Below are 109,938 nucleotides of genomic sequence, written 5' to 3'. Positions count from 1 at the left end.
GAATACGAGCAGGCGTACTGGGCGAGCCTGGAGGAAGCCCCGCAGGCCGCTTGATCACACAATCGCGGACTCTACGAAACTCGGGGCAGCTCACGGCGCCCGTCGGCTCGGGCCTGGGCCGCGAACGGCCGGTACCGGCCGTTCGCGGGGTGCCGGTTGCGCCGTATCTCGCGGCTGATGGTGGAGGGGCTGCGGCCCAGCTCGGCGGCGATCGCCCGGATTGTGGCCTTCTCCCGGAGCCGGTCGGCGATGTGAATGCGCTCGTCCTCCCGCAGGTAGCGGGACGCGCCACAGGGCGGCAGCACCGGCCTGACCGGTGCTGCCGCCCTGTTCTGACCGGAGGCGTTCCGGCCGTTGCGCCATCGCTTGCCCGTGCGGAGGTTGATGCCGACCGCACGGGCGGCTTCCACATAGCCGGCACCCTGCTTCACGAGCCGGAAGTATTCCTCCCGCTCACGCGTCAGCTTGCGACGGCCCTGCCCCGTCCGCTCCTCGCGGATCTCGAAGGTCATTGCACTCCCCAGCTGGGGTGTTGCAACGATCCCTAGAACTCAAGGACCGGTGACGGGGCCCTCGTGCGTGTGGACGTGGCCCGGGTCGAGCGGCGGGGTGGTGCCGCAGGTCCACGCGCAGTCCGGCTCGGCCACCAGGTGGTCCTCGGGGGCGAGGACGTTGCCCCGGACGGTGGCGAAGGCGATCAGCCCGCCGCCGGCCAGCAGGCCCGCGCAGATCAGCATCGCGGTGTGGAAGGCGGAGTCGACCGCGGACGGCACGCGGTAGGCGTCGCCGCTCAGTCCGGCCAGGGCCGGGAGGGCGGCCACCGCGAGCAGGCCGGCCGCGCGGGCGGCGGCGTTGTTCACCCCGCTCGCGATGCCCGCGTGCCGGACCTCGACGGCCGCCAGCACGGTGGCCGTCAGCGGCGCGACCAGCAGCGTCATGCCGCAGCCCATCACCGTGACGGCGGGCAGCACGTCCGCCCAGTAGGAGGAGCCCGGGCCGATGCGCAGCATCAGCAGCACCCCGGCGGCGCACAGCAGCGGGCCGACGGTGAGCGGGATCCGCGGGCCGATCCGCTTGCCGAGGCGCCCGGCGCGCGCCGACAGCCCCAGCATCAGCACCGTGATCGGCACCAGCGCGAAGCCCGAGACCAGCGGCGAGAACCCGGCGACGATCTGCAGTTGCACCACCAGCAGGAAGAAGACGCCGCTGAACGCCGCGTACACGCAGAGGGTGACCAGGTTCACGGCGGTGAACAGCCGGGAGGAGAACAGGCCGAGCGGCAGCATCGGATCGGGCGCGCGGCGCTCGACGGCCACGAAGGCGACGCCGAGCACCACACCGATCAACCCGCTGACCCAGACCACGGCGGACACGCCCTCCCCGGCGGCGGTCAGCGCGTAGGTGATCGCGCCGAGGGCGAACGCGGCGAGCACCGCGCCGAGCACGTCGAAGCGGCCGGTGGCGCTCTCGTCCCGGCTCTCCGGCACGTACCGCGTGGTGACCGTGATCACGGCGGCCGCGAGCGGCAGGTTCAGCAGGAAGATCCAGCGCCAGCCCGGGCCGTCCACCAGCCAGCCGCCGAGGAAGGGGCCGACCGCGGCCGACACGCCGCCGAGGCCCGACCACAGCCCGACCGCGGCCGAGCGGTCGTCAGGGTCGAAGACGGCTTGGAGCATGGCGAGCGAGCCGGGGGTGAGCAGCGCCCCGCCGATGCCCTGGACGGCGCGGGCGGCGATCAGCACCTGGATGTTCGGCGCGGCGGCGCAGGCCGCGGAGGCGGCGGCGAACCAGACCACGCCGATGAGGAAGACCCGGCGCCTTCCGTACCGGTCGCCGAGCGCGCCGCCGAGCAGGATCAGGCCTGCCAGGGTGAGCAGATAGCCGTTCAGCGTCCACTGAAGGGACGCCAGGGAGGCGCCGAGATCGGCGCCGATGCGGGGCAGGGCGACGTTCACCACGGTGCCGTCCAGCATCGCCATGCTGGAGCCGAGCACCGTCGCCAGTAGTACCCAGCGACCCTGCGCGGTGCCCAGGCGCAGGGTGCCGGCCTCGGAAGTGGCCACGGCCCGATCCTGCTCCCCGTGAGGCCCGCGTGACAAGGGTCACCGGCGGGTGTGTCGGTGGTGTGCGGTGCGTGAGCGGACGACCGCGCAGTGCCGTCGATGTCGGCGCAGGGTCGTGGATCAGTGGCGCGGGGTGAATGGATCGCATGCGCACCGTGCAGCGGATCATTCGGAGAGTCACTGCGCCCCGGGGGATGGTTGCCGATTCAAGAGATCGACATTGCTTCACCCGAACGGATGGGTTTTAGTTCAGCGACCGCCCGGCCAGTCCGGACGGATCCACCGGGTGGAACGCCGAGTCCTGCCGCTTCCCGGTGGTTCGAACTGAACTCTGTACGGCAGGAGCGGGGGACCCACAGGTAAGTCGCCGGACCGGAAGTTCGCGCCTCAGGGCGCGGCGTCCAGGGCCGGCTTGGGGTGAAGCCGCGCATGCGGCCGGGCAACTCCAGCCCGAACCCGACAGCTCACCTCGCAGGCGTCGGAGAGGAAACTTCCATGCCTGCTCAGGCTCGTCGTATCGCCCTGCCCCGCGCCGCCCGCATCGGCATCGCCACCGCCGTCACCGGTGTCTCCTTCGCCCTCCCGCTCGTCACCGCGATGAGCGCCCAGGCCCACACCGCCCCGGTCGCCCCGGCCCCGCAGGCCGCCGCCTCCACCACCGCCGCCGACGCCGCGCCGGCCCAGGCCGCGCCGGCCCCGGCCGCTCCGGCCGCCGCGCACGAGAGCTACCGCGTCGTCAGCGGCGACACCCTGTCCAAGATCGCCGACGCCAAGCACGTCGAGGGCGGCTGGCACGCGCTGTACGAGCAGAACCGCTCGGTCGTCGGCGCCAACCCGAACCTGATCTTCCCGGGCCAGCAGTTCGCGATCGCCGGCCACGCCGCCGCGCCGTCCGCGGACGTCGCCCCGGCCAAGCCCGCCAAGCCGGCCGCTCCGGTCACCCAGGCCGCTTCGGCCGCCAAGCCGCAGGCCCAGGTCCAGGTCAAGACCGAGGCCGCCAAGCCGGCCACCCAGGTGCAGACCCAGGTTCAGACCGCCGCTCCGGCCCAGGCCGTGACCGCCGCTCCGGTCGCCGCCGCCTCCGGCTTCGTCGCGCCGCTGGCCCACCCGGTGCTCGGCGAGGCCTACGGCGTGGCCGGCTCGATGTGGGCCTCCGGCCACCACACCGGCCAGGACTTCGTGGCCTCCACCGGCACCCCGCTGCGCGCCGTCGCCAACGGTGTCGTGGTCAAGGCCGGCAACGGCGGCGCCTACGGCAACGAGGTCGAGATCAAGCTCGCCGACGGCCACTACGCCCAGTACGCGCACCTGTCCGTGATCGGTGTGAAGATCGGTCAGACCGTCACCGTCGGCCAGCAGCTCGGCCTCTCCGGCGCCACCGGCAACGTGACCGGCCCGCACCTGCACTTCGAGATCCGCACCGGCCCGGAGTACGGCTCGGACATCGACCCGGTCGCCTACCTGCGCGCGCACGGCGTCGCGCTCTGACCCTGTCGGGGTTTCAGGAACCACCGCTGCTGCGGAGCGAATCGATCCTCCGGGATGGTCATGTCGGGTGACCGCTCGACCGGGTGATCGCCGTGCAGTGGACATGGGCGCGGGACACGCCCAGGCCGGCCCGGCTCGCGGGATTCAATTCCTCGCGAGCCGGGCCGGCCGCTGCCGTTTTCGGGGTCGGCGGTTCGTTTTCGGGGCGGGGTCGGGGTGGGATCGGGGTGGCGTTCGCGGTGCGCCGGTGGTGGCCCGGGCGGTACGTGAGGAGGACGCGGCCGGGCGGTGAGCCGGCGACTCAGCTGCGGTGGGCCGGTTGACCGTACCGGGCGGCGGCCAGCAGGTCGTGCATCCTGTGGCCCAAGTCCTCGGTGTCGCGGGCCGGTTCGGGGAAGACCAGGCGGACGTCGCGGTGGCCGTCGGGGTGGTCCAGGCGCAGCACCAGGCCGTGGCGGTCCAGGGCGAGCGGGCGGACGTCCGGGTTCCGGGCGAGCAGCACCGGGTCGAGCAGGCGGGTGAGGACCTCGAGTGCGTCGGCGTGGTCGTCGGCGAAGTGGGTGAGCATCGCGGCCTCGTGGCGGGCCATCGGGTCGGGGGCGGCGAGGGCGAGGTCGGCGGCGGTGACCGCGCCGGTGCCGTACGGGGTGGCGAGGACGGCGTGGGCGACGTCCACCCGCAGGTGGACGCTGAGGCTGTCGTCGGCGAGGTGGGCCAGGTGCAGCCGGCCGGCCAGGGTGAGGCGGGCGCGGACGCGGTCGCGGACGGCGACGGGGGCGACGTCGGTGACATCGAGGACGACGGCGAGGCCCTCGGCGGCGTGGGCCGCCGCGACAGTGAGCGGGGTGTCCAGCGGGGCGCGCAGCCGCAGGCGGGAGCCGTGGGCGGAGACCGGGCCGTCCAGGTCGTGCTGCTCGCCCAGGGCGCGGACGGCGAGCGAGGAGGTCGTGCTGAGCAGGCTGTGGATCCGTTCGGCGGTGGTGGGCTCGGGCACCTCGGTGTCGCCGGTTGGCAGGCTCATGGACGGACCTCCAGATAGTTAGGTGAGCCTAACCTAATATTGCTGGCGAAGCGTGGCAAGCAGGCCTCGGGGAATGCCGAGGGCCCGGACGTGCGGTCCGGGCCCTCGGGTCGGCTGGATCGTCAGGCGACGACGGCCTGGGCGTCGATCTCGACCAGCATCGGCTCCTGCGGCAGCTCGACGAAGACGGTGGTGCGGCAGGGCTTCACGCCGCCGGGCTTGACGTTCTCCTCGATGAACTCGGCGTAGACCTCGTTCATCAACGGGAAGTCCGCGCGCTTGGTGAGGTAGACGCGGAACATCACCACGTCCTCGATGGTGGCGCCACCGGCCTCGACGATGGCCTTGACGTTCTCCAGGGTGCGCCGCGTCTGCGCCTTCACGTCGCCGCGGTGGAGGTACTCGCCGGTCGCCGGATCCTGCGGGCCCTGGCCGGAGACCTGCAGGATCGGGCCCTTGCGGATGCCCTGGGAGAACATCCAGGCGGGGGCGGGGGCCCCGTCGGTGCGGATCTCGATCTTGTCGGAGGACATGGGGGTTCCTTGCTCCTTGGAGTTCTCGGCGGCTGCTTCGGACTGTCGTGATGATCCGTCAACTGTGGTCGAGTAGGCCGCCGCAGTCGGCCGACACCGCGCGGGCGGTGGCGAGCAGCTGCGGGAGGAGGTCCAGGACCTGCTCGTACGGGAGGACGACGTCCGGGACGGAGATGGAGGCGGCGGCGACGACCCGCCCGCTGGCGTCCCGGACGGGTGCGGCCACGCAGTTGATGAAGGCCTCGTGCTCGGCGTGGTCCTGCGCCCACCCCTGGGCGGCGACCTTCTCCAGCTCGGCGAGCAGCGCCCCGGGCGTGATGAGGGTGCGTTCGGTGTGCGGGGCGAAGTCGATCCCGGCCACCACCCGGCGCCGCTCGGGCAGCGGCAGGTCGGCCAGCAGCACCTTGGAGACCGCGGCGCTGTGCAGGGCGGCGCGCAGACCGATCCGGGAGTACATCCGCACCGGATGGCGGGAGTCGAACTTGTCGATGTAGACCACCTCGCCGCCCTCGTACGCGGCCAGGTGCACGGTCTGGCCGGTGGCGGCGTTCAGCTCGGCCAGGTGCGGGGCGGCGATCCGGCGAATGCCGCGCTGCTCCAGAGCCAGACCGGACAGGGCGAAGAGGCCGGCGCCCAGGTGGTAGCGGTAGGCCGCGTCGCGGTAGACGAATCGTTCATCTTCGAGGCTCTGGAGCAGCCGGAGCACGGTCGTCTTGTGGACGCCGAGCACCTCGGCGAGCTGGTCGAGGGAGCGTTCGCCCTCGCCGAGCTGGGCCAGGATGCGCAGGGCGCGGGTGACGGTCTGGCTCATCGTGCTCCGCTTCGAGGGCTGGGGTGGCTACTCATCGGGCCCAGGCCCGGCCGGCGGGCGGCGTTCGGTCGGTGGGCGGTGCTCCGTTTGTGGGGTGCGGGCGGTCGGAGGGGTGCGGGCGGTCGGCCTTGTGGGCGCCGTCGGTGGGCAGGGTCGGGCCGGTGATGCCGGCCGCGGTGACCCGGGTGGCGGCCCAGTCGGCGGCGGAGGCGTCGAGCAGTGCCGTCACGACGGCGGCGGGCGGCAGCTCGGCCTGGTCGCCGTGGGCGGTCAGCGCGCAGGCGGCGCTCAGGTGGCCGAGCCGCAGCCGGCGGCGCTGGTCCAGGCCCCGGACGGTGCCGGCCAGGTAGCCGGCCGCGAAGGCGTCGCCCGCGCCGGTGGCCTCGACCACCTCGACGGCGAGGGCCGGCTCGGTGACCGCCGTGCCGTCCCGCTCCAGGGCAATGACGTGCCGGTCGGCGTCCTTGACCACGAGGGTGGCGGGGGAGGGGAAGCGGCGGCGCAGGGCGGTGGGGTCGCCGGTGCCGAAGGCGGCCTGCGCCTCGTCGGCGCCGAGCAGCAGCAGGTCGGCGGCGTCCAGCAGCGGCGGCAGTACGGCCGGGTCCCGGTCGTGCCAGAGTGAGGGGCGCCAGTTGAGGTCGAAGCTGACCAGCCGGTCCGGGCGGCGGTCGGCGAGCAGGGCGCGCAGCAGGGCGAGGCAGTCGTCGGAGAGCGCGGCGGTGATGCCGGACAGGTGCAGCAGACGGGCGCCGGCCAGCAGTGCGGCGGCGGCCGGGTCGGCGAGCAGTGCGGGGGAGAGCGCGGCGGCCGCGGAACCGCGCCGGTGGTAGTGCAGTCGGCTGCGGCCGGGGCCGAGGTCGTGATCGTGGCCGGTGGTGCCGCCGACCTCCTTGAGGTAGACGCCGGTCGGGCGGTGTGGGTCGACCGCGACCGCCGAGACGTCCACGCCGCGGGCGGCGACCTCGGCGACGAGCCGCCGACCGAAGCCGTCGTCGCCGACCCGGCTGACCCAGGCGGTCGGCACGCCGAGCGCGGTCAGTGCGCCGGCCACGTTGGACTCGGCGCCGCCGACGGCGAGCCGGAAGTTCTCCACCGACTCCAGTGGGCCCGGGCGGTCCGGGAGCAGGACCGCCATCGACTCGCCCACGCACACGGCCGTCGGGGGAGGACCCGGGCGGGTCGGGCCCGGGGTGTCCTGTCGCGGCATGTGCTGGGCTCCTCGTCTGCGGCCGTTCCGTCGGGTGCGGGCCGGGACTCCTGAACGTGGGTCGGGTTCGTTGAGCGTGGGTCAGTTCCGTTCGGGGTGGGTCTGGGTGGGTCGGTCCCGGTCGGCCTGGGACGGTTCCGTTGACCGTGATCCGGCGCCGATGCTAGAACCGTGCTGCCAGCATGTGCAACCCTCGTTGCGCATGTTGCAACATGGCAAATGGAGGAAGACCGTGGAGCAGACCTTCGCAAGCAGCGGCACCGGGCCGGGCATCGCCGGCGGCGCGGTGGCGGCCCTGGCCGACGAGCAGCTGGACTGGCGGTTCAAGGCCGCCCCGCCGGAGTCGTGGGGCCACACCGTGCGGGAGTGGCTGGCCACCGGCCCGACCCTCTCCTCGCTCGGCACCCCGCTGCTCACCCTCGACGCTGCCGCGCTCGAGCACAACGTCCGCACCATGGCCGACTGGTGCGCCAAGGCGGGCGTCGCGCTCGCCCCGCACGGCAAGACCACCATGGCACCCGCCCTCTGGGAGGCGCAGCTCGCCGCCGGAGCCCACGGCATCACCCTCGCCAACCTGCCCCAGGTGCGAGTCGCCCGGGCCTTCGGGGTGCAGCGGATCCTGCTCGCCAACACCCTGCTCGACCCGGCAGGACTGGTCTGGCTCGCCGACGAACTGGCCTCCGACCCGGGCTTCGCCTTCCTCTCCTGGGTCGACTCCACCGAGAGCGTGCGGCTGATGGACGAGGCACTGCGCGCCGCCGGGGCCGAACGGCCGGTCGAGGTACTGATCGAACTCGGCGGCCCCCACGGGCGGACCGGCGCCCGCGGCGTGGACGCCGCCGTCGAGGTCGCCGCCGCCGTGCTGCGCGCCCCCACCCTGCGCCTCGCGGGCGTCGGCGGGTACGAGGGCGCGCTCGCGCACGACGCCACGACCGACGGGCTGGCCACCGTCCGCGGCTACCTCCGGGCACTGGCCCAGCTCCACGGCCGGCTCGCCGGCGCCTACCCCGACGACGCGCCGCCGGTGGTCACGGCCGGGGGCAGCGCCTACTTCGACCTGGTGGTCGAGGAGTTGGCCGACCTGCCGGACGCCCTGGTGGTGCTGCGCTCGGGTGCGTACATCGCCCACGACGACGGCTTCTACCGGGGCATCTCGCCGCTCGCCCGGCACGGCGGTGAGGCACCCTTCCGCGGTGCGCTGCACGGCTGGGCCCGGGTGATCTCCCGCCCCGAGCCGCAACTCGCCCTGCTGGACGCCGGAAAGCGCGACCTGCCCTTCGACGACGGCCTGCCCGAGCCGCAACGGGTCCGCGCCGGAGCCGAGTTGACCGGGACGGCGGCCCGGATCACCGCGCTCAACGACCAGCACGCCTTCCTGCGTGACGCGGGCGACCTCGCGCCGATCGGCGCGGTGCTGCGCCTGGGCGTGTCGCACCCGTGCACCGCCTTCGACAAGTGGACGGCGATCCCGGTGCTGGACTCCGCGGACGCGGCCGAGCCGAAGGTCACCGGGTTGGTCAGGACCTTCTTCTGATGGCCGGGGCGAAACCGGAGGGGGTGTCGGCGGGCAGGGCGAGATCGGACGGGGTGCCGGCGGTCGGGTCGAGTGCGGCCGAGGCGAGGGTGGGCGGGACGGGAGCAGGCCGATCCGGGGCACGGGCAGGCCGATCCGGGCCGGGTGCGACGGTCTTCCGGGGCGCCACCATCGTGGACGGCACCGGCGCGGACCGCTACCGGGCGGACGTACGGATCGCCGACGGCCTGATCACCGAGATCGGCGACCGCCTCGACGCGCCCGAGGTGGTGGACGCCGACGGCCTGGTCCTGACCCCCGGCTTCATCGACATGCACGCCCACTCCGACCTCGCCCTGCTGCTCGAACCCGAGCACCCGGCCAAGGTCACCCAGGGCGTCACCTGCGAGGTCCTCGGCCAGGACGGCCTGTCCTACGCCCCGGTGGACGACACCACGCTGCCCGCGCTGCGCCGCCAACTCGCGGGCTGGAACGGCGATCCGGCCGACCTCGACTGGGACTGGCGCGACGTCGCCGGCTACCTGGACCGGATCGACCGCACCGGCGTCGCCGTCAACGCCTGCTACCTCGTCCCGCACGGCACGCTGCGCACCCTCGTCATGGGCTGGGCCGACCGCCCGCCCACCCCGGCCGAACTCGACCGGATGCGGCAGGTGTTGGCGAGGAGCCTGCTGGACGGCGCGGTCGGCATGTCCAGCGGCCTCAGCTACACCCCCGGGATGTACGCGGACACCGCCGAACTGGTCGAGCTGTGCACCATCGTCGCGGCCTACGGCGGATTCCACGCTCCGCACCAACGCTCGTACGGTGAGGGGGCATTGGAGGGCTACGCGGAGATGGTGGAGATCTCCCGGCGGAGCGGCTGCGGGCTGCACCTGACCCACGCCACGATGAACTTCGGCGTCAACCGGGGCCGGGCCGGCGAGCTGCTGGAGCTGGTCGACGAGGCACTCGCCGACGGCGTCGACCTCACCCTGGACAGCTACCCCTACCTGCCGGGCTCCACCACCCTGGCCGCCCTGCTGCCGAGTTGGGCCACGGAGGGGGGACAGGCGCCGACGCTGGCCAGGCTCAGCGACCCGGCGCAGTGCGCCCGGATCCGGTACGAGATGGAGGAGAAGGGCAGCGACGGCTGCCACGGCGTGGTCACCGACTGGGCGACGGTCCAGATCTCCGGCGTTCGGTCGGCGGAGCTGGCGCCGGCCGTCGGCAGGACCGTCGCCGAACTCGCCGACGGGGAGCGGCGGACCGGCACGGAGGTCTTCCTCGACCTGCTGCGCCGGGACGAACTGGCCACCACGATCCTCCAGCACGTCGGGCACGAGGAGAACGTCCGGGCGATCATGCGCCACCGCGCGCACACCGCCGGCAGCGACGGACTGCTGGTCGGCGCCCGGCCGCACCCGCGGGCCTGGGGCACCTTCCCGCGCTATCTCGGCTACTACAGCCGGGAGTTGGGCCTGCTGACACTGGAAGAGACGGTCGCCCGGATGACCGGCCGGCCCGCCGCCCGGCTGGGCCTGCACCGGCGCGGCCGGATCGCCCCCGGCCACCACGCCGACCTGGTACTCCTCGACCCCGAACGGGTCCGGGACGCCGCCACCTTCGAGCACCCCCGGCGGCCCGCCGAGGGCATCGAGTGCGTGTACGTCAACGGCACCGCCGTCGTCCGGCAGGGTCGCACCACCGGCGCCCGGCCCGGGCGCGCCCTGCGCCGCACCGACCGAGGAACCCGAGCCGCATGAACTCTCTCTCAGCCCTGCGGGACGACCGGGTGATCGCGGTGGTCCGCGCGCCGCGCATCCCGGACGCCTCCGCGCTGTGCGAAGCGCTCGCCGCCGGCGGCATCGAATGGACCGAATTCACGTACACCACACCGGATGTGACGAAGCATCTGCGTCGCGCCGCACAGGCCGGCCACCGGGTCGGTGTCGGCACCGTGCTGACCGCGGAGCAGGCCGAGCGCGGGGTCGCGGTCGGGGCGTCCTTCCTGGTCACGCCCGGCTGCCGGCCCGAGGTCGCGGAGGCGGCGAAGGCCGCCGGGGTGCCGGTGGTGCTCGGGGCGCTCACCCCGACCGAGGTGGCCCGCGCGGTGGACCTGGGGGCGGCCGCCGTCAAGATCTTCCCGGCCAGGGCGTTCGGTCCCGGCTACTTCAAGGACCTGCGCGGCCCGTACCCGGACGTCCCGCTGGTGGCCTCCGGCGGGGTGAACGCGGGCAACGCCGCCGAGTTCCTGGGGCAGGGCGCGCTCGCGGTCTGCGCGGGGACGGACGTGGTGCCGCCGGAGGCGGTCGTGGCGGGGGACTGGGCGGAGATCACCCGGCGGGCCCGGGCGTTCACGCAGGCGTGCGGGGCGCCGTAGGAGCGAGGGAAGGCGGCGGCGGGGAGAGGCGGGCTGTCGGGACGGCCGCGATTGGACGAGAATCGGTGGCACCCGGTTCGGCCCCGGCCGAGTCCGGCCCGGCTCAGCCCCGCCCGGTGCACCCCGGGCCCCGGACCCGGTAGGAGGACCTCCGCCCATGACCTCGACCCGCCCCGGCCCCGACTGGCTCGCCGACGCCGTCCTCTACCAGATCTACCCGCAGACCTTCGCCGACTCCGACGGCGACGGCATCGGCGACTTCGCCGGCATTGCGGCGCACCTCGACCACCTCGCCTGGCTCGGCGTCGACACCGTCTGGCTCAACCCCTGCTTCGCCTCGCCGTTCCGCGACGCCGGGTACGACATCACCGACTACCTCGCCCCCGCCCCGCGCTACGGCAGCACCGAGGACCTGGTCGCGCTGGTCGAGGCCGCCCGCGGCCGGGGCATCCGGGTCCTGCTGGACCTGGTCGCCGGGCACACCTCCGACCGCCACCCCTGGTTCCTGGCCGCCGCCGAGGACCCGTCCGACCAGCGGTACATCTGGTCCGACCGCCAGGTGGACGGCTTCGTCCCCTCACCCGGCAGCCGCCCGGGCTGGTACCGGCCGAACTTCTTCGACTGTCAGCCCGCCCTCAACTTCGGCTACGCGCGCAGCAGTTCGGACGAGCCCTGGCGCCAGCCGGTGGACGCCGAGGGCCCGCGCGCCAACCGGGCGGCGCTGCGCGACATCATGGCGCACTGGCTCGGCCTCGGTGTGGCCGGCTTCCGGGTCGACATGGCGTACTCGCTGGTCAAGGACGACCCGGGCAAGGCCGAGACCGCCAAGCTCTGGACCGAGCTGCGCGACTGGCTGGACCGCGCCCACCCCCAGGCCGCGCTGCTCGCCGAGTGGGGCGACCCCTCCGCCGCCGTCGCGGCCGGCTTCCACGCGGACTTCTTCCTGCACTTCGGCGGGGAGGACCACGGCCTCCCGCTGCGCTCCCTGTGGAACAACAACGGCGGGACGGTCGAGGAGTTCTGGCAGCAGGAGGCCTGCTACTTCGAGGCCGAGGGCCGCGGCACCCCGCAGCCCTTCCTGGACGCCTGGCGCTCCGCCGCCGAACTCACCGAGGGCAGCGGGCACATCGTGCTGCCGACCGCCAACCACGACTTCTCCCGGCTGGCCGCCGGTCCGCGCACCGCCGAGCAGCTCGCGCCCGCCTTCGCCTTCCTGCTCACCTGGCCCACCCTCCCGGCCGTCTACTACGGCGACGAGATCGGCATGCGCTACCTCCCCGGCCTGCCCGACACCGAGGGCAGCGTGCTGGGGCCGCGCTTCAACCGGGCCGGCTCGCGCACGCCGATGCAGTGGACGCCCGGCCCGACGGCCGGGTTCTCCAGCGCTCTGCCCGAGCGGCTGTACCTGCCGGTGGACCCGGACCCGCACCGCCCGGACGTGCTCTCCCAGCGCGCCGATCCGACGTCGCTGCTGCACACCGTCCGGCGGCTGATCGCCCTGCGTCGGGCGCACCCGGGGCTGGGTCCCGCCGGCGGGGTGGAGGTCCGGCAGGCCGGGTACCCGCTGGTGTACACCAGGGGCGGGCGGTACCTGGTGGTGGTCAATCCGCGGCGGGAGCCGGGGGTGGTGCCGCTGTCGCACCTGTTGTCGGGGCCGGCTGAGGGTGTCCGGTCGTTGGAGGCGCAGGGCGTGCGGGTGGCGGACGGGGAGCTGCGGGCGGACGGGTTCTCGTACGGGGTTTTCGAGCTGGGCTGATCGTGGGCGAAGGGGGCCGGTTGTCGGGGCCGGCTTCCGCTCGATGTCAGATAGTTGTAAGCTACATCCATAGATGGTTGCATTTACCACCTGCATTGGTTGTATTTGCCACCCTCTTGACTGTACGGGACGCCACCGGAGGACGGTACGAACACCATGAGCACACCCCAGAACCCCGCCGCGGCGCCCACCCTGGGGCACTCGCTCAAGCACCTCGCCGTCCACCTGATCACCCCGCTGCTGATGTGCCTCGGCATGGCGCTCGCCTACCAGGGCGCCTTCCACCAGCCCGAGCCGCACCACCTCAAGGTCGCCGTCGTCGGCACCACGCCGCAGGTGCACGGCCTGGCACAGACGATCCGCGAGAAGGCCGGTGACGCGCTCGACGTCCGTACCGTCGACGACCGGTCCGCCGCCGAGCGGCAACTGCGCGACCGCGACCTGGTCGGCGCCTTCGTCCCGGACGCCAGGAGCCCCGAGCTGATCGTGGCCAAGGGCAACTCGGACACCTCGGTGGTGGCCGCCACGGCGGTCTTCACCAACGTCACCGACCAGCAGGGCGTCCCCCTGCACGTCACCGACCTGACCACCCCCGCCAAGGGCGACCCGACCGGCCAGGGCCTGTTCTTCCTGCTGGTCGCCCTGAGCATCGGCTCGTACGCGAGCGTGGCGGCGATCGGCGCCGCCGGTGCCGCGCTGAGCGTGAAGGTCCGGGCGCTGGTCGGCGTGGCGGTCTCGCTGGTGGTCAGCGTGATCGGGATCGTCACCGCCGGGCCGCTGTTCCACGTCGTCGACCACGACCACGCCGCGATCTGGGCGCTGGGCTGGCTCTACTCGGCGGGCATCGTGCTGATCGGCATCGGCCTGCACAGCTTCCTGAAGAAGTGGACCACGCTGACGATGATGGTCCTGTTCGTGATGCTCAACTTCACCTCCTCGGGCGGTATCTACCGGCCCGAGCTGCAGAACGGCTTCTTCGGTGCCCTGCACGGCTTCTGGACCGGCGCCGGCTTCCTCGAGGGCGCGCGCAGCATCATGTACTTCGACGGCGGCGCGGGCCTCGGCGGGCACGTCGTGACCCTGCTGGTCTGGCTGCTGCTGGGCGGGGCGGCCCTGGTGGCCGCGGCGATGTACGAGAGCCGTGCGCGCCGTCCGGTGGAGACGCCGGCGGAGGCCGAGGAGGAGATGGAGGAAGCGGTCGCGGTCTGACCGCACCCCTCGGGAAGACTTCACCGGGCGCCAGGGCATCGGCACCGGGTGAGGATTCGCGGCCCGCGCCCGGCCCTGGACAAGCCGGACGCGGGCCGCTTCACGATGCGGCCTGGTCGTGGCTCATGCGTGGTCCGTGCCGTGCGGGTCATCTGTGCCGTGCGCGTTGTCCGTGCCGTGCGCGCCGCGCGTGCCGTCGGGCGTGGCGGACCGGGTGGTGGTGCGGGTGTGACGGCTCCCGTGGGGCGGTACCGATGCGGCGGTGACGATGACCTTCATTGGTGCAGGTCTCGGTCGCTCCGCTCCCTCCGCGTGGGCGGCTCGGTGAAGCAACAGTCCCCGCAGAGTCCGGCGTTCGGCCCGACCCGGTAGTAGAGGCAGCAGCTGTTCCGCCGGAACGCGGTGCCACGAGGCCCGGCGAGTAGCGGGCTGGTGACCAGTGTGCCGGACCCGGCCAGCGGCGGGCGGTGCAGCAGCTCCGCGACCAACGCCCGTGCCGCGCCCGGCGCGTGGGCGTCCAGGACCCGCAGCGTGCCGGCCAGTGCGGAGGCGACGTTGCCGAGCAGCAGGCGCGCCGAGAGCGGGGCGGCGGCCCGGACGGCTGTCGCCAGGGGCGCCAACTGACCTACCAGGACGGCGGAGTGGAGCTGGTCGGTGAGCGGTCCCGCGTCCGGCCGGGCGGGCTCCGGCGGCGTCCAGAGATCGAGCGGGCCCTGGTCCGGGATCCGTACCCAGGCGCGCTCCAGCGTCGGGACCGTCCCCAGCAGGACGGCCGAGCCGAGGCCCACCGACCAGAAGCGGGCGGCCAGTCCCAGGTGCAGGATCGAGGCGGCGACCCGGGGTTCGGCCGTGCCGAGCCGCTGCGCCACCACCCGGAGGCGCGCGGCCAGCGGCGCGTCCGGCCCGGTGCCGTAGAGCTCGGGCAGCGGGCGGAAGCCCTCCGGCGGAGCACCGGCGGGGGAGGTGTCCAGCGCGAAGTACGGCCCGACGGCGGCGAGTCGGTGGTACTCGGGCAGTGGCGACTCGGGCGTGGGGTTCTCGGGTGCGGGGTTTGACGGGTCGGGCGCGGGGTTCAACGGCCGTCCCCTGTGCGGTCGTTGGACCCCGCGCCGGCTTCGGATGGCCCGGGTGTGGTCGGGCGGTCGGGCGAAAGCGGTGGCATCGGTGGCCTCCAGGGTCCGGGTGCTCGGGGCGCAGCGGCCGGGCGGCGGCGCACCGCCCCGTGCGGACCCCGGAGGACCGAGAACGCCCTGGTCGGGCGGGTGTCAGCCGCGCACGGTGAAGTCGCCACCGGTCGTGCGGATGAACGGTACCGTGCCCTGGCAGTCCGCCACCGGCAGGCCCAGCGCGCCCCAGACCCAGCCGAGCCGGTCACCGTGCCGGCCGTTGTCCTCCACCGACAGCGAGACCTTCTGGCCGACCACCTCCAGGCCCGGGAACCACGGTGCCTCGCCCTTGGTGATCACGCCGGTGGCGATCGCCTCCCGGCCGCCGACACCCAGGCAGGTGATGTCGCCCTCGAAGTCGGCGACCAGCCGGCCGTCGTTGTGCACGTGGCGGACGTGGAAGTGGCCGCTGGTGCCGCCCGGGTCGGTGCTGGTGGCGGCGCGGGCGTCGACCGAGATCCGGACCGGGTCGCCGGCGAAGCCACCGAACGCGGAGGTGAGGACGGTGTCACCGGTCCCGCGCACGCTCACCGCCCCGGGGCCGCCCGCGGCTGCGGTCGGCTGCCCGGCGGCGGTCGACACTGCGGAGACCGATGCTTCGGAGCCCGGTACTGCGGAGATCGGCACCGCAGATGCCGGTACGGCGGCGACGACCGTCGCGGCCAGCAGGAGGAGCGAGGCTGCGGCGGTGGCGAGACGACGGTTCATGACGGTTCGTCCTTCTTCGGGGTGGTTGCTTCGACGACAACGAGTCTGCCGCCGCCGGTTCGGGCAAACCTCCCGCTGCGGAGGGGAGTCGGCGGCCACCGGCTCCCTCCCGGGGAGGAGCCCCGCCTCCCCCGGGAGAGCTGCCCGTAGGCTCGGCCGGGTGCGCACCGAATCCCCGACCCGCCCCGCCCGGCCGCGTTCCGTCCGGGTCCGGCGGCCGCTCGCCGTCCTCGCCGCGCTGGTCCTGTCGGCGCCCGTCGCGCTCGCCCACCCGGGCGACCACGGCGCGGCCCTGCTGCTCGCCCTGACGGCCGCGCTCGCGGCGGTGGTGGCGCTCCTGCCGTGGCCTGCCGGACGGATCACGCTCGGCGCGGCCGCCGGGGCGGTGGCCGGCGCCTCGCTGCTGCTCGACGTGCTCTACCCGGGGCCGTACCGGCTGCCCGCGTTCTGGCTGCCCTTCGAGTGGCTCGCCCTGCTCGGGGTGCTGTTCCGGACCGTGCGTCGGCTGCCCGACCGGTGGGCCGGGCCGGTCGGCGGGCTGGTCGGGTCGGCGGCCGTCCTGCTGCCGTTGCGGTTCGCCCTCCGCATGCCCCAGGGCGGCGCGGCTGGCCCGGTGATCAGCGTGCTGCTCTCCCTGCTGCCGGTGCTCGGTGTCGCGGGGGCGGCCCTCTACCTGCGTGTCCTGGACGCCCGCCGGGAGCGGGCCGTCGTGTGGGCCCGGCGCGAGCAGCGGCTCGAAGTGGCCCGGGGGCTGCACGACTTCGTCGCCCACGAGATCACCGGCATTGTGCTGGAAGCCCAGGCCGGTCAACTCCCGGGCCAGGAAGCGGAGGAGACCGCCGTGCTGCTGCGCCGCCTGGAGGAGGCCGGGCTGCGGGCGCTGGATTCGATGGACGAGATGGTCGGGGCCCTGCGCGATGGCCCGGACGGGCAGGGCGAGCGGTCCGCCGGGGCGGCCGCGACCACGCGCCGCCTGGGCCTGGCCGATCTCCCGGAGCTGGTCGCCCGCTTCGGTACGACGGGCGGGCCGGGTGCCACCGTCGACGTGGCGCCCGACGCCGTCGACGTGCTCCCCGCCGAGACCCAGGCGACCGCCTACGCCGTCGTGCTGGAGGCCCTCACCAACATCCGCCGCCACGCCCCGCAGGCCACCGAGGTCGCCGTACGGGTGGCCCCCGGTCGGGACGGCGCCGTCGAGGTGACGGTCACCGACAACGCGGGCCCCGCCCGCAAGCCGCTGCTGCGCCGCCGCCCGGGCTCCGGCGGCACCGGACTGGCCGGCCTCACCGCCCGCACCGCCGCCCACGGTGGCGCGTTGACCGCGGGCCCGGTCGAGCCCGCGGGTTGGCGGGTCAGCTGCACGCTGCCGGGGCGGTAGCGCGCGACGCACGGCACCGGCCGAGGGGGCTCGGCCGGCGTTCGCCGCTTCCGTGCGTGCCGTGCGTGTGGCGCGTGCCGTGCGTGTGGCGAGTGTGGCGCGTGCCACGCGTGCGGAGCGGGTCGGGCATTCCGGGCGGTCAGCGGCCCCGGCCGCCGCCGCGGGCGCCGCGCGGGCGGGTCAGGGTGAAGCGGTCGACGGGGACCAGGTCGCCGTACGGGCCGCTGACGGAGTAGTAGGTGACGTCGATGGTGGTCCGCCCACCGCGCTCACCCGGGTTGACGTCGAAGGACGCGAAGCCGTACGGGTTGTCGGCGTCGCGGAAGGCCGACCAGGGGGCGTCCTCGATCACGTACACCGGCGGGCGCTTGCCGGTGGCCGGGTCGGCGGCGCCGATGCCGGTGATGACGCGGGCCTTCGGGGGGTTGAAGAACAGCTGGTTGGACGGGGCCGAGGTGCCGCCGCCGCCGATCACCATGTGGACGGTGCCCTTGGTGGTGTCGATGGTCTGGGTGCCGGTGGCGACCGGGATCGGGGTGCGGGTGTCGGTCGGTTGCTGGCCGCGGATCGGGTGGGAGCGCTCGTAGTGGTGCTCGTGGCCGCAGACCACCAGGTCCACGCCGTACCTGTCGAACAGCGGCAGCCAGGCCTCGCGTACGCCGAGGTCGGCGCCGTTGAACTTGTCGGCGGTGGAGATCACCACCTGGTGCATGCAGACCACGATCCAGTCGATCTCCGGGTCCGCGTTCGCCGCGGCCAACTCCCGCTCCAGCCAGCGCTGCTGGGCGCCGCCGGAGTAGCCGTGGACGTAGGAGTTGCCGCCGTCCTGCAGGGCCACGTCGTCGTTGTTGAGGCTGATGACGCGTACCGAGCCGGCGGTGAACGAGTACCAGAGGCCGTGCAGTTCGTCGTCCGAGCCGGAGTCCGGCAGGTCGAAGTAGGCCTGGTAGGCGCCGTAGCCGATCGGGCCGTTGCCCTTCTCGTTCTCGTGGTTGCCGGCCGCGGGCATCCAGGGGCGGTGGCGGGCGGAGCGGGTGTTGTTCTCGAACCAGTCGGACCAGGTGCGGACCCGGTCGGTGGAGATGTTCGCGTAGCAGAGGTCGCCGTTGAGCAGGTGGAACAGCGGGGCGATCCGCTCGACCCCGGCGGTGGTGTCGCCGGCGGCGGGGCTGCCGAGGTTGTCGTTGACGTAGCCGTTGGCGGTCTTCTTTCCGAGGGTGGGGGTGCCCTGGTCACCGAAGCTGGTGAAGGTGAAGGCGGACCGGCCGCGCGGGGCGGTGCGGACGGTGCCGAGCTCGGGGGTGGTGCCGTCGTGGACGGCCGCGTAGACGTAGTCCGTGTCGGGGTGCAGGCCGGTCAGCCGGGCGTGGTGCACCTGGACCTCGGTGCCGGAGGCGGCGTCCCGGTAGGTGCGGGTCGCGGCCTGCGTGGTCCGGCCGAAGCCGCCGTTCGAAGTCCCGTACATCACCCGCGGGTTGGCGACGGACCTGGTGGTGTGCCACGACACCACCACCTCGCGCGAGGCGTCCGAGCCGAACTGGAGGTGCAGACCGGCCACCCGCGGGGCGCCGGAGCGCCCGGGCCGCTGCCACAGCAGCGGCGAGGCCGCGGGGGCGGCGGGGGCAGCGGCGGCGGGAGTGGCCGCGAGGCCGGAGAGGGACACGGCGCCGCCGAGGCCGAGGCCGGAGGCGCCGGCCAGGAGGCCGCGCCGGCTGACGGGGAGACGTCCACTGGAAGCGTTCATGGCGGTCAGCTCACCGTACGGAGGTGAACCGCGCCGGGGTCGCCGCGTGAATTTTCCGGCGAGCCGTACAGGGCCAGCCGGGGGAGCTTCCCGGCGGCCTGCGTGTGACGGATCGCGTGGCAGACTGCTGGGCGTGACGAGTGCGAACGGCGAGTGCCCGCGGGTGATCCGCACCCTGATCGCGGACGACCAGGAGGCCGTGCGGCGCGGCGTGCGGCGGATCCTGGAGGCCCAGCCGGACATCGAGGTGGTGGGGGAGGCCGCGGACGGGCTGGCCGCGCTGCGGCTGGCGGCCGAACTGCGGCCGGACGTCGCACTGGTGGACATCCGGATGCCGCGGATGGACGGGCTGGAGCTGACCCGGCGGTTGGCCGGGCCGGGGGTGGCCGAGCCGGTGCGGGTGGTGGTGCTGACCACCTTCGACTTGGACGAGTACGTGTACCCGGCGCTGCAGTACGGGGCTTCGGGGTTCCTGCTGAAGCGTTCCGGCCCGGCGCTGCTGGCCGAGGCGGTGCGGGCGGCGGCGGACGGGGAGAGTCTGATCAGCCCGTCGGTAACGGTCCGGCTGCTGCGGCACGTGACGGCGCCGCGCCGGCCGGAGCGCCGGGGGCCCGCGGCCGCGGCGCCGTTGACCGAGCGGGAGGTGGAGATCGCCGGGCAGGTCGCGGCGGGCCGGACGAACGCGGACATCGCCGCGGAGCTGTTCATCTCGCCGGGCACGGTGAAGACCCACGTCGCCAGCATCCAGCGCAAGCTCGGGGTGGCGAACCGGGTCGGGATCGCCGTGCACGCCTGGGAGATGGGCTACGCCGTACCGAACTAGGCATACCGAACCGGCGGTACTGATCCAGCGGTACTGATCCAGCGGTGCCGAACGGGCCGTGCCGAACGGGCCGTGCCGTACGGGCGGTACGAACCAGTGGCCCGGATGGACATGCTCGGCCGTGCACATGGACGGCGCGTCCACGGAGCCGAGGGGATGCTCCGTGGACGCGGGGAACCTGCGAGGTGGGGGCGGCCTCCGGACTTGACGTCCTCCGGCCAGTAGTTCGATCGTCGACCGAGGTAGAAAACCAGCGGCAGACCCTGATCCGTCTCGATCTGTCGCCACTGCCTCCTGCGGTCGAACTTCCTTCAGCTACCTCGCAGGTCCATTTCCCATCATGCGCCTCGTACGCCGGGTGCACCAGGGGTGAACAGCATGAATTCGGGCAATTTTCGCAAATCGATCAATGCGGAGAATCGATCACCGGGGGCCGGTTCAGGGCCGCGGCCACCCGTCCACGAAGCTCATCGTCCGGTGGTACGGCCCCTCGGGCCCGGTACTGCGGTAGTCCTCCGTGCTGCTGCCGGTGCGGACGGTGCGGTCGCCGTCGTGGCGTTGGGCGGTCGGGCGCAGGGTGTGGTCGACGGTGGAGCACTCGGTGACGTGGCCGCCGGTCGCCGTGCCGGCCTCGCGGTGGTAGCCGAGGTCCATGGCGGTGGTCTGGTCGGTGTTGCCGGCCGCGTCGTGGCTCACCTTGTAGGTGACGTCCAGCGGTTCGCCCTCGTGGACGGTGGTGGTGCGGTGCGGTCCGCCGCCCCAGGTCGAGGTGGTGCGGGTGAGGTCGGCGCCGTTGTGCAGCGTCACGTCGTTGCCGCTGTCGCGCAGTTGCTGGCCGGAGCGGAAGGAGAGGTCGTCGCGGACCTCGGTGGTGATCCGGCCGTGCGAGGTCTGCACCCAGCCCCGGGCGAGGTCGTGCCGGGCGGCGGTGACGGTCCAGTCGCCGCTGCCGCCGCCGTGGTCGGCGAGCGCGGTGCTCACGGCGGCCTCGGGGGCGACCCGGTGGTCGGTGAGCTGCCCGGTGGTGCGGGCGGCGCCGTGGTCGACCTCGGCGAAGAGGTTGACCTGGCCGGTCCAGGTGTCGTTGCTCTGCGCCTCGGCCGCGTTGACCGTGACGCCGACGGTGTGCGGGCGGCCGTCGAGCAGCAGGCCGACGTACGGGGTGAGGTCGAGCTTGTAGGCGGGCAGGTCGAAGGCGAAGATACCGGGGACGGGCCGCCAGAGCAGCGGGTCCCAGCCGCCGGTGTAGATCACCGGGTACGGCCAGACCGCGCCGGCCACCCGGCCGTCCACGGTGAGGCGCAGCTCGCGGAACGGGCCCTTGCCGCAGAGGCCGAGGCCCGGGTTGGCGGCGACGAAGGCGTCCGGCGCGGAGGCGTAGGCGAACTCCTCGCAGGCGCCGCCGCCCCGGGTGTAGACCTCGGCGGTGAGGCGTTCGAGGTTCTGCGGGAAGGTGAGTTCGCGCCCGGCGGCGGGGGCGGCCTGGGTGAGCGCGAACGGTCCGGTGGTGAGCAGCCGGTCGGCGCCGCGGGCGGCCGGCCAGCGGTCGTTCGCGGTGTAGAAGGTCAGGGTCGCGCTGATCGTGAAGACGCCGGTGTAGGTGGCGTCGGTGACGTTGGCGAGGTCGAAGGAGAAGTCCTGCGGGCCGGACGCGAACAGTGGGGCGTAGCGGGTGACGTCGTGCTCGACGTTCCACTCGATGCCGTCCTTGGACGGCTCCGGGGTGGAGGAGAGCAGCACCTGGACGCCGCCGACCCGGACGCTGAACATCCGGTCGAACTGCCGCCCGGCGACCTGCCCGTGGAGGTCCAGCACCACCGCCGACCACGGGCCCGCGCAGTCGGCGGGCGGGGTGAGGGTGGCGGTGAACGGGGTGTCGGGCGGGTTGCCGTACCCGTTGCGGAACTCGCGCTGGTGCATCGCCTCGACGGTGCAGGAGCGGGTGTCGGGCCGGGTGAGGGGCTTGGTGGCGGTGACCGGGTCGTGGTAGTCGGTGCCGAAGTCGGCGCGGGCGGGGCCGGCGGCGGTGAGGGTGCCGGCGAGGGTGAGCGCGGCGGCACCGAGTAAACCGGCGGCGCGGCGGAGCAGCGGGCGCAGGGCCAAGGCGGATCCCCGGGGTCGGGCGGCCCGTGGCGCTGCCGCGGGCCGGAGGGATGATCCGGCATCCTTCCGGCGGTGGCATGCCAGCGTCAAGGGTGGTGGTCGGGGGGTGGTGGTCAGGGGTACGGGGTGGGGGCCGTGGTCGGCGGTGCCGGGTCGGGGCGCGGCTACTGCTCCTCGAGCGCCGCCGCCTCCTGCCGGATGAGGTCCCGCAGGGTGGCCAGCCGGGGTCGCCGGTCGTCCAGCCGCCACTGCATCTCCAGCGGCAGGGTGGCCCGCCCCTCCAGCCGTACGGTGGCCACGTCCTCGGTGAGGTGGCCGGTCATCGAGCCGGGCACCAGAGAGAAGGCGCGGTTGCGGGCGAGCAGGTAGAGCCGGGACCCGACGATCCGGGGCGGGCTGACCAGCACCGGCGGGTCCACGCCGTGGTCCCCGCAGAGGCCGAGCACGTGGTCGTAGTAGCGGGGGTGCTGTTCGCGCGGCCACAACAGCAGGGGCAGGTCGCGCAGTTCGGCCAGGCCCAGGCCGGTCCGGCCGGCCAGCGGGTGGTCCCGGCCGAGCGCGACCAGCACCGGCTCGTCGGCGATCCGCTCCAGTCGGTAGCCGGCCACCTCGTCCAGGAAGCGGCCGAGCCCGATGTCGGCGAGTTCGGCGGCCAGGATGGCGGAGACCTGGCCGGTGTCCACGGCGAGTTCGGCGGTGTCGAGCGCGGGCAGTTCCTGCTCGGCCCGGCTGACGACGGCGGGCAGCAGCCGGTTCACCACGCTCGGCGAGGCGACGATCCGGGCGGTGCCCAGCCGGGACTCCTCGTGCAGCCGGACCCGGGTCAGCATCGCCTCGGCCTGGCCGAGCAGCCGCGCGCTCTCGGTGGCCATCACCGCGCCGGCCTCGGTGAGCGCGACGGAGCGGCGGCTGCGGTCGAACAGCTCGACGCCGACCGTCCGCTCCAGCCGGGCGACCTCCTGGCTGACCGTCGGCTGCGAGATGTGCAGCCGTTCGGCGGCCCTTCCGAAGTGCAGCGTCTCGGCGACGGTCAGGAAGACCTCCAGCTGACGCAAGGTGAAACCCATGGTCGTCAGGGTAGGCGAAGGGGTGGACGAACTAATAGCTGACGGCCTATCGGAAGCCCCAGGACTCATTCTGGATTCCGATGCGAGCCGTCCATACGCTGGCCATCACGTTGCCCCACCGCAGTGGCATCTCAACAGAGAGTTCGCATCATGACCGGACTTCCGCCCAGCACCCCCGCCACCCCCGCGACCCCCGCCATCCGCGTTGCCGAGGAGGTCGCGCAGGCCCTCGCCGACGGCCGGCCCGTGGTCGCCCTGGAATCGACCATCTTCACCCACGGCCTGCCGCGCCCCCGCAACCTGGCCGTCGCGCTGGAGGCGGAGAAGCAGCTGCGGGAGGCGGGCGTCGTCCCCGCCACCATCGGCGTGCACGCCGGGGTGCCGACGGTCGGTCTGAGCACCGAACAGATCACCGAGCTCTCCGCCACCGACGGGCTCGACAAGGTCAGCCTGCGCGACCTCCCGGTGGTCGCCGCGCTCGGCCGGCACGGCGGCACCACCGTCGCCGCCACCGCCTTCCTGGCCCACCGTGCGGGCATCCGGGTCTTCTCCACCGGCGGCCTCGGCGGCGTCCACTTCGGTGCCTCCGAGAGCTTCGACGAGTCGGCCGACATGACCACCCTGGCCGCCACCCCGGTCACCGTGATCAGCGCCGGGGTGAAGTCCATCCTCGACATCCGGGCCACCCTGGAGCGCTTCGAGACCTTCAACATCCCGGTCATCGGCTACCGCACCCGAAAGTACCCCGGCTTCTACATCACCGACTCCGGACACGAGATCAACTTCAGCGTCGAATCGCCCGAGCAGGCCGCGAAGGTCATCGACGCCCGCGACCGGCTCGCCCTGCCGCAGGCCGTCCTGATCGCCAACCCGGTCGACCCGGCCAAGCAACTGCCGCCCGAGGAACTGGACGGCATCCTGGCCCGCGCCTGGGCCGAGGCGGAGCGCCAGGGCATCACCGGCAACGCCTCCACCCCCTTCCTGCTCGACCACATCCAGCGCGACACCGACGGCCGCAGCCTGGAGGTCAACGTCGAGGTCTACCGGAGTAACGTCCGGCTCGGCGGCGAGATCGCCACTGCCCTGGCTGCGTCAGGCGCTTCGGCCGCTTCGGCCGCTTCGGCCGCTTCGGCCGCTTCGGCCGCCGAGACCGGGGCCTGAGCCGTGCTGGGGGTGCTCGGCGACCTCGTCGAGGACATCGTGGTCTGGGTCGACGGCCCGCTGCGGCACGGCACCGACTCCGGGGCCCGGGTCTTCCGGCGGCGCGGCGGCAGCGCGGCCAACGTCGCCCGCTTCGCCGCCGGGCAGTACCCGGCCCGCTTCCTCGGCTGCGTCGGTGCGGACCCGGTCGGGGACGGCGTGGTCGCCGAACTGAACGGCCACGGCGTCGACGTCCGGGTCTCCCGGCACGGCCGGACCGGGAGCATCGTGGTGCTGATCGACCCGGACGGCGAGCGGACCATGCTGCCCGACCGGGGCGCCGCCACGCTGCTGGAACGCGTCCCGGACGACTGGCTGGCCGGCCTGACCCACCTGCACGTGCCGGCCTACTCCTTCGACGGCGAGCCGGTCGGCAGCACCGCGGTGGACGCCCTCGCCCGGGTCCGGCAGACGGGCGGCACCACCTCGGTCGACGCCTCCTCGACCGGCATGCTGGAGCAGTTCGGGCGGGAGCGATTCCTCGACCTGCTGGCGGAGTTGGCACCCACCTTCGTGTTCGCCAACCGCTCCGAGTCCGCCTTCCTCGGCCTGCTGGTCGACGGCCTGCCCGGGCCGGAGCGCGCCCGACTGGCGGCCACCACGGTGGTCACCAAGTCGGGCGCCGAGGCCACCACCGTCGACGTGCCCGGCGAGGGGCTGTTCACGGTGCCGGTACCCCCGGTGGCGGAGGTGCGCGACCTCACCGGGGCCGGGGACGCCTTCGCGGCGGGGTTCCTGGTCGGATTCCTGGACACCGGGGACCTGCGGCTGGCGGCCGGGCTCGGGCACCGCAGCGCTGCCCGGGTGCTGGCCTCGCCGGGGGCCTCCTGCGGCGAGGGGTGACTGGCGGGGACGTGCTGACGTTCTGACGTTGCTGACGCCCTGATGTCAATGACGCCCTGATGTTGCTGACGCCCTGCCGTGCTGACCGGCGGCCCCGGCCTCGGCGCGCCGGGGCCGCCCGGTCGGGTGACGGCGGGGTCAGCGCAGGGCGTCCTTGTGGAGGAAGCGCTTCAGCCGTTGCCACGTCCAGGTGTTGACGACGTCCTCGGCGGTGAGCCAGCCGCGCTGCGCCGTGCCGACGCCGTAACGCGGGTAGGCGAGGTGCGGGGTGGCGTGGGCGTCGCTGTCGATGCTGAACCGGACGCCGTGCCGCCTGGCCCGCAGGATGTCCTCGTCGCGCAGGTCGAGCCGCTGCGGGGAGCTGTTGATCTCGATCGCGGTGCCGGTGCGAGCGGCGGCCTCGAACACTGCGTCCAGGTCGACGTCGATCGGGCCGCGACTGCCGATCCGTCGGGTGCTGAGGTGGCCGATGACGTGCACGTACGGGTTCTCGCAGGCGCGGACCAGGCGGCGGGTCTGGGCGGCGCGGTCGAGGGCGAAGTGCGAGTGCACGGAGGCCACGCAGACGTCGAAGCCGGCCAGGAACTCGGGTGGCCAGTCCACGCCGCCGTCCGGGTCGATGTTCAGTTCGGTGCCGTGGAGCAGCCGCATCTTCTTGTGCCGGTCGGCGAGTCGGCGCAACTGCTCGCGCTGGGCGAGGATCTTCTCGTCGGTCATCCGCTGCATGACCAGGTTCGGCGCGTGGTCGGTGACGGCGAAGTAGGAGTAGCCGCGCGCGGCGGCGGTGTCGATCATCTCCTCCAGGGTGGCCAGCCCGTCGGTCAGGTCGGTGTGCGTGTGCAGGTCGCCACGCAGGTCGGACTCCTGGACCAGGTCCGGGAGTTCACCGTTCAGGGCGGCCTCGATCTCGCCCCGGTCCTCGCGCAGCTGGGGCGCGATCCACGGCAGGCCGAGCGCGGCGTACACCTCCTCCTCGGTCTCCGAGACCACCTTGGCGCCGCCGTCCACCTCGAACAGCCCGTACTCGGAGAGCTTCAGCCCGGCCCGCACGGCCATCGTGCGCAGCTTGATGTTGTGCGCCTTCGAGCCGGTGAAGTAGACCAGCGCCGCGCCCCAGTCCTCCTCCGGGACGACCCGCAGGTCCACCTGGACGCCCTGGGTGGTGCGCACCGAGGTCTTGGTCGTCCCGCTCCCGATCACCTCGGCCACGTACGGGAGTTCGGTGAGCGCGGCCATCAGCGGGGCGGAGTCCTCGGCGGTCGCCAGCACGTCGATGTCGCCCACCGTCTCGCGCATCCGGCGCAGCGAGCCCGCGTACGCGCAGCGCGTGCAGCCGGGGACGGCGGAGAGCGCGGCGACCAACTGCTCGGCCAGCTCGGTGGCGGTGTCCAACAGGGACCGGCCGCCGGACTGCCGCATCAGCTCGATGCCGTGCAGGATCTTCTCGCCGCTGCGCTCGCCGAAGCCGGCCAGGTCGGACAGCTTGTCGGCGCGGACCGCCTCGGCGAGTTCGTCCACCGAGGCGATGCCGAGGTCGCGGAACAGGGCCAGGGCGCGCTTCGGGCCGACGCTGGGGACGGCCATCATCTCCCGCACGCCGGCCGGGATCTTGGCGCGCAGCGTCTCCAGGGCGGGGATCCTGCCGGAGGCGAGGTACTCGGCGATCTTCTCGGCGGTGGACTTGCCGACGCCGGGGATCTGCTGCAGACCCTTGACGTCCAGGCCCGCGAGGTCCTCGGGGTGGCCGCCCACCGCGCGGGCGGCCTTCTCGTAGGCGCGGGCCCGGAAGGCGTCCCCGCCGGTGATGTTGATCAGGTCGGCGTACTCCTGGAGCAGCTCCCTGACCTGGTCGTTGAGCCGGGGCATGGGGCAAGTCTAGGTTCGGCGGGGCGGGTTCGCCGGATCGGCTTGGGGGGGTGCGTCCGGGGCGCGTTCGGGGGATCGGGGTTGGTCCGGGGTCTGTTCGGGGTTCGTCCGGGTGCGCGTCAGTCGTACGCGACGGTCATCAGCAGGACCACGGTCAGTCCGCCGCCGGGGGTGGACTCGACCGCGAGCCGGCCGCCCGCCGCGAGCACCAGGCTGTGCAGGGCGGGCCCCACCGGGCCGGCGGGCCGTACGCCCGCGAGCAGCCACTCGCGTGCCTCGGGCAGCTCGTAGGCGCCCCGGTCCGAGATCCGGATCTCCACCCGGTCACGTCCCCGCGCGCCGTTCCTCAGGTCGTCTCGTATGCCGCGCACGTCGAGTGCATCGTGTACGTCCCGTACGTCGCATGCGTCGCCCCGGCGGCCGCCGCCCGACACCTCGGCGCGGACGAGCACCCGGCCGCCCAGCGGGCTGCGCCGGATCGCGTGGTCGACCAGCCCGGCGAGGGCCGCCTCCAGCCGCCGGGCGTCCCCGGCCACCACCGGCAGCCCGGGCGCCACCCGGACCGTGACGGCCGCCGAGCGGCCGCCGCCGCGCATCACCCGGCGGAGCACATCGGCCACCTGGACGTGCCGGGCCATCGGTTCGCAGCCGGCCTGGCGGCCGGTCCACCGCAGCCGCTCCAGCTCCGCGTGGGTGAGCGTCCGGGGCGCGGCCATGGTGCCGGACTGGAACGGCCCGAGGCCCTCCTCGGCCTTGACGGCGACCGTGCCGCCGCCCGCGCGTCCGGTGTCGCTCCTGCGTCCGGTGCCGCCCGTGCCGCCGAACGCCGCGAGCGCCCGGGCCCCCGACGCGACGTAGCCCCAGAGCCTCCCGCGTGTCATCGTCCTGCCCCTCGTGCCTCACCGGCGGCCGTCATCGGTTCCGCGGCCGACCGGGACGGGCCGCTTTCCGGGCCCTCCTGCCAGCCTGCGCCTCACCCGCCCGGGTGACAATCCCGCCCCGGGACGCGAACCCGGCCCGCGCCCCCGCCGAGCGGCCGGCCGTGCACCCGCCGACCGGCGGGGCTCGGGTGGGGCAGCCCGGCGGGGCAGCCCGGCGCGGCCCCGGTGAGGCAGCCCGGCGCGGCCCGGTGACCAGGCCTGCCGGGAACCGCAAAGAACTCTTCGCAGAAAACCCTTTGCAAAGCATTCTTTGCGGTCTTACGCTCCTGCCATGAGCGAAGACCGCGGCTGGAAGCACAGCGACGACCCGCACATCGCCATCACTGCCAAGGGCATGCGGGCGATGGCGCACCCGGTGCGCATGCAACTGGTCGGGCTGCTGCGCAAGCACGGCCCGTCCACGGCGACGAGGCTCGCCGCGCAGCTGGGGCTCAACTCCGGGGCCACCAGCTACCACCTGCGCCAGCTCGCCGCCGCAGGCTTCGTCGAGGAGGACCAGGAGCGCGGCAACGCCCGTGAGCGCTGGTGGCGTTCGGCCCACCGGCTCACCGTCTGGACGGGCGACGACATGGCGGACGAGGAGCCCGACACGGCCGTCGGCTTCCTGCGGTCCGTCCTGGCCGCACACACCCTGACCGGCCAGCGCACGCTGGACGCCTTCGAGACCATGCCGCGCGAGTGGCGCCGGGTGACGGACCTCAGCGACCTGATCCTGCGGCTCACGCCCGCCGAGGCCGAGCAGCTGACCGGCGAGCTGTCCGAGGTGATCGGGCGGTACCGCCCGATCGACGCCGACGGACCGGCCCCGGAGGGCGCCGAGCAGGTCTCCGTGATCGTCCACGTCCTGCCGGATCCGAGCACCACCACCGAGGGGGCAAGCGCATGACCACCACCGCCGTCGACCCGCCCGTGCGCAGCTTCCGGCCGCTGGCCGGGGTGCTGACCGCCACGGTCGTCTCCGTGACCGGCACGCGCGTCTCGGCCATCGCCCTGCCCTGGTTCGTTCTGGCCACCACCGGCAGCGCCACCATGACGGGCCTGGTCGCCTTCGCCGAGATGGCGCCGTACGTGCTGGTCAAGGCGCTGACCGGGCCGGTGGTCGACCGGCTCGGGCCGCGCGTGGTGTCCTGGACGACGGACGCGGTGAGCGCCGTCGCGGCCGGGCTGGTGCCGCTACTGCACGCGCAGGGGCTGCTCCCGTTCTGGGTGCTGCTGGTGATGGTCGCGGTGATCGGCGGGATGCGCGGCCCGGGGGACCTGGCCAAGTCGGTCATGGTCCCGGAGGCGGCCGACCGCGCCCAGGTGCCGATGGAACGCGCCACCGGGCTGTCGGGCGTCACCGAGCGGCTGGCCTCCACGATCGGTCCGGCGGTCGGCGGCGGGCTGGTCGCACTGATGGGCCCGCTGGCCGGGCTGGCGGTCAACGCGGCCACCTTCGCGCTCGGGTCGCTGGTCATCGCCCTCGCGCTGCCGCGCGGCATGGGGCGCCCGGCGGCGCAGGTCGCTCCGGCGGCTTCGGATGCTCCGGCGGTGGTCGGCGCGGCCGCCGCGTCGGCGGCGGAGCGGGAGCAAGGCGGCGGCTACTGGCGGATGTTCCGCGAGGGATTCGCCTTCCTGCGGTCCGAGCCGCTGCTGCTCGCCGTGATCGTGATGGTCGGCATCACCAATCTGCTCGACGCCGGCTTCGTGACCGTCCTCGTCCCGGTCTGGGCGCGGGAATCCGGCAACGGCCCGGCCGCCATCGGGCTGACCGCCGGTGTCATGGGTGCCACGGCGGTCGTCGGCAGCCTGATCGCGGCAGCCGTCGCCTCGCGCCTGCCTCGCCGGACGGTCTTCTTCGTCGGCTTCCTGCTGTGCGGTGCGCCCCGGTTCGTGGTGCTCGCCCTCGGCGCGCCGATGTGGGTGGTGCTCACGGTCTTCGCGATCGGCGGCTTCGGCTCCGGCTTCCTCAACCCGATCCTCGGCGCAATGCTCTTCGAGCGGGTGCCCCGCCACCTCCTCGGCCGCGTCCACGCCCTCGGCGACTCCCTCGCCTGGGCGGGCATTCCCCTCGGCGGCCTCGTCGCGGGCGCGTCGGTCGCCCTCGTCGGGCTGATACCCAGCCTGCTCGCGGCCGGCGCCCTCTACTTCGCCACCACGACGCTGGCCGGCCTCCGGCCCGAGTGGCGCGAGATGGACCGCCTCCGGGGGCACGTGGGCGGCTCCGGGAGCTCGGGCAGTTCTGGGAGCTCGGGCGGCTCCGAGAGCTTTGGCAGCTCGGGCAGCGAGGCCGTCGACGGGCAGTCGGCGGCGGACACGACGAGGCAGCCGACTCCGGCGCACTCGTAGGAGCTGTCCACCCGTCGGAACCGCTCAGCGGATGGGTTCGGGGGCCTCGGCGACAGGTGGGTGGCCCGCCCAGTGGAGCAGCAGGAGCGCGGCCAGAGCCGCGAGGGCGCACCAGGTGGAGATGAAGGCGAGGCGCCAGAGCAGAGCACAGACGAGGGCGCCCGCGCCGGTGACCAGGCCGAGGCGGCGGAGCAGGTGGTCGCCGCTCGCGAGGAAGGAACCGACCGTGGCCAGGAGGTAGCCGGTCAGGAGGAGGGCCGGGTGCGGGATGCCGATGGCGTAGCCGAGCGTGTGGCCGTGTGCGGTGGCCGTCACCGGGTGGGAGTCGACAGCTGCGGCAAGCGGGACGGCGACGGCCACGCCGAGCAGGGTGAGCCCGGCGAGCACGCGCCGGCGCGGTCCGGTGGTCGCGCACCACACGGCCGCCGGGACCAGCACGGGCAGCAGCGGCAGGGCGATCACCGCCCAGGCGGTGCGGGCCGCTCCGGCGACGGCGACGGGCAGTTCACCGTCCGTACCGCGCCAGACCAAGGCCTCGATCAGCTGGTGTAGACCCAGCACCAGCGGGAGCGCGGCGATCGGTAACCGCTGCGGCCGGCCGGCCCGGTGAGCGCGGACCAGACACGCCACCCCGGCGGCCGCGACCACCCCACCGGCCACGGCGTCCGCCTCCGCGCTCCAGCACATCGGGGCCTCTAGCCGGACTTCCCGGGGCCGCCGTCGGGTCCGTCCTCGGGCCTGCTGCCGGTGCCGGTGCCGGTGCCGTTCTCGGTGCCGTTCCCGGTTCCGCCCTCGGGCCGGTCCCCGGTGTCGTCCACGGACTCGTCCTCCGGCGCCGCCCCGATGCTCTCCGGGTTGTCCCGGGCGGTGCCGGGCATCGCCGGGTGGCGGCCGATCACGATCACCCCGATCACGATGGCCAGCATCCCGGCCGATTGCCAGGCCAGCGCGGCCGGGGTAACCCGCAGTCGGTCGCCGAGGAAGCCGACCGCGCAGGCGATCCCGGCCAGCGGCTGGGCGGCGGTCAACGCCGGCAGCGACATCCGCAGTGGCGCGGCCTCGAAGGCGCTCTGTACCAGCAGCAGTCCGACCACGCCCGCCACCACCACCGCGTACGGCTGCCAGCTGCGCAGCACGGCCGACAGTCCCTGGTGGTCGAGGCGCAGGGTGGTGGTTCGGGTGAGTGCGTCCTGGAGGCCGTAGAGCAGACCGGCGGCGAGCGCCAGCAGGGTCGCCTCCTCGAACAGCGGCATCCGCCGAGCCATCGAGACCAGTAGCACGACCAGCCCCACCACCGTGCCGACCACCAGCCAGTGCCGCAGCTCCCCGGCGGGCGCCCCACCGCCGGTCGGCTTCCCGGCCACGATGAAGGCCGTCACTCCGAGACCGAGCAGCAGCACCCCCGCCCAGCCTGAGCGGCCCAGGGTCTGACGGGTCAGCACCCGGGCGAGTGCCATGGCGAACAGCAGGTTGGTGGCCAGCAGCGGTTCGACCAGGGACACCTCGCCCTGGTTGAGCGCGAGCGCCGAGAGGATCAGCCCGCTGACCATGAAGCCGGTGCCGAGCAGCCACTCGGGCATCCGCATCAGGTCCAGCAGCAGCCGCCAGTGCAGGAGATCGGCACGGGGGGCCCGCTGCGCCGCGTGCTGCTGGAGGACGAAGCCCAGACCCAGACAGCAGGCCGCACTGAGGGCGAGGAGGAAGACCGCCACGGAGGGACCACCAGGTTGTCGCTGCCCGCGCCGCGCCGAAGGGCCCGGGGTGGGTCGGCGGTCGCGGCCCGCTTCCGTCAGCGTACCGCCGGGGCGGCGGCCGGGCCGATCGGACGCGACCGGCGGGGCGCGGGGCCGAGCGTTGCGCCGGGCACTGCACCGAGCGGGCGCCGGGCGCTGGGCCGGGCACCCGCCTGCGGGAGGTGGCGCGAGGGGGGTGCCGGGCTGCCGCGCCCGGTGCCGTCGTCCGCGCTTGCCGCCTCGGGCGGGGCAGGCGCACGCTGGTGTGAGCGGCCGCCACGGGTCACCGTCCGTGCCGGTCAGGACAGGCGCGACGGGGGCCTGCGCCAGGAGGTGTGGCATGCACAACCAGTGGGACGTGGAGCTGACATTCGACGAGGACGGCGTGCACACGGCGTGCGACGCCAGGTTGACGGGCGCGAGGGCGCCGGGCCTGAGCGCGCACGGCGAGGCCGTGAAGAGCGCCGACGACCGTCCGCTCGCCAGGATCGGCGAGGAGGTCGCGGCCTCCCGCGCCCTGGAGGAACTGTCCCGCAAGCTGCGGGCCCAGGCCACCGGGGAGATCGACGACGAAGGGCACCGCCCGGGGTACCTGATCTACTGACGGCGGCCCGGCACGGTCCCGGGCGGCACGGTCGTACGGCCAAGGCGACGGCCACGGCAACCCCGCCCGGGCCCGTTCGCTGCCGCCCGGGTCTGCCCCGCCCGGGCCAGCGTCCCGGGTCTGCGTCCCGGGTCTGCCTACCAGGTCGGGAACGGGGTGCGGCAGAGCCGTTCCGCTGCCGAGCGGAGCGCCTTTTCCCAGACTCGGAAGGCCTCGGGCCGCTCGGCCGCGATGAGGTCGACGTGGTACTCGTAGCCGACGGCGTCCACGAAGTCGCGCTCGGCTTCGGTCCAGCCCGCGAAGAGGCGCCGCCAGACCTCGGCCGCCACCTGCGACGGCGTCATCGCACCGGCCACCAGCCGGTCCGCCACATGGTGCAGCACACAGCACTCGGTGATGTCCTGGTCAGGGAGAGCGGTGCCGAACTCGCCCAGCACCACCGGGAACAGCTCGGCATTGCTGTCACTCCGCGACAGCCCCGCGAGTTCGCGCAGGGCCGGGGAGTCCAGGCCGGCGACGAGCAGGTGCGCCGCCGCGATCGGCAGCTCCTCGTTGGGGACCAGCCCGGCACGGTACTGCCAGGCAAGGGTGAGTAATTGTTCCATGCAGGGAATTCTGTGGCACCGGACGCGGCCGAAGAGTGGGGCGGTGAATCCTCCGTCGAAGCACCCGCCCCGGGCACCGCGCCCGATCGCCGAAGACGAACGCGAGTCGGCCGTGACGCGTCTCCAGCAGGCTTACGCCGAGGGGCACATCACGCACGAGGAGATGGACCAGCAACTGCACCGGGTGCTCACCGCCGGCACGCGCGGCGAGCCGGCGCAGCTCCTGGCCGCGCTCCCGCAGGAGGACCCGGGCCCGACGTCCGTGTCCTGCCGCCGTCGGGCACCAGCTTTGTGGCCCGGTTGGACGGCGCCGGGATGAGCGACGAGCAAAGGCTCTTCGAACAGCTGAGTGCCCGCCTTCGGCTCCCGGTCTACTTCGGATGGAACCGGAACGCCCTCGCCGACTGCCTGCGCGACATGACATGGGTGCCCGCCGACCACTACCTGCTGGTCATCGAGCGGTCGGCGCTCATGTTGCAGGAGTGCCCCGAGGACCGCGAGACGTTCCTCAGGATCCTCGATGCCGCCGGTCGACACCAGGGGCACCGGTTGGATCGGCCGGGCACGTCGTTCAACTCGCTGCTGCTGTAGGCGCTGACGGCATCCTTTCGCCCGACAGCACCCTTGTGACCGACGGCACCCTCGCGCCAGTCCTTCGGCGCCCCCCGAACTGCCCTCGAGATCCCTGCGGGCGCTGACGCTCAGGTCCGGGCGGCGGACAGGAAATCGATGAGGCGCCGGTTGACCTCGGGGGCGGCCGCCATCGGGAGGTTGTGGTGGGTGGCGTCCGGGAGGACGGCGACCTCTGCGGTCGGGAGGGTGCGGCGGGCGGTCTCGGCGACCTGGGTGGGGTTGTGGGTGCGGCTCCGGGCGGCGAAGAGGGTGAGGACGGGCGGGCTGAGGGTGCGGAGGCGGGCGGGGGTGGGCCGGGGGCCGGTGACGACTCGGGAGGCGGGGAAGTCGGCGTAGCCGAGGGCGTAGAGGTCGCGCCAGGCGGGGTCGAGGTGGGGGCCGCCGCCGGTTTCCCAGTCGAGGTAGGCGTGGGCGCGGGCGGGGGTGCGGCCGGGGAGGAAGAGGGGCACCACGCGCAGCAGGTAGCGGGGGCGGTAGCCGGCGAAGCACTGGGTGGGGTCGAGCAGGGCGAGCCGGCCGACCCGGGCGGGGGCGTGCAGGGCGTACTCGAGGGCGATCCAGCCGCCGTACGAGTGGCCGCAGAAGTCGGCCTCGGGGACTCCCAGTTCGTCGAGGACGGCGTCCAGCCAGCCGAGCAGTCCGGGGATGCCGTCGAGTGCGGCGCCGTCGTGGACGCTGCGCCCGGGGTCGCCGATGAGGTCGACGGCGAGGACGCGGTATCCGGCTTCGGCCCAGGCGGCGGCGTTGGCGAACCACATGGTGGAGGTGGCGCCGCCGCCGTGGAGGAGGACGAGGGGGCGTCCGTCGCGGGGGCCGCAGGCGTTGATCCGGGTGGTGCCGTGGGCGGTGCGGACGGTGAGGGCCTCGACCGGGACGGGCCAGCGGGCGAGCAGGGCGTCGTAGGCAGCGAGGAAGGGGGCGGTGCGGGCGGACATGGCGGGCCTCCGCGGGTGTGGTGGGATGGCGTGCGAACCACTCGCCCAGCGAGTATCTTGCCTGGCTGGTACTTTGATCGCCAAGCAAGTCGCTCGGCAAGTAACTTGCTCAACAACTATCTCGCTGGACGAGAAAATAATGGCACAGGTGTGCCCAGGGAAGGACGACAGGGTGCCCGAGGTTGAGGAGCCGATGCGGCTGGTTCACCTGCTGCGCGGTCTGACAGTCGAACTCGATCTGTTCGGGGCCGAGTTCGCGTCCCGCAACGGCCTGCATCCGACCGATCTGCGGGCGCTGATCCATCTGCTGGACGCCGCCCGGGCCGGGGAGGTGGTCACCCCGGGCCGGCTCGGTGCGGCGCTGCAGCTGAACTCGGCCGGCACGACCGGCCTGGTGGACCGGCTGGAGCGGCTCGGGCTGATCCGCCGCGAGCGTGACCCGCAGGACCGGCGCAGGGTGCGGCTGCTGGTGGAGGAGCGGGCGATGGAGCTGGGTCAGGGCTTCTTCGGCGGGTTGATCGGCGATCTGCTCGCGGCGATGGGGCGGTTCGACCCAGGGGAGCTGGCCACGGCCCGGCGCTTCCTGGAGGCCATGACCGAGGTGGTGGCCACGGCCAGGCAGGACGCGTCGGAATGACGGCCGGGCAGGGCGCGCCGGGGTAGGTAGACGAGGGGCTATGCCGGTCCGAGGGTCCAGCTGATCACCGACAGCGTCGCCATCGACGCCAGCGTCGACCAGAGCACCACGTCCCGGGCGAGCTCCGTGTTCTGCCCGTACTCGCGGGCGTAGGTGTACACGTTCTGGGCGGTCGGCAGCGCGGAGAACAGGACGACGGTGAGCAGTTGGTGGGCGGGCAGGTGGAGGAGCGGGCCGGCCACGGCGAGCGCGACGAGCGGCTGGACCAGGGTCTTGACGGCGACCGTCAGCCCGACCTCGGTGCGGCGCGAACGGCCGTCCGCCGGGGGGCGGTTGTGCAGCGAGATGCCGAGGGCGATCAGGGCGGTCGGCACGCCGGCGCCGCCGAGCAGTTCGCAGGAACGATTCAGCTCGGCGGGCAGGTGCACCCCGGTCGCCGAGGCGACGGCGCCGAGTGCGGTGGCGAGCAGGATCGGGTTGCGCACCGGCAGGGTGCGCAGGGCCCGGCGGCCGGCCGCGCCGCCGTCGAGCACGGCGAGGACGGCCGGAGTGACCAGCAGGATCTGGAACAGCACCACGGGGGCCACGAAGGAGGCGTCGCCGAGGACCTGCATGGTCACCGGGATGCCCAGGTTGGCGGAGTTGACGTACCCCGAGGCCATCGCGCCGATGGCCAGTTCGCCGGACTTGCGGCGGAACAGCAGGCGCCCGGCGAGCAGCCCGAGGCCGGTCGCGACGGCGGTGCCGGCGGCGAAGGCGAGCATCGACGGGTTGGCGAAGCGCCCCAGCGGGGTGCGGGCGATCATCAGGAAGAGCGCGGCCGGCATCGCCACGTGGAAGACGAACCGGTTGAGCACCGCCTCGGCGTGCGGCCCGAGCAGCTTGGTGCGGCCGACGACGTAACCGACTCCGGTGAGCGCCCAGATCGGGGCGAAGCCGGAGAGCAGCGGATGCAGGGATGGCATGGGTTCCTCGGATCGCTCGGACGTGTCTGCCGGGTGCGGCGGGGATCGCCCGCCGGGGGCGTCAACACCGGGCCGGTGGACCCTCGAAGCCGTGAACCCCCCGCGGCAGTAAACCAGTGACCCGCGCTACGTCGATCACGGGCCTACGATGAGCCGATGGAGGAGCCGATGGACGACGAATACCTGAGCCTGTCCGAGGTGGAGACGATCGCGCGCGGTGCCCACCAGGGGCAGGTGGACAAGAACGGGCACCCGTACGGCGAGCACATCGCGGCGGTCGCGCGCGGGACGGCCGCACGCGGCGGCAGCGAGGCGCAGATCGCGGCGGGCTGGCTGCACGACACCGTCGAGGACGACCGGTTGAGCTGGGAGTGGCTGGCGGCGGCAGCGCTGCCCGAGGAAACCAAGGCGATCGTGGACGCGCTCACCAGGCGCCCGGAGGAGCCGCTGGAGGACTACACCGCGCGCATCCTGGCCACGCCCGGTGCGCTGCTGGTCAAGCGCGCCGACCTGGCCCACAACTCCGACCCGGCTCGGCTGGCCGCGCTGGACCGGGCGACCGCCGAGCGGCTGGCCGCCAAGTACGCGCGGATGCGCGAGCTGCTGGGGCTGACCGGCGAGCTGTAGAGCGGGTTGCCGGGCGTGCTGTACGGCGGGCTGCCGGGCGTGCTGTAGGGCACGCCGGAGGGATCCCGAGCAGGTGGGGAAAGCGGAAAAACCCGAGAGGGCCCGGGCCGCGCGGATCGCGCGGGTCCGGGCCCTCTCGGGCACCCCGGTGGTCCCTGTCCGACCCCCGGGGTGAGGGGAGTGGTCAGGGGACGGGAGGGAATCGGTGGGCCGACGGGGCCGGCTTAGTACCAGTGGTGGTTCTGCCAGAAGGCCCAGGCGGCGTTCGGGCTGCCGTAGCGGGAGTTCATGTAGTCCAGCGCCCACTTGATCTGGGTCTTCGGGTTGGTCTTCCAGTCCGCACCGGCCGAGGCCATCTTGGAGCCCGGCAGCGCCTGGGCCAGACCGTACGCACCCGAGCTCGCGTTGGTCGCGGTCACGTTCCAGCTGGACTCGTGGGAGATGATCTGGCTGAACGAGGCCAGCTGGTTCGCCGGGACGATCTGCGCGGCGATCGCCTGCGGGGAGGCGGTGGCGGCGTTAGCGGTGGCGGGCAGGACACCGGCACCCAGGGCGGTCAGACCGGCGGCGCCGGCAAGAATCGCGGCCGAAGTACGCATACGGAGCTTGAAAGCGGGCATGAAGAACAAAACCTCAATCAGGTTGGGCCGGGTCACACCCCGTCCAGGACCACAGGCCGGACAGGGGCCGATGTAGTCGCGGGGCGTGACTCGGCAGTAAGCCGTTCACCGGCGGGACAGGAGCCGGTGTGGCTGGCGACGAGAGCCATTGTTGCCAGACCGGATCGGCCGCCGCCAAGACCCCCTCATTACGACCGACGGTCGTACGGAAGCGGCGGCCGTGGATTCGAAGGGCCGGTCGCGCCGGGTGCGCGGACCGGCTCTGACGTGCGTGAACGTGGGGGCATAGGGCGGGGGCGGATGGTCCGGCAGTGTCTACTACGGTCCGTCGTGGCCATCGATTCCGTGTGAGCGCACTCACCGTTCGGGCCTGCGCCGCCGTCACCCGCCGGTTCGGGGGAAGCACTTTGGGTACAGACGATCAATCGGCTGCTGAGACCGGCGCCACACCCTGAAATGCACGGCCGGCTGACGGCCGACGGTTACTGACCGCGCAGGTCGCCCAGCCGCCGGTGCCGTACCGCCCGGGCCGCGAGCCGGTCCGCCTCGGGGGGCGCCGCGAGGGCGCCGAGCGCCGCGCCGACCGCCCGGCCGAGCCGGATGCAGAAGGCCTCCGGTTCGTCGGCGGCGTCCGGCAACTCCGGGACCACCTGGTCCACCAGCCCGACCTCCGCCAGGTGCTGCGCCCCGATGCCCTGCGCCCGGGCCAGCTCGGCGGCGTGCCCGCCGTCGCGGTGGACGATCGCCGAAGCGCCCTCCGGCGGCAGCGGCGCCAGCCAGGCGTGGCTCGCGGCGAGCACCCGGTCGGCCGGGAGCAGCGCGAGCGCGCCGCCGCCCGAGCCCTGGCCGAGCAGCACCGCGAGGACGGGGGTGCGCAGCGCGAGCAGGGTGGTCAGGCAGTGCGCGATCTCCACGGCGATGCCGTCCCGCTCGGCCTCGGCCGACAGCTCGGCGCCCGCCGTGTCCACCACGGTGACCAGCGGCAGCCCGAGCTGCTCGGCCAGGCGCGCGGTGCGACGGACGGACCGCAGGTCGGCAGCCGTGAAGGGGCGCTCGTGCTCCGTGGTCTGTCGCTGCTGGCCGACCACCAGGACGGGCCGCCCGCCGAGGACGGCGAGCGCGCGGACCAGCGCACCGCTGCGACCTCCGGGGGCGTCCAGCAGTACCAGCTCCTCGGTGGTGTGCCGCAGCAGCTCGCGGGTGCCCGGGCGGCCGGGGCGGCGGGTGCGGCGGACGGAGTCCCAGGCGTCGGGGCGCTCGGGGGTCGCGGCGGCGCCCGCGTTCCCTGTAGGAGGGGTGTCGCCTGCGTTCCCGGTCAGCGGAAGGGCACCCGCGTTGCCGGTAAGAGGGGTGTCCATGGGAAGGGTCGGCGGCGTGGTGGCGAGGACGGCGAGGGTGCGGCGGACCAGCTCGCGCAGCTCCTGCGGCGGAACGACGGCGTCCACCAGCCCCTGTTCGGCCAGTGTCTCGGCCCGCTGGACGTCCGGCGGCAGCTCCACGCCGCGCAGCTCCTCGTTCACGCGCGGGCCGAGGAAGCCGAGCCGGGCGCCCGGCTCGGCGAGCACCAGCTGGCCGAGCGTGCCCCAGGAGGCGAAGACCCCGCCCATGGTGGGGTTGCGCAGGTAGGTGAGGTAGGGGAGGCCGGCCGCGCGGTGGGCCTGGACGGCGGCGGTGATCCGCAGCATGCAGAGGAAGGCCGCCGAGCCCTCCTGCATCCGGGTGCCGCCGGAGACCGGCAGGGCGAGCAGGGGCAGCCGCTCGGCGGTGGCGCGCTCGACGGCCCGGGTGATCCGTTCGGCGGTCGCGACGCCGATCGAGCCGCCGAGGAAGCCGAACTCGGAGGCGACCAGCGCGACCGGCCGCCCGTCGATCAGGCCGAGGCCGGTGAGGACGGCCTCGTCCAGGCCGGTGCGCTCGCGGGCCCGGTCGAGCGAGGCGCGGTAGTCGGGGTCGGCGGGCGGGCCGAGCGGCGGCTCGTCCCAGCTGCGGAAGCTGCCGGGGTCGACCAGCAGGCCGATCAGCTGATGGGCGGTGAGTGCGGTGAGTGCGGTGAGCGCTGTGAGCGGGGGCGGTGCGGTCTGCTGTGTCGGCGTATTCGTCAGCCCCGGAGGCGTGGTCCGCGCGTTGTCCTCGTTCGCTGCCATGGCCCCACCCCGTCAGAGATCGTTCCGGTCCGCCGTGATCCGTCACTCTATGCGGCGCGGTCCGGGGGCGGCGAGAGTCCTCGGGGCGGGGCGGGGCGGCCTCGACGCTAGTTCGATGACTGTCGACCCTTGTGTCGTCCGGGCGGTTCGTGGACGGTGCCCGGGGGATGCCGTCGGACGTCGGAGTACGGGTCAAGTCGCCTTGGGTAAAGGGGAGTTACTCGCCGGTTAATACTTGGATGGAGGGGTTCCGGAGTTGACGGTGTCTCGCCACACTGGGGGCATGACTCGCACTCTACGCGCGTGGAAGTCCCGCGCTGCCGCCATCACCGCCGTTGCCCTGATGACCCTCGCGCCGGTCGCCGTCGCCACCGAGGCGCACGCCGCCGTGAGCGGTTCGGTGTGCCTCTCCACCCTCCCGTCGGAGGCCACCGACACCCTCGACCTGATCGCCTCCGACGGGCCGTTCCCCTACTCCCAGGACGGCGTGGTCTTCCAGAACAGAGAGGGCGTCCTGCCCAGCGAGTCCTACGGGTACTACCACGAGTACACCGTCGTCACCCCGGGCTCCCCGACCCGTGGCGCCCGCCGGATCGTGACCGGCCAGGACTACCAGGAGGACTACTACACCGGCGACCACTACGCCACGTTCTCCCTCGTCGACCAGACCTGCTGACCCTCCCGGCACGACTACGGCCCCGGCGCACGTCCCCGCCGGGGCCACCGTCGTACCGCCGGAGCGGTTGCCCGGTTGCCCGGTTGGGCGGCAGGCTCGGTCGAGGGCGCCGCGGGATGGTGGGCTGGTGCGGCACGGCAGTTGAGTGGCACGCCGTCACCCGCCCGCGCGCTTGCTAGGGTCGGACGCATGGCACCGAGCAGCGCGAACCCCCCGGGACGGCTCCGGCGAGACGCGCAGCGCAACCGCGACCTGCTGCTCGCCGCCGCCCGCGACCTGTTCTCCCGCCAGGGCCTGGACGTGCCGCTGGACCAGATCGCCAAGGAGGCCGGCGTCGGCAACGCCACCCTCTACCGGCACTTCCCGACCCGTGAGGCGCTGATCGGCGAGGTGTTCGCGGACGCCGGCGCCGCCCTGGCCACCGCCGGGGAGGAAGCACTCGCCGCCGAGGACGCCTGGACCGGCCTCGAACGGTACTTCGAGCGGATCTTCGAACTCGTCGCCGCTGACCGGGGCATCAACGACCTGGTCACCCAGGCCATCCCGACCATCCCCGGCATGATCGAGATCAGCCGGCAGCACGCCGCCACGGTCGGCGCCCTCATCACCCGCGCCCAGGAACAGGGCGCCATGCGGCGCGACGTGGTCACCATGGACCTGCTGTTCCTGCTCGGCCCGCTCTGCCGCGCCCTGCCCGCAGCCACCGAGCTGCGCCCCGACCTCTGGCGCCGTTACCTCGCCCTCCTCCTGGACGGCTTCCGCGCCCGGGCCACCCACCCGCTGCCGGTCCCGCCGATCGGCGAGGAACACCTGGACCGGATGTTCGCGGACCTCTGGGAAGCGGAGTCCCCGGAAGCGGAGTCCCCGGAAGCCTGAGAGCACGGCTCCGGCTGCATCAGGGACGCGTACGGAACGCCGGGCGTCGCGTCAGAGCTCCGTCAACGGGCGGCGGCCACGCGGTCGCGAAGCGCTTTGCTGGGATGCGACGGAGCGCGGTTCGGCGGCCCACCGGGTCCGGCCGGTCCGTCGGTTCGGTGGCACGGCGGGATGGGCCGGGAGGGGCAGGGGCGGGGCATGGCGGACAGCGCGGACAGTGGCATGGACACTGGGGTGGACGAGGGCCGGATCGTTGTCGGCGTCAGCGGCTCGCTCGGCAGCCTCGCCGCCCTCCACCATGCCGTCGCCGAGGCCCGCCGGACGGACGTCGACGTGCTCGCGGTCCTCTGCTGGACCCCGCCCGGCGACGAACTCGGCTACCGTCGCTCCCCCTGCCCGCCGGTGATCACCGCGGGCCGCGACGACGCGGTGGCCCGGCTGCGGCAGGCCCTCGACGAGGCCTTCGCCGGCCGGTTCGTGGGCGTCCGACTGCAGTGCCAGACCGTCCGCGGTGACACCGGCCACACCCTGGTGCGGTGCGCCGACCGCCCCGGTGACCTGCTCGTCCTCGGCGCAGGGCGCGAACGCGGCCGGCTCGCCCGGCTGGTGCACCCGTCCGTCACCGCCTACTGCGTCCGGCACGCGACCTGCCCGGTGCTCACGGTCCCGCGCCCGCCGCTGCAGCGCGACCTGGAGGCACTGGAGCGCGGGCACGGACTGCGGGCGCCGCTCGCGCAGAACTGACCGTTCGCTCACAGTCCGCGATCCGGGCACCGGCCGCCGCCCCGTCGCTACGACAGCCCGGCCGCCTCGGCGAGGACAGCGGCGGTGCGGCGGCCGGCATCCAGGGTGTCGGCGGCCGTCGCGGGGAGGCAGCGCCGGGCCTCGGGGCTGTACGCGGTCATCACCACGCCCGCGTGGTCGGTGGGGAGTTCGAGCAGTGCGGCGGTCGGTACGGCGGCGCTCAGCTTGCGGGTGTGCTCGACGTCCACGATGTCGTCCGCCGTGCCGTGCACCAGCCACAGCGGGACGGGGGAGGGGCTCGCGGTCAGCTGGTCGAGCGGGGCATCGCCGGTGGTGACGGCCGGGTCGGCGTAGCGCGAGGCGATGCCGACGGCGGCGGTGGGCCGGAGCTCGGCGGGGGTGTCCGGGTGGGTGGCCACGGCGATCGCCTCCCGGCCGCCCAGGGACCAGCCGGCCAGCACGAAGCGGGCCGGGTCCCCGCCGAAGTCGGTGGCGATGCGGCGGGCCTGGGCGAGGGAGGCGAGCAGCTCGGCGGCGCCGCCGTCCGCCTGCTCGGTGTCGAAGTCCGGGACGAGCACCAGCAGTCCGAGCGCGGCGGCCTCCCGGGCCAGCGGCCGGAGGACGTCCCGCTCGTTCGGCCCGCTGCCGTGCCAGAGCAGGACGACGGGAGTCGGCCCGGTGGCACCGGCGGTCGGCCGGTGGACGTCCAAAAGCCGCCCGTCCGCGTACGGAACGACCTCGGATGGAGTGCTTGTCATGCGGGGTTCGCCTCCGGTTCGGTGACTGATCACTGAACTGGTACTGTACTTCTCGTCGCGAGGGAGATGATTCCTCGCCAGGCGTCAGTGGTGCTACCAGAGCACGTCCTACTTTCAGTAGGAAGAGTCCGTGCGATCCGGGCCTGGCGCTCTACCGTCGGACGGGGTCCGGTGCCTTTCACAGGCGCCGGGCCCCGTTCGCGTTTTCGGGGGCGGTTGTCGGCGGTTGTCGGCGGTTGTCGGCGGCTGTCGGGGATTGTCCGTGGTTCGGCGCATGGGTGTTGAGCTGCTAATATTCTTCCTGTCGCGAGGGAAACGAATCCCTCGTCAGGCGTCAGTGGTGCTACCAGAGCACGTCCTACTTTCAGTAGGAAGAGTCCGTGCAACCCGGGCCTGGCGCTCAACTGTCGGACGGGGTCCGGTGCCTTTCACAGGCGCCGGGCCCCGTTCGCGTTCGCGAGGCGGGCCAGTTCCTCTCCGCTGAGCACCAGGTCCCCTGCGGTCGCGGAGTCGCGGATGGTTTCGGGGCGGCTGGCGCCCGGGATCGGGATGGTCACCGGGGAGGCGGCCAGCAGCCAGGCGAGCGCGACGCGTTGCGGGCTGACTTCACGTTCGGCCGCGATGGCGGCGAACTCCTCGCCGGCTCCGCCGAGTTCGGCGGATCGGCCGATGCCGCCGAGGGGGCTCCAGGGGAGGAAGGCCAGGCCCAGTTCGGCGCACAGGTCGAGTACCGGCTGGTGCGTGCGGACGGCGGGGGAGTACTCGTTCTGCACCGAGACCAGGGCGTCGCCGAGGACCTCCCGGGCGAGGCGGACCTGCGCCACGTCCACGTTGGATATGCCGGCCGCGCGGATCTTGCCCTCCTCGTAGAGCTCCCGGATCGCGCCGAGCGAATCGGCGTACGGGACGGTCCGGTCCGGGTGGTGCTGCTGGTAGAGGCCGATCGCCTCGACGCCGAGGCGGCGCAGTGAGCCCTCGCAGGCGCGCTTGAGGTGGGCCGGGTCGCCGTTGACGGTCCAGGAGCCGTCGCCGGGGCGGCCGCGGCCGCCCTTGGTGGCGACCAGGACCCGGTCGGCGTCCGAGCCGTAGGCGGCGAGGGCCCGGGCGATCAGCTCCTCGTTGTGGCCGTACTCGTCGGCGTGCCAGTGGTAGGAGTCGGCGGTGTCGATCAGCGTGATGCCTGCGTCCAGTGCGGCGTGCACGGTGGCGATGGCGCGGGCCACGTCGGGGCGGCCCTCGACGGAGAGCGGCATCGCACCGAGTCCGATGGCGCTGGTCCGGACGGTGCCGAGGAGGCGGGTGGTGGTGACGGCGGTCATACGGGGAGCTCCTGTCCGCGGGTGGCGGCGATCAGGCCGGGCAGCCAGTCGCGGGTGTGTGAGAGGGGGTGGCCGAGCTGCTGGGCCCGGGAGTTGTCCATGCCGTAGTAGCGATCGAAGGAGAACGGCGAGGCCTGCTGTCCGGGTTCGGGCGCGGCCGTGCGGTACGGGCGGCCGGCGGCGAGCAGGTCGCAGAGGCCGGTGGCGGTCAGTTCGCCGTGCGAGGCGAGGTTGACCGGGCCGGTGAACGGCTCGCCCGCCGCCCACGCCAGGAAGGCGGCTGCTTCGGCTTCGTGGGTGTAGGAGGAGGGCTGGTTCTCCGGGTGCACCAGGACGGGCAGGCCCGCGTCGATCCGCTCGGCGTAGTGGGCCAGCCGCCCGGTGAAGTCGGCGGCGCCGAGGACGTGCCCGAGCCGGACGGAGACGAACGGGAACGGCGCGTCGCGGGTGAACACCGCCTCCGCCTGGCGCTTGCCCTCGCCGTACGATGCGTCGATGAACTCCGGTGCCGTCCAGGGAAGTTCGAGCCGAACCGGCCACCCGGCCGGGTCGACGGCGGACTCGGCCAGGGGGCGGCCCGCCGGGTGCGGCTCGCCGGTGTCGTAGACCTCGATCGTGGAGGTCATCAGATAGCGGCCGGTCCGCCCGGCGAAGGCACGGACGGCGAGTTCGGCCTGTCGCGGGGTGTAGCAGACCTGGTCGATCACGGCGTCGAAGTCCCGCCCGGCGAGGGCGGCGGTCAGCGCCGTCTCGTCCGCGCGGTCGGCGACGAGCCGGGTGACGCCGGGCGGTGGCGGCGTCGAGCCCCGGTTGAGCACGCTGACCCGGACTCCGGAGTCGCGCAGCCGGGTGACCAACTGCCGTCCGAAGTACCGGTTTCCCCCGATGACGAGCACGTTTTCCATACCCACAAGTGTTATGGTGCGGCGCGGTTCGATGAAGGGGTGATCATGGGAGTTCAGGCGCTGCGACCGAAAGACCAACGGCAGTCCGGCGGTTCGGCCGACGATTCGTCGGCGGGCTCCCGGAGCGGTGTCGGCGGCGGCCTGGACGCGGTCGACCTGCGGCTGCTGGAGCTGCTCCAGTCCGAGGGCCGGATCACGCTCAGCGAGCTGGGCCGGCGGGTGAACCTCAGCCCGGCCGCGGTCGGCGAGCGGGTGCGCCGGCTGGAGGCGAGCGGCACGATCACCGGCTACGCGGCGCAGGTCGCGCCCCAGCGGCTGGGGTACGGCATCCGGGCCTTCGTCCGGGTCTCGCCGCACGCCCGGATGACGGTGAAGTACCTGCGCAGCCAGGAACTGCTGCACCGGCCGGAGGTGCTGGAGGTGCACCACGTGATCGGCGAGGACTGCTGGGTGTTCAAGGTCGCCGCGCGGGACACCACCCACCTGGAGGAGCTGATCGAGGCGATCGCGGTGCTCGGCCGGACGACGACCTCGGTGATCCTCTCCTCGCCCGTCGAGCAACGGGTGCTGCTGCCCTCGGAATGACCCGGATGTCCTGTTCCGGGGGTCCGTCCCGGGAGGTTCAGGACGACGGCTGCCGGTCGGAGCCCAGCTCGCGCGAGATCCGCAGCCCGACCTGCGCCACGACCGGCCCGAGGGAGCGCACCCGGGCGGCCGTCATCCGCGAGGTGAGCCCGGAGACGGAGCGCTGCCGTCACCTCGCCGGTGTGGTCGAAGACCGGCGCCGCGACGCACCGCACCTCCGGCTCGTTCTCCCGGTCGTCGATGGGCGCGGATCCGGGCGAGGTCGGGCGCGCAGCCGGGTCTCGTCCGAGAGGGTCCAGGCGGTCACCGGGCGCAGGCCGGCCGCGACCACCTCGGCGACGGCCTCCTCGGGCAGCGGACGGGGAACGAGCTGTGAACGGCCCTCGGAACGGCATCGGGAACGGCATTGGGAACGGCGTCCGGGACTCCCTTCGGAACTCCCGGAGCCGGTGGCGGCTCGCGGCGAACACCGCCGCGATCGCGCTGGCCGTCGTCACGGCCTTCCCGATCTTCTGGATGGTGCTCTCGGCCTTCAAGCCCATGGGCGGGGAAGGACTGACGGGCAGGGGGGAAGGACCGGCGGGCGCGGGGCCGGGTCAGGCGGCCGCCGCGGACTCGACGGACGGGACGGTGACCAGGACGAACACCGCGCCGGCGTCGTCCCGGACCAGTGCGGCGCGGCCGTACGGTGTCGGCTCGGGCCCGGTGAGGACGATGCCGCCCAGGGCGCGCAGCCGGTCGGTCGCGCGGTCGGTGTCGGTGGTCCCGAAGTGGGCCAGCCAGCTCGCGCCCGTGGCGGACGGGCCGATGCTGCAGGCGGGCAGGCCGGCGGCCCGGGCGAGGGCGTGGCCGGCCTTCGGCCGGTCGTAGGTGTAGCCGAAGACGCGTCGGTAGAAGTCGCGCGCGGTGTCGGGGTCGGGGGAGAGGTGCTCGTTCCAGGCGAGGGCGCCGGGCTCGTCCACCAGGCCGGCGCCGTCGATGGTGCCCGCCTGCCAGAGGCCGAAGGGGGCGCCGAGCGGGTCGACGGCGAGCGCGGCTCGGCCCTGCTCGGGCACCTCGTACGGCTCGCGGGTGATCCGGCCGTCCGCGGCGCGGATCAGCGCCGCGGTGTGGCGGAGGTCGGCGCAGGCTAGGTGGGTGGTCCAGGCGGCGGGCTCCGGGCTGTCCGCGGGCTGTCCTCCGAGGGCCGCGGGCTGTCCGATGGCCGCGACCTGGGCGCCGTACCGCGTGGCGACCGCCTCGGCGGGGCCGGTCGGGACGAACTCCCAGTCGAACAGCGCGCCGTAGAAACGCTGCGCGTGTGAGGAGTCCGGCGCCGTCAGGACGACCCAGCACGGGACGCCCTCGCGGTACCTGCCCGCCTTCGGCATGCCGCCTCCTGGTGCCGCCGGCCCCACTCGCCAGCCTCCGCGCCGGGCGGGTGTGCGGCAACCGGGGCAGGTCCGGGGCTGGTCCGCAGGCGCGGGGCAGGCCCGGGGCTGATCCGCAGGCTCGGGGCGTTCGGCAGCCGGGGGCTCAGGCGACGCCGTGCGGCCGGAACTGGATGCTGATCCGCGGGCCCACCGGGCGGGCGGTCTTGGGGATGGCGTGTTCCCAGGTGCGCTGGCAGGAGCCGCCCATCACCACCAGGTCCCCGTGGCCGAGCGGGCGCCGGACGACCGTCCCGCCGCCGTACCGCGGTCGCAGGGCCAGGGTGCGGGGCTCGCCGACGGACAGGATCGCCACCATGGTGTCCTCGCGGGCGCCGCGCCCGATCCGGTCGCCGTGCCAGGCCACGCTGTCCCGGCCGTCCCGGTAGTAGCAGAGCCCGAGGGTGCGGAACGGCTCGCCCAGCTCGTCCGCGTAGTGCCGGCTCAGCGCGGTGCGGGCCTGCCCGAGCACCGGGTGCGGGGGCTCGGCGTCCGCCGGGTAGGAGGCCAGCAGGCGGGGGATGTCGACCGTCCGCTCGTACATCTCGCGGCGCTCGGCCCGCCAGGGCACGGTCTCGGCGAGGTGTTCGAACAGCTCGTCCGCGCCGTGCAGCCACCCGGGCAGCACGTCCAGCCAGGCGCCGTCGCCGAGCACCTGCCGCCGCAGGCCGTCGAGCGGGCCGAGGCGGATGCCGTCGTGTTCCGCGTCGTCGAACAGCGAGGGCTGGCGGGGGAGGGTGCCGTGCATGGGGCCAGCGTACGCCTTCATTCGAACATCTGCTCGAAACCGACGCCCGCCTCCTCCGCTTCCCGGGGCCTGGCGAAAACCTGTTGGCGGACCACGTGACCACTGATACGTTTCCGGAGGCCGTGCGAGAGAACGAGGAGGTGGTACCCGTGAACGCAGCAACGACATGGGTGCTCTCCTCCGGGGTCACGGTCGGGCGATAGGTCGTCCGGGAGCGCCGTTCACGAGCACTCCCGAAAGGCACGACCGTGCACTTCACTTCCGAACAGCGCCTCGACGACGGCGTCCTCGAGCGCGAATTCACCCTCGGCGAGATCCCCGGCATCCTGTGGACCCCTGCGTCCGCGTCCGCGTCCGTACCGGTGCCGCTGATCCTCCTCGGCCATCCCCCGCTCGGACTGCGCAGGATGTACCCCCGCCTGGCGGGGCGGGCCCGGCAGGCCGTGGCGGACGGCTTCGCCGCGGCCACCATCGAGCTCCCCGGGAGCGGCGACCGGCCCCGTTGGGCCGCCGTCGAGCAGGCCCGCGCCGACCTGCGCCGGACCATGGAGGCCGGCGAACCGGTCGGCGACGAGATCATCGACGCCCTCGTCCTCCCGCTCGTCGAGAAGGCGGTCCCGGAATGGCAGGCCGCGTTGGACGCCCTCCTGTCGCTGCCCGAGATCGGCGGCCCCGTCGGGTACTCGGGGGGAGTGATCTCCATCGGCGTTCGCCTTGCGGTCGTCGAGCCGCGCATCGTGGCCGCCGGTCTCTTCGCCGGAAGTCTCGTGCCCCGCGCCATGTTCGCGGAGGCCCGCCGGGTCACCATTCCGCTGCATGTCCTGCTGCAGTGGGACGACGAGAGCAACGACCGGCAGGCGGCCCTGGACCTGTTCGACGCCTTCGGCTCCGAGGAGAAGTCCCTGCACGCCAATATGGGCGGGCACACGGGCGTCCCGCAGTTCGCGGGGGACGCCGCGGCCCGGTTCTTCACCCGTCACCTGAAGTGAGGCCGGGCCGTCAGGCCGACGCCGGACGGTAGGCCGTGTCGGCCGGGATGGCGCTCATCGAGGACGGGACCATGCCCTCCTCGATGACGGTGGCCGGCCGACGCACAACCGCCCCGACCGCTGCGGTCGGGGCTCGCCGGTCAGGCCGGCGGCGGGAGCCTGAGGAGAGGCCCTAGCCTGCGGGTATGGCGATCAACGGCTTCGGGGTGACCGAGTTCCAGTTGGTGCTGCTGCGCCGGATGGCCGACTACCAGCCTGACCTGGTCGAGGACGCGGTGCGGCGGCTGGGTGCCACCCGGGCCTCGATGCGGGAGGCGAACAAGCGCTGGCAGGCGATGGTCCGGGCGCCCCGGTTCCCGCGCGGGGCCGCCCGCCACAGCGCCGTGCTCGGCCCGGCGGAGGCGAGCGTGCCGCGCCGGATCGGGGACCTGGCGTGCACCGCGCGGCAGTGGGCGCTGCCGCTCTGGCCGGAGCTGCGGTTCGAGGTCCTGTTCGGGCCGGGGGAGATCGGCTCGCCGGTGCTGAACGAGTGGCTGGTGCGGGCGGCCGGCGCCCCGGTGCCGACGTTGCGCACGGTCGCCGACCTGGTGCCGTGGAGCTGCGTGGTGGAGGACGTGGGTGCGGCGTTCCCGCCCGCCGTGCCGCGCGAGGGAAGCGCGCCGACCCGCTTCCAGCTGGACTTCGAGGCTCCGGGCGGCGACGCGCGGGTGTGTCCGTGGACGGCCGACTTCACCTGGGGGCTGCTCCAGGAGGTCCGGCCGACGGACGGCCAGAACCTCGGTGTTGTCGAGTGATACAAGGCGATATTCACTGAATGCCTTCGATTTGCAGGCCTTGGCGCAGATGTGGCAGCATAATCGCAGACATTCAAGAAGCTCGACATCGGAAAGTGAAGGATCATGTCGTCGGACGGCGCTCGCGTCATCGTCGGAGTCAGCGGCTCACTGCACAGCCTCACCGCCCTGCACCGGGCGGCGGAGGAGGCCCGGACCCGGCAGGCCGTCCTGGTCCCGGTGCTCGCCTGGGCGCCGGTGGGCGGCGAGCGCAACTACCGTGCGCGGCCGTGCCCGCCGCTGCTCCGGGCCTGGCAGGACCTCGCCGACGCCCGCATGGAGAGCGCGCTGGAGCAGGCCTTCGGCGGCCTCCGGATCGGGGTGCCGGTGCGACCGCTGGTCGTGCGCGGCGAGGCCGGGGCCGTGCTCACCGAGCTGGCCGACCGCCCGGGCGACCTGCTGGTGGTCAGCACCGGCGAGCAGGGCGGTCTGCGGGCCGGGCTGCGCCGGCTGACGCGGCGCTCGGTCACCCGCCGCTGCCTCGACCAGGCGCGCTGCGGCGTGCTCGTCGTCCCGCCGTCCACGCTGCACGAGGACCTGCGTGCGCTGCACCGCGGTATCGACCTGCGGGAGCTGGTCACTGCCTGACGAGTAGTCAGGAATTGTGCACTGTGCGGCCGTTGACCACCGTGAGCGCGGGGAGCAGGTCGCGCAGCGCGTCCGCCGGGCAGTCCAGCGGGTCCTGCGGCCACACCGTGAAGTCGGCGAACGCCCCCGGCCGCAGGCTGCCGCGTACGGCGCTCTCCCCGGTCAGCCGGGCGGCGTTCACGGTGTGCAGCGCGACCGCCTCGGCCCGGCTGATCGCGTGCTCCGGGCCGACCACCCCGGCCGTCGTGCCCCGGGTCGTCATGCCCCACACCGAGACCATCGCACCGTACGGGCCGACCGGGAAGTCCGAGCCGCCGGTGAGCAGCGCGCCCTCGTCCAGCCACTCGCGCAGCGGGAAGAGCGCGGCCGTGCGCTCCTCGCCCCAGGCCCGCTGCTGGGTGAGCGCGCCGTCGTGCAGCAGCGGGTGCTGGACGGTCACCGGGATGCCGAGCGCGATCGCCCGGGCGCGCTGGTCGGGGCGGGCCAGGCCGCCGTGCTCGACCACCAGGGTGCCGGGCGGCAGGCCCGGGCGGCGCTCGAGCACCCGCTCGAAGACGTCCAGCAGCACGCGCAGGCCGCGGTCGCCCCAGGCGTGCACGCCGACCCGCCAACCGCGCTCGACCACCCGGTCCACCGCCGCGAGCAGCTCGGCCGGCTCCCAGAGCAGTCGGCCGTGGTAGCACGGCTGCCCCTGGTACGGCTCCTCCAGCGCGCCCGCCTCGAAGCCGCCGTCGATGCCGAACTTGACGCCCCACAGCTGTAGTTGCTCGTCGTCGCGGCCATCCGCGCGCCAGGCGTCCATCCGGTCCAGCAGGGCGTCCACCTGTTCGGGCGTCCGGGCGGTGAAGCCGGAGACCAACGCCCGCACCCGGACGGCGAGGGCGCCCTCGGCCCGGGCCGCGTCCAGCACGTCGAGGTCCTCGACCGGGACGAGGCAGTCGCGGACGGTGCCGATCCCGGTGGCCGCGTAGTTCGCGGAGGCGGCGCGCAGGCCGTCGATCCGCTCGGTGAGGGTGGGGCGCGGCAGCACCCGCTCGACCGGCTCGACCGCCCGGTTGATCAGTCGGCCGGTGAGCCGCCCCCGCTCGTCGCGCTCGATCACGCCGCCGGGCGGAGCCTCGGTGGCCTCGGTGATCCCGGCCAGCCGCAGCGCGGCCGAGTTGAGCACCATGTTGTACGCGCCGCGGCGCACCAGCACCGGATGGTCGGCGGTGGCGGCGTCCAACTCCTCGGTGGTGGGCATCCGCTGCTCGGTCAGCAGCACCTCCTGCCAGTTGACCGTGGTGTGGATCCACTCCCCGGCGGGGGTGCGGGCGGCGCGCTCGCGGATCAGGTCGAGGAATTCGGGGAGGTCGCGGGCGCGGTGGACGGGCACGCCGTGGACGCTCTGGGCGGCCAGGATCAGGTGCGTGTGGGTGTCGTCGAACGTGGGCAGCACGGTCGAGGCCGGGGCGTCCACGACCTCGGTGGCCGCTCCGATCAGGGCGTCCAGTCCGTCGGGTGCGGGGGAGAGGGCGGTGATCCGTCCGCCGGTGACGGCGATCGCGCGCCGCGGCGGCTCGCCGGGGACGAGCGTGTGCACGGCCGCGGCACGGATCAGCAGGTCGGCGGGGGGCTGGGGGGTCATGACGGCTCCTGGGAGGGGGACAGACCGGTGACCTTCTCGACGTACCGCAGGCCGGGCTCGGCGAGCAGCCCGTGCAACTCGGTGAAGACCGCGCGGGCCGGGACGGCGTTCCAGTCGGCGGGCAGCAGCTGCGCGGGCAACCCCGGGTCCAGGTAGGGCAGTCGGCGCCACTGGGTGAGCATCGGGACGTAGGCGCGGAACGCCTCGGCCGGGTCGATCCGGGGCGGTGGCAGTTCCCCCGGCTGCCCGCCCGGCCCCTGGTGCTCGCCCGGCCGGCGCAGGTCCTCGGCCACCGGGCGCCACGCGTCGGTGAAGGCCGCGTACTGCGCCTCGATCGCCGGGAGGTCCCACCAACTCGCCACCGCCGTCCGGAGATCGGCGAAGCCGGCGTACTCGGCGGAGAGGAAGAGGTGGACGTAGGCGCTCAGTCCGAGGCGCTCCAGCAGGCGGCGGGCGTCCGGCAGCAGTCGGGCGGGGGCCAGCCAGACGCCGGGGGCGGCGTTGCCGAAGCCGAGCCAGCTCAGCCGGGAGCGCAGCTGGTGGCGGTGGGCGCGCTCGGACTCGGGCACCGAGAAGACCGCCACCACCCAGCCGTCGGCGAGTTCGGCGGGCCCCAGGCTGTGGAAGATCCGGCGGTCGCCTTCCTCGAACACCGGCTCCATCGCGGGGGCGAGCCGGTAGCCGGTGCCCGCGCGGCGTTCCTGGAGGAGCGTGCCGGCCTTCTTCAGCCGGGACATCGCCGAGCGGACCGCAGGGCCGTCGACGTCCAGCTCGGCCATCAGCGCGATCAGGTCGGCGATGGATATCCAGCCGCCGAGGCGGCGGACGAACTCGCCGTAGACGGTGTGGATCAGGGAACTCGGCCGGGGTGTGCTCTCCGACATGCGTGGGCGCTCCTCCCCGGCGATCTGCGGCGGCCCGGTGACCGGTGGTGATCATAGCGTTGGTCCGGAAGGTTCAGACCTCTGCGTAGGCACCGGACAGCAGGTGCCCGGCGCCGGGTGCGAAGGCGGGCAGGCCGAGCGCGCGGAGCAGCTGGTGGGCGGTGCAGATCGCGGCCGAGACCACCGGCTTGCCCAACTGCTGCTCGGCCTCCTCGACGGCGGACAGCGAGGGCATCTGCACGCACGCCGAGAGCACCACGGCGTCCGCCTCGGCGTACGCGAGACCGCGGGCGATCGCGGGCAGCCGGGCCGGGTCGTGGGCGGCCACGTCCAGGTTGTCGGCGATCTCCAGGGCGGCGTGGTCGAGCACCTCGATGCCCTCCTCGGCGAGGTAGTCGACCACCGTCCGGGCCAGCGGCCGCAGGTACGGGGTGACCATCGCGACCTTCTTGGCGCCGAGTGTCCGCAGCCCGGCGACGAGGGCCCCGGCGCTGGTGACCACGGGCGCGGGCGCGCCGTTCTCCACCGTGCGCCGGTGCAGCCGCTGCTCGGCCTCGCGGTGATAGCCGGGGCCGGTGGCCATCACGGCGACCAGGCAGGCGTAGCCGATCACGTCCACCCGGGCGTCCGAGAGCTCGGTGGCGCAGCGGTCGGACTCGCCGTCCATGGCGCGCAGTTGCTCGGGGGTGACCCTGGTCATCCGCATCCGGCTGGAGTGGAAGGTGAACCGCTCGGGGGCGACCGCCTCGCGGGCCCGCAGCAGGGCGGGGACCTCGGTCTCCATGGTGACGTTGGAGCTCGGGACGATCTGGCCGATCCGGTACGTCGGCATCAGCGGGGCGCTCCTATCAGCGGGCGTCGATCACGGGGTTGGCGAGCGTGCCGATCCGTTCGATGGTGGCCTCGACCAGGTCGCCGGGCTGCAGGAACTGCGGCGGCACCATGCCGGCGCCGACGCCCGAGGGGGAGCCGGTGGCGATCACGTCGCCCGGTTCCAGGGTGACGCCGGAGGAGATGTCGGCGATCAGCCGGGCGATGCCGAACAGCATGTGGCGGGTGTTGGAGTCCTGCCGCGGTTCGCCGTTGACCTTCAGCGAGAGGTCGAGCCGCTGCGGGTCGGGGATCTCGTCGGCGGTCACCACGGCCGGGCCGAAGGGCGCGTAGCTGTCCTGGCCCTTGGAGAAGAACCACTGCCCGGAGCGGCGCTGGTCGCGGGCGCTGATGTCGTTGACGATGCTGTAGCCGAACACGTGCCGCAGGGCGTCCCGTTCGGCGACCTGGAAGGCGGGTTCGCCGATCACCACCGCGAGTTCGCACTCCCAGTCGAGCTGCTTGGTGAGGTTCGCGTTGTGCCGGATCGGCTGGCCCGGGCCGGTGACGGCGGTCGACGGCTTGCTGAACAGCACCGGGCGGTCGGGCAGTTCGCGGTCGGTGTCCAGGGTGCGGTGCGACTCGGCGACGTGTTCCACGTAGTTGAGGCCCACGCCGACGATCTTGCCGGGGCGCAGCGGCGCGCGCAGCGACACCTCGGCGAGCGGCCGGGTGTCCGGCGCCCCGGCGATCAGCTCGCGCGCGGTGGCCAGCGCCGGCGCCCCGGCGCGGATCAACCCGAGGAGGTCGCCCGGCAGTTCGGCCCCGGCGGCGGTGGCGAGGGCGGTGAGGTCGGCGACCTTGTCCCCGGCGAGCAGTGCGCCGAGGCGCGGGGTGTCGTCGCCGTCCGCGCAGTAGGTCAGCAGGTGCATGTGGTGGGTCTCCTGGTCAGGTGGCGGGGGTGGTGGGCTGGTGCCCGTCGTGGTCCGGGTAGGCCTCCTCGCGGTGCAGGCCGAGCGAGTGCGTCACCGGGAAGTCGTTGAAGGAGAACAGGCAGGCGTCCTCGCCCTGGTCGAGGTTCGCGTGCTCGTGCCAGGCCCAGGACGGAACGACGAAGATGTCCCCCTGCTGCCATTCGAAGCGCTGTCCGGCGATCACCGAGACGCCGCGCCCCTTGGCCGCCGTGTAGACCACCGAGCCGGTGTGCCGGTGGGCGCGGGTGGCCTGGCCGGGACGCAGCAGCTGCAGGTGGGCGGCCATGGTCGGCATCACCGAGCCGCCGGTGACCGGGTTGGTGTACTCCATGATGACGCCGTCGTACGGCGATCCCTCGCTGGCGCGGGCGAGTTGGCACAGCGCGTGGTAGCTGGGCTCCCAGGGCCAGCCGAGCAGCGGCGAGTACGGCCGGGTCCACTTCTCGGCGCCGTACGGCAGCAGGTTGCCGCCGTGGCTGAGCAGTGAGGAGTTCACCACCGGGCCGGGGCGCTGGTACAGCTCGGGGTGGACCTCGTAGAAGTTGGCGTCGAGGGCGTTGACCAGCGGGATGTCCAGGCCGTCCTGCCAGATCACCGGGGCGTCGTCGGCCTCGTTGCCGTGCTCGTGCCAGGTGTTGTTGGGGGTGATCGCGAAGTCGCGCGGGCCGACCTTGAGCTTCTGGCCGTCCACGATGGTCCAGGCGCCGGTGCCCTCGTGGACGAAGCGCAGCGCGGAGGCCTGGTGGCGGTGCGCGGTCATCGCCTCGCCGGGGCCCATGATCTGCAGGCCGGTGTACAACAGGCCGACAGCGGCGCTCAGTTCGCGGCGGCCGGGGTTCACCAGCATCACCACCCGGCGGCCGGCGTCGTCGCCCTTCACCAGGGGCAGCGCCTTGCGCACCAGTGGGCGCAGGTCCGCGTAGCGCCAGAGCACCGGGACGGACTTCGGCTGCGGGTACCAGGGCTCGATCTCGTTCGCCACGGTCCACAGCGCGCCGGCCTCGTGCTTGGCCAACTCCTCGTAGTAGGCGAGCAGTTCCGGGCTGTCGGTGACCCTCGCGCGGCCGATCCGGTCGTCGTCGTAGCCGTCGTCGCGGCCGTCGTTCCGGTCGTCGTCGTGGCTGGTCATGACTCCTCCTCGGGGAACACCAGGGGCCGCAGCGGGCGGTCGTTCACGTGCAGCCGGAAGACATCGAAGCGGTTGTAGTGGCCGACGATGTCGTGCATCTGCTTGGGTTGGATGCAGCGGCCGAGGTCGATCTCGGCGTAGACGATGCCCTCCTCGTCCACCAGCGGCTCGGTGACGGCGCGCCCGTCCGGGCCGAAGATCCCGGACAGTGCGCTGCGCGGGCGGGCGAGCTGCTTGCGGACCTGCTGGTCGTCGCCGGCGATCAGGTCGACGATCTCGGGCGAGACGGTGGAGCAGGAGACCACCGTGAACAGCTTGCCCTCGAAGCAGTGCGCGGCGGCGCGCACCGCGATCGCCTCCGCCATGTCGTAGTCCTCGGGGCCGACCGGCAGGGCGATGTAGCAGGCGGCGTGGACGAGTTCGCCCTGGGCCAGCAGGGCGAAGCGGGCGAGGGTGTTGGTGTTCTCGCCGCAGGCGAGTGCGCCGAGCGGGCCGACGGTGGTGGGATGGACCTTCAGGGTGCTGCCGTCGCCCTGGGTCCAGGTCAGCTTCTCGGCCCAGGTCGGCACCAGCTTGCGGTGGACGCTGAGCAGTTCGCCGTCCGAGTCGATGATCAGCAGGGTGTTGTAGAGCGCCCCGAGGCTGTGCCGGCCGCGCTCGTTGACGCCGATCACCAGCACCACGCCGGCCTGCCGGGCGGCGGCGCGCAGGGTGTCGACGTACGGGCCGGGGACGTCCACGGCGGCGCGGTACAGGCGCTCGTACCAGGGCGAGCCCTGCACCGGGTTCATCGTCCAGTTCCAGTACGGGTAGCCGGGCACGAAGACCTCGGGGAAGACCACCAGCTCGGCGCCGTGGCCGGCCGCCTCTTGGATCAGCGCGACGGCCTTGTCGACGGTGGCGGCCGGGTCCAGGTAGACGGGGGCGGCCTGGACGGCGGCGGCGGTGAAGCGGGGCAGATGGGGCATGGGTCCTCGTCACTCCTCGGGCGGGGCCGGCAGCCACCGGCGGTGGACGGGGGCGGGCGGCTCGCGCAGCAGGCGCAGCCGTGGGGCGACCCGGTCGGCGCCAGGGCCGGGCGGTGTGCGGCTGCCCGCCCGCCAGGGCTCGGGCCAGCGGGCGCCCGGCCCGGTGTAGCCCTGCTCGGCGGCGGCGTGCAGCGTCCAGAGCGGGTCGTACAGCTGGGCCCGGCCGACCGCGACCAGGTCGGCCCGCCCGGCCAGCAGGACGGAGTTGGCGTCGTCAGGCCCGGAGATCGCGCCGACCGCGACGGTCGGCAGGCCGGTGGCGGCGCGGACCAGCTCGGCGAAGGGCGTCTGGTAGCCGCGCCCGTACGGCGGCCGCTGATGCGCCACGACCTCGCCGGTGGAGACGTCCACCGCGTCCGCCCCGACCTCGGCCAGCGCGCGGCAGATCGCCACGGCCTCGGCCTCGGTGGTGCCGCCGGGCGCCCAGTCGCTCGCCGAGATCCGCACCAGCAGCGGTTGCCCGGCCGGCCAGGCGGCGCGCACCGCCGTGAGCACCTCCAGCGGCAGCCGCAGCCGGTGGGCGAGCGGGCCGCCGTAGCGGTCGGTGCGGTGGTTGGTGAGCGGGGAGAGGAAGGAGGAGACGAGGTGCCCGTGGCCGAACTGCAGCTCCAGCACGTCGAACCCGGCCCGCGCTGCGCGCTCGGCGGCGGCCGCGAAGTCGGCTGTGATGGCCGCCAGTTGGATGTCGTTGGCCTCGTGCGGCACCGGGCTGTCGGCGTCCCACGGGATCGGCGAGGCGGCCGTCAGCGGCCAACCTTCGGCGAGCGGGCGCCCGATGCCGTCCGGCCCGGGGACGGTGGTGGCGCCCCGGCGTCCGGCGTGGGTCAGCTGGATGCCGAGCGGGGTGTCGCTCACCGCCCGTACGGCGCGGACGAGTTCGCGCCAGGCGGCCTCCTGGCGGTCGGTCCACAGGCCCGGGCAGCGGTCGGTGGTCCGGCCCTCGGGGCTGACCGCGGTCATCCCGGCGAGGACCAGCCCCGCGCCGCCGAGCGCGTGCCCGGTCAGCTGGGCCCGGTCGAAGACGCTGGGCAGGGCGTCGGGGGAGGTGAAGGTCGCGAGCGGCGGCACCACGACGCGGTTGCGCAGCTCCAAGGCGCCCAGCTTCAGCGGCCGGAACATCGGCGGCACCCCGGGCGAGCCGCCGAAGGCGGTGTCCACGGCGTCGACGAAGGCGGCGTCGCGGGCCCGGAGGTTGCCGTAGGTGACCCGGCGGCTTCGGGTGAGCAGGTTGAAGGCGAACTGGTCGATGCCCTGTCCGGTGCGCCGCCCGACGGTCTCGAACCACTCCAGGCTGGCCTGCGCGGCGCGCTGGGTGGACTGCACCACGGGGCGACGCTCGGCCTCATAGGCCGCCAACGCCTCTTCGGGGGAAGGGTTTTCGCTCAGCGCGGCGGCCAGAGCGAGGGCGTCCTCCAGCGCCAGCTTGGTGCCCGAGCCGATCGAGAAGTGCGCGGAGTGCGCGGCGTCGCCGAGCAGCACCACGTTGCGGTGGTGCCAACTCGCGTTCCGCACCGTGGTGAAGCGGATCCAGCGGGAGGCGTTGGGGATCAGCCGGTGGCCGTCCAAGTGGCCGGCGAGCAGCTCCGCGCAGCGCCGCACGCTCTCCGTGTCGCTCTCGCCACGCGCGAACTCCCGGGCGGCGAAGGCCTCGAAGCCGGCGCGGCGCCAGGCGTCCTCGGCGATCTCGACGATGAAGGTGGAGCGGGTCGCGCTGTACGGGTAGGCGTGCACCTGCAGTACGCCGAAGTCGTACTGCTCGACGATGAAGGTGAACGCCTCGAAGACCTTGTCGGTGGCGAGCCAGATGTAGCGGCAGCGCCGCTCGTCCGACTCGGGGCGGAAGGCGTCCGGGTAGGCCGCCCGGGTGCCGGAGTGGATGCCGTCGGCGGCCACCACCAGGTCGTACTCGGCGGCGAGCCGCTCGACGGGCGGGGCGGGCGTGCGGTAGCGCACGTCCACCGCCAGCTCGGCGCAGCGCTGTTGCAGGATGGCGCGCAGCCGGTTGCGGTCCAGGGCGGCGAAGCCGTGGCCGCCGCTGGTGCGGACCCGGCCCGCGTAGCGGATGTCGATGTCGCTCCAGCGGGCGAACTCGGCGCTGATCGCGGCGAAGACCTGCGGGTCGGCCTGGGCGATGCCGTCCAGGGTCTCGTCGGAGAAGACCACGCCGAAGCCGAACTCGTCCTCCCGGCCGTCCCGTTCGAAGACGGTGATCTCCCGGTCCGGCGCCAGCTGCTTGGCCAGGGCGGCGAAGTAGAGCCCGCCGGGGCCGGCGCCGATCACCGCGATCCGGCGCGCCCGGGTGCCGGTACCTGTGCTGGTGTCGGGGCCGGGGCCGGGGTCGAGGCTGGGGCCGGTGCCGCTCATGCGACCACCTCCGGCTGCTGCGGCCCTGCCTCGGTCAGCGCCCGGCGCACCCGGTCGGGCCACGGTTCGGCGCCCTTGCTGTGCGGCGCGGCGTGCACCACCGACATCCTCCCGCTCGCGGCCAGGCCCTGCGGGCCGTGTACCTCGAAGGCGTAGTGCAGCGAGGAGCCGCCGACCCGGACCACCCGCAGCTCGGTGCGGACCACGTCCCCGAACCAGAGCCGCTCGCGGTAGTCGGCCTCGAAGTGCACCCGGGGGATCCGCCCGAACAGCTCCGCCAGCCCGAGCCGGCGCAGCAGCGCCGCCTCCGCTGCCTCGGCCCAGCGCTGCACGGCGGAGAAGTGGTAGTGCCCGGCCGCGTCGGTGTCGGACCACTCGACCCGGCGCTCGATCGCGACGCTGGCCGGGGCGATCGAGGCCCGCCGCCGCAGTTCGGCGCGGTGCAGCTTGCCGGTCGCGGTGCGCGGCAGCTCGGTGACGAACTCCACCACCCGCGGGTACTTGTACGGCGCGATGGTGCGCTTGACGTGCTCCTGGAGGGCACGCACCGTGTCCGGCCCGGCCGGGACGCCCGTGCGCAGCACCACGTACGCCGTGACCACGCTGCCGCGCCGCTCGTCGGGCGTGCCGACCACCGCGCAGTCGGCCACGTCGGGGTGGGCGGCGAGCGCCTGCTCGACCTCGGGCCCCGCGATGTTGTAACCGGCCGAGACGATCATGTCGTCGTTGCGCGCCTGGTACCAGAAGTAGCCGTCGCGGTCACGGACGTAGGTGTCGCCGGTGAGGTTCCAGCCGTCCCGGACGTAGCTCAGCTGGCGCTCGTCGTCCAGGTAGCGGCAGCCGGTCGGGCCCTTGACGGCGAGCAGCCCGGGTTCGCCGTCCGGCACCGGGCGGCCCTGTTCGTCCAGTATCGCGGCGCGGTAGCCGGGGACGGGCCGACCGGTGGAGCCGGGGCGGATGGACTCGTCGGCGGCCGAGATGAACACGTGCAGCAGTTCGGTGGCGCCGATGCCGTCGATCAGCCGCTGCCCGGTGGCCGCGTGGAAGGCCCGCCAGACGGCGGCGGGCAACGGCTCGCCCGCCGAGACGCAGCGCCGTACCCCGGCCAGCCGGTCGGCCAGCCCGGCGGCCAGGATCGCCCGGTAGGCGGTCGGCGCGGTGAACAGCACGCTGACCCGGTGCTGCCGGACCTGCTCGGCCAACTGTTCGGGTGTGGCCTGCTCCAGCAGCAGGCCGGCGGCGCCGGCTCGCAGCGGGAAGACCAGCAGGCCGCCGAGGCCGAAGGTGAAGCCCAGCGGCGGGGTGCCGGCGAAGAGGTCGTCGGGGGTGGGGTGGAGCAGGTGGCGGGAGAAGGTGTCGGCGTTGGCGAGCACGTCGCGGTGGAAGTGCAGGGTGGCCTTGGGCCGGCCGGTGGTGCCGGAGGTGAAGGCGATCAGGGCGACGTCGTCGGCGGCGGTCGGGACGGCGGCGAAGCCGGGCGGCTTGGCGGCGCAGCGGGCGGTGAGGTCCTCGGGTCCGCTGCCGCCGTAGGCGACGATCCGCAGGCCGGGGGTCCGCGCTTGCCGCAGCTCGGCCAGGAAGCGGTGGTCGCACAGGGCGAGGACGGGTTTCGCGATGCCGGTCAGTTCGGTCAGTTCGGTGGCGCGCAGCAGCGGCATGGTGGTCACGACCACCCCGCCGGCCTTCAGTACGCCGAGCCAACAGGCGGCCAGCCAGGGGGTGTTGGGGCCGCGCAGCAGCACCCGGTTGCCGGTGGCGAGGCCGAGGTCCTCGGTCAGCAGGCGGGCGATCCGGTCGGCGTGGTCGCGCAGTTCGCCGTAGGACCACTGCTCGGTGGGGGTGAGCAGGCAACGGCGGTCGGGTCCGAGGCGGTCGATGGTGTCGTCGAGCAGGGCGGAGGCGCAGTTCAGGCGATCCGGGTAGGCCAACTCCGGTAGTTCGAAGAGGAGTTCGGGCCACTGCTCGAAGGGCGGGAGGTGGTCTCGACAGTATGTGTCCACGTGCGCTGAGGGGGAGAGCTCCATGGGCGGGCACCTCATCGTGCGAGCGGGAGTGAGGCCAGTATGGCGCGTTGGTGACGCCAGTCAAGACAGCGATACATGCATTCGGGCGACGGGCCCTGCCGATGGTGGCGGTGCGGGGACTGAACGTGCGGAGGCGAGGGCTGGACGTACGGAGGGGTGGGCCTGGGCGTACTCCTGCGCTGACCAGCACATCCGGGGGCTCCGGTCGGTGCAGAGTGGGAGCATTCGAACGGAGGTCGAGGAGCGGGGATGATGAGACAGCTGGCTTCATGGGGTGCACGCGTCGGTGTGGGGTTCGGCCGGGCGTGCGCGGTGGCGGTCGTCACCCTGCTGATCCCGGCGGTGTGGGCCGCCGCCGTGGCGCTGGGGATCCGGTGGGGGCCGGCGAACCCGTGGTCGTGGCTGCTGCCGGTGGTGCTGGTGGGCACCGGCACGCTCGCCCTCGCCCCTCCGGTCTGCCGGGCCGTCCGCTTCCTGGTCGAGCGGTGGACCGGCACGGCCGTCCCCGCCGGCTACCGGGAGCCCGGGCCGGTCACCCGGATGTCCACCGGCTACTGGTGGAACGGGCACTCCTACGAGCGCAGCCGCCGGGACGCCGTGCTTGACCAGGCGTGGCGTACCTGGTGGGGCGACCCGGCCACCTGGCGCGACCTGCGCTTCACCGGCATCGCGCCGTTCACCGCCGGCCTGGCCGCGGCCGTCCCGCCGGCCGGGGTGGCCGCGGCGGTCCTCGGGTCGGCCCGGCCGGAGCCCCTGGCCCGCCTGGTCGGGGCGCTCGCCGCGGTCGCGGCCGTTGCCTCCGCCCCGTACGCCTGGCGGCTGGTCGAGCCGGTGGCGGTCCGCTTCCTCGGCCCGTCCGCCGCGATGCTGCTGGCCGAGCGGGTCGACGAGCTGACCGCCCAGCGGGCGGACGCGACGGTCGCCCAGGCTGCCGAGATCCGCCGGATCGAACGGGACCTGCACGACGGGGCGCAGGCGGGCCTGGTCGCGCTCGGGCTCTCCCTCGCCACCGCCGAGAAGCTGATGGAGACGAACCCGGAGCGGGCCAGGGCCCTGATGCGGGCGGCGCGGGCCGGCGCCGCGAGCTCGCTGGCCGAACTGCGCGACCTGGTCCGGGGGATCAACCCGCCGGTGCTGACCGAGCGCGGCCTGGTCGCCGCCGTCCACGCGCTCGCCCTCAACAGCCCGCTCGACGTGGCCGTCACCGTGGCCGGCGCCGCCGTCGGCGCTGCGACCGGCACTTTGTCCGGCACCGTATGTGGCACTTTGTCCGGCACCGCCGACCGGCCGTTCCGGTGGGAACCGCCGATCGAGTCCGCCGTCTACTTCGGGATCGCCGAACTGCTCGCCAACGCCACCAAACACGCCCGGGCGACGGCCGTGCGGATCGACATCGCCCCCAACGAGACCGGCATCGTCGTCGATGTCGAGGACGACGGCCGCGGCGGAGCCGTGCCGCGCGGTGAGGGCGGACTCGCGGGCCTGCGCCGCCGACTCGCGGTGTTCGACGGCACCCTGCAGATCACCAGCCCCGAGGGCGGGCCGACGCGTGCGACGATGATGGTGCCATGCGAATCGTCGTAGCCGAGGACCTCTACCTGCTCCGGGACGGAATGGTCCACCTCCTGGAGGCCTACGGGCACCAGGTGGTGGCCACGGCCGCCACCGGCCCCGAAACCCTCGACGCCCTGCTGACCCACCGTCCGGACGCCGCCGTCGTCGACGTGCGCATGCCGCCGACCCAGTCGGACGAGGGCCTGCAGGCGGCCCTCGCCGCACGCCGGGAGGTACCCGGACTGCCGGTGCTGATCCTCTCCCAGCACGTCGAGCAGCTGTACGCCCGCGAGCTGCTGGCCGACGGCACGGGCGGCATCGGCTACTTCCTCAAGGAGAGCGTGTTCGACGGCGAGCAGTTCGTCGACGCCCTGGAGCGGGTCGCCAAGGGCGGCACGGCCATGGACCCGGCCGTCATCGCCGCGCTGGTCTCCTCCGCCCCCTCGAACCGGCGGCTCGACCGGCTCACCGAGCGCGAGCTGGAGGTGCTCGGCCTGATGGCGGAAGGGCTGTCCAACCAGGCCATCGCGCAGCGGCTGTTCCTCAGCGACAGCGCGATCAGCAAGTACACCACCTCGATGTTCGGCAAGCTCGGGCTCATCGACGACGAGAACGGCAACCGGCGGGTCCTCGCGGTCCTCGCGTACCTCAACAAGCCGTGAAACAAGCCGTGAAACAAGCCCTGACCGTCAGGTGGTTGCGGTCTGTGCGGCCGCGTCCGGGGTGTGGCCGTCCTGCGCCTGCCGGGCGCGATCGGCCAGCAGCCGGGCGAACATCGTGAGCCAGGGTGCGGTGACGGCGGCACCCGGCCCGTTGTCGTGCACCGTGAGCACCACGCCGCCGACCCGGACCAGCGCCACCGCCGCCGACGAACCGCGCGTCCGGACGGCGCTCTGGTCGCCGATCCGGGGGAGGGCCATCGCCCCCGAATCCTCGCCGGCGGTGCGGTCGAGCGTCGTGTCGAAGGCCCGGGCGGCGGCCTCGGGGGAGACGAAGGTGACCGCGGTGAACTCCACACTCTGGATGTCCGCCGCACTGAACCGCACGGTGGCGTAGGCAAGTTGCTGATCACAGGAGTCCGGCAGCAGACACGGCACCTCGCCGTTCGTACCCGACCCCGACTCCGGCCCGCTCTGCACCTGCCACCCGCTCGGCATCGCCCGCGCGTCGGGCAGCACGCCCTGCACCAGCGCCGGGTCGCGCAACGGCTGTGCGGCGTGTGCCAGACCGGGCCCGCCCGGCTTCAGCAGCGGGCGCGAGCCCAGGTGGATGCCGATTGCGACCAGGGCGGCGATCAGCACCAGCGCCAGGGCCACCACGATCCCGGCGCTGCCACGGCGCGCGGCGAGGGCCTGGGCCCGGGCGTCCGCCGGGCCGACCCGCAGCTGGACGGTCGTCGGGCCCGTCGTCGGCGGCGCGGTGGGCGGCCCGGTCCGCAACTGGACGGTGCTCGGCCCGGTCCGCAGCTGGACGGTCGACGGATCGGCGGGCCGCCCCAGCCCGGTCGTCGCCAGGTACTGCGCGAACGCCTCGTCGGAGGCCAGCAGATGGGCGACCGCGGCGGTCAGCTGCGCCCGCGCCCCCACGTCCTTCGGGCTCGCCTCGGCCGAGGCCAGTGCCCGCGCCCCCTCCGGCACCATCCGCAGCCGCGCCCGCACCACGTCCGCCACCGCCTGGTGCGGCCCGCCGACCAGCAGCGCCTCCACGACATCGGGTACCATCCCGCGGCCGTCCCCCATGGCAACTCCCCTTGCCGGACCAGTCGTTGCCTCCACGATCCCGGACCGGCCGGTACTTCGTACGCCCGCCGAAACGGAACGGAGACGCAACTGCAACCGCTCCCGGACGATGACGGGGCCGGTGGGGCGGGTGTGGTGCGTGGGGCACGGTGAACGGGGGCGTGGTGCGTGGCGGCGCGGACCGGCCGTTGTGGCCGCCTCGGCTACCGTCCGCCGGAGGAGCGCCGCCGACGCGGACCGGCAGGGCAGGGCGGCTTCGCGGGCGTCCCCGTCACCGGGGGATGACGGCCAGGGCGGCGATGACCTCCGGCGGCAGGGCCGGGTTGCTCGCGGCGGCTTCGGCGGTGCGGGGGTCGGGCGAGGCCAGGCAGCGGGTGAGGGCCTCGGGGCCGGCCTGGGGGTGGGCCGCGATGGCGCGCAGGGCCTTGCCCGGTACCGGTTCGGTGGTGGCGATGCGGTCGAGCAGGGCGGTCGGGGTGTCCGGGTTGGCGGCCACGGCGGTGGCGACCTTGGTGCCGAACCGGTCGAGCAGGGCGGCGAGTTGCGCGGGCATGAGGCCGGGGTGCGGGGCCACGGCCTTCGCCACCGCCGCGTCCGGGTCGGCGGCGAGCGCGTCCCGTACGGAGGCGGGCAGGTCGCGGTGCCGGGCGACGAGCATCCGCACCCGGGGCTCCGAGGAGCCCGCGAGGTGGGCGAGTTCGGCCGGATCGGCGGTGGCGATCCGGGGGAGCAGGGCCGGCCCGATCCGGACGGCGACGGCGAGCCGCTCGAGCAGGTCGAGCGGTATCCGCGGGTGGAAGGCCAGCCGTCGTCGCACGTCGTAGCCGTCGTCGGTGGCGAGCCGGTGCATCAGCGGCAGGTCGATGCCGGGGTTCTCGGCGAGGTTGCCCCGGATCCAGGGGGTGGGGTCCTCGGCGAGCCGGTGGTAGGTCTCCGCGGACAGCCCCGGGTGCTCGGAGAGCTGGCACCGGACCGACAGGTGGTCGTCGACGTGCCGGGCGGCCGCAGCGCCTGGCGTCGCGGGGTTGCCCGCCGCCTGGCCGCGGACCCGGTCGTCGTCGTCGGCCAGCAGCGCCGTCAGCAGCTCCGGCGGCGCGGCCTCGTTCGCCGCGACCCACCGTCGCACCTCGGCCTCCGGGTGTCCCGCGAGCCGGGCCGACAGGTCGGACCGCAGGGTGTGGCGACCGAACTCGGCCAGCACGTCGGTCTCCTCGTCCTCCGCGAGGAGGTCGGCCACCTCGTCCGGCAGGCCGGGACACGAACCGAGCCGCATCCGGACGTACGGGTCCGGGTCCCGGACCAACTGCCGCGCCCAGGCCGGATCCCCGCGCCCTTCGTCCAGCAGGGCGAGCGCGACGGCCGGCCGGGCGACCGGATCGATGTCCTCCGCGCGCAGCAGCCCGCCGTAGGCGAGCCGGACGGCGGCGTCCTCGTCGCGTTGGGCGAGCCGTCGGACCTGCTCCGGCGCGAGGTCGGCCCGGTCTGCGAGAGCACAGGCCAGCTCCTCGTCGGCGTCGGCGGCGCGGATGAGGTACCCGAGGAGGTCGCGGGGCAGCGCGGGGTTGAGGGCGACGGCGTACAGCAGGGGCGGCATCCGGGCATTGTGCCCGCTGCCAGGCTGGTCCGCCGCCGATTTCCGGCGGACCCGGCCTGGGGTGGTCGGCCCCCGCCGGGGTGCGGTCAGGCCGTCGGAAGCCGTCGGGAGCCGTCGGGAGCCGTCGGGGGGCTCAGGCCACCGGCATGGACATGTACACCGCCCGCCGCCCGTAGCTCGCCGGCACCCCGACCTCCCGGTGCGCCCGGTAGCCGAGCAGCCGCAGCAGGATGTCCGCCCCGCGCACCGCGACCATCGAGATCCGCTCGAACCCCTGCTCGCTCGCCTGCTCGCGGAAGTGCCGCATGAACCCCAGCGCGACGTCCCGCCCGCGCAGGTCCTCGGCGATCACCAGGTCGTGCACGTGCAGGTTTCCCGACTCGTACACCGCCTCCTCCGGCCGGCTGAGGTCCGGGCAGCGCAGCGGCGGGTACGGCAGGCTCAGCAGGTAGCCGCGTACGACGCCGCGCTCCTCCAGCACGAAGCAGGTGTCGGGCGAGCTGCGGGCCCGGGACTGCAACGCCTCCCGGCCCTCGGACAGGCCGTCGGCCGCGTAGGCGGCGTGTTCCAGGTCGACCACGGCGTCCCAGTCCTGCTCGGCCAGCAGCCGGATTCGGAGATCCTCGCTCACTCGGCCGGCTCCTCCGCGCCGGCGCCGATGCCCTCCGCGCGGGCGCCGATCCCTTCTGCACCGCCGCCGATGCCCTCCGCGCGGGCGGCGATCCCTTCTGCACCGCCGCCGATGCCCTCCGCGCGGGCGGCGGCCACCAGCGCCGCCCAGGCTTCCATCAGCACCACCCACCGCTCGGCGTCCTCCTGCGCCTCGTCCAGGAGCTGCCGGCGCCGCCCGGCCACCACGTCCGCGAGCTCGGCGTACTTGCCGCCCAGCTTGCGGTAGGAGCGGTCCAGGACGTCCAGGCAGTGCTCGTTCCCGGCCCGGTCCCAGTCGACGCTGCCCCGCACCAGGCCGAGGATCGGCTCGACCTTCAGCCCGTGCCGCTCGTCCAGCATCCCGCGGCCGAGGTCGATCATCCCGCCGTAGACCGGGTACAGGTACAGCATCGAGAGCAGGAACTTGACGAACCGCATCTGGTAGGAGACGAAGCCGGCGCCGGTGCGGCGCTCGGACGTGTAGTAGTTGACGATGTGGCGGTTGTGGGTGACGCCGGGCAGCCGGGAGTGGACCATGGCGTGCAGCAGGGCGTAGTCGCTGCCGATGGTCTCGATCGAGGGCAGCAGCGGCAGCACCTCGTAGGCCCGGTGGTCCAGGGCGATGTTGCACATGTAGACGTCCCAGATGTCGGGCACGCCGAGGACGGAGTGGTCGGTGCCGAACGGCTCGGCGCCGGCGCCCTTGAAGGAGACGTCCACCATCGCGTCCCGGTCCTCCTCCGACCACACCGGCGGGGTCCACAGGCGCACCACGTCGCGGTAGACGGCCGGGTCCAGCTCGTGGATCTCGCTGATGTCCACGTTGAGTTCGCCGATGAAGGAGCCGCTGACCAGCATCACCGGCTTGTCCGCGTCGGCCGGGTCGAGTTCGGAGCGGGACACGCCGGCCGCCGCCTCGCCGGCCGGCCGGCCGATCGAGAGCAACTCGTGGTGGATCGGGAAGACCTTCCGGCCGTCGCGCACCTGGAAGTCGGCGTCGTCGTTACGCAGGTGCGCCGAGGTGCAGCCCAGGGCGGCCGCGCCCAGGAACAGCCGGTTGACGCAGGAACCGTACGCGACGGCCTGCGGGAGCATCAGGTCGAGCAGCAGCTCCGGGTCGGGGGCGCCGGAGCGCTCGGCCACCCGGTGCAGGAACTCCCGCTGCTGCGCCTCGCCGAGGTGGTGGACGACCACGCCGGGGGTGGGTGCGAGTGCGCTGACGGCGCCCGCGTTCTCCGCGAATCCGGCGGCGTCGGTGGTGTCGAGGATGAGCAGGTGCACCTCGACGTCGAAGGTGGCGACGGCGTAGGCCGCCTCCTCGGCGAGGTCCGCGATGGTGGCGGCGCAGGGGCGCATGGTGGGCAGGGCGAGGCAGACTCTTTGCATGGCGCGGGTGTCTCCGTCGGATCGTCAGATTCGTTGTCACGATGGCGAGTTGGGCGCACAGGGAGGCCCTGGAGCGGGCTTCGACCGGTCCGTCGGACTACCGTGGACTAGACCATTTGTGATGTCAACGATTGACAGCCGGGCCTCGGCGGGGTGGAATGCGCCCTCCTCGCGCGGCCGCGGGCCCGGCAGCGTGTCCGGGCCCGCGGCTCGCACGCGAGAGCGAAATCCCCTCGCCGAGTCGAACGGCCGGGCGAGTGTGGGCGGTTCGATGCCGCGTATTGAGCCGTCGGGGTCAATCCGGACCGCCGATGTGCCGATACCGGAAGCGATGTCCTCATGCCGTTGGGAGGAGACCGCAATGCCTGACCCGTGGCTGCCCGGTGCCGAGGTCCACGACCTCGGCGACCACGCGCCGACCGACCAGCAGTACCCGCCGAAGGCCATCGCGCACATCACCTGGGACCGCAACGCGACCGCCGCCGCGCCGCAGGACTGGTGCTCCTACGAGGACCTGGTGAACTACTTCACCGGCAGCGGCGCCGGCGACGCGCCGCACCTGGTCTGGGACCCGTTCAGCGGCCGGACGGCGCAGCTGTTCCCCGCCGACTCCCGCTCGAAGAGCCTGCTCAGCCCGACCGGGAGCCCGACCCGCACCAACCGGGCCGGCCGCGTGGTGATCCAGATCGAGGCGGTGTTCTTCCCCTACTGCCGCTACGGTGGAAAGGTCTACCCGCGGCTGGTCGACACCCCGTGTGCGGGCTGGGACCGGATCCACGCCTGGATCGCCTCCTGGGGCGTCCCCGACACGTGGCCGATGGGACGCCCGATCGACTTCTCCGGCCACCGCGACGAGCACGTGTGGGAGACCTGCGGCGGCTGGTACGCGCACGCCCACGTACCGTTCAACGACCACACCGACCCCGGATCCTGGCCCGACCTCACGGCCGGCCCCGGCTCCCCGGACACCCCGCCCTCGCAGCAGCACCCGGTGCCCCCGGCCCGCTACCAGGTCTCCATCAACGGCCTGCCGTACGGCTACGGCGCCCAGGGCTACCAGGTGACGGCGGTCGGGCGGGCGCTCGTCTCGCGCGGCTTCGGCGCCCACTACCACGACGGCCCCGGGCCGACCTGGACGGACGCGGACACCGAGAACTACGCGGACTACCAGGTGAGTCTGGGCTACTCCGGCCAGGCGGCGGACGGCGTCCCCGGCGAGGGCTCGCTGAACCGGCTGCTCGGCTACATCCCCGGGCAGCGGTCGGTGTCGGTCGCCCACGTGGTCTCCGCCGCGCGGACCGACCCGGGCGCCGAGCAGGGCCACCGGACGTACGGGGCCGAGGTGGCGATCGTGGAGCAGGCGCTGGTGGACGAGGGACTGCTCGAACAGCGCTGGGCGGACGGCTCGTTCGGCAGCCGTACGGTCACCGCGTACGCGGCCTGGCAGCGGCGCTGCGGGTACGAGGCGGGCGCGGCGGACGGCATTCCCGGACAGGCCTCGCTCCACCGGCTGGGCGCGGCGCAGGGCTTCGCGGTGACCGACTGAGCGACGCGGTTCTCCGGGGGTGGTACTCCTGGGGAAGGTGTGTCGGCGCGTCCGGACGAGGGAGCGTACTCGCCCGGGAGTAGCCGAGGTTACTTCCGTCGTCAGATGCCCGATGAGGGGCGGGCGGGAGAGTCTGGGGCCGTTCGCGTGGCCAGACTCGAAGGAGGTACCCGTGCGCTCGTCCAGCGGAGTCAACGGCGCCGGATCCAACCGGGTCGTCGGAGCTGTCGCGACGCCCGAACCGGTCCCCGGTGGCAGGCGGCGATCCGCCGATCGCCGCCTGCCACCGAGGGCGCGCAAGCCTCTGGTGGTCCTGCACGTCGTCGCCTCGGTGAGCTGGCTGGCACTGATGCTCTGCCTGCTCACCCTGGCGGTGACGGCGCTGACGACCGGGGACGCCGACCGACTGCGCACCGCCTACCGGGCGATGGGCATGCTCGGCGACGCGCTGGTGCTGCCGCTCAGCCTGCTCACCTTCCTGAGCGGGGTGGCGCTCGGGCTCGGCACGTCCTGGGGCCTGTTCCGCTACTACTGGGTGAGCACCAAGTTCTGGCTGACGCTCGCGGCGATGGCGGCCTCGGTCTTCGCCCTCACCGCCCGGCTGCACGATGCGGTGCGCGTGGTGGACGCGCACCCGTCCGGCCCGATCCCGGCGGCGGCGCTCGGCTTCATCCGCTACAACACGGTGATCGTCCCGGCGGTCGCCCTGTCGCTCTACCTGGTGAACGTCATCCTGTCGGTGTACAAGCCCTGGGGTCGCCGTCGCGCCGCCGCCGCGGGTGCGCGTCAGGGCCGAATACCGGGGGCGGGCGCCTGAGTCGCGGGCCGACGGGTCGCCTGAGCCACGGGCCGCCGACTCCGGGCTCCGGGGCCCGGAGTCGGCGGGAATGCCCGCCCGGTGGGCACGCGTTGTCCAGCCATGTGACCAGCGCTACGCCCACCGTCAGGCTCTCCGTGCTCGACCGCTCCCGCACCCGACAGGGCGAGGAGCCGGCCAGGGCGCTGCGGGACACGGTGGACTTCGCCCGCGAGGCCGAGCGGCTCGGGTACCACCGGTTCTGGGTCTCCGAGCACCACGGGGTGCCGGGGGTGGCCGGTTCGGCGCCCACCGTGCTCGCCGCGGCGGTGGCGTCGGCCACCTCGCGGATCCGGGTCGGCACCGGCGGGGTGATGCTGCCCAACCACCGGCCCATGGTGGTGGCCGAGCAGTTCGGGGTGCTCGCCGCGCTGTTCCCCGGCCGGATCGACATGGGCCTCGGCCGCTCGGTGGGGTTCACCGACGGTGTCCGGCGGGCGCTCGGGCGGGAGAAGGACGCGGCGGACGACTTCGGCGCCCAGCTGGCCGAGCTGCTCGGCTACTTCGACGGCTCACAGCAGGTGCACCGCGATGTCCACGCCCGGCCCGCCGAGGGCCTGCACGTTCCGGCCTTCGTGCTGGCCACCGGCGCGGGCGCCGACCTGGCCGCCGACGCCGGGCTGCCGCTGGTCATCGCCGCCGCGCGCGGGGACGACCGGATGCTCGCGGTGATCGACCGCTACCGTGCCCGGTTCCGCTCCTCCGCACGGGCCGCCGAGCCGTACGTGGTGGTCGCGGGGACGGTCGCGGTCGCCGAAACCGCCGAGCGGGCCCACGAGCTGTTGGTCCCGGAGGCTTGGTCCGGCGCGTACTCCCGCACCCACGGCGAGTTCCCGCCGCTGGCCCCCGCCGACGAGATCCGCGCCCGCTCGATGACGGCGCGGGAGCGCGCCGCGTACGAGCAGTCGCTCAAGGGCCACATCGCGGGCACTCCGGAGCAGGCCGCCGCCGAGCTGGCCGCGCTGGTGGAGCGCAGTGGCGCGGACGAGTTCCTGGTCACCACCAGTACCTACGACCGCACCGCGCTGCTCGACTCCTACCGCCTGCTCGCCGAGGCGGTCGGCCAGGCCCGAACCGGGATGCACGATTTCTGACCAGGCGTGATGACCTGCTACTGTTCTTCTCGTCGAGAGGAAGTGATCTTCCGGAGAGCGAAACTCTCGAGCAGGCGTCAGTGGTGCTACCAGAGCACGTCCTACTTTCAGTAGGAAGAGTCCGTGCAACCCGGGCCTGGCGCTCCACCCGAAGGGGCCCGTTCCGTCCAACGGAACGGGCCCCTTCGTCATGTGCGGCACTCATGACCGCCGCCATGGGCGTTCCTCATGGCCCTCGCCATGAGCGTTCCTCATGGCCCTCGCCATGAGCGTTTCTCATCACCTTCGGCATGAGCGTTCCTCATGGCCGGGGCCGCATGTGTTCGCTTCTCGCGTGGATGTCCCTTTATCGCACTTCGGGGCTCGAAACCCTCCGTGGCGGCCTGGTATCGGCCAAGGTCCCGTGCCAGGTGGCCGAGGAATGCCGCTTCCGAACGATCGACCGGCCAGCGGGTTTGCCCATCGGTCAGGTCTGACGCATCGTCATACCTTGGCCGGAACTGGCCGCTAATGATGTGAATATGCCATTGGAATGTTCGTCATACGGAATCCGGCAGTAGCCTTCCGTGTCGAACCTGCCACTGCTGGTGGCGATCCGGCCGGTGCCGCGCAGCGCCCGGCCGCCCAGACCCCGCGAAGGAGCCGGTGTGCCGGGTATCGACGAATGCCTCTCCGGAGCGATGGCGATCGCCGGAGCACGCGCCGCGAGCCTCGTCGACTGGAGTAGCGGGCTCGCCCTCGGCAGCCTCGGAGACAGCCCGACGGGCGAACACGAGACCTCCGCCGCCGAGGCAACGGACCTGGTGCGAGCGGCTGTTGAGAGCCAGACCTTCACGGTGGCGGAGGACCGGCGATCCCCGCTGGAGGACATCATCGTCACGGCCGGCCGCAGCTACCACCTGATCCGCTTCATCGACACGGTCTTCGACAGCCGGCTCGTCCTGCACCTCTGGCTGGACCGTACGGAGGGCAACCTCGCCGTCGCCCGCTTCCGCCTCCAGGCGCTGGCCGAGGAACTGGTGCTGGGGTGAACTCGACGTCCGCGACACCCGATCCGTGTCGGCCGCCCGTCGCATTTCGGCCGCCGGCCCGCTCCTCTGCCACCCCCGGAGCCGCCCCCGGGGCTGTGCCCGGAGCCGTTCCCGGAGCCGTCTCCCGGCGGTGGACCGCGTGACCGCCGCCACCGGCACCGCCCCGCCCCCGGAGTGCGCCGCGCCGACGACCCCGGGCGAGGCGCTCGCCCTGCTCGCCGACCGCCGCGCCACTGGCACCCTGCACGGCCCGCTCGGCACCCTCCACCTCGTCGACGGCCAGGTGGTCGGCGCCGAGTCCCCCCGGGCGCCCGGTCTGGCCGACCTGCTCACCGGCTGCGGCCGGATCACCCCCGAGGGCTGGGCGGAGCTCCTCCACGTCCACGGCCCGCGGGCACGGGTCGGGGACGTGCTGGTCGAACGCAGGCTGCTCACCCGGGGAGAGCTCGAACTCGGCCACCTGGGAACGCTGTTCGACGCCGCCTTCTTCGTCCTCGCCGATCCGGGCGGCGGCCTGTGGCGGTTCGAGTCCGACGCCCGGCACTGGCTCGGGACGGTCGCGACGGTCGATCCGGACCGGCTCCGCCGCGAGGTCGAACGCCGACGCCGGCTCCTCGACCGGATCTGGCCCTGGGCGCAGCTCGACACCGCGCCGGTCCGCCCGGTCGCGCACAATCGCCGACCGTCCCACCGCCCGCCCGGCCGTCGGAGCCGCGAGCTGCTCGACCACGCCGACGGTCGAAGAACCCCGGCGGACCTGGCCCGCCTGCTCGGCCGCTCCGGCTTCGGTGTCACAGCGGACATCCGCCGCCTGGCCGCCGCCGGACTGCTCGACGCACTGGGGCCTGCCGCACCACCGCACACCACTGCGCCGCCGGCCGTCGTACCGCATGCCACCGCGCCGCCGGCTGCGGGCCCTGCCGCCACGGGCGGGAGGCCGCCCGGCGGCCTGCACCGCCGGATCCCCGGCGCCACCCTGCGCGGTGTCACGGCGACCGGCGCTCCAGCCGCCGACGCAGCCCGGGTCGGCACTCCGTTCGCCGTGCCGACCGGCCCTGCGTTCGCCGCCCAGGCCGTCGCCCCGATCGCTCCGATCGCCGCTCACGCCCGCCCCGAACGCCAGCCCACCCCGGCAGCGGCCCACCCGCTGACCGTCCCCGACCCGGACATCGCGCTGCTGACCCGGGTCCGAGACCTTCTGGAGGCCCGACTTTGACCCACTCCCCGCCCGCGACCCCGTCGTTCCGGCCATGAGGCGGGCGCTCAAGCAGCGTGTCGGAAGGAGACAACTGATCGCCTTGGAGACCGAGCTGCTCGCCGAACTGCGTGCCTGCAAGCACCGCGTCCCGCACCTCGCGGGCGGCCTGGTGGCCAGCGTGGACGGCCTGCTCGTCGCGCACGACACCCATGGGGTCGAACCCTCCGGCCTGGCCGCGATGACGGCGGCCTCGCTCTCGCTGGCCCAACGGCTCGCCGACACCACCGGCCAGGGCGAGTTCCGGGAGTCGCTGGTGCGCGGCGAGTACGGCTACGTGGCCACCTACGCGGCCGGCGGCAGCTGCGTGCTGACCCTGCTGGCGCACCCGGACGTCAACGTCGGCCGCCTCCACCTGGAGGCCCGTCGCAGCGCCCAGCGAATCGCCGGGCTGCTCAACGACACCCTCCTGCCCAAGGACCCGCGCGACGCGGGCTGACCCGAACCGCCCACGCCACCACCTCACGACCTCACCACCCCACAGCCCAGCCACCGAAAGGGAGTTACCCAGATGACCGACGCAGCCGGCGCGCTCAAGCAGGCCATGACCACCATCGAGGGCGCCCTCGGCGCCGCCCTGGTCGACTACAACAGCGGCATGGCGCTCGCCACCCTCGACGGCCCCGGCGGCCTGGACCTCAACGTGGCCGCGGCCGGAAACACCGACGTGGTCCGCGCCAAGATGCGCACCATGGACATGCTCGGGCTGCAGGACGGGATCGAGGACATCCTGATCACCCTGTCCAGCCAGTACCACCTGATCCGTCCACTCACCGGGCGCACCGGCAAGGGCCTGTTCCTCTACCTCGCCCTGGACAAGGCCCGCGCCAACCTGGCCATGGCCCGCCACCAGCTCGTCAAGATCGAGGCCGACCTCGAGGTCTGACACCCACCGGGCACCGGAGGAGTCCCCGGCGGCGGCTCAGGCCCCGCCGGGCTCCGTCCCCCGCGTCCCCTGGGTCCCCTGCGTCGCGGGCGGCCCGGTCCATCGGACCTCGCCGCCCGGCAGTGCCTCACACGCCACACCCCCGGCGGTCAGCACGCTCCATGGCGCCAGTTGCGCGTGCGGTGGGACGGACAGCGCACCGCCCCCGGCGAAGCCCAGCTCGAGTCCGCCGGCCAGGGTGATCCGGGCGGAGTCGACGGTCCGCCCGACCAGCGCCAGTAGCGCGGTGCTCGGCTGGAAGGTCAGTGCCGGGAAGTAGTGCCCGACCTCCTCCGGCGCGGCGAACGACGGCGCCGCGAAGCGGAATTCGTGCGCCACCCGGACGGTCACCTCGCCGTCCAGCAGCAGGTTCAGCCGCCCGCCCCCGCTGACCGACTCCACCCGACGGCCGGCCAGCACCTCCGTGATCGCGTTCTGCATACCCCCAGTCTGTCCCAACCGGCCTGTCCCAACCGGCCTGTCCCAACCGATCTTGTCCCGACCGGGTCGCAGCCCAGGCACCTGCCCGCCCGCTATCCGGCAGCCCGGCCGCGCACCAGCTCGACCGGTCCGCCCGTCCCCTCCCGGGCGGCCAGCGCGCCGGCCGTACGGTCCCAGGACGGTCCGCTCAGCAGGGCCCGTGCCTCGGCCGGACCGCAGAGCCGCCACTCCACCAGCTCCGCCTCCTGCAGCACGATCGAGTCGAGCATCCCGTCGGTCACCGTGCCCCCGTCGTAGACGTACACCAGCACGGCGGTGTCCCGGCCAGTCGCCGGGTCCGCCCCGGGGTCGGCGGCCACTCCGGGCTGCCAGTCCAGTGCCAGCAGCGGCCCGGGTTCGACCTCCCACCCCAGCTCCTCGCGGATCTCCCGGCGGGCGCCCGCCCGGGGCGTCTCCCGGTCCGCCTCGACCCCGCCGCCCGGCAGCGTCCAGTACGGCTCCTGCCCGCGCGGCCCGTCCCACGGCCGCAGCCGCACCAGCAGTACCCGCCCGGCGGCGTCGGTGAACAGCGCCCGAGCCTTCGCCCGGATCCGCGGGCGGGTGGCGTAGTAGGTCTGCGGGTCGAGCGGCGGCTCGGGCCGCTGCTCGACCTCCGGGTGCAGTCCGGGGGCGGCGGCCAGGCCGAGGTACTCGGGTACCGGCCCGTCGGCGGGCAGCTCCCGCAGCGTGTGCCCGACCGGCCGGCTGTCCTCCAGCTCCAGGGGCCCGGCCGTGCGCGGTGCCCGTAGGCAGGCCGTCACCCGGCGGGACAGCAGGGGCGGTAGCGCCTGCCCCGCCCGTTCGGTGGTCAGCCACGTCCACCCGCCGACCTCGGCCGCGTCCGGCCGGATCGCCGCGGCCTGTCGCTCCGTCAAGGGCTCGGCCCAGTACAGGTACGCCACGATCGGCGGACGGCCGTGGTGGAGTACCCAGTCGATGCAGGCCAGCGGCCCCAGGCGGGGCGTGAAACCGAGTTCCTCGGCGATCTCGCGCAGCGCGGTGTCCCGGGGTGAGCGGTCCGTCGGCTCCCACCCGCCGCCGGGAATCGCCACCGGGTGCTTACGGTCGTACGGCAGCCGTACGACCAGCAGCCGCCCGTCCCGGTCCGGGAACAGCACCCCGGCTGCCGCCAGGATCCCCCGACCATCCGTGTCCGCGTTCGCCACCCCGACTCCCTCCGTCATGATCTCCCCGGTTACGACAACTCGGGCCACCTCCATGGTTCCCCCCGGGCCGCTGTGCCGATCACCGCCGGGCCGATCACCACGGGGCCCCGGCCCGTCCGCCCGCCGCCCGCCCGTCACCCCAGGGACGCCAGCGCCTGCGCCGTCGCCCGCGCCATCTGCTCGTCGTGCCGGCCGCTCGCGCCGCGCAGGCGGGCGGCGGTCTCGGCTGCGGCGAGCGTCAGCAGTCCGGGCAGCAGGTCGGTGCTGCGGGCGGCGACCCAGCGGGTGCCCTGGGTGGCCATCCACCACAGGTCGGCGGCCGGGCCCGGCGGGGGCTCGGCCGGTGCGGCGATGGGCGGCGGTCCGAGGGGGTGTCCGGCCTCGGCGAGGAGCTCGTGGAACCGGCGGGCGATCAGATGGTGGCCCTCGGCGCTGGGGTGCAGGCGGTCCACGCTCAGCAGGCGCCGCTCCTCCAGCCACGGCAGCTCGGCGAGGTGCAGGTGCACTGCCCGGTGGCGAGTGGTGAGGGCGTGCACCACGGTGTTGACGGCCCGCATCCGTCGGGCGAGCGGGCGGGCGAGCGGCGTCGGGAGGCGGAGCAGGGTGCCGGGGTCGGGCAGGCAGGCGGTCAGCAACACGGCGCCGTGTCCGGACAGTTCACCGAGTGTGGCGGCCAGCTCGAGCGTCGTGCGCCGGATGTCGAAGCCCGCCCGCAGGGTGTCGTTGCCGCCGACCAGCACGGCCGCCAGCTGGGGTCGCAGGATCAGCGCGGCCGGTAGTTGACGGCCTGTCAAGTCGGTGGTGAGCGCCCCGCTGTGGGCCAGATTGGTGAACTCGACGTCCCTGCCCTCGGGTGCCAGTGAGCGTGCCAGGACGGCGGCCCAGCCGCGCCACCCTTCGCCCACCGCGTCCCCGACCCCTTCCGTCAGCGAGTCCCCGAGCGCGACGAACCGCGCCAGCTCGCCCGCCGGTGACCGTTCTTCCGCCACCCGGTCAGGGCCGGTGCCGAGCATGCTCATCCCAACCCCCCCTCCATCATGCCGCCGTTCCGCACGCCGTGCGCCGCCAGGAACGCGGCCACCGCCGCGGGCCAGCCGTACCGCTCCGCCTGGGTCCGGGCGGCCGCCCGCCGTACGCTTTCCGGCCGGTCCAGCAACTGGCGTACCGCGGTGGCGAATCCGCCTCCGGTGTCGGTGGCCGCCACCCCGGCGAGCCCGACCAGTCCGGGCAGCGCGGAGGAGCGGCTCACCGCGACCGGTGTCCCGCAGGCCAGGGCCTCCATGGCGGCGAGCCCGAAGGTCTCCACCGGCCCGGGTGCGAGCACCACGTCCGCGCAGCCCAGCAGCCGGGCCAGTGCCGCGCGCCCGTTCAGGTGTCCGAGGAAGCGCACCGGGAGTCCCAGCCGCGCGGCCCGGTCCGCCAGGCGTCCCCGTAGCGGGCCGGTCCCGGCCACCGCCAGGACGGCGGGCACCCGTCGCGCCCGCAGCGCGGCCAGCGCCTCGACCGCCCGCTCGGGCCGCTTCTCTGCCGAGAGCCGCGAGCAGAGCACCAGCAGCACCTCCTGCGGCGCGGCGTACCGGGCCCGCTCGACCGCCCGTTCGGCCTGCGGCAGCGGCCGCATCGCCTCCAGATCCACTCCCAGCGGCGCCCGGGCCAGGTTCGGCGTGCCGATTCGCCGGAATTCCGCCGCCGCCCAGTCGGTGGTGCACACCACCGAGTCGTACCCACGGGCGGTCGCCGCGTTGAGCCGGTCGGCGGCCGCGCTCGCCAGCGGCCCGGGCACGCCCCAGGTGCGCAGCACCCCGGTGGCGCTCTCGTGCGACACCATCACCGAGCGCACCCCGTGCCGCCGCGCCCAGGCGCCGGTCCAGCGCAGCGTGGTGCGGTCGGACACCTCCAGTCGGTCGGGCGAGATCCGGGTCAGCTCGGCGGCCACCGCCCGGCGGTCGGTGAGCAGCCGGTAGCCGCCACTGGCCGGCAGCACCGGCCCCGGCAGGGTGACCACCAGGCCCTGTTCGGTCTCCTCCTCGGAGCGCCGCTCCCCGGGCACGATCAGCACCGGCCGGTGCCCGGCCGCCCGGTACCCGGCGCCCAGGTGCCGCAGTGCGGTGCGCAGCCCGCCGGAGACCGGGGTGACGAAGTTGGCCAGCCGTACGATCGTCAGCGCCTCGCCGTTCTGGGCGGAGCTCATGCCGGCAGCTCCTCCGGCATGGTGTCCGCAGCCGCCGAGTCCTGCGGGGCAGCCGAGTCCTTCGCCGCCGCTGACCTCTTCACGGCCGGTGCGACCGGCTCCGGCGCGAGGGACCCCGCCGGTACGCCCCGGTGCTCCGCCGGCGCCCCCCGGTGCTCCGCCGGCACTCCTTGGTGCTCCGCCGGCGCCCCCTGGTGCTCCGCCAGCACCTCGGTGTAGTGCCGCAGCAGCAGGTCCCCGACCGCCTCCCAGGTGCGCGCGGTCACTTCCGCCCGCCCCGCCTGCCCGTACGAGGCCCGCCGCGCCGGGTCGGCGGCCAGCTCGGTCACCGCCCGGGCCACCGCTGCGCCGTCCCGGGGCGGTACCAGCAGGCCGGTGCGGTGGTGCGCCACCAGGTCCAGCGGGCCTCCCGCCGCCGGGCCGATCACCGGTACCCCGCTCGCCATCGCTTCCTGGATGGTCTGACAGAAGGTCTCCAGCGGGCCGGTGTGCACGAACACGTCCAGCGTCGCGAAGCAGCGCGCCAGTTCCTCACCCGTCCGGCGGCCCAGGAACACCGCGCCGGGCATCGAGGCCTTCAGCCCGGGGGCGGACGGCCCGTCCCCGACGATCACCACCCGTACCCCGGGCAGCGCCGACGCCGCGGCCAGCAGGTCGACCCGCTTCTCCGGCGCCAGCCGTCCGACGTACCCGACCAGAACCTCCCCACCCGGCGCGAGCGCCCGGTGCAGCGCCTCGTCCCGGTGCCGGGGATGGAACCGCGCCGAGTCCACCCCGCGCGGCCACAGCTGCACCCGGGGTACCCCGTGCGCCGTGAGGTCCTGCGCGGCCGGGGTGGAGGGCGCCAGCGTACGGGCGGCCGCCCGGTGCACGGCCCGGATCCGCCGCCACGCGGCGGCCTCCCCGAGCCCCCGCCCGGCCCGGTAGGCGTGCGCGTACCCGGCGAGGTCCGTCTGGTACACGGCCACGGCGGGCACCCCGAGCCGCGCCGCCACCTGCCCCCCGCGCGCCCCGAGCACGAACGGACTGGCCAGGTGCACGATGTCCGGCCGGTGCCCCGCGACCGCCGCCGCCAGCTGTCGGCTCGGCAACGCGATCCGCACCTGCGGATACCCCGGCAGCGGCATCGACGGAATGCGCACCACGGGGATCTCCGCCGCCTCGGCACTCCCGAAGGACTCCGGCGGGCACTCCGCGCCCCGCGCCGGCGCGGGGGTGACGACAAGGGGCTGATGGCCCCGGCGGACCAGATGCTCGGCCGTCCGCAGCACGCTGTGGGCGACCCCGTTGACCTCGGGCGGGAAGGATTCGGTGACGATGACGACACGCATGCCAGTGTTCTGTCCGGGTCCGGCGTGCACCCGGCCAAAGGGATCTGTCGTACAAGCGAACGCGGGTCGGCGATTTGCACCGCCGACCCGCGTCCCCTGCTACTTGCTACTTGCTACCTGCCACCCGCTGCAGCCCCGGCCTCACATCGACCCGGCCGCCTCCTTGAGCTCCGCGTACGGGGCGAGCTTGCGGATCGACTCGATGCTTCGCAGGCAGTCGTCCTTGCTCTCCTCCGGGTCCCCGGTCACCACGACCGACCCGTTGCTCGCCTTGAGTCGGAACCGGTGCATCCCGCTCTCGTCCGTGTACAGCTCGAATCTACCCGCCATGCCGGTAACTGCCTTTCGCTCGGTTGACCCCCTGGCACCGCACCGTAGGCGCGACCTCGTCGCGCCGCCCGTCAGCCGCGCCGTTCGAGTGGGCGCGGAATCGACGGCGGGGCAGGGTGCAGGGGGGCGCAGCGGTGGGGCCGGGGGGGGGGGGGCGGGGCCCCCCCGGGGGGGCGGGGGGGGGGGGGCGCCCCCCGGGGGGGGCGGGGGGGCGGGGGGGGCCCCCCCCCCCCCCCCGGGGCGGAGCGGGGGCGGGTCAGCAGCCGTTGAGGATGCCGGTGAGCGCGGTCTTCTCGGCGCTGTCGACGCCGAGGCCGTAGTACTGCTTGACCTGCACCCAGGCGCGGGCGTAGGTGCAGCGGTAGGAGGCCTGGGGGAGCCACTCGGCGGGGTCGCGGTCGCCCTTGGGGCGGTTGCTGCCGGCGGAGACCAGGAGCAGTTGGGGGCGGGTGACGTCGTTGGCGAACGCCTGGCGCCTGGCGCCAGGCGGTGGTCCAGGACCAGGCGCCGGAGGCCCAGGCCTCGGCGAGCGGCACCGGCGTGTGGACGCGGCGGGGGCAATGGCGAACGCTCCATCATCTCATCGGATGAGCCGCTGAGTTGCGTGCGCAAGTGTGGCGACCCTGCCCGTCGCCTACGCGGGTGGACCGGGAAGAGAAATCCTCCTGGACATCGGACACGTGCCGGACAAGTCCATTGCCCGGTAAGGGCGTTCACCGCCGTTCCCGGGTTCAGCCGCGGCGTCGGCCCACCATCCAGACGTAGACCAGGATCCCCGCGAAGAGGAACAGGACGCCCTGGTAGACGGCGGCGTAGCCAGCGCCGGCAAGCAGCCAGAGGGAGAAGGCGAAGGCGCCGAGCCCGAGGACGGCGTCCCGGACGAGCCGGCCGTTGTCCACCTTGTCGGTGGCGCCGCGGACCAGCCAGTACAGCTGGGCGGCGGTGGAGAGCAGGTACGGGACGGTCGCGGTGAAGGTGGTGACCAGCACCAGGAGTTCGAAGGCGCCCTTCGCGCCGCTGGCGAAGTTGAGGACGGTCAGTGCCGAGGCCAGGGCGACGCTCACCACCACACCGAAGGTCGGCACACCGCGCCGCTCCTTTCCGAAGGCGGCCGGGAAGAGGCCGTCCTTGGCTGCCGCGTACGGGGCCTGGGCGGCCAGCAGGGTCCAGCCGTTGAGGGCGCCGGCCATCGAGACCAGCGCGGCGACGGCGATCGCCGTGCCGCCCCAGGAGCCGCCGAACATGGCGTCCACGGCATCCGAGAACGGCGCGGTGGAGTGGACGAGCCGCTCGTGCGCGACGCTGCCGAAGACCGCGAGCGTGCCCAGCAGGTAGACCACCGCCGCACCGGCGGTGCCGAGCACACTGGCCCGGCCGACGTTGCGCTCCGGGTCGCGGACGTTGCCCGCGCTCATCGCGGCCGACTCCACGCCCAGGTAGCTGAACAACAGGATCGCCGCGGCGGCGGTCATGCCGCCCGCCCAGCCCTGGCCGTTTCCGTCGAAGGGGCCGAGGTTCTTCGGGTCGAAGAAGAACAGGCCGCCTACCGAGACCAGCAGCAGCGGGATGAACTTCAGGACGGTGGAGACGAGTTGGACGGCCCCGACGTACCGGGTCCCGGCCAGGTTCGCCAGCGCGGGCAGCCACTGGAAGGCCAGTGCGGCCGTGATGCTGAACGCGGTGGAGTGGCCGACGGGCAGCAGCACGTCGAGGTAGCCGACGGCGGCCACGGCGAGCGCGGCGTTGCTGACCCAGGTGGTGATCCAGTACGACCAGGCGGACAGGAAGCCCGCGAAGTCCCCGAAGGCCTCGCGGGCGTAGACGTACGGCCCGCCGGTGCGCGGGGTGCGCCGTGCCAGCTGCCCGAAGACCAGTGCCAGCGCGATCGCGCCCACGGTGAGCACCGCGAAGGAGACCAGGCTGACGGTCCCGTACGGGGCCACGGCGGCCGGGATCATGAAGATGCCGCCGCCGATGATGTTGCCCATCACCAGGGCGGTCGCGGCCGCCGGCCCGAAGCGGCCGTTCTTCGAAGCGGTGGGGTCGACCGGGGCCGGGGTCTCCGGGCGGCTCTGTCGGGTCGCCTGCCGGGTCGCGGCGGGGCTGGTCTGCATGAGGGTGGTGCGCCTTTCGTGGTCCTGCCCGTGCTCCGGTGGCGCGTTCGGTGGAACGTGCGGAGTGTGCGGAGCGGCCGTTCATGCTCGGACCGGGCGGTACCTTGCACCAAATCGACGGGATTTGTTCAGTTTGCCGAGTGCCTCACCGCAAGACTTGCGGTCGCACGGCGGCCTGACGGGCACTCGTCCGGCGCGGTCCGTCCGCCCGCTCGACCTCCTGCTCGACCGTCTGCTCGACAGCCCGCTCGACCCCGCTCGCCCACCCGCCCGCCCGCACGCGCGAACGGCCCCCCGGTTCGTCCGGCAGGGGGAGTTGCGTCATCCGAATGCCTCAGTCGGGTTGCGATGAAGGCGGGTTCGTGCGCGTTCGTGTGCAAACCTGTGCCGGTGCCGCGGGCTGGCCGGGTGTGCTTGTGGCCGGCTCCGGGGCGCTTCTCCTTCCATGCCAGAGACCACCCAAAGGACATCTGATGTCGCTTCGTGGAAACGTCCGCAAGCTCGCCGTGATCGCCGCCGTGACGGGTGCCGCCGCCTTCGCCGCGCCGGTGCCGGCGATGGCCGGTTGGCACGCGTCGGACTCGTCGAGCTCGTCGACCTCGGCGAGCCTGGAGTCGGGTTCGGCCGGTGTCGGCCTGTTCGGCCCGCACGCCAAGTGGCTCAACGCTCACGAGCACACCGACGACAAGTGCACCGGCGACTGCTGATCGAGGACTGATCGACGGCTGAGCCCGGGAACCGCCGCGACGGTTCCCGGGCTCACCGCTGTCCTCTCACCGCTGTCCTCTCACTGCCGTCTGCTCACCGCTGTCTGCTCACCGCCGTCTGCGCACGGCTCACGGCTGTCTGGTCAGCCGAGCCTCCGGGACCAGGGCGGGCCGGGACAGCTGCCCCGGCCACCACATGTGCCGGTCGAGGTCCATGGTGAGCGCCGTGACCAGCACCGAGCGCACCACCAGGGTGTCGAGCAGCACGCCGAGGGCCACCGCGAAGCCGATCTCGGCGAAGCCCACGATCGGCAGGGTGCCGAGGACGGCGAAGGTGCTGGCCAGGATCAGGCCGGCCGAGGTGATCACCCCGCCGGTGGCGGACAGCCCGTTCAACGCCCCCTGCCGGGTGCCGTGCTGGGCGGACTCCTCGCGGACCCGGGTCGTCAGGAAGATGTTGTAGTCGATCCCCAGCGCGACCAGGAAGACGAAGACGAACAGCGGGAACGCGTTGTCCTGGCCCTGGAAGTGGAAGACGTTCGCGAAGAAGAACGCGCTGATCCCGAGCGCCGCCGCGTACGACAGCACCACGGTCGCGATCAGCACCAGCGGCGCCGTGACGGCCCGCAGCAGTACGGCCAGGATCAGCAGCACCACGCCGAGGATGAGCGGGATGATCGCCCGGTTGTCGTTCCCGGAGGCGCGTCCGGCGTCCAGGACGACGGCGGTGTTGCCGCCGACCTTGGCGTCCGCGTTCGGTACGGCGTGCACGGCGTCGCGCACCCGGTCGACGGTGTCCTTGGCGGCCTGGCTGTCCGGCGGGTCGGTGAGGGTGGCCTGGAACAGCGCCTGCCCGTCGTGGAGGACCGGCGGCGTGGTGGCCGCCACCCCGGTCGTGGTCCGGGCCGCTTCCCGGACGGCGGGGGCGCCGGCGCCGGTGGAGATGATGGTGAGCGGCGCGCCCGTCCCGCCGGGGAAGTGCTGCTGCAGCACCTGCTGGCCGACCACCGAATCCGGCTTGCCGGTGAAGGTCCCGGCGGTACTGAGGCCGTTGGCGTCGAGCGAGACCAGCCCGACGCAGCACGCCGCGAGCGCCAGCGCCGTCCCCACCCACACCTTGCGGGGCTGCCGGCCGATCCATCCCCCGATGTGCGCCCAGCGGCCGGTCCTGGTCGGCTCCGGCGTGCCGTACCCGGGCCGGACCGGCCAGAACACCCAGCGGCCGACGATCACCAGCAGCGCCGGCAGCAGGGTGAGCATGGCCACGAGGGCGACCAGGACGCCGATCGCGCAGACCGGGCCGAGGCCGCTGGTGGAGTTCATCTCGGCGATGAGCAGGCAGAGCATGGAGGCGATCACGGTCGCGGAGGAGGCCAGGATGGCGGGCCCGGCCCGGTGCAGGGCGAAGGCCATCGCCTCGTGCCGGTCCTGGTGGCGGCGCAGCTCCTCGCGGTAGCGGGCGGTGAGCAGCAGCGCGTAGTCCGTCCCGGCGCCGAGCACCAGGACGATCAGGATGCCGGCGCTCTGCGCGTTGACGGTCAGGCCGGCGTGCTTGGCGAGCAGGTAGATGAACGCCTCGGCGACGGTCAGCGCCACGGCCGCCGAGACCAGCGGCAGGATCCACAGCACCGGGCTGCGGTAGGTGAGCAGCAGCAGGATGATCACCACGCTGATGGTGGCGACGAGCAGTGAGCTGTCGATGCCCGCGAAGGCCTTGGCCTGGTCGGCGGCGACGCCACCGGGGCCGGTCACGTGGGTGGTCATGCCGTGGCTGCCGGCGGCGGCGGTCTGGCGCAGCTGGTCGACGGCGGGCTTCAGGTCGTTCCAGCCGTTGGTGCCGATGTCGATCGGCACGATGGTCTGCATCGCCTGCCCGTCGGCGGAGAGCACGGGGCCGATCACCGGTCCGACGACGTGCGGTACGGCGGCGAACTCGACGGCCTCACGAGTGGCCTCGGCCCGGTCGACGGGGGTGATGCCGCCGGTCCGCTGGTACACCACGACGGCCTGGGCGGTGTCCACCGGCTGGAAGGTGCGCTGCTCGTTCAGCACCCGGGTGGACTCGGCGTTGCCGGGCAGCCAGCTGGACGCCTGGTTGTCCTCGGCGCCCATGAGCTTGCCGGCCAGCGGGCCGACGGCCACCAGCAGCACCAGCCACAGGGCGAGCACCACCCATTTGCTGTGGCGTCCGCACGGCAGTGCGGCGAGTTTCCGGGTCGGAGACATGGACGACCCCCAGGAAGGCCGGCGGCAGGGACTCGGATCAGCCTCGCACCGCCCCCGGGATCCGGCAGCTCCAGTCGCGGCCATGTGGCGGTCACACGCGACCCCGCCGAGTGGCGGTCACACGCACGCGATCCGCGGCGTGGCGGTCACATGCGACGTGCCGCCCGCGCCCTCAGAGGCGGACCGCCGCCCGCTCCCGCAGCTCCTTCAGCACCGCGATGTCCAGCGCGTGCCCAGTGCCGTCCCCGCCGTGCTTGCGGTCCGGGGTCTCCACCAGCAGTGGCACGCCGGCCGTCTCCGGGTGCTCGAACAGCTCGCGGAACGGCTCCGCGCCGATCATCCCGGCGCCGATGTTGGCGTGCCGGTCCTTGCGGGCGCCGACCACGTCCTCGGAGTCATTGGCGTGGATCAGCCGCAGCCGGCCCGGACCGGCGGCGGAGGCCAGGGCGTCCAGCGCGGCCGTCACCCCACCGGGTACCGCCAGGTCGTGCCCGGCCGCGAAGGCGTGGCAGGTGTCCAGGCAAACTCCCACCTTCGGGTGACCGTCCAGCGCCGCCACGTACTCGGCCAGCTCCTCCAGCCGTGAGCAGAGCGAGCTGCCCTGCCCTGCGGTCGGCTCCAGCAGCAGCCACGGCGCGTCCTCGCCGAGCGCGTCGAGTTCGTCCAGCAGCGGCCGGACGTCCGCGCGGACCTGCGCCATCGCCTCGGCCCGGCGCGAGCCGCCGCCGGGCGCCGTGCCGACCGCCGAGCCGGTGTGCAGCACGACACCGAGTGCGCGGATGGAATGGCCCCGGCGCAGCGAGTGCCGCAGCGAGTCGGCCGAGCGCTCGCGGGTGGCCGGGTTGTCCGAGCCGAAGTTGATCAGGTACGGCGCGTGCACCCAGGCGGGGATGGACCCCTCGGCGCAGGCGACGCGGAACTCCTCGTCCTGCGCCGGGTTACCCGGGGGAGTGGCCCAGCCGCGCGGGTTGGCCACGAACACCTGCACCGTCTCGGCGCCGACCCGCCGCGCGTACGCCAGGCCCGTCCCGGCCAGCCCCCGAGCGGCCACCGGGACGTGGGCACCGATCGGGTTGCGGGCGGTGGCGACGGGCGGTACGAGCGCGGTGGTCATGGCCCCGAGCATGTCACGCGACCGGACGACGGTGTCGGGCAGGCCGGAACGGGCGCCCGACGGCAGGGCTTCCCGAGGCCTGGCGAAACGATCCTCTGTACTCCATCGAGTGAATTGTGCGCTGAAAGGACGGACCACGACGCCCCAACTCCGTCACGATCCGTGACCACATGGACTCCGCGCCCCCTGAGGAGGCAGCCGTGACCACCGCCGAACCCGCCGAGACCGTCGACCTGCGCGCCGACCACCTGATCCGCGACCCCTTCACCGCCTTTGCCGAGCTGCGCGAACGCGCTCCGCTGGCCCGCGCCACCATCCCCGGCGTGGACCCGTTCTGGATCGCCGTCCGCTACCAGGACGTCCGCACCGTGCTGTCGGACCCGCGCTTCGCCAACAACGTGAGCACCGTCGACCACCCGGCGGACCCGGCGGAAACGCCGGACCCGGCAAACGCGCAGGACCCGCAGGTCCCGGCCGACGCACTCACCCCCGCCCACCGCACCGAACAGGTCTGGCGCGCCCGCGGCATGCCGCCCGCGTGCGCCAAGTGCCTGCGCGCCGGCGTCTTCGACGCGGACGGCGCCCGGCACCGCCGGATGCGCGGCCTGGTGCACCCCGCCTTCACGGCCGGCGCGGTCGAGCGCCTGCGCCCCCGGATCGAACGGCTCGCCGAGGAGTACGCCCGGGCGCTGGCCGAGCACGCCGACCGGGACGGCGTGGTCGACCTGGTCGCGCACTTCGCCTACCCGCTGCCCGTCACGGTGATCTGCGAGCTGCTCGGCATCCCCGAGCCCGACCGTCCGCAGTGGCGCTGGAGCTCCTACCTCGGCCGGGGCGCCGGGCCGGGCCTGGACGAGGCGCTGCGCGCCATGGTGGCCGCCGCCCGCGAGCTGATCGAGCGCCGGCGCGCCGAACCGGCCGAGGGCCTGCTCTCCCGGCTGGCCGCCGCCGAGGGCGACACCGTCGACCCGGTCGAGACCGTCTCGCTGATCCTCAACCTGATCGTGGCCGGGCACGAGACCACCGCCACCCTGATCGGCAACGGTACGGCCGCCCTGCTCGGCCACCCCGAGCAGCTGGCACTGGTCCGCGCCGACCCGGGGCGGCTGCCCGCCGCCGTCGACGAGCTGATGCGCTGGTGCGGCCCGACCATCGGTGGGGTGCCGCGCTACGCGACGGAGGACCTCACCCTGGCCGGCACCCGGATCCGCAAGGGCGAGGCGGTGATGCCGATCCTCGCCGGGGCCAACCACGACCCGCGGGTCTACGCCGAGCCGGAACGCCTCGACATCTGCCGGGCGGACGCGCCGGACCACGACGGACAGCACGACGCGCACCTCGGCTTCGGCCACGGCACCCACCGCTGCCTGGGCGCGGCACTGGCGCACGAGGAGGCGGTGGTCGCCTTCGGCGCGCTGCTGCGCACGTACCCGCAGCTGGCCCTCGCGGTCGGACCGGAGGCCGTCGAGCGCGGCCCGAACCCGGCCGCCTGGCACCTCGCCGCCCTGCCCGTACGGCTCGGCCCGCAGGCCCCGGCCGAGGGCTGAGCGCACCCCGGAGCCGGAACACCCCGCGCCCGACCCGTTCCACGCGTGACCGCCTCGCGCCCGACCCGTTCCACGCGCGACCGCCCCGCGCCCGACCCGTTCCACGCGCGACCGCCTCGCGCCCGACCCGTTCCACGCGTGACCGCCTCGCGCCCGACCGCACCCGCGGTCGGGCGCGTCGTCATGTCCGCCCGCGGCGCGCCACGCCGGGCCGTCCCACTCCCGGCCGACGCCCCGTCAGTCCCGCAGCCCAGCCCTGGTGGCGGCCCCACCCGGGCGACCGTACCGTCGACTCGGCCGCACCCACCGGCCGTCACCGCCCGCACACGGCGCGTCAGCCCGTACCGCCGGACCGGGCCGCACACCGCCACACCCCGACGACACCCCACCAAGCCATCACCACGAACACCGCGCGCGCCGAAAGACAGGTCACCACTCATGCCCACGCGACGGATCCACCACCTCGCCGCGGCCACCGCGGCCGCCACCGCCCTGACCACCGCCCTCACCACGCTGGCCGCCGCGCCCGCGGCCCACGCCATCGACATCGGCCCGATGCACCTCGTCCGGCCGGGCGAATCGATTCAGCAGGCCGTCGACGCCGCCCACTCCGGCGACACCGTCCTGCTGCTCCCCGGCACCTACCGGGGCAGCGTCCGCATCACCACCCCCGGCCTCACCCTGCGCGGCTCCGGCCCCGACAGCGTGATCACCCCCGGCAGCGGTACGGAGAACGCCTGCGCCACCGCCGGGCACGGAGTCTGCGTGGTCGGCACCGAGGCGAAGCCGCTGCCCGACGTCACGATCGAGGCCCTCGCCGTCACCGGCTTCGCCAAGAACGGCATCGACGCCAGCGGCACCACCGGCCTGACCGTCCGCCGCACCTACGTCCACGACAACGCCCAGCAGGGCATCAGCCAGGAGATGTCCACCCGGGCCGCCATCCTCGGCAACCGCTCCACCGACAACGGCCAGTCCGGTGTCTTCCTCGCCAACTACGCCTACCGCGAGGGCGGCGCGCCCGACACCGGCGGCACCGTGGTCGAGGGCAACGAACTGACCGGCAACCGGGTCGGCGTCACCGTCCGCCGGCTGCGCGGGCTGGCCGTCCAGGACAACGACATCAGCGGTAACTGCGGCGGTGTCTTCGTCGTCGGCGACGAGGGCGTGCCCCGCGCCGGGAACCTGGACGTGCGGCGCAACAAGGTCGTCGCCAACAACAAGTTCTGCGCGGCGAACCCGCGCCTGGGAGCAATCCAGGGCGCAGGCATCGTGCTCACCGGGACCGAGGACACCCGGGTCACCGACAACGAGGTCCGCGACAACACGGGCACCTCGGACTTCTCCGGCGGCATCGTCCTCTTCAAGAGCGTCGTCGGCGTCTCCAACGCCCGGGCCGTGGTCACCGACAACCACCTGCGCGGCAACGGCCCCGCCGACCTCGCCGACCGCGACGCCGGCGCGGGCAACACCTTCGCCCGCAACACCTGCGAACGCTCCGAGCCGTCCGGCCGCTGCTGAGCACCCCGACCCGCCCGCCGCTCACCCCGACCTCTCGCCGCCCACCCCCCAAGGACCGCCCATGACCACCGCACCCGCCCACGCCAGTCCGCAGGCCGCGATGCGCCTGCGCGAGCTCGTCTTCGGTGCCGCCTGCGCCGCCGCCGTCCGCGCGGCCGCCCGCCTCGGTGTCGCCGACGCGCTCGGCGACACCCCGACCGCCGTCACCGAACTCGCCGCCGCGCTCGACACCGAGCCCCGCCAGCTGCGCCGCCTGCTGCGCGCGCTCACCTGCTACGGCATCTTCGCCGAGAGCGGCGACGACCGCTTCGAGCACACCGAGATGTCCCGCCTGCTGCGCGAGGACGCCCCCAACTCCCTGCGCTACATCTCCCTCTGGTGCACCGAGCCGTGGACCTGGGAGGCCTGGCCGAAGCTGGACGAGGCAGTCCGCTCCGGCCGCAACGTCTTCCCGGAGCTGTTCGGCAAGGAGTTCTTCGACTACCTGCACAGCGACGGCGGCGACTCGGCGAAGGTCTTCGACAAGGCGATGACCACCTCCAGCCGGCAGTCCGCCCAGGACTTCGCCGAGTACCTGGACCTCACCGGCGTCGACTCGGTCGTCGACATCGGCGGCGGCCAGGGCCACGTGCTGGCCAGCCTGCTCGAGAAGCACCCGGCACTGCACGGCACGCTGCTCGACCTGCCCAAGGTCGTCGCCGGTGCCGACCCCCGGCTGCGGGACGGCGGCGTCTTCTCCGCCCGCGCCCGTCTGGTGCCGGGCGACTGCCGGGTGGACATCCCGGTCCGCGCCGACCTCTACATCATCAAGAACATCCTGGAGTGGGACGACGAGAGCACCCGCCGCACCCTTGCCAACGTGATGAAGGCGGCCCGCCCCGGCGCCCGCGTGGTGGTCGTGGAGAACCTCGTCGACAACAGTCCGTCGATGCGCTTCACCACCGCCATGGACCTGCTGCTGATGCTCAACGTGGGCGGTGCCAAGCACTCCGAGGAGAGCATGGTCCGGCTGATGGAGGAGGCCGGTCTGACGGTCACCGAGGTCTGCCCGGTCAACCCCTACCTGCACGCCTTCGAGGCCACCGTCCGCGGCTGACGCGGACGCCGTCACGCTGCACCCACCGCACACGCCGACCGCCGGCCCCCGCATCCCGGGGCCGGCGGTCGTCGTCTGCGTGCGCGGCCTCGGACTTTCAGCTCTGCCGGTCTTCAGCGCTGCAGGCTTTCGGCGCTTCAGGCCTTGTGCGAGGACTCCAGGTGGGCGAAGACCACCACGTTGTCCAGGTAGTCCCGCCGCTTCTTGTCGTACACGCCGCCGCAGGTGATCAGCCGCAGCTGGGCGTCGGGCGCCTTGCCGTACACCTTCTGGTCGGGGAAGGCGTCCTTGGCGAAGGTCTCAACCGAGTCCACCGTGAAGACCGCGACCGTGCCGTCCGCGCGGCTCACCTCGACCTTGTTGCCCGGCAGCAGCAGGCTCAGCAGCAGGAACACCGCCGGGCCCTTGGTGGTGTCCACGTGCCCGGCGACGACCGCGCTGCCGCGCTCGCCCGGGGTCGCGCCGTCCCGGTACCAGCCGACCAGGTTCTTGTCGTCCGGCGGCGGCGCGTTGAGCTGGCCGGCCGGGCCGAGGGTCAGCTCGGTGAACGGCGCGTCCACGGCGATCTGCGGGATCCGCAGCCGGGTCGGCTTGGCGCGCTTGAGCACCGGAGTCCCCGGCGCGGCCGCCGCGGGCGGCGGGGAGGCGGCGGCCGGCGGCCCGGGGACGGCCGGCGCGGTGGCCGCCGGGGGAGCGGCCTGGGTGGCCGCCGCGTCCCTGCTCGGCTCGGTGTCCACCGAGTTGTAGATCAGCAGCAGCCCGACCGCTGCCGCGCCCATCCCGGCGCGCAGCAGCCGGGGCATTCCAGAGGCGGGACCGCCCGTCATTCCTGTCCTCCGCTCAACCGGTTCCGAACGGCCCGCCGCCCCCGGTACGCCTCACCCCGGCCGGGGTGAGGCGCCCGGAGGCGGCGGGAAGCAGCGCATCGGGCCTCAGGCGACCGCGCCGGAGGCACGGCGGCCGCGGCGCAGGGCGTAGGCGCCGGCCCCGAGGCCGCCGAGCAGCAGCACCGCGCCGGAGGCGAGCCCGCCGCCGGACAGCGCCAGACCGCCGCCACCGGTGTGCACGCCGCCGTGCGGGGTCTTGTGGTCCTCGTCCTTGGCTTCGGTGCCCTTGTGCTCTCCGGAGCCCTTCGGCTCCTCCATGCCCTTGTGCTCCTCGGAGGCGGCGCCCTTCTTGTCGTCCGCGGCCTTCGGGGCGCTGTCGGATGTGCCCTTGTCGGCGGGCTTGTCCTGCTTCTCCTGCCAGGTGAGGTTCTTGCCCTGATCGGAGGAGCCGTCGGCGAAGGCCAGGGGGGCACCGACGGTGAGGACGGCGGCGACGGCCGCCCCGGCGAGCAGCGTGCGTGCAGAACGCATGAGGATGATCCTTCCGGCGCGCGGACCCGCGACTGCCGACACGGTGCCGGGCAAGGGGGCTCGCGGGTGGTGCGCCTGATCCACCGTCAACCACCGTGGCGCCGCCTGCCACCGGAGCGTGGCAGCGTCGCTGCGGACTGTGCGCCCTTCGGGTGGAGTCCCGGGTGTGTTCACCCGGCTGCCCGGGCGATCCGGGTGAATCCGGGTGAATCCGGGTGAGCCCGGGGTGAATCCGGTGACGAGCCGACATGGGAGCACGCCCAGGGGCGGGGCGGCGCACGTGGGCCCGCCCCCGGCGCACGGCCGGGGGCGGGCCCATCGGGACACGCCGGTCAGCGGTCCCAGCGGTAGAACTCCCGCGCCATCGCGTCCTTCGGCTCGCGCCAGGTGGCCGGGTCGTAGGCCTGGACGAAGGCGGTCAGCCGGTCGCTGACGGTCCGGAACTCGGGGTGCCCGATGACCTTGGCGACGGCCGGGCCCGGCGGGCGGTCGGCCTCGATCAGGTGCAGGTAGACGTCGCCGAACTGGAAGAGGCTGCGGCCGGTGACACCGATCAGGTGCGGCAGCTCGCCCTGGTCGGACTCGGCGAACACCTCGGCGATGTCCGGCGCCGCCTCGGGCTTCATCCGGGCGACGATCAGGGCCCGGTGCGGGCCGCTCACAGCTCCGCCGCCCGCTTCTCGACCTTCTCGCGGATCAGTTGCATCTGGATCCGCGAGTTCTTGTTGATGTGGTTGACCATGCCGTCGTCGTCGACCGGGGCGGTGGGCTTCATCGCGAAGTCCTGGACCCAGCGCATCCTGGTGCCGGCCGGGACCTCCGCGTACTCCCAGCGGATGTCCATGAACTCGAACGGGCCGGGCTCGACCCGGCGGGCGTTCACCGCCAGCGAGGACTTGTCGGTGGTGCGCTCGGAGACCCAGCTCCACACCTGGCCGTTCTCGTCCGGGTGCATGGTGAGCCGGAACTGCACGCGGTCGCCGTCGCGCTCCAGGACCTCGACCGAGGCGTACTCGCTGAACAGGTCCGGCCAGTTCTCCAGGTCGTTGGTGATCTCCCAGACCAGGTCGAGCGGCGCGGCGATGACGATCTCGTTGTCGGTGTGTCCGGGCATCTCAGGCACCAGCCTTCGCGGAGAGGGAGGAGTTGACCAGCTCGAGGAACTCGGCCGGGGTCTTGGCGGATTCGGCGCCGGAGGTGACCTTGAGGTTGTGCCGGTTCTCCAACTCGCCGACGACGCCGAGCAGTCCGAGCGAGTCGACGCCGAATGCGTCGAACTGCGCGCCCGACTTCGCCAGGGCGTCCGGGTCGACGCTGACGCCTGCCCGGGCCTGCAGCAGGGCGGCGAGTTCCGGATAGCCGAGGGTGTTGCTCATGGGGGTGTCGCTCACGGGGTGTCCCTTCGGGGTGTGACGGAGTTGTTCAGGAGCCCTCCCCGCGCCGGAGCACCAGCGCGGAGTTGGAGCCCATCAGCCCGCGGCTGAGCACCAGGGCGGTGCGCAGCTCGGCCGGGCGGGCGCGGCCGGTCACCAGGGCGAGGTCGTGGCAGACCTCGGTGACGTTGGGGGTGGGCGGCAGGACGCCGTCCTCCATGGCCAGCACGGCGGCGGTCACGTCCAGCATCGGGGCGCCGCAGTAGGCCCGGCCGGTGCCGGTCTTGGGCGCGGTGACCGGGACGCGTTCGGCGGCCGGGCCGAGCGCGTCGGCCAGCGCCAGCGCCTCCGCCCGGTCGGCGGCGGGCACGCCCAGCGCGTCCGCGAAGACCACGTCGATCTCCTCGGGCGCGATCCGGGCCTCGTCCAGCGCGATCCGGATGGCGGCGGCCAGTCCCTCCCGGGACTCCTGCCAGCGGGAGGCCCCGGTGAAGGTGGCGCCGTGCCCGGCCAGGTGCGCGCGGACGGTGGCGCCGCGCCGCAGGGCCGTCTGCTCGTCCTCGAGCATCAGCATCGCGCCGCCCTCGGCGGGGGCGAAGCCGCAGGCCCGCGCGGTGAACGGCAGGTAGGCCTCCTCGGCCCGCTCGGCCAGGCTCAGCTCGGGGTAGCCGAGCTGGCAGACCATCGAGTACGGCGCCAGCGGGGCCTCGGCGGCGCCGACCACCACCGCGTCGGTGCCGCGCGCGATCGAGCGGGCGGCGTGTGCGAGGGCGTCCAGGCCGCCGGCCTCGTCGCTGGCGACGACCGCGCACGGGCCCTTGTAGCCGCCGCGGATCGAGATCTGGCCGGTGCTGGCCGCGTAGAACCAGGCGATGGACTGGTACGGGCCGACGAACTTCGGCCCCTGGCCCCAGAGTTGCTGGAGCTCGCGCTGGCCGAACTCGCCGCCGCCGGAGCCGGCCGCGGTCACCACGCCGACCGCGAAAGGCTGTTCGGCGTCGGGCCGGAAGCGGGAGTCCGCCACCGCCAGGTCGGCGGCGGCCATCGCGTAGTGCGTGAAGCGGTCGGTCTGCACCAGGTAGCGGTTGTCGATCGCCGACTGCGGCTCGAAGTCCCGCACCTGGCCCGCGATCCTGAGCGGCAGCTCGGTGCAGCCCTCGCGGGAAATCCGGTCGAGGACGCTCACGCCCTGCCTGGTGGCCTTCCAGAAGGCGTCGGCCCCGACGCCGTTCGGAGCCACCACGCCGAGGCCGGTGACCACCGCCCGGCGGCCCTGCTGACGTGACGTCATGGAACTCACCCCGTTCTGTTGAGCACGACGGCGGACTGGAATCCGCCGAATCCGCTGCCGACCGAGAGGATGTGGCTCAGTGGCAGCTCGCGCGCGGTGCGCGGCACGTAGTCGAGGTCGCACTCCGGGTCCGGAGTCTCGTAGTTGGCGGTCGGCGGCACGACGCCGTGGGCGAGCGCCAGGGTGCAGGCGACGACCTCGATGGCGCCGATCGCGCCGAGCGAGTGCCCGACCATCGACTTGATCGAGCTCATCGGGGTCTCGAAGGCGTGCCCGCCCAGCGAGCGCTTGACCGCGGCGGTCTCGTGCCGGTCGTTCTGTTTGGTGCCCGAGCCGTGCGCGTTGACGTAGTCGACGTCGGTGCGGTCGACCCGGGCGTGGGCGAGCGCGTGGTCGATCGCCCGGGACATCTCCAGCCCCTCCTTGGTGAGGCCGGTCATGTGGTACGCGTTGCCGAAGGTGGCGAAGCCGCCGATCTCGCCGTAGATCCGGGCGCTGCGGCGGCGGGCGTGCTCCAGCTCCTCCAGCACCAGGACGGCGCCGCCCTCGCCGAGGACGAAGCCGTCGCGGTCGGCGTCGAAGGGGCGGGAGGCGTGCTGCGGGTCGTCGTTGCGCTCGCTGGTGGCCTTGATGGCGTCGAAGCAGGCGACGGTGATCGGCGAGATCGGGGAGTCGGAGGCGCCCGCGATGCAGATGTCGGCGCGGCCCTCCTCGACCGCCTGGAAGCCGTAGCCGATCGCGTCCAGGCCGGAGGTGCAACCGGTGGAGACGGTCTGCACCGGGCCGTGCGCGCCGGTCCGCTCGGCCACCGCGGAGGCGAGCGTGCTGGGCGCGAACGCCCGGTGCAGCTGCGGCTCCGCCTGCCGGTGGTCCACGTCCCAGCGTGCGCCGGCGGCGCTGACCAGGGCGTAGTCGTGCTCCAGCCGGGTGGTGCCGCCGACGGCGGTGCCGAGCGAGACGGCGATCCGCCATGGGTCCACGGCGGCGAGGTCCAGGCCGGCGTCGGCGACCGCCTCGTCGGCCGCGACCATCGCGAACTGCACGTAGCGGTCGGCCCGTTGGACGTCCTGCGGGCTCAGCCCGTGGGCCGCCGGGTCGAAGTCGACCTCGGCGGCGATCCGGGAGCGGAACCCGGCGGGGTCGAAGAGCGTGATGCCCCGGGTCGCGGTGCGGCCGGCCGTGAGGAGGTCCCAGAACGCCCGGACCCCGACCCCGCCGGGCGCGACCACACCGACCCCGGTGACGGCGACCCGCCGCGTCACGAGGCCACCTTGGCGTGTTCCGGCGGGCCGGACGCGGCGGACTCCTCGGTGGTCACGTGGCCGAGGTCGGGGCGCGGGGCGAGCGGGCCGAGGTGGAAGACCATCCGGGCCTCGGTGTCGCCGACGTTGCGGAAGCGGTGGCGCATGTTGATCGGGATCATCAGGCCCTGGTCGGGCTTGAGCGGATGGGGCTTCCCGTCCAGGTCCACCTCCAGCTCGCCGCAGACGACGAACACGAACTCCTCGGAGTAGGGGTGGTAGTGCTCGCCGATCCGCTCGCCGGGCTTGACGATCGCCAGGCCCATGAAGCCGCTGGTCGCCCCGCAGCTGGTCGGGGTGAGCATGGTGCGCAGCTCCGCGCCGTGCCGGCGGTTCTCCGGAGCCTCGTCGACGTTGACGATCCGTGGGTACTGCGTGGTCATGGTGGTCTTCCTCCGGTGCAGTCGGGAGTTGACGGAGCGTCAGTTGTCGCGGGGGTCGCTCGAGCGGCGGTCGGTGACCGGGTTCATGGCGCGGGCGGCGAGGAACGCGCTGAGCCCGGCGACGGTGCGCAAGTCGCCCTGCGGGCCGAGGTCGAGCAGCCGGGCGAGGGTGGCCGCCTCCTGGTCGTCCGCCACGCCGAGGGCGGCCGCCGGGTCGGCCTCGGCCGGAACCCGCAGGTCGACCAGGCGCACCACCACGTCCTCGCGCTGGAAGACGGTGGCCGCCGCGACCGGCCCGGTCGGGTCGGCGGTGGCCATGTTGTCGTGCTCGGCCAGCAGCTCGGCCACGGACCGCCCGTGGCCCGGACGGATGGGGTAGAGCACGGCGTGCCGGTGCAGCCGTCCGGAGGCTGGGGAGCTGGCGATCGCCTGGTGCGTGGCGGGCAGCGCGGCCTTGGCGAAGAAGGCGCGGGCGGCCTGCGGGTCACCGAGCTGGCGGGCCTCCTCCAGGTACGGGTTGATCGCCTCCTCGACGGCCCGCACCTCGGGCTGCATCGCCACGTGGCGCAGCGCGTCGCCCAGGTTGCCGACCACCTCGACGGCCCGCACCACCCGGTTGCCGTGCATGAACAGCGAGGTGCGCTGCAGCCGGGTGTGCTCGTCGACCTCGGCCCTGGGGGAGGCGTAGCCGGAGAGGATCCGCGCCACCTCGGGCTCGCTGCCGGGCTTGACGGTGAAGGTCAGCGCGTGGCGGACCACACCGTCCGGGCCCGGCTCGGCCTTCGGCGGGCCGACGTGGCCGGCGGGCGTGGTGGGCGGCAGCCCGGGCGGCACCTCCATCGGGGCCCGGGTGCCGGTGGTGCCGGCCGCCGAGGTCTCGCGCAGGACGGCGTAGCGCAGTGACCGGAAGTTGTCGCTGACGCAGCCGTGCATCGGCTTGACCATCTCGCGGTGGGCCGGGCTGTCCACCCACTGCAGGAAGGTCTCCTGGTCCTCCCACTCGCTGGTGATCAGCCACTGGCGCGGGTCGTTGATCGACTGGCACAGCTGGTCGCTGACGTGGCCGGGGACCGAGGCCACCTGGTGGCGCAGCTGTTCGTAGACGTCGAGGAAGCGCTGCTGGGCGCCGTCCTGGATCTCCAGCATCAGTACCACCCGCAACCGGGTGTCGGACTCGGCCTGCTGCCTCGGCTGGGGTTCGGACAGAGTTGTCATGATCCACTTTCTGCTCTTGGCCGCACGCTGCGGGCCGTGTCGGCCGCGCCCGGCGGGTGCTCCCCGGCGTGGGAAGGCGGTGCGACGGCGGTCGGCCCGGGCGGTCGGCGCCAGGCCTGAGGTCGATCGTGGGCGGCGCACAGGGTGCGGCGCGAGATTTGCGGGCCATCCGGGCGAAGGAGCGGCACAGGGGGCCCCGGGCGGGGGATGGAAGAGCGGGGCCCCCGGCTGAGCGGGCCCGTCGAGGGCGGCGCGGAGCCCAGTCTTCGGGCCGCCGGATCCCCTGACAGGGTGGAGCAATTGATGAATCCGAAGATCGACGACCGGGTGCCGGTCCTGATCGTGGGCGGCTCGCTGGTCGGGCTGTCGGCCTCACTCTTCCTCGGCCGGCTCGGGGTCGGACACCTGCTGGTCGAGAAGCACGCCGACACCTCGCATCACCCGCGCGGCCGAGGCAACAACATCCGCACGATGGAGCTGTACCGGGTGGCCGGGATCGAGCCGGCGATCCGCGAGGCGGCCTCGATCCTCGCCCCCAACCACGGCATCCTGCAGGCGCCCTCGCTGACCGGCGCCGAGCAGGAGTGGCTGTTCCGCGAGATCGACCCGGGCGGCCGGCTGGCCCGGTTCAGCCCCAGCTCGTGGTGCCTGTGCAGCCAGAACGACCTGGAGCCGGTGCTCCTGCGGGCGGCCCGCGACCTGGGCGGGGACGTGCGGTTCAGCACCGAGCTGGTCTCCTTCGAGCAGGACGCCGACGGCGTGACCTCGGTGCTGCGCAGCCGGGAGAGCGGCGAGGAGCGGGTGGTGCGCTCGGAGTTCCTGATCGCGGCGGACGGCCCGCGCAGCCCGGTCCGGGAACGGCTGGGCATCGGCCGGACCGGAAAGGGCGAGCTGTTCCACAACGTCAGCATCACCTTCCGGGCCAAGCGGCTGGCGGAGGTGGTCGGCGACCGGCACTTCATCGCCTGCTACCTGACCAATCCGGAGGCGGACGGCGCGCTGCTGCCGGTGGACAACCAGGAGGAGTGGGTCTTCCACGCGCCGTGGCACCCCGAGCACGGCGAGCCGCTGGAGGCCTTCACCGACGAGCGCTGCGAGCGGCACATCCGCACCGCCGTCGGTCTGCCGGAGCTGGACGTCGAGGTGACCGGCCGGGCGCCCTGGCACGCGGCCGAACGGGTGGCCGAGCGGTACGGCGCCGGGCGGGTCTTCCTCGCCGGGGACTCCGCCCACGAGATGTCCCCGACCGGCGCCTTCGGCTCCAACACCGGCATCCAGGACGCCCACAACCTGGCCTGGAAGGTGGCCGCCGTGCTGTGCGGCTGGGCCGGGCCGCGGCTGCTGGAGACGTACGGGCAGGAGCGGCGCCCGGTCGCCCAGGTGACCAGCGAGCGTGCCTCGGCCCGCTCGGCCGAGCACAGCCACCCGGGCTACGCGGTGGTGCCGGGCGTCGGGCGGCAGGCCGGGGTGCTCGCGGTGGCGCTCGGTTACCGCTACCCGGTCGGCGCGGTGATCGGCACCGACCGGGCGGGCGCCGTCGTCCCCGAGCAGTTCGAGTCGGCGGGCGAGCCGGGCAGCCGCGCCCCGCACCAGTGGCTGCGGCGGGCGGGCGTGAAGCTCTCCACGCTGGACCTGTACGAGCAGGCGATGGTGCTGCTCACCGGCCCCGACGGCGCGGCCTGGCACGCGGGCGCCCGGCGGGCGGCGGACAAGCTGGCCGTCCCGCTGGACGCCTTCCGGATCGGCGACGGTGCCGAGGACGACCTGGCCCCGGAGCCGGGCACGGACTTCGCCGCCCTGCACGGCATCGGCCCGCAGGGCGCGGTCCTGGTCCGCCCGGACGGCTTCGTCGCGTGGCGCTCGTCCGGTCCGGCGCTGGACCCGGAGGCCGAGCTGGGCACGGTGCTGCGGACGGTGCTGGGCCTCTGAGGCATGCGGAAGGGCCCGCCGGTCGCTCGACCGGCGGGCCCTTCCTGGTGGTCGGGGGCGGGGTCAGTGGCCGCCCGCGTCGATCACCTCGACGTCGGCGACCTCACGCTCGATCTCCTCGGCCGGCAGGGCGACCCGGATCGCCCAGTAGTAGATGCCGAGCGCGAACACCGCGACGAGCGCCATGTCGTACCACATCGGGATCAGGCCGGTGCCGTCGCCGAAGCCGCCCTGCCAGGAGACCAGGCCCAGGCCCAGCAGGTAGACCGGCAGCCACTGGGCGGCCTTCCAGTTCAGCCGGGGCGCGTTCGCCAGGCCCTTCTTGATCGCGTACACCGCGTAGCCGCCGAGCAGCAGGTAGCCGAGCACGATCGCGATGCCCAGGCGGGACAGGATGTGCCAGCCGGACCAGTAGATGATCAGGCTGGAGACCACGAACGCGGCCGGGGAGATCACGCCGCCCAGCGGCAGCCGGTAGGAGCGCTCACGGTCGGGCAGGCGGCGGCGCAGCGCGCCGAAGGCCAGCGGGGCGCCGGCGTACATCAGCACGCTGGCGGAGGTGATGAAGCCGACCAGCTCCTGCCAGCTCGGGAAGGGCAGGAAGCAGATCACGCCGGTGATGAAGGAGATGATCAGGCCGAACCACGGCACGCCGTTCTTGTCCAGGTGCTCGAACTTCTGCGGCGCGTAGCCGTTCTTGCTCAGGCCGTAGGAGATGCGCGAGGTGGAGGTGGTGTAGATCAGGCCGGTGCCACCGGGGGAGATGATCGCGTCGGCCTTCAGGATCCAGGCCAGCCAGCCGAGGCCGACCAGGGTGGCGAGACCCGCGAAGGGGCCGTCGATGCCGGGGAAGTCGAGCTTGTCCCAGCCGTTGGCGAAGGCGCTGACCGGCAGTGCGCCGATGAAGACGACCTGCAGCAGGGTGTAGATCATGGTGCCGATGGCGACCGACCCGAGCACGGCGCGGGGGATGTCGCGCTTGGGGTTGCGGCTCTCACCGGCGATCTGGATGGCCTGCTCGAAGCCGAGCAGCGCGAAGATGATGCCACTGGAGCTGATCGCCGCGAGCACGCCCTTGGCACCGAACGGGGCGAAGCCGTGCGAGGTGAAGTTCGAGCCGTGGAAGCTGGTGATCGCCAGGATGAAGATCGTGAACAGCGGGACGAAGATCTTCAGCCAGGTGGTGGCGGTGTTGGTCCGGGCGAGGGCCTTCACGCCGAGGAAGTTGACGGCGACGAAGACGCCCATCAGCAGGGTGGCGACGATGAACCCGCTGGTGGTGAGGGTGCCGTTGGTGTTCTGGAGCCCACTGGCCCAGGGCATGTCCTTCGCGTAGCCGATCATCGCCTCGACCTCGATCGGCGCGACGGTGGCGGCTTGGAGCCAGGAGAACCAGCCGAAGGACATGCCGGCCAGGCCGCCGAAGGCGTAGTGCGGGTAGCGCGCGGTGCCGCCGGCAACGGGGAAGAGCCCGCCGAGCTCGGCGTGCACCAGTGCGAGGAGCACGATGGCGACCGCGCCTATGCCCCAGGAGATGACGGCCGCCGGTCCGGCGGCGACGACGCCGTTCTTGGCGCCGAACAGCCAGCCGGAGCCGATGATCGAGCCGACCGAGGCCCACATGAGGCCGACGAGGCCGATGGAGCGGTTGAGCGACCGGGTGGTGGTGCCGGATTCGGGGCCGGTGCTCTGCCCGGGCGGCGAGATCTGGTTGAGGGAAGCCATTGGCGATCTCTCTGTGTGTGGGGGCTCCGGGGTGGGCGGAGCGCGGAGAGTTGCCACACAGTAGGGCTATTCATAGACCTCTGCACAGATTTCATTACTGAATGTTTACTTTCTTTGCCGGATATCCGTGCTGGTAGGAGGCATTCTGTTCAGTTGTCTGTTACGTTACCTGTGGGTAGGTCCAGGATTTGAGCGTCGATTGAGCTTCGCTCCGCGAGCCTGCAATATGGACACCCTCGGTGATTCATGGAAATGGCGATCCCCGCATAGTGATGCGCGGGAAGGCGGCAGCCGCGGTGACCGGGCCGGCTTCTTCGGCGTCGGTCACCGCGGCTGCGGGGGTGCGGGGGTGCGTCAGGCGGTGGCGTCCCGACCGGCCAGCCAGGCCGCGGTGAGGTCCCAGACCTGACGCAGGGCGTCGGGTCGGGCCATGTCCTCGTGGCGGCAGTCCAGCGGGTGCTCGGTGCGGTCGCCGGTGATGTGCGGCGTCCAGACGTCCCGGTGCGGGACGCCCCGCCCGCGGTCGTCCCGGGCCGACACGAGCAGCGCGTCACCGTCGAAGCGGCGCGGGCGGTGCGCCCGCAGCAGACGGAAGTTGTTCGCGATCACCCGGGAGGCGGTCGCGAGCTCCTCGGCCGTCAGCTCGATGGACAGCGTGCTCTGGTCGATGAGCTCCTCGAACCCCTCCGGCTCGGTGTCCTCGGCCGGCTCCGCGCCTGCGGCCGGGCGGGTCGGGAGGTGGGCGTCGAGCAGCACCAGGGCGGCCACCCGCTCACCGGCCTCCCGCAACTGGGTGGCGATCTCCTGCGCCACCACGCCACCGAAGGACCAGCCCAGCAGGTGGTACGGCCCGGCGGGCTGGACGGCGCGCATCCGCTCGACGTACTGCGCGGCCATCTCCCGGATCGATCCCGGCAGTTCACCGCCGCCGTCCAGCCCGGCGGCCTGCAGGCCGTAGAGCGGGTAGTCCGTCGGCAGGTACCTGGCCAGCGGCGAGTAGCACCAGCTCGGGCCGCCGACCGGGTGGACGCAGAAGAACGGCTCCCGGCTGCCCGTGGTGCGCAGCGGCAGCAGCAGGCCCAGCGCCTCGCGGGTGTCGGGCAGGCCGAGCCGCTCCGCCAGCCCGGCCACGGTGGGCGCGGTGAACAGCGTCTGGATGCCCACCTCGACGCCCAGCACCGCGCGGATCCGGCTGACCAGGCGGGCGGCCAGCAGGGAGTGGCCGCCGAGCTCGAAGAAGCCGTCGTCCACCCCCACCCGCGGCAGCTCCAGCACCTCGGCGAAGATGCCGCAGAGGATCTCCTCCTGCACGGTGCCCGGGGCGCGGCCGGCCGTCGTCGTGCCGTACGCCGGGGCGGGCAGGGCCCGCCGGTCGAGCTTGCCGTTGACGGTGAGCGGCAGGGCGTCCAGGAGCAGGACGGCGGACGGCACCATGTAGTCCGGCAGTCGGTCGGCGAGGAACTGCCGGAGCTGTCCGGGCAGGTCGGCGCCGTCGTCCGCCGGGACCGCGTAGGCGACCAGCCGCCGGTCGCCCGGGGTGTCCTCGCGGACCAGGACGGCCGCCTGGCCGACCCGGGGATGGGCGGCGACGGTCGCCTCGATCTCGCCGAGCTCGATCCGGAAGCCGCGGATCTTCACCTGGTCGTCGGCGCGGCCCACGAACTCCAGCTCCCCGTCGGCGCTCCAGCGGACCACATCGCCGGTGCGGTACATCCGCTCGCCGGGCTCGCCGTACGGGCAGGCAGTGAAGCGCTCGGCGGTCAGCCCGGGCCGGCCGAGGTAGCCCCGGGCCAGGTTGGCGCCCGCCAGGTACAGCTCGCCGGCCACGCCCGGCGGCACCGGGCGCAGGGCGGCGTCCAGCACGTAGACCCGGGAGTTGCCGAGCGGGCGGCCGATCGACGAGGCGGCCTCGTCGGACGCCCCGGCGGATCGGGCCGCCGACGGGATCGGCGCGCTGCCACGGGAGTTGACGGGCTTCCCGGTGACCCAGACGGTGGCCTCGGTGGGCCCGTACATGTTGACCGTGGCCGGGGCCCGCTCGGCCAGGCGCCGGTACCAGCCGTCGAGCCGGCTCACGTCCAGCGCCTCGCCGCCCAGCACCAGGGTGCGTAGCGGCAGCCGGGCCCGGTCGGCGTCGGCCGGGTCAGGGTCGGCGGGGTCGGGGTCGGCCGGGTCGGCGGGGCCGGGGGCGTGGGGGCCTTCCTGGGTTGCGGCCTGAGCCAACTGGTAGAAGGCGGAGGGTGTTTGGTTGAGGACGGTGACCTGTTCGCGGAGCAGCAGGTCGAGGAAGGCCTGCGGCGAGCGGGAGGTCTCGAAGGGGACGATCACCAGGCGGCCGCCGTGCAGGAGTGCACCCCACAGCTCCCAGACGGAGAAGTCGAAGGCGTAGGAGTGGAACCAGGTCCACACGTCGTCCGGGCCGAAGTCGAACCAGTCGGCGGTGCCGGCCAGCAGGAAGGCCACGTTCTGCTGCGGGACCACCACGCCCTTGGGGCGGCCGGTGGAGCCGGAGGTGTAGATCACGTAGGCCGGGTGGGAGGGCAGCAGCGGTGCGCGGCGCTGGGCGTCCGACAGGTCGTCGTCCGCCAGGCCGGCCAGCCGCCGCTCGGTCGCCCGCTCGTCCAGCAGCAGCACCGGGAGATCGGTCCCCGGCACGGCCCCGGCCGTCGCCGTGGACGCCAGCACCACGGTGGGAGCGGCCTCGCCGAACACGTAGGCGATCCGGTCCGCCGGGTAGTCGGGGTCGATCGGCAGGTAGGCGCCGCCGGCCTTGAGCACCGCGAGCAGGGCGACCACCAGCTCCACCGAGCGGTCCAGGCAGACCGTGACCAGCGACTCCGGGCCGACACCGAGGTCGACCAGCAGCCGGGCCAGCCGGTTGGCTCGGGCGTTCAACTCGCCGTAGCTGAGGCGCTGTTCGCCGAAGGCCACGGCTTCGGCCAGCGGGCGGCGGACCGCCTGGGCCTCGAACAGCTGCGGCAGCGTGACCGGCGGCACCGGCAGCGCGGTGTCGTTCCACCCCTTCAGGATCCGGTGCCGCTCCTCGGCGTCGAGCACGGCTACCGTGCTGACCGGGGCCTGCGGGGCCGCCGTCAGCGCGGTCAGCACCCGCACCCAGCGCTCACCGATCAGCTCGACCGTGGCCCGGTCGAAGAGGTCGGTGGCGTAGGTGATGCGGGCGGTGAGGCCGGCGGGGGTGCCGGTGGGGTCGTGTTGTTCGCTGACGTCGAGTTGGAGGTCGAACTTGGCGGCCGGGGCGCCGGTGGGCAGTGCCGTGACGGTCAGGTCGGGCAGGTCCAGGACGGCTTCGGCGTTGTTCTGTACGGCGAGCATGACCTGGAAGAGGGGGTGTCGGGCCATCGAGCGTACGGGGGCGAGTTCTTCGACGAGGCGTTCGAAGGGGATGTCCTGGTGGGCGAAGGCGGCGAGGCCGGTTTCGCGGACGCGGCCGAGCAGTTCTTCGAAGGTGGGGTCGTCGGTGAGGTCGGTGCGCAGGACGAGGGTGTTGACGAAGAGGCCGACGAGGTCGTCGAGGTTTTCGTCGGTGCGGCCGGCGATCGGGGAGCCGATGGGGATGTCCGGTCCGGCGCCGAGGCGGGAGAGCAGGACGGCGAGTGCGGCCTGGAGCACCATGAACATGGTGGCGCCGTTGCTGCGGGCGACCTCGGTGAGGGCGGCGTGCAGGTCGGGGGCGATGGGCAGGTCGACCAGGGCGCCGTGCTGGGTGGCGACGGGCGGGCGCGGCCGGTCGAAGGGCAGCTCCAGCTCGGCCGGGATGTCGGCCAGGGCCTGCTGCCAGTAGGCGAGTTGTTTGCTGAGCAGGCTTTCGGGGTCGTGGTCGTCGCCGAGTAGGTCGCGTTGCCAGAGGGTGTAGTCGGCGTACTGGACGGGCAGGGGCTCCCATTCGGGTGCCCGGCCGTCGAGGCGCGCGGTGTAGGCGGTGGCCAGGTCGCGGGCGAGCGGACCGAAGGACCAGCCGTCACCGGCGGTGTGGTGGACCGCCAGGGCGAGCACGTGGTCCTGCGGCGACAGCGTGAACAGCTCGGCCTTGATGGGGAGTTCGCTCGCGAGGTCGAAGGTGTGCCCGGTGGTGCGGGCCAGGGCGGCGGCCAGTTCCGGTTCGGAGGTCTCGGTGACGGTGAGCCGGAAGCCGAACCGGTCGGCGGGGAGGACGAGTTGGTGGGGCCGTCCGTCGACGGCGGGGAGGAGGGTGCGCAGTGCCTCGTGGCGGGCGATCAGGTCGGCAAGGGCGGCCTGGAGGGCGTCGCGGTCGAGATCGCCGGTGAGACGGAGCGCGGTGGGGATGTTGTAGGCGGCGCTCGGCCCGGTCAACTCGCCGAGGAACCACAGGCGTTGCTGGGCGAACGACAGCGGGACGGTTTCGGGCCGGGGCTGGGTGGCCGTGATCGGCGGGCGGGCTTCGGTGGTGGTGTCGAGTCGCCGCGCCAGGGCGGCGGGGGTGGGTGCTTCGAAGAGGGTGCGCAGGGGGAGTTCGGTGCCGAGGGTGGTGCGGATGCGGCTGACGAGGCGGGTGGCGAGGAGGGAGTGTCCGCCGAGGTCGAAGAAGCTGTCGTCGAGGCCGACCGAGGGCAGGCCCAGGACCTCGGCGAAGACGGTGCAGAGCAGCTCTTCGCGGAGGGTCGTCGGGGTCCGACCGGCGCCGGTCGAGTACGCGGGGACGGGCAGCGCCCTGCGGTCCAGCTTGCCGTTGACGGTCAGCGGGAGGGCGTCCAGGACCAGGATCGCCGAGGGCACGAGGTACTCGGGCAGCCGCTGGGCGGCGTACTGACGTATCAGGGCGGCGAGTTCATCGTCGCTGTGGCGGTCGGTGGCGGCCGTCCTGGCGGCCGTCTTGGCGGCCGGGACGAGGTAGGCGACGAGGCGCTTGTCGCCGGGGGTGTCCTCGCGGACGATGACGGCGGCCTGGGCGACGGCGGGGTGGCCGGCGAGGACGGCCTGGATCTCGCCGGGCTCGATGCGGAAGCCGCGGATCTTGACCTGGTCGTCGGCGCGGCCGACGAACTCGAGTTCGCCGTCGGTGGTCCAGCGGACCACGTCGCCGGTGCGGTACATCCGCTCGCCGGGCTCGCCGTACGGGCAGGCCACGAAGCGTTCGGCGGTCAGCCCGGGCCGGCCGAGGTAGCCCCGGGCCAGGCCGGTGCCCGCGATGTACAGCTCGCCGGCCACCCGCGGGGGCACCGGGCGCAGCGACTCGTCCAGGACGAAGACCTGCGTGTTGTCCAACGGGCGGCCGATCGGCGGGATCGCCACCGGCAGCGGCGCGGCCGGGAGCCGGTGCCCGCTGGCGTAGGTGGTGGTCTCGGTCGGCCCGTAGACGTGCGACACCGCGGTGTCCGGGCAGGCCGCCAGCACCGCCGCCATCGCGGCGGGCGAGGCCGCCTCGCCACCCGTCAGCAGCTCGCCCAGGCCGGCCAGCGCCTCCGGCTCGTCCTCGGCCAGCAGGTTGAACAGCGCGGTGGTGAAGAACGCGCCCGTCACCCGCTGTTCGGTGAGTACCGACCGGAACACCGCGGGGTCCGTCTCACCGACGGGCGCGAGCACCACCGTGCCGCCGGACAGCAGCGGCACCCACAGCTCGTAGGTGGAGCCGTCGAAGGCGAGCGGGGAGTGCAGCAGGACACGGCGGTGCGCGACCGGGTGGAACATCCGGTCGGCGGCGAGGGCCGCGACGTTGCGGTGCGTCGCCATGACGCCCTTCGGGACGCCGGTGGAGCCGGAGGTGTACATCGCGTAGGCCACCTGCTCGGGGTGCGCCGCGACGGCCGGCGCGGTGCCGGGGAAGTCCGCCACCGCCGCCGGGTCCGTGCTCAACAGGACGGCCCCGGCGGGAAGTTCGACGTCCTGGCCGAGCCGGCCGTCGGACAGCACCGCCCGGGCCGAGCTCTCCCGGAGGATCTGCTGGATCCGCGCGGCCGGATACCGGGTGTCGAGCGGGATGTAGGTGCCGCCGGCCTTGAGCACGCCCAGGACCGCGACGATCAGCTCCACGGACCGCTCGCCGAGCAGCACCACCCGGCTCTCCGGGCCGACGCCGGCGGCGATCAGGCGGTGGGCGAGGCGGTTGCTGCGGGTGTCGAGCTCGGCGTAGGTGAGCTGCCGGTCCTCGTCGGTGAGGGCGACGGCGTCGGGGGTGCGGGCCGCCTGGGCCGCGAAGAGGGCGGTGAGTGACTGGGCGGGGTGGTGGGTGGTGGTGTCGTTCCAGGTGGTGAGGAGGTGGTGGCGGTCCTCGGGGGTCAGCAGGTCGATGGTGTGGACGGGAGTGGTGGGGTCGGTGGCCAGGACGCCGAGGAGGTGGGTCCAGTGGCGGGCGAGCAGTTCGATCGACGCCCGGTCGAAGAGGTCGGTGGCGTAGGTGATGCGGGCTGTGAGGCCGGCGGGGGTGCCGGTGGGGTCGTGTTGTTCGCTGACGTCGAGTTGGAGGTCGAACTTGGCGGCCGGGGCGCCGGTGGGCAGTGCCGTGACGGTCAGGTCGGGCAGGTCCAGGACGGCTTCGGCGTTGTTCTGTACGGCGAGCATGACCTGGAAGAGCGGGTGTCGGGCCATCGAGCGTACGGGGGCGAGTTCTTCGACGAGGCGTTCGAAGGGGATGTCCTGGTGGGCGAAGGCGGCGAGGCCGGTTTCGCGGACGCGGCCGAGCAGTTCTTCGAAGGTGGGGTCGTCGGTGAGGTCGGTGCGCAGGACGAGGGTGTTGACGAAGAGGCCGACGAGGTCGTCGAGGTTTTCGTCGGTGCGGCCGGCGATCGGCGTGCCGATGGGGATGTCCGGTCCGGCGCCGAGGCGGGAGAGCAGGACGGCGAGTGCGGCCTGGAGCACCATGAACATGGTGGCGCCGTTGCTGCGGGCGACCTCGGTGAGGGCGGCGTGCAGCTCGGCGGGGACGACCAGGTCGGTGGTCGCGCCGCGCTGGGTGGCGACGGCCGGCCTCGGGTGGTCGTACGGGAGGGCGAGTTCCTCGGGCACCTCGCTCAACGCCTCGCGCCAGTAGGTGAGTTGTTCGCTGAGCAGGCTTTCGGGGTCGTGGTCGTCGCCGAGTAGGTCGCGTTGCCAGAGGGTGTAGTCGGCGTACTGGACGGGCAGGGGCTCCCATTCGGGTGCCCGGCCGTCGAGGCGCGCGGTGTAGGCGGTGGAGAGGTCGTGGCCGAGTGGGGCGAGGGACCAGCCGTCGCCGGCGATGTGGTGGATGGTGACGGTGAGGACGTGGTCGTCCGGTGCGAGGGTGAACAGTTCGGCGCGGATGGGGAGTTCGGTGGTGAGGTCGAAGGCTCGGGTGGCGGTGCGGGTGATCGCCTCGGCGAGCTCGGACTCGGTGAGCTTGTGCTCGGTGGGGTCGGACTCGGTGGGGTCGTGCTTGGCGAACTCGGTGACGGTGAGCTCGAAGGCGAGCTCCTGCGGTGCGAGTAGCCGCTGGCGGGGATCGCCGTCCCCGGCGGGGAAGACGGTACGCAGGACCTCGTGCCGGGTGATCAGGTCGACCAGGGCGGCCTGAAGGGCCTCCCGGTCGAGGTCGCCGGTGAGACGCAGGGCGATCGGGATGTTGTAGGCGGCGCTCGCCCCGGTCAACTCGCCCAGGAACCAGAGGCGTTGCTGTGCGAACGACAGCGGGACCCGCCCAGGCCGTTCGATGGCGGTGATCGCCGGTCGCGCCGCCTGGCCGCTCTCCAGGTGCCGCGCCAGCTCGGCGGGCGTGGGGCGTTCGAAGAGGGTCCGGATGCCGACCTCGATGCCGAGGGTGGTGCGGATGCGGCTGACGAGGCGGGTGGCGAGGAGGGAGTGGCCGCCGAGGTCGAAGAAGTTGTCGGTGGGGGTGACTCGGGGCAGGTCGAGGACCTGGGCGAAGACGGCGCAGAGGATTTCCTCGTGCGGGGTGGTGGGGGGGCGGTCGGTCTGGGTGGTGTAGGTGGGGGTGGGCAGGGCGCGGTGGTCGAGCTTGCCGTTGACGGTGACGGGCAGCGCGTCGAGGACCACGGTCGCCGACGGCACCATGTAGTCCGGCAGTCGCTCGGCGGCGTACCGGCGTATCCGGACGGCGAGTTCGTCGTCGCTGCGGTGATCGGTGGCGGTGGGGACGACGTAGGCGACGAGGCGCTTGTCGCCGGGGGTGTCCTCGCGGGCGACGACGGCGGCCTGGGCGACGGCGGGATGGGTGGCCAGGGTGGCCTGGATCTCGCCGAGTTCGATGCGGAAGCCGCGGAGCTTGACCTGCTCGTCGGCGCGGCCGGCGAAGACAAGTTGGCCGTCCTCGGTCCAGCGGGCGAGGTCGCCGGTGCGGTACATGCGTTCGCCGGGCTCGCCGTAGGGGCACGCGACGAAGCGTTCGGCGGTGAGGCTGGGGCGGTTGAGGTAGCCGCGGGCCAACTGGCGTCCTGCGAGGTAGAGTTCGCCCTCCACGCCCGGCGAAACCGGCTCCAGGCGCGCGTTCAGCACGTACACCCGGGTGTTGGGCAGCGGCCGCCCGATCGGGGCCGCGACGGCACCCGAAAGCGCGTCGCTCATCACCGAACCCACGGTGTTCTCGGTCGGCCCGTAGCCGTTGATCATCGTGCGGCCGACCGACCAGCGTTCCACCAGACCCGGAGGGCAGGCCTCGCCGGCGGTCACCAGGGTCATGCCGTCCGGCAGTGCGCCCTCGGGCAGCTCCGCCAGCGCGGCCGGCGGCAGCACGGCGTGCGTCACGCGGTGCTCGGCCAGGATCTCGGCCAGCTCCTTGGCGGACAGCAGCCGCTCCTTCGGCGCCGCGACCAGGCAGGCCCCGGAGAGCAGCGCGGCGTAGATCTCCCAGGCCGCGCCGTCGAAGCTCGGTGACGCGAACTGTGGCACCCGCGAGTCGGGGCCGATCCCGAACTTGGCGATCTGCCCGAGTGCGAAGTTCACGATGGCGCGGTGGGGGATGGTGACGCCCTTGGGGCGGCCGGTGGAGCCGGAGGTGTAGATGACGTAGGCGGGGTGGTCGGGGTGGAGGGTGAG

Annotated in this window: 92 protein-coding genes, 6 pseudogenes and 1 riboswitch; of the genes and pseudogenes, 38 read left to right on the top strand and 60 right to left on the bottom strand. The window is 73.7% G+C overall.

The window, feature by feature from the left end:
- Positions 1-80: 80 nt before the first annotated feature.
- Together ACIBEC_RS36705 and ACIBEC_RS36700 are read right to left on the bottom strand one after the other, a co-directional pair.
- A pseudogene (locus ACIBEC_RS36705) lies at positions 81-512 on the bottom strand (helix-turn-helix domain-containing protein); the annotation flags it as partial.
- Between the two features lie 39 nt (positions 513-551).
- Positions 552-2,063, bottom strand: coding sequence for a DHA2 family efflux MFS transporter permease subunit (locus ACIBEC_RS36700; RefSeq protein ID WP_360503106.1), 1,512 nt, complete (start codon positions 2,061-2,063; stop codon positions 552-554).
- Positions 2,064-2,375: 312 nt separating this feature from the next.
- Positions 2,376-2,556: riboswitch (cyclic di-AMP (ydaO/yuaA leader) on the top strand.
- 2 nt (positions 2,557-2,558) lie between these two features.
- Here ACIBEC_RS36700 and ACIBEC_RS36695 point away from each other — a divergent pair.
- Positions 2,559-3,551 carry a LysM peptidoglycan-binding domain-containing M23 family metallopeptidase gene (locus ACIBEC_RS36695; protein WP_360503108.1) on the top strand — a complete coding sequence of 331 codons (993 nt, stop codon included), beginning with the start codon at positions 2,559-2,561 and terminating at the stop codon, positions 3,549-3,551.
- Between the two features lie 301 nt (positions 3,552-3,852).
- Here the strand turns inward: ACIBEC_RS36695 and ACIBEC_RS36690 are convergent, their stop codons facing one another.
- From ACIBEC_RS36690 to ACIBEC_RS36675, 4 genes are all read right to left on the bottom strand, one after another.
- Positions 3,853-4,572, bottom strand: a complete 720-nt coding sequence (locus ACIBEC_RS36690; RefSeq protein WP_360503111.1) for a DUF2470 domain-containing protein — start codon at positions 4,570-4,572, stop codon at positions 3,853-3,855.
- Positions 4,573-4,694: 122 nt separating this feature from the next.
- Positions 4,695-5,105 (bottom strand): RidA family protein, encoded by a 411-nt coding sequence (locus ACIBEC_RS36685; protein ID WP_360503114.1) that lies wholly within the window; start codon positions 5,103-5,105, stop codon positions 4,695-4,697.
- A 58-nt stretch (positions 5,106-5,163) separates the two neighbouring features.
- Positions 5,164-5,916, bottom strand: coding sequence for an IclR family transcriptional regulator (locus ACIBEC_RS36680; protein ID WP_360503117.1), 753 nt, complete (start codon positions 5,914-5,916; stop codon positions 5,164-5,166).
- Between the two features lie 31 nt (positions 5,917-5,947).
- Positions 5,948-7,123: a sugar kinase gene (locus ACIBEC_RS36675; RefSeq protein ID WP_360503120.1), complete on the bottom strand. Its 1,176-nt coding sequence runs from the start codon at positions 7,121-7,123 to the stop codon at positions 5,948-5,950.
- A 232-nt stretch (positions 7,124-7,355) separates the two neighbouring features.
- Here ACIBEC_RS36675 and ACIBEC_RS36670 point away from each other — a divergent pair, with 232 nt between their 5' ends.
- The 5 genes from ACIBEC_RS36670 (at position 7,356) to ACIBEC_RS36650 (ending at position 13,984) form a co-directional block, all read left to right on the top strand.
- Entirely contained in the window at positions 7,356-8,657 is a 1,302-nt protein-coding gene (locus ACIBEC_RS36670; protein WP_360503123.1) for an alanine racemase, read from the top strand.
- Between the two features lie 173 nt (positions 8,658-8,830).
- Entirely contained in the window at positions 8,831-10,402 is a 1,572-nt protein-coding gene (locus ACIBEC_RS36665; RefSeq protein ID WP_360503126.1) for a D-aminoacylase, read from the top strand.
- Complete coding sequence (locus ACIBEC_RS36660; RefSeq protein WP_360503128.1) at positions 10,399-11,019, top strand: bifunctional 4-hydroxy-2-oxoglutarate aldolase/2-dehydro-3-deoxy-phosphogluconate aldolase; 621 nt, start codon at positions 10,399-10,401, stop codon at positions 11,017-11,019. Before ACIBEC_RS36665 ends, ACIBEC_RS36660 begins: the two co-directional genes overlap by 4 nt.
- A 157-nt stretch (positions 11,020-11,176) precedes the next feature.
- Positions 11,177-12,775 carry an alpha-amylase family glycosyl hydrolase gene (locus ACIBEC_RS36655; protein ID WP_360503131.1) on the top strand — a complete coding sequence of 533 codons (1,599 nt, stop codon included), beginning with the start codon at positions 11,177-11,179 and terminating at the stop codon, positions 12,773-12,775.
- A gap of 156 nt (positions 12,776-12,931) precedes the next feature.
- Positions 12,932-13,984: a hypothetical protein gene (locus ACIBEC_RS36650; RefSeq protein ID WP_360503134.1), complete on the top strand. Its 1,053-nt coding sequence runs from the start codon at positions 12,932-12,934 to the stop codon at positions 13,982-13,984.
- Positions 13,985-14,259: 275 nt separating this feature from the next.
- Here the strand turns inward: ACIBEC_RS36650 and ACIBEC_RS36645 are convergent, their stop codons facing one another.
- Together ACIBEC_RS36645 and ACIBEC_RS36640 are read right to left on the bottom strand one after the other, a co-directional pair.
- The gene (locus ACIBEC_RS36645) at positions 14,260-15,060 is read right to left on the bottom strand and encodes a (2Fe-2S)-binding protein (RefSeq protein ID WP_360503137.1); all 801 of its coding nucleotides are present in this window, start codon (positions 15,058-15,060) and stop codon (positions 14,260-14,262) included.
- A gap of 189 nt (positions 15,061-15,249) precedes the next feature.
- Positions 15,250-15,858 carry a hypothetical protein gene (locus tag ACIBEC_RS36640; protein ID WP_360503140.1) on the bottom strand — a complete coding sequence of 203 codons (609 nt, stop codon included), beginning with the start codon at positions 15,856-15,858 and terminating at the stop codon, positions 15,250-15,252.
- A gap of 160 nt (positions 15,859-16,018) precedes the next feature.
- On the opposite strand from ACIBEC_RS36640, the gene ACIBEC_RS36635 reads away from it, so the two are divergent.
- On the top strand, positions 16,019-17,236 hold the full coding sequence (locus ACIBEC_RS36635; protein WP_360503143.1) for an ATP-binding protein: 1,218 nt from the start codon (positions 16,019-16,021) through the stop codon (positions 17,234-17,236).
- A 139-nt stretch (positions 17,237-17,375) separates the two neighbouring features.
- On the opposite strand, the gene ACIBEC_RS36630 is transcribed toward ACIBEC_RS36635, so the two are convergent.
- Positions 17,376-18,980, bottom strand: a complete 1,605-nt coding sequence (locus ACIBEC_RS36630) for a metallophosphoesterase family protein (protein ID WP_360503146.1) — start codon at positions 18,978-18,980, stop codon at positions 17,376-17,378.
- 133 nt (positions 18,981-19,113) lie between these two features.
- On the opposite strand from ACIBEC_RS36630, the gene ACIBEC_RS36625 reads away from it, so the two are divergent.
- Complete coding sequence (locus ACIBEC_RS36625) at positions 19,114-19,803, top strand: response regulator transcription factor (protein WP_360503148.1); 690 nt, start codon at positions 19,114-19,116, stop codon at positions 19,801-19,803.
- A 438-nt stretch (positions 19,804-20,241) separates the two neighbouring features.
- On the opposite strand, the gene ACIBEC_RS36620 is transcribed toward ACIBEC_RS36625, so the two are convergent.
- Together ACIBEC_RS36620 and ACIBEC_RS36615 are read right to left on the bottom strand one after the other, a co-directional pair.
- Positions 20,242-21,906, bottom strand: a complete 1,665-nt coding sequence (locus ACIBEC_RS36620) for a peptide-N4-asparagine amidase (protein WP_360503151.1) — start codon at positions 21,904-21,906, stop codon at positions 20,242-20,244.
- Positions 21,907-22,070: 164 nt separating this feature from the next.
- On the bottom strand, positions 22,071-22,973 hold the full coding sequence (locus tag ACIBEC_RS36615; RefSeq protein ID WP_360503154.1) for a LysR family transcriptional regulator: 903 nt from the start codon (positions 22,971-22,973) through the stop codon (positions 22,071-22,073).
- A gap of 150 nt (positions 22,974-23,123) precedes the next feature.
- Between ACIBEC_RS36615 and ACIBEC_RS36610 the strand changes: the two genes are divergently transcribed.
- Complete coding sequence (locus tag ACIBEC_RS36610) at positions 23,124-24,134, top strand: pseudouridine-5'-phosphate glycosidase (RefSeq protein WP_360503157.1); 1,011 nt, start codon at positions 23,124-23,126, stop codon at positions 24,132-24,134.
- 3 nt (positions 24,135-24,137) lie between these two features.
- Positions 24,138-25,016 carry a PfkB family carbohydrate kinase gene (locus ACIBEC_RS36605; RefSeq protein ID WP_360503159.1) on the top strand — a complete coding sequence of 293 codons (879 nt, stop codon included), beginning with the start codon at positions 24,138-24,140 and terminating at the stop codon, positions 25,014-25,016.
- Between the two features lie 138 nt (positions 25,017-25,154).
- On the opposite strand, the gene polX is transcribed toward ACIBEC_RS36605, so the two are convergent.
- Both polX and ACIBEC_RS36595 read right to left on the bottom strand, forming a co-directional pair.
- The gene (polX, locus tag ACIBEC_RS36600) at positions 25,155-26,882 is read right to left on the bottom strand and encodes a DNA polymerase/3'-5' exonuclease PolX (RefSeq protein WP_360503162.1); all 1,728 of its coding nucleotides are present in this window, start codon (positions 26,880-26,882) and stop codon (positions 25,155-25,157) included.
- Positions 26,883-27,001: 119 nt separating this feature from the next.
- Positions 27,002-27,763 carry a hypothetical protein gene (locus tag ACIBEC_RS36595; RefSeq protein WP_360503164.1) on the bottom strand — a complete coding sequence of 254 codons (762 nt, stop codon included), beginning with the start codon at positions 27,761-27,763 and terminating at the stop codon, positions 27,002-27,004.
- 331 nt (positions 27,764-28,094) lie between these two features.
- On the opposite strand from ACIBEC_RS36595, the gene ACIBEC_RS36590 reads away from it, so the two are divergent.
- Positions 28,095-28,709 (top strand): helix-turn-helix domain-containing protein, encoded by a 615-nt coding sequence (locus ACIBEC_RS36590; protein WP_360503167.1) that lies wholly within the window; start codon positions 28,095-28,097, stop codon positions 28,707-28,709.
- Positions 28,706-30,151 (top strand): MFS transporter, encoded by a 1,446-nt coding sequence (locus tag ACIBEC_RS36585; RefSeq protein WP_360503170.1) that lies wholly within the window; start codon positions 28,706-28,708, stop codon positions 30,149-30,151. Before ACIBEC_RS36590 ends, ACIBEC_RS36585 begins: the two co-directional genes overlap by 4 nt.
- 24 nt (positions 30,152-30,175) lie before the next feature.
- Here ACIBEC_RS36585 and ACIBEC_RS36580 read toward each other — a convergent pair whose 3' ends face one another.
- On the bottom strand, positions 30,176-30,838 hold the full coding sequence (locus ACIBEC_RS36580; RefSeq protein WP_360503173.1) for a DUF6629 family protein: 663 nt from the start codon (positions 30,836-30,838) through the stop codon (positions 30,176-30,178).
- A gap of 8 nt (positions 30,839-30,846) precedes the next feature.
- Entirely contained in the window at positions 30,847-31,863 is a 1,017-nt protein-coding gene (locus tag ACIBEC_RS36575) for a DMT family transporter (RefSeq protein WP_360503176.1), read from the bottom strand.
- A gap of 361 nt (positions 31,864-32,224) precedes the next feature.
- Here ACIBEC_RS36575 and ACIBEC_RS36570 point away from each other — a divergent pair, with 361 nt between their 5' ends.
- Positions 32,225-32,488, top strand: a complete 264-nt coding sequence (locus tag ACIBEC_RS36570) for a dsRBD fold-containing protein (RefSeq protein ID WP_350524766.1) — start codon at positions 32,225-32,227, stop codon at positions 32,486-32,488.
- 137 nt (positions 32,489-32,625) lie between these two features.
- On the opposite strand, the gene ACIBEC_RS36565 is transcribed toward ACIBEC_RS36570, so the two are convergent.
- On the bottom strand, positions 32,626-33,093 hold the full coding sequence (locus tag ACIBEC_RS36565; RefSeq protein ID WP_360503179.1) for a hypothetical protein: 468 nt from the start codon (positions 33,091-33,093) through the stop codon (positions 32,626-32,628).
- A gap of 43 nt (positions 33,094-33,136) precedes the next feature.
- Between ACIBEC_RS36565 and ACIBEC_RS36560 the strand changes: the two genes are divergently transcribed.
- Both ACIBEC_RS36560 and ACIBEC_RS36555 read left to right on the top strand, forming a co-directional pair.
- A complete protein-coding gene (locus ACIBEC_RS36560) occupies positions 33,137-33,412 on the top strand; it encodes a DUF1707 domain-containing protein (protein WP_360503181.1) in 276 nt (91 codons plus the stop codon).
- Complete coding sequence (locus ACIBEC_RS36555) at positions 33,409-33,684, top strand: barstar family protein (RefSeq protein ID WP_360503184.1); 276 nt, start codon at positions 33,409-33,411, stop codon at positions 33,682-33,684. Before ACIBEC_RS36560 ends, ACIBEC_RS36555 begins: the two co-directional genes overlap by 4 nt.
- Positions 33,685-33,794: 110 nt before the next feature.
- On the opposite strand, the gene ACIBEC_RS36550 is transcribed toward ACIBEC_RS36555, so the two are convergent.
- Positions 33,795-34,661 (bottom strand): alpha/beta hydrolase, encoded by an 867-nt coding sequence (locus tag ACIBEC_RS36550; protein ID WP_360503187.1) that lies wholly within the window; start codon positions 34,659-34,661, stop codon positions 33,795-33,797.
- Between the two features lie 193 nt (positions 34,662-34,854).
- On the opposite strand from ACIBEC_RS36550, the gene ACIBEC_RS36545 reads away from it, so the two are divergent.
- Positions 34,855-35,298: a MarR family transcriptional regulator gene (locus ACIBEC_RS36545; protein WP_360503334.1), complete on the top strand. Its 444-nt coding sequence runs from the start codon at positions 34,855-34,857 to the stop codon at positions 35,296-35,298.
- Between the two features lie 38 nt (positions 35,299-35,336).
- Here ACIBEC_RS36545 and ACIBEC_RS36540 read toward each other — a convergent pair whose 3' ends face one another.
- Complete coding sequence (locus ACIBEC_RS36540; protein WP_360503190.1) at positions 35,337-36,263, bottom strand: AEC family transporter; 927 nt, start codon at positions 36,261-36,263, stop codon at positions 35,337-35,339.
- Between the two features lie 168 nt (positions 36,264-36,431).
- Here ACIBEC_RS36540 and ACIBEC_RS36535 point away from each other — a divergent pair, with 168 nt between their 5' ends.
- The gene (locus ACIBEC_RS36535) at positions 36,432-36,890 is read left to right on the top strand and encodes an HD domain-containing protein (protein ID WP_360503336.1); all 459 of its coding nucleotides are present in this window, start codon (positions 36,432-36,434) and stop codon (positions 36,888-36,890) included.
- Between the two features lie 224 nt (positions 36,891-37,114).
- Here the strand turns inward: ACIBEC_RS36535 and ACIBEC_RS36530 are convergent, their stop codons facing one another.
- Positions 37,115-37,510, bottom strand: a complete 396-nt coding sequence (locus ACIBEC_RS36530) for a transglycosylase SLT domain-containing protein (protein WP_360503193.1) — start codon at positions 37,508-37,510, stop codon at positions 37,115-37,117.
- A 482-nt stretch (positions 37,511-37,992) separates the two neighbouring features.
- Positions 37,993-39,654, bottom strand: coding sequence for a carboxyl transferase domain-containing protein (locus ACIBEC_RS36525; RefSeq protein ID WP_360503196.1), 1,662 nt, complete (start codon positions 39,652-39,654; stop codon positions 37,993-37,995).
- A 283-nt stretch (positions 39,655-39,937) separates the two neighbouring features.
- On the opposite strand from ACIBEC_RS36525, the gene ACIBEC_RS36520 reads away from it, so the two are divergent.
- The 3 genes from ACIBEC_RS36520 to ACIBEC_RS36510 all read left to right on the top strand — a co-directional run bounded on the left by ACIBEC_RS36520 (position 39,938) and on the right by ACIBEC_RS36510 (position 41,950).
- Entirely contained in the window at positions 39,938-40,330 is a 393-nt protein-coding gene (locus ACIBEC_RS36520) for a ribonuclease (protein ID WP_396289876.1), read from the top strand.
- Between the two features lie 189 nt (positions 40,331-40,519).
- The gene (locus tag ACIBEC_RS36515) at positions 40,520-41,206 is read left to right on the top strand and encodes a helix-turn-helix domain-containing protein (protein ID WP_360503199.1); all 687 of its coding nucleotides are present in this window, start codon (positions 40,520-40,522) and stop codon (positions 41,204-41,206) included.
- Positions 41,207-41,404: 198 nt separating this feature from the next.
- The gene (locus tag ACIBEC_RS36510) at positions 41,405-41,950 is read left to right on the top strand and encodes a universal stress protein (RefSeq protein WP_360503201.1); all 546 of its coding nucleotides are present in this window, start codon (positions 41,405-41,407) and stop codon (positions 41,948-41,950) included.
- 47 nt (positions 41,951-41,997) lie between these two features.
- On the opposite strand, the gene ACIBEC_RS36505 is transcribed toward ACIBEC_RS36510, so the two are convergent.
- From ACIBEC_RS36505 to ACIBEC_RS36495, 3 genes are all read right to left on the bottom strand, one after another.
- Complete coding sequence (locus ACIBEC_RS36505; RefSeq protein WP_360503204.1) at positions 41,998-42,708, bottom strand: alpha/beta hydrolase; 711 nt, start codon at positions 42,706-42,708, stop codon at positions 41,998-42,000.
- 428 nt (positions 42,709-43,136) lie between these two features.
- Positions 43,137-44,027 (bottom strand): aldo/keto reductase, encoded by an 891-nt coding sequence (locus ACIBEC_RS36500; protein WP_360503207.1) that lies wholly within the window; start codon positions 44,025-44,027, stop codon positions 43,137-43,139.
- Positions 44,024-44,932, bottom strand: coding sequence for an NAD-dependent epimerase/dehydratase family protein (locus ACIBEC_RS36495; protein ID WP_360503209.1), 909 nt, complete (start codon positions 44,930-44,932; stop codon positions 44,024-44,026). Before ACIBEC_RS36495 ends, ACIBEC_RS36500 begins: the two co-directional genes overlap by 4 nt.
- A 45-nt stretch (positions 44,933-44,977) precedes the next feature.
- Between ACIBEC_RS36495 and ACIBEC_RS36490 the strand changes: the two genes are divergently transcribed.
- Positions 44,978-45,517: an Lrp/AsnC family transcriptional regulator gene (locus ACIBEC_RS36490; protein ID WP_360503212.1), complete on the top strand. Its 540-nt coding sequence runs from the start codon at positions 44,978-44,980 to the stop codon at positions 45,515-45,517.
- Between the two features lie 194 nt (positions 45,518-45,711).
- Here ACIBEC_RS36490 and ACIBEC_RS36485 read toward each other — a convergent pair.
- The 3 genes and pseudogenes from ACIBEC_RS36485 to ACIBEC_RS36475 form a co-directional block, all read right to left on the bottom strand.
- Positions 45,712-45,912, bottom strand: a pseudogene (locus ACIBEC_RS36485) (hypothetical protein); the annotation flags it as partial.
- 201 nt (positions 45,913-46,113) lie between these two features.
- The gene (locus ACIBEC_RS36480) at positions 46,114-46,887 is read right to left on the bottom strand and encodes a VOC family protein (protein ID WP_360503214.1); all 774 of its coding nucleotides are present in this window, start codon (positions 46,885-46,887) and stop codon (positions 46,114-46,116) included.
- A 145-nt stretch (positions 46,888-47,032) separates the two neighbouring features.
- The gene (locus ACIBEC_RS36475) at positions 47,033-47,674 is read right to left on the bottom strand and encodes an alpha-ketoglutarate-dependent dioxygenase AlkB (RefSeq protein ID WP_360503216.1); all 642 of its coding nucleotides are present in this window, start codon (positions 47,672-47,674) and stop codon (positions 47,033-47,035) included.
- Positions 47,675-47,922: 248 nt separating this feature from the next.
- Between ACIBEC_RS36475 and ACIBEC_RS36470 the strand changes: the two genes are divergently transcribed.
- From ACIBEC_RS36470 to ACIBEC_RS36460, 3 genes are all read left to right on the top strand, one after another.
- The gene (locus tag ACIBEC_RS36470) at positions 47,923-48,663 is read left to right on the top strand and encodes an alpha/beta hydrolase (RefSeq protein ID WP_360503219.1); all 741 of its coding nucleotides are present in this window, start codon (positions 47,923-47,925) and stop codon (positions 48,661-48,663) included.
- Positions 48,664-48,848: 185 nt separating this feature from the next.
- A complete protein-coding gene (locus ACIBEC_RS36465) occupies positions 48,849-49,457 on the top strand; it encodes a hypothetical protein (protein WP_360503222.1) in 609 nt (202 codons plus the stop codon).
- 105 nt (positions 49,458-49,562) lie between these two features.
- Complete coding sequence (locus ACIBEC_RS36460) at positions 49,563-50,084, top strand: universal stress protein (protein ID WP_360503225.1); 522 nt, start codon at positions 49,563-49,565, stop codon at positions 50,082-50,084.
- A 7-nt stretch (positions 50,085-50,091) separates the two neighbouring features.
- Here ACIBEC_RS36460 and ACIBEC_RS36455 read toward each other — a convergent pair whose 3' ends face one another.
- From ACIBEC_RS36455 to ACIBEC_RS36415, 9 genes and pseudogenes are all read right to left on the bottom strand, one after another.
- Positions 50,092-51,711, bottom strand: a complete 1,620-nt coding sequence (locus ACIBEC_RS36455; protein ID WP_360503228.1) for an amidohydrolase — start codon at positions 51,709-51,711, stop codon at positions 50,092-50,094.
- On the bottom strand, positions 51,708-52,595 hold the full coding sequence (locus ACIBEC_RS36450; RefSeq protein WP_360503230.1) for a PaaX family transcriptional regulator C-terminal domain-containing protein: 888 nt from the start codon (positions 52,593-52,595) through the stop codon (positions 51,708-51,710). The genes ACIBEC_RS36455 and ACIBEC_RS36450 overlap by 4 nt, the downstream gene beginning before the upstream one ends.
- A gap of 73 nt (positions 52,596-52,668) precedes the next feature.
- Positions 52,669-53,427, bottom strand: a complete 759-nt coding sequence (locus ACIBEC_RS36445; RefSeq protein ID WP_360503232.1) for an Asp/Glu racemase — start codon at positions 53,425-53,427, stop codon at positions 52,669-52,671.
- Between the two features lie 16 nt (positions 53,428-53,443).
- The gene (locus ACIBEC_RS36440; protein WP_360503235.1) at positions 53,444-54,337 is read right to left on the bottom strand and encodes a fumarylacetoacetate hydrolase family protein; all 894 of its coding nucleotides are present in this window, start codon (positions 54,335-54,337) and stop codon (positions 53,444-53,446) included.
- Positions 54,338-54,353: 16 nt separating this feature from the next.
- Positions 54,354-55,508 (bottom strand): cupin domain-containing protein, encoded by a 1,155-nt coding sequence (locus tag ACIBEC_RS36435; RefSeq protein WP_360503238.1) that lies wholly within the window; start codon positions 55,506-55,508, stop codon positions 54,354-54,356.
- Entirely contained in the window at positions 55,505-56,476 is a 972-nt protein-coding gene (locus ACIBEC_RS36430) for a carbon-nitrogen hydrolase family protein (RefSeq protein WP_360503240.1), read from the bottom strand. Before ACIBEC_RS36430 ends, ACIBEC_RS36435 begins: the two co-directional genes overlap by 4 nt.
- A gap of 9 nt (positions 56,477-56,485) precedes the next feature.
- The gene (locus ACIBEC_RS36425; RefSeq protein ID WP_360503243.1) at positions 56,486-58,900 is read right to left on the bottom strand and encodes an FAD-dependent monooxygenase; all 2,415 of its coding nucleotides are present in this window, start codon (positions 58,898-58,900) and stop codon (positions 56,486-56,488) included.
- A pseudogene (locus ACIBEC_RS36420) lies at positions 58,897-59,241 on the bottom strand (acyl-CoA thioesterase); the annotation flags it as partial. The pseudogene ACIBEC_RS36420 and the gene ACIBEC_RS36425, both read right to left, overlap by 4 nt.
- A gap of 72 nt (positions 59,242-59,313) precedes the next feature.
- Positions 59,314-60,924, bottom strand: a pseudogene (locus tag ACIBEC_RS36415) (AMP-binding protein); the annotation flags it as partial.
- Positions 60,925-61,176: 252 nt separating this feature from the next.
- Here ACIBEC_RS36415 and ACIBEC_RS36410 point away from each other — a divergent pair.
- Both ACIBEC_RS36410 and ACIBEC_RS36405 read left to right on the top strand, forming a co-directional pair.
- Positions 61,177-62,508 (top strand): histidine kinase, encoded by a 1,332-nt coding sequence (locus ACIBEC_RS36410; RefSeq protein WP_360503344.1) that lies wholly within the window; start codon positions 61,177-61,179, stop codon positions 62,506-62,508.
- Complete coding sequence (locus tag ACIBEC_RS36405; RefSeq protein WP_360503245.1) at positions 62,493-63,140, top strand: response regulator transcription factor; 648 nt, start codon at positions 62,493-62,495, stop codon at positions 63,138-63,140. Before ACIBEC_RS36410 ends, ACIBEC_RS36405 begins: the two co-directional genes overlap by 16 nt.
- Before the next feature lie 27 nt (positions 63,141-63,167).
- On the opposite strand, the gene ACIBEC_RS36400 is transcribed toward ACIBEC_RS36405, so the two are convergent.
- The 4 genes from ACIBEC_RS36400 to ACIBEC_RS36385 all read right to left on the bottom strand — a co-directional run bounded on the left by ACIBEC_RS36400 (position 63,168) and on the right by ACIBEC_RS36385 (position 67,848).
- A complete protein-coding gene (locus ACIBEC_RS36400) occupies positions 63,168-64,199 on the bottom strand; it encodes a hypothetical protein (protein WP_360503248.1) in 1,032 nt (343 codons plus the stop codon).
- A 289-nt stretch (positions 64,200-64,488) separates the two neighbouring features.
- Positions 64,489-65,811: a hypothetical protein gene (locus ACIBEC_RS36395; RefSeq protein ID WP_360503250.1), complete on the bottom strand. Its 1,323-nt coding sequence runs from the start codon at positions 65,809-65,811 to the stop codon at positions 64,489-64,491.
- 133 nt (positions 65,812-65,944) lie between these two features.
- Complete coding sequence (locus tag ACIBEC_RS36390; protein WP_360503252.1) at positions 65,945-66,442, bottom strand: GNAT family N-acetyltransferase; 498 nt, start codon at positions 66,440-66,442, stop codon at positions 65,945-65,947.
- Complete coding sequence (locus ACIBEC_RS36385) at positions 66,439-67,848, bottom strand: DUF6271 family protein (protein ID WP_360503255.1); 1,410 nt, start codon at positions 67,846-67,848, stop codon at positions 66,439-66,441. Before ACIBEC_RS36385 ends, ACIBEC_RS36390 begins: the two co-directional genes overlap by 4 nt.
- Positions 67,849-68,209: 361 nt before the next feature.
- On the opposite strand from ACIBEC_RS36385, the gene ACIBEC_RS36380 reads away from it, so the two are divergent.
- The 7 genes from ACIBEC_RS36380 to ACIBEC_RS36350 all read left to right on the top strand — a co-directional run bounded on the left by ACIBEC_RS36380 (position 68,210) and on the right by ACIBEC_RS36350 (position 74,516).
- Positions 68,210-69,394 carry a peptidoglycan-binding protein gene (locus ACIBEC_RS36380; protein ID WP_360503258.1) on the top strand — a complete coding sequence of 395 codons (1,185 nt, stop codon included), beginning with the start codon at positions 68,210-68,212 and terminating at the stop codon, positions 69,392-69,394.
- 172 nt (positions 69,395-69,566) lie between these two features.
- Positions 69,567-70,211 carry a DUF2269 domain-containing protein gene (locus tag ACIBEC_RS36375; RefSeq protein WP_396289864.1) on the top strand — a complete coding sequence of 215 codons (645 nt, stop codon included), beginning with the start codon at positions 69,567-69,569 and terminating at the stop codon, positions 70,209-70,211.
- 104 nt (positions 70,212-70,315) lie between these two features.
- Positions 70,316-71,344 (top strand): MsnO8 family LLM class oxidoreductase, encoded by a 1,029-nt coding sequence (locus ACIBEC_RS36370; protein ID WP_360503347.1) that lies wholly within the window; start codon positions 70,316-70,318, stop codon positions 71,342-71,344.
- Positions 71,345-71,991: 647 nt separating this feature from the next.
- Positions 71,992-72,375, top strand: coding sequence for a hypothetical protein (locus ACIBEC_RS36365; protein WP_360503350.1), 384 nt, complete (start codon positions 71,992-71,994; stop codon positions 72,373-72,375).
- Between the two features lie 139 nt (positions 72,376-72,514).
- Positions 72,515-73,591 carry a hypothetical protein gene (locus ACIBEC_RS36360; protein ID WP_360503263.1) on the top strand — a complete coding sequence of 359 codons (1,077 nt, stop codon included), beginning with the start codon at positions 72,515-72,517 and terminating at the stop codon, positions 73,589-73,591.
- Between the two features lie 82 nt (positions 73,592-73,673).
- Positions 73,674-74,069 carry a roadblock/LC7 domain-containing protein gene (locus ACIBEC_RS36355; protein WP_360503266.1) on the top strand — a complete coding sequence of 132 codons (396 nt, stop codon included), beginning with the start codon at positions 73,674-73,676 and terminating at the stop codon, positions 74,067-74,069.
- 72 nt (positions 74,070-74,141) lie between these two features.
- Positions 74,142-74,516: a hypothetical protein gene (locus ACIBEC_RS36350; RefSeq protein ID WP_360503269.1), complete on the top strand. Its 375-nt coding sequence runs from the start codon at positions 74,142-74,144 to the stop codon at positions 74,514-74,516.
- 36 nt (positions 74,517-74,552) lie between these two features.
- On the opposite strand, the gene ACIBEC_RS36345 is transcribed toward ACIBEC_RS36350, so the two are convergent.
- From ACIBEC_RS36345 to ACIBEC_RS36310, 8 genes and pseudogenes are all read right to left on the bottom strand, one after another.
- Positions 74,553-74,996, bottom strand: coding sequence for a DUF6188 family protein (locus tag ACIBEC_RS36345; protein ID WP_360503272.1), 444 nt, complete (start codon positions 74,994-74,996; stop codon positions 74,553-74,555).
- Between the two features lie 92 nt (positions 74,997-75,088).
- The gene (locus tag ACIBEC_RS36340) at positions 75,089-76,219 is read right to left on the bottom strand and encodes an NUDIX hydrolase (protein WP_360503275.1); all 1,131 of its coding nucleotides are present in this window, start codon (positions 76,217-76,219) and stop codon (positions 75,089-75,091) included.
- Positions 76,220-76,335: 116 nt separating this feature from the next.
- A complete protein-coding gene (locus tag ACIBEC_RS36335; RefSeq protein WP_360503278.1) occupies positions 76,336-77,220 on the bottom strand; it encodes an SGNH/GDSL hydrolase family protein in 885 nt (294 codons plus the stop codon).
- Complete coding sequence (locus tag ACIBEC_RS36330) at positions 77,217-78,392, bottom strand: glycosyltransferase (RefSeq protein WP_360503280.1); 1,176 nt, start codon at positions 78,390-78,392, stop codon at positions 77,217-77,219. Before ACIBEC_RS36330 ends, ACIBEC_RS36335 begins: the two co-directional genes overlap by 4 nt.
- Positions 78,393-78,571: 179 nt before the next feature.
- A pseudogene (locus ACIBEC_RS36325) lies at positions 78,572-79,723 on the bottom strand (glycosyltransferase family 4 protein); the annotation flags it as partial.
- Between the two features lie 141 nt (positions 79,724-79,864).
- Positions 79,865-80,053 carry a DUF1508 domain-containing protein gene (locus ACIBEC_RS36320; RefSeq protein ID WP_360503282.1) on the bottom strand — a complete coding sequence of 63 codons (189 nt, stop codon included), beginning with the start codon at positions 80,051-80,053 and terminating at the stop codon, positions 79,865-79,867.
- Positions 80,054-80,309: 256 nt separating this feature from the next.
- A pseudogene (locus ACIBEC_RS36315) lies at positions 80,310-80,589 on the bottom strand (hypothetical protein); the annotation flags it as partial.
- A 195-nt stretch (positions 80,590-80,784) separates the two neighbouring features.
- On the bottom strand, positions 80,785-82,167 hold the full coding sequence (locus tag ACIBEC_RS36310) for an amino acid permease (RefSeq protein WP_360503284.1): 1,383 nt from the start codon (positions 82,165-82,167) through the stop codon (positions 80,785-80,787).
- 473 nt (positions 82,168-82,640) lie between these two features.
- Between ACIBEC_RS36310 and ACIBEC_RS36305 the strand changes: the two genes are divergently transcribed.
- Entirely contained in the window at positions 82,641-82,874 is a 234-nt protein-coding gene (locus ACIBEC_RS36305; protein ID WP_360503287.1) for a hypothetical protein, read from the top strand.
- 129 nt (positions 82,875-83,003) lie between these two features.
- Here the strand turns inward: ACIBEC_RS36305 and ACIBEC_RS36300 are convergent, their stop codons facing one another.
- On the bottom strand, positions 83,004-85,100 hold the full coding sequence (locus ACIBEC_RS36300) for an MMPL family transporter (RefSeq protein ID WP_360503290.1): 2,097 nt from the start codon (positions 85,098-85,100) through the stop codon (positions 83,004-83,006).
- Positions 85,101-85,272: 172 nt separating this feature from the next.
- Positions 85,273-86,214, bottom strand: a complete 942-nt coding sequence (locus tag ACIBEC_RS36295) for a deoxyribonuclease IV (protein WP_360503291.1) — start codon at positions 86,212-86,214, stop codon at positions 85,273-85,275.
- 200 nt (positions 86,215-86,414) lie between these two features.
- Between ACIBEC_RS36295 and ACIBEC_RS36290 the strand changes: the two genes are divergently transcribed.
- From ACIBEC_RS36290 to ACIBEC_RS36280, 3 genes are all read left to right on the top strand, one after another.
- Entirely contained in the window at positions 86,415-87,761 is a 1,347-nt protein-coding gene (locus ACIBEC_RS36290; protein ID WP_360503294.1) for a cytochrome P450, read from the top strand.
- A gap of 438 nt (positions 87,762-88,199) precedes the next feature.
- Positions 88,200-89,282, top strand: a complete 1,083-nt coding sequence (locus ACIBEC_RS36285; RefSeq protein WP_360503297.1) for a right-handed parallel beta-helix repeat-containing protein — start codon at positions 88,200-88,202, stop codon at positions 89,280-89,282.
- A 61-nt stretch (positions 89,283-89,343) separates the two neighbouring features.
- Positions 89,344-90,378, top strand: coding sequence for a methyltransferase (locus ACIBEC_RS36280; RefSeq protein ID WP_360503299.1), 1,035 nt, complete (start codon positions 89,344-89,346; stop codon positions 90,376-90,378).
- A gap of 137 nt (positions 90,379-90,515) precedes the next feature.
- Here the strand turns inward: ACIBEC_RS36280 and ACIBEC_RS36275 are convergent, their stop codons facing one another.
- From ACIBEC_RS36275 to ACIBEC_RS36235, 9 genes are all read right to left on the bottom strand, one after another.
- Complete coding sequence (locus ACIBEC_RS36275; RefSeq protein WP_360503302.1) at positions 90,516-91,205, bottom strand: class F sortase; 690 nt, start codon at positions 91,203-91,205, stop codon at positions 90,516-90,518.
- A 105-nt stretch (positions 91,206-91,310) separates the two neighbouring features.
- Positions 91,311-91,736, bottom strand: coding sequence for a hypothetical protein (locus tag ACIBEC_RS36270; RefSeq protein WP_360503305.1), 426 nt, complete (start codon positions 91,734-91,736; stop codon positions 91,311-91,313).
- Positions 91,737-92,068: 332 nt separating this feature from the next.
- Entirely contained in the window at positions 92,069-92,398 is a 330-nt protein-coding gene (locus ACIBEC_RS36265; protein WP_360503308.1) for a TcmI family type II polyketide cyclase, read from the bottom strand.
- Positions 92,395-92,850 carry an SRPBCC family protein gene (locus ACIBEC_RS36260; RefSeq protein ID WP_360503311.1) on the bottom strand — a complete coding sequence of 152 codons (456 nt, stop codon included), beginning with the start codon at positions 92,848-92,850 and terminating at the stop codon, positions 92,395-92,397. Before ACIBEC_RS36260 ends, ACIBEC_RS36265 begins: the two co-directional genes overlap by 4 nt.
- 1 nt (position 92,851) lies before the next feature.
- On the bottom strand, positions 92,852-93,112 hold the full coding sequence (locus tag ACIBEC_RS36255) for an acyl carrier protein (protein WP_360503352.1): 261 nt from the start codon (positions 93,110-93,112) through the stop codon (positions 92,852-92,854).
- A 46-nt stretch (positions 93,113-93,158) separates the two neighbouring features.
- The gene (locus tag ACIBEC_RS36250) at positions 93,159-94,400 is read right to left on the bottom strand and encodes a beta-ketoacyl synthase N-terminal-like domain-containing protein (RefSeq protein ID WP_360503314.1); all 1,242 of its coding nucleotides are present in this window, start codon (positions 94,398-94,400) and stop codon (positions 93,159-93,161) included.
- A 5-nt stretch (positions 94,401-94,405) separates the two neighbouring features.
- Entirely contained in the window at positions 94,406-95,662 is a 1,257-nt protein-coding gene (locus ACIBEC_RS36245) for a beta-ketoacyl-[acyl-carrier-protein] synthase family protein (protein WP_360503317.1), read from the bottom strand.
- Positions 95,659-96,084, bottom strand: coding sequence for a cupin domain-containing protein (locus tag ACIBEC_RS36240; protein WP_360503320.1), 426 nt, complete (start codon positions 96,082-96,084; stop codon positions 95,659-95,661). The genes ACIBEC_RS36245 and ACIBEC_RS36240 overlap by 4 nt, the downstream gene beginning before the upstream one ends.
- A gap of 39 nt (positions 96,085-96,123) precedes the next feature.
- Positions 96,124-97,299 carry a SchA/CurD-like domain-containing protein gene (locus ACIBEC_RS36235; RefSeq protein WP_360503323.1) on the bottom strand — a complete coding sequence of 392 codons (1,176 nt, stop codon included), beginning with the start codon at positions 97,297-97,299 and terminating at the stop codon, positions 96,124-96,126.
- A gap of 207 nt (positions 97,300-97,506) precedes the next feature.
- Here ACIBEC_RS36235 and ACIBEC_RS36230 point away from each other — a divergent pair, with 207 nt between their 5' ends.
- A complete protein-coding gene (locus ACIBEC_RS36230) occupies positions 97,507-99,228 on the top strand; it encodes an FAD-dependent oxidoreductase (RefSeq protein ID WP_396289854.1) in 1,722 nt (573 codons plus the stop codon).
- A 63-nt stretch (positions 99,229-99,291) separates the two neighbouring features.
- Here the strand turns inward: ACIBEC_RS36230 and ACIBEC_RS36225 are convergent, their stop codons facing one another.
- Both ACIBEC_RS36225 and ACIBEC_RS36220 read right to left on the bottom strand, forming a co-directional pair.
- Positions 99,292-100,953 carry an APC family permease gene (locus ACIBEC_RS36225; protein ID WP_360503329.1) on the bottom strand — a complete coding sequence of 554 codons (1,662 nt, stop codon included), beginning with the start codon at positions 100,951-100,953 and terminating at the stop codon, positions 99,292-99,294.
- Positions 100,954-101,307: 354 nt separating this feature from the next.
- A partial coding sequence (locus ACIBEC_RS36220) for an amino acid adenylation domain-containing protein (RefSeq protein WP_396289851.1) occupies positions 101,308-109,938 on the bottom strand: 8,631 nt, incomplete at its 5' end.

The sequence above is a fragment of the Kitasatospora sp. NPDC051164 genome, assembly GCF_044455625.1.
Lineage (GTDB): Bacteria > Actinomycetota > Actinomycetes > Streptomycetales > Streptomycetaceae > Kitasatospora.
The sequence above is the reverse complement of the archived record's forward strand: the minus strand, read 5'-3'. Positions and strand labels throughout refer to the sequence as shown.

What these genes read in the sequence shown, in the direction of transcription:
- ACIBEC_RS36630 (WP_360503146.1), bottom strand. Translation starts at nt 18,980, where the DNA reads ATGAACGCTTCCAGTGGACGTCTCCCCGTCAGCCGGCGCGGCCTCCTG.
- ACIBEC_RS36320 (WP_360503282.1), bottom strand. Translation starts at nt 80,053, where the DNA reads ATGGCGGGTAGATTCGAGCTGTACACGGACGAGAGCGGGATGCACCGG.
- ACIBEC_RS36505 (WP_360503204.1), bottom strand. Translation starts at nt 42,708, where the DNA reads ATGACAAGCACTCCATCCGAGGTCGTTCCGTACGCGGACGGGCGGCTT.
- ACIBEC_RS36570 (WP_350524766.1), top strand. Translation starts at nt 32,225, where the DNA reads ATGCACAACCAGTGGGACGTGGAGCTGACATTCGACGAGGACGGCGTG.
- ACIBEC_RS36675 (WP_360503120.1), bottom strand. Translation starts at nt 7,123, where the DNA reads ATGCCGCGACAGGACACCCCGGGCCCGACCCGCCCGGGTCCTCCCCCG.
- ACIBEC_RS36400 (WP_360503248.1), bottom strand. Translation starts at nt 64,199, where the DNA reads ATGGTACCCGATGTCGTGGAGGCGCTGCTGGTCGGCGGGCCGCACCAG.
- ACIBEC_RS36610 (WP_360503157.1), top strand. Translation starts at nt 23,124, where the DNA reads ATGACCGGACTTCCGCCCAGCACCCCCGCCACCCCCGCGACCCCCGCC.
- ACIBEC_RS36555 (WP_360503184.1), top strand. Translation starts at nt 33,409, where the DNA reads ATGAGCGACGAGCAAAGGCTCTTCGAACAGCTGAGTGCCCGCCTTCGG.
- ACIBEC_RS36340 (WP_360503275.1), bottom strand. Translation starts at nt 76,219, where the DNA reads ATGACGGAGGGAGTCGGGGTGGCGAACGCGGACACGGATGGTCGGGGG.
- ACIBEC_RS36285 (WP_360503297.1), top strand. Translation starts at nt 88,200, where the DNA reads ATGCCCACGCGACGGATCCACCACCTCGCCGCGGCCACCGCGGCCGCC.
- ACIBEC_RS36640 (WP_360503140.1), bottom strand. Translation starts at nt 15,858, where the DNA reads ATGAACCGTCGTCTCGCCACCGCCGCAGCCTCGCTCCTCCTGCTGGCC.
- ACIBEC_RS36225 (WP_360503329.1), bottom strand. Translation starts at nt 100,953, where the DNA reads ATGGCTTCCCTCAACCAGATCTCGCCGCCCGGGCAGAGCACCGGCCCC.
- ACIBEC_RS36350 (WP_360503269.1), top strand. Translation starts at nt 74,142, where the DNA reads ATGACCGACGCAGCCGGCGCGCTCAAGCAGGCCATGACCACCATCGAG.
- ACIBEC_RS36445 (WP_360503232.1), bottom strand. Translation starts at nt 53,427, where the DNA reads ATGCCGACGTACCGGATCGGCCAGATCGTCCCGAGCTCCAACGTCACC.
- ACIBEC_RS36515 (WP_360503199.1), top strand. Translation starts at nt 40,520, where the DNA reads ATGGCACCGAGCAGCGCGAACCCCCCGGGACGGCTCCGGCGAGACGCG.
- ACIBEC_RS36335 (WP_360503278.1), bottom strand. Translation starts at nt 77,220, where the DNA reads ATGAGCATGCTCGGCACCGGCCCTGACCGGGTGGCGGAAGAACGGTCA.
- ACIBEC_RS36345 (WP_360503272.1), bottom strand. Translation starts at nt 74,996, where the DNA reads ATGCAGAACGCGATCACGGAGGTGCTGGCCGGCCGTCGGGTGGAGTCG.
- ACIBEC_RS36685 (WP_360503114.1), bottom strand. Translation starts at nt 5,105, where the DNA reads ATGTCCTCCGACAAGATCGAGATCCGCACCGACGGGGCCCCCGCCCCC.
- ACIBEC_RS36270 (WP_360503305.1), bottom strand. Translation starts at nt 91,736, where the DNA reads ATGCGTTCTGCACGCACGCTGCTCGCCGGGGCGGCCGTCGCCGCCGTC.
- ACIBEC_RS36510 (WP_360503201.1), top strand. Translation starts at nt 41,405, where the DNA reads ATGGCGGACAGCGCGGACAGTGGCATGGACACTGGGGTGGACGAGGGC.
- ACIBEC_RS36460 (WP_360503225.1), top strand. Translation starts at nt 49,563, where the DNA reads ATGTCGTCGGACGGCGCTCGCGTCATCGTCGGAGTCAGCGGCTCACTG.
- ACIBEC_RS36595 (WP_360503164.1), bottom strand. Translation starts at nt 27,763, where the DNA reads ATGACACGCGGGAGGCTCTGGGGCTACGTCGCGTCGGGGGCCCGGGCG.
- ACIBEC_RS36590 (WP_360503167.1), top strand. Translation starts at nt 28,095, where the DNA reads ATGAGCGAAGACCGCGGCTGGAAGCACAGCGACGACCCGCACATCGCC.
- ACIBEC_RS36535 (WP_360503336.1), top strand. Translation starts at nt 36,432, where the DNA reads ATGGACGACGAATACCTGAGCCTGTCCGAGGTGGAGACGATCGCGCGC.
- ACIBEC_RS36435 (WP_360503238.1), bottom strand. Translation starts at nt 55,508, where the DNA reads ATGACCAGCCACGACGACGACCGGAACGACGGCCGCGACGACGGCTAC.
- ACIBEC_RS36655 (WP_360503131.1), top strand. Translation starts at nt 11,177, where the DNA reads ATGACCTCGACCCGCCCCGGCCCCGACTGGCTCGCCGACGCCGTCCTC.
- ACIBEC_RS36455 (WP_360503228.1), bottom strand. Translation starts at nt 51,711, where the DNA reads ATGACCCCCCAGCCCCCCGCCGACCTGCTGATCCGTGCCGCGGCCGTG.
- ACIBEC_RS36490 (WP_360503212.1), top strand. Translation starts at nt 44,978, where the DNA reads ATGGGAGTTCAGGCGCTGCGACCGAAAGACCAACGGCAGTCCGGCGGT.
- ACIBEC_RS36305 (WP_360503287.1), top strand. Translation starts at nt 82,641, where the DNA reads ATGTCGCTTCGTGGAAACGTCCGCAAGCTCGCCGTGATCGCCGCCGTG.
- ACIBEC_RS36250 (WP_360503314.1), bottom strand. Translation starts at nt 94,400, where the DNA reads ATGACGTCACGTCAGCAGGGCCGCCGGGCGGTGGTCACCGGCCTCGGC.
- ACIBEC_RS36425 (WP_360503243.1), bottom strand. Translation starts at nt 58,900, where the DNA reads ATGAGCGGCACCGGCCCCAGCCTCGACCCCGGCCCCGGCCCCGACACC.
- ACIBEC_RS36330 (WP_360503280.1), bottom strand. Translation starts at nt 78,392, where the DNA reads ATGAGCTCCGCCCAGAACGGCGAGGCGCTGACGATCGTACGGCTGGCC.
- ACIBEC_RS36430 (WP_360503240.1), bottom strand. Translation starts at nt 56,476, where the DNA reads ATGCCCCATCTGCCCCGCTTCACCGCCGCCGCCGTCCAGGCCGCCCCC.
- ACIBEC_RS36530 (WP_360503193.1), bottom strand. Translation starts at nt 37,510, where the DNA reads ATGCCCGCTTTCAAGCTCCGTATGCGTACTTCGGCCGCGATTCTTGCC.
- ACIBEC_RS36395 (WP_360503250.1), bottom strand. Translation starts at nt 65,811, where the DNA reads ATGCCGCCCCTGCTGTACGCCGTCGCCCTCAACCCCGCGCTGCCCCGC.
- ACIBEC_RS36465 (WP_360503222.1), top strand. Translation starts at nt 48,849, where the DNA reads ATGGCGATCAACGGCTTCGGGGTGACCGAGTTCCAGTTGGTGCTGCTG.
- ACIBEC_RS36495 (WP_360503209.1), bottom strand. Translation starts at nt 44,932, where the DNA reads ATGGAAAACGTGCTCGTCATCGGGGGAAACCGGTACTTCGGACGGCAG.
- ACIBEC_RS36550 (WP_360503187.1), bottom strand. Translation starts at nt 34,661, where the DNA reads ATGTCCGCCCGCACCGCCCCCTTCCTCGCTGCCTACGACGCCCTGCTC.
- ACIBEC_RS36235 (WP_360503323.1), bottom strand. Translation starts at nt 97,299, where the DNA reads ATGACAACTCTGTCCGAACCCCAGCCGAGGCAGCAGGCCGAGTCCGAC.
- ACIBEC_RS36540 (WP_360503190.1), bottom strand. Translation starts at nt 36,263, where the DNA reads ATGCCATCCCTGCATCCGCTGCTCTCCGGCTTCGCCCCGATCTGGGCG.
- ACIBEC_RS36565 (WP_360503179.1), bottom strand. Translation starts at nt 33,093, where the DNA reads ATGGAACAATTACTCACCCTTGCCTGGCAGTACCGTGCCGGGCTGGTC.
- ACIBEC_RS36275 (WP_360503302.1), bottom strand. Translation starts at nt 91,205, where the DNA reads ATGACGGGCGGTCCCGCCTCTGGAATGCCCCGGCTGCTGCGCGCCGGG.
- ACIBEC_RS36500 (WP_360503207.1), bottom strand. Translation starts at nt 44,027, where the DNA reads ATGACCGCCGTCACCACCACCCGCCTCCTCGGCACCGTCCGGACCAGC.
- ACIBEC_RS36450 (WP_360503230.1), bottom strand. Translation starts at nt 52,595, where the DNA reads ATGTCGGAGAGCACACCCCGGCCGAGTTCCCTGATCCACACCGTCTAC.
- ACIBEC_RS36615 (WP_360503154.1), bottom strand. Translation starts at nt 22,973, where the DNA reads ATGGGTTTCACCTTGCGTCAGCTGGAGGTCTTCCTGACCGTCGCCGAG.
- ACIBEC_RS36690 (WP_360503111.1), bottom strand. Translation starts at nt 4,572, where the DNA reads ATGAGCCTGCCAACCGGCGACACCGAGGTGCCCGAGCCCACCACCGCC.
- ACIBEC_RS36525 (WP_360503196.1), bottom strand. Translation starts at nt 39,654, where the DNA reads ATGGCAGCGAACGAGGACAACGCGCGGACCACGCCTCCGGGGCTGACG.
- ACIBEC_RS36410 (WP_360503344.1), top strand. Translation starts at nt 61,177, where the DNA reads ATGAGACAGCTGGCTTCATGGGGTGCACGCGTCGGTGTGGGGTTCGGC.
- ACIBEC_RS36475 (WP_360503216.1), bottom strand. Translation starts at nt 47,674, where the DNA reads ATGCACGGCACCCTCCCCCGCCAGCCCTCGCTGTTCGACGACGCGGAA.
- ACIBEC_RS36520 (WP_396289876.1), top strand. Translation starts at nt 39,938, where the DNA reads ATGACTCGCACTCTACGCGCGTGGAAGTCCCGCGCTGCCGCCATCACC.
- ACIBEC_RS36405 (WP_360503245.1), top strand. Translation starts at nt 62,493, where the DNA reads ATGCGAATCGTCGTAGCCGAGGACCTCTACCTGCTCCGGGACGGAATG.
- ACIBEC_RS36380 (WP_360503258.1), top strand. Translation starts at nt 68,210, where the DNA reads ATGCCTGACCCGTGGCTGCCCGGTGCCGAGGTCCACGACCTCGGCGAC.
- ACIBEC_RS36230 (WP_396289854.1), top strand. Translation starts at nt 97,507, where the DNA reads ATGGAAGAGCGGGGCCCCCGGCTGAGCGGGCCCGTCGAGGGCGGCGCG.
- ACIBEC_RS36440 (WP_360503235.1), bottom strand. Translation starts at nt 54,337, where the DNA reads ATGCACCTGCTGACCTACTGCGCGGACGGCGACGACACCCCGCGCCTC.
- ACIBEC_RS36695 (WP_360503108.1), top strand. Translation starts at nt 2,559, where the DNA reads ATGCCTGCTCAGGCTCGTCGTATCGCCCTGCCCCGCGCCGCCCGCATC.
- ACIBEC_RS36310 (WP_360503284.1), bottom strand. Translation starts at nt 82,167, where the DNA reads ATGCAGACCAGCCCCGCCGCGACCCGGCAGGCGACCCGACAGAGCCGC.
- ACIBEC_RS36580 (WP_360503173.1), bottom strand. Translation starts at nt 30,838, where the DNA reads ATGTGCTGGAGCGCGGAGGCGGACGCCGTGGCCGGTGGGGTGGTCGCG.
- ACIBEC_RS36260 (WP_360503311.1), bottom strand. Translation starts at nt 92,850, where the DNA reads ATGCCCGGACACACCGACAACGAGATCGTCATCGCCGCGCCGCTCGAC.
- ACIBEC_RS36545 (WP_360503334.1), top strand. Translation starts at nt 34,855, where the DNA reads ATGCGGCTGGTTCACCTGCTGCGCGGTCTGACAGTCGAACTCGATCTG.
- ACIBEC_RS36300 (WP_360503290.1), bottom strand. Translation starts at nt 85,100, where the DNA reads ATGTCTCCGACCCGGAAACTCGCCGCACTGCCGTGCGGACGCCACAGC.
- ACIBEC_RS36660 (WP_360503128.1), top strand. Translation starts at nt 10,399, where the DNA reads ATGAACTCTCTCTCAGCCCTGCGGGACGACCGGGTGATCGCGGTGGTC.
- polX (WP_360503162.1), bottom strand. Translation starts at nt 26,882, where the DNA reads ATGCCCCGGCTCAACGACCAGGTCAGGGAGCTGCTCCAGGAGTACGCC.
- ACIBEC_RS36680 (WP_360503117.1), bottom strand. Translation starts at nt 5,916, where the DNA reads ATGAGCCAGACCGTCACCCGCGCCCTGCGCATCCTGGCCCAGCTCGGC.
- ACIBEC_RS36385 (WP_360503255.1), bottom strand. Translation starts at nt 67,848, where the DNA reads ATGCAAAGAGTCTGCCTCGCCCTGCCCACCATGCGCCCCTGCGCCGCC.
- ACIBEC_RS36295 (WP_360503291.1), bottom strand. Translation starts at nt 86,214, where the DNA reads ATGACCACCGCGCTCGTACCGCCCGTCGCCACCGCCCGCAACCCGATC.
- ACIBEC_RS36650 (WP_360503134.1), top strand. Translation starts at nt 12,932, where the DNA reads ATGAGCACACCCCAGAACCCCGCCGCGGCGCCCACCCTGGGGCACTCG.
- ACIBEC_RS36280 (WP_360503299.1), top strand. Translation starts at nt 89,344, where the DNA reads ATGACCACCGCACCCGCCCACGCCAGTCCGCAGGCCGCGATGCGCCTG.
- ACIBEC_RS36240 (WP_360503320.1), bottom strand. Translation starts at nt 96,084, where the DNA reads ATGACCACGCAGTACCCACGGATCGTCAACGTCGACGAGGCTCCGGAG.
- ACIBEC_RS36480 (WP_360503214.1), bottom strand. Translation starts at nt 46,887, where the DNA reads ATGCCGAAGGCGGGCAGGTACCGCGAGGGCGTCCCGTGCTGGGTCGTC.
- ACIBEC_RS36585 (WP_360503170.1), top strand. Translation starts at nt 28,706, where the DNA reads ATGACCACCACCGCCGTCGACCCGCCCGTGCGCAGCTTCCGGCCGCTG.
- ACIBEC_RS36255 (WP_360503352.1), bottom strand. Translation starts at nt 93,112, where the DNA reads ATGAGCAACACCCTCGGCTATCCGGAACTCGCCGCCCTGCTGCAGGCC.